Genomic DNA, 115,343 nt, shown 5'->3' with positions numbered 1-115,343 from the left:
CCGTGCAGCATCAAACCAATCCCGGCGGCGTTCGCCGGGTCCCCCAAGGCGTCCAGATTGCCGACCACACCCTGGGGGGTCCCCAGTCGGGCCGGCATCTGCAGAAAATCTTCGGCCAACTCGACGAAGCCCGGCATCTGTGCCGTGCCGCCGGTGAGCACCACGCCGGCGTTCACCAGGTTCTGGCAACCCGACTGGCGGATCTCCTCCTGCACGTAGGAAAGGAGCTCCTCCACCCGTGGGCGGACGATGCGCATCATCGTCTCCTGCGGAATGCGCCGCGGCGGGCGACCGGAAACCCCCGGCACCTCGATGGCACGTGAGGCTTCGCGCTCGTCCAGCGCACCGAGGTTGGCGTGGTTGATCTTGATCTTTTCGGCCTCGGCCGGCGGCGTGGTCAGGCCGTAGGAAAGGTCGTTGGTGATCTGCTCGCCGGCGATCGGCAGCACGGCGGCATAACGCAGTGCCCCGCCGGTATAGATCGCGATATCCGTGGTGCCACCGCCGATGTCGATCAGCACCACCCCGAGTTCGCGCTCGTCGTCGTTGAGCACGGCGCGGGCCGCGGCAATCGGCTCGAGGATGGTGCCCTCGACATGCACGTCACAACGCTCGACGCACTTGATCACGTTCTGCACGTTGTTCGCCGCCGAGGTGACGATGTGCACGTTCGCCTCCAGCCGATGGCCACTCATGCCTTGCGGTTTGCGGATACCGTCCTGCCCGTCGATGCGGAACTCCTGCGGCTCGCAATGCAGGATCTGCTGGCCATCGGGGATCTTCACCGCCCGGGCCGACTGGATCACCTGGCTGACATCGCCGTCGGTGATCTCGCGCCCCCCGGTGCCGGTCATCCCCTGCGAGTCCAGGCTGCGGACGTGATCGCCTGCGACCCCGACCCATGCCGACCCGATCTCGCAGTCCGACAGGGCACTCGCCCCGTCGATCGCGCGGCGAATCGCCATCGAGGTGGACTCGATATCGACCACCGAGCCACGCCGCAGCCCCTTGTTGGTCGGATGCGAGCCGTAGCCGATCAGGCTCAACCGCCCGTCGCCGTCGCATTCGCCAACGAGGGCCGCCACCTTGCTGGTGCCGATGTCGAGTCCGACAACGAACTCCCGCTCTCCTTTTCTCAACGCGCTCATGCTGTGTTTCTGCCCTTGATTGCCATGGTTTCGGTTCGTTCCTGGCTCCAAAACATCCTTGTCAGTCGTTTGTTGTCTTTTCGTTCGTTTCGCTGTCCGCCTCGCGCCAGGCCACGGCAAAGCCGTTGCTGTAGCGCAGGTCGATGCGCTCGACCCGGTCCATCTTCCCGGCCAGCGTGTCCGGGTAGACGTCCAGCAATCGCTGCAGTCGTGCCTCCAGCGATTCCTGCCCGGTGTGGATCACCGCCCCGGAGGCGAGCGCGAGACTCAGCGAGCCGCGCGGGCTCATCGTCACGCCCACGAGTTCCAATCCGACCGTGGCCAGCACCGGCTTGAGGCTGGTGTAGCGTTCCCAGACGGCCCACTGGCTTCCGGTCGGTCCGGCCAGCCGCGGCAGGCTCAGATCGACGGGTCGCCGCTGTGGGGCGAACACCGCGCCCGAAGCGCTCAGCAACCGGTCCCCGTTCCAGGCGGCGATCGGCTGATGGGTCTGCAGACTCACCAGCAGCCGATCCGGCCATTGCCGGGTAATACGCACCTCGGTAAGCCAGCCGTCCTCGAGCAATCGCTCGCGCAACGCCGCGATATCCACACTCCAGATCCCCTGTCCAAGCGCGGGCCACAGTTCCTGACGGGCCTGCTCCTGGGTGACGAAGCGATTGGCCCCGTCGATCTCCAGTGCCGCCACCGGCGACTGGAGCTTGAGCCAGACCCGCTGAGAGACCAGTGCCACCGCGGCGACAAAGGCCAGCCACAGTCCGATCCGCCAGGCCCAGCGCAACACCACCCGCAGGCCCGTAACGAACGCCGTCCAGCGCTCGCGCCAGCTCGGCCCGCGGGGCCGTACCCGGGAGGCACGTCGCGTTGTCATCAAACCGCTCCATCAGCCGACTCACCTCCCGTGGACACCCCGGCCGGGTGGGGCCGGCTGCCCAGGGTCTGCTCGAGAATGGCGACACACAGCCCCGGAAAGTCCATCCCGACCGCGTGCGCGGCCATGGGTACCAGCGAATGACTGGTCATCCCGGGGACTGTGTTTACCTCGATCAACCAGTGCCGCCCCTCGGCGTCGCGAATGAAATCAACGCGGCCCCAGCCTCGGGCACCGATCAGGCCGAATGCCGCCCGGGCCGCCTCGGCCAGCCGGGCCTCTTCCTCGGCCGAAAGGCCACAGGGAATCCGGTAGCCGGTGTCCTCGGCCTCGTACTTGGCCTGGTAGTCGTAAAAGGCATGCTCGGCGCTCGCCTCGATCCGGATCGCCGGCAGGCTCTGTTCGCCGAGGATCGCGACCGTGTACTCGCCACCGGCGATGAACTGCTCGACCATCACCTCGCCATGGGCGGCGGCCTCGCGGAACGCCGGTTCGACACCCGCCGGGTCATCGACCTTGCTCACGCCGACGCTGGAACCGTCCGCCGTCGGCTTGATAATTACCGGCCAACCCAGCGCCTCGGCGGCCTCGCGTGCCGCGGAGAGGCTGTCGACCATGGCAAAGGCGGGCGTGCCCAGTCCCGCGCCCTGCCAGATGCGCTTGCACATCACCTTGTCCATGCCAATGGCCGAGGCGGCCATGCCGCTGCCGGTGTAGGGCATCTCGGCCAGTTCCAGCAGTGCCTGAACCTGACCGTCCTCGCCGCCACGACCGTGCAAGGCGATAAAGACCCGATCGACCCGCTCGGCCAGCAGGCGATGGCCCAGTTCCTGGGCACCGGCGCGATCCAGATCGACGCCGATCGCATCCACGCCGCGGGAGATCAATGCCTCGTGGACGGCCCGACCGCTGGCGAGCGAGACCTCCCGCTCGGCCGACCAGCCGCCCATCAGCACCATCACGCGCCCCAGGGCTTGTGCTTGTGCCTGTTGTGCCTGCTCGTTCATGCCCGGTCCTCCCAGTGCTCGAGCAGCAACCCCGGCAGGCTGCCGACATTGCCGGCACCCAGCGTCAGGACAATGCCGTCTTCGCGGACCATGTCGTCGATCACCTCGACCACCTGGGCCGGCTCGGCGACAAAGACCGGGTCGACCTGGCCGCGGGCACGGATCGCCCGGGCCAAGCTGCGCCCGTCGGCACCGGCGATCGGCTGCTGCCCGGCGGCGTAGACCTCCATCAGGATCAGTTGGTCCACCTGCGAAAGCACCTCGACGAAGTCCTCGAACAGGTCGCGGGTGCGGGTATAGCGATGCGGCTGGAAGATCAGGAGCAGCGGCTCGTCCGGCCAGGCATCGCGCACCGCCGCCAGGGTGGCGGCAACCTCGCGCGGGTGGTGGCCGTAGTCGTCCAGCAGCATCCGCCTGCCATGGGTGAAGGCAAGCGAGCCGCGCCGCTCGAGGCGACGTCCGACGCCCTTGAAGCCGGCCAATGCCCGGACGATCGCCTCGCCCTCGACGCCCAGATCGTGGGCCACGGTAATCGCCGCCAGGGCATTCAGGATGTTGTGCCGTCCCGGCATCGCCAGGCGGCAATGCCACGACTCGCCGCCCGGCAGGCTGACCTCGAAGCTCGACTCGAAGCCGTCACTGTGGATGGCCGTGGCGCGCACGTCGGCCGGCGCGTCGATGCCATAGGTCAGCACCTGCCGACCCACCCGGTCGACGATGCTCATGGTGTGACTGTCATCGGCACACAGCACCGCCAACCCGTAGAACGGCAGGTTGTGCAGGAATTCGACGAAGTGATCGAGCAGGCGCGAGAAATCGTTGTCGTAGGTCTCGAGGTGATCGGCGTCGATATTGGTGACCACCGCGACGTGCGGCTGCAGGTGCAGGAAGGAGGCATCCGACTCGTCGGCCTCGGCGAGCAGGTATTCACCCCGGCCGAGGCGCGCGTTCGAGGCGCTGGATAGCAGCTTGCCGCCGATCACGTAGGTGGGATCGAGCCCCGCCTCGGCCATGATCGCGGCCAACAGCGAGGTGGTGGTGGTCTTGCCGTGGGTGCCGGCGACCGCCAACCCGATCCGAAACCGCATGATCTCGGCGAGCATCTCGGCACGACGCACCACCGGCATGCGCCGCTCGTGCGCCGCCAACAGCTCCGGGTTGTCCGCGGCGATCGCGGTCGAGACTACCAACACGTCGGCCCCGGCGAGATTCTCCGTGGCATGACCGATGAACACCTCGATGCCCAGCTCGCGCAGGTGCCGCACCGCCGGCGATTCGTTCATGTCCGAGCCGGACACCACGAAGCCCAGCGTGTGCAGCACCTCGGCGATACCGCTCATGCCCGCCCCGCCGATACCGACGAAGTGCAGGTGGCGCACCTTGCGCATGCGCACCTGGGCGACCGGGGCGAAATCGGCTGTCACTGCATCCATTACCGGCCCTCCCCGGATTGATTGTCTGGTTGGTTGTCTGGGGTTTTCCCGGCGATCACGTCCTCGCAGATCGCCGCGATCCGCGCGGTGCTGTCGGGCACGGCCGCCTCGCGGGCACGTGTCGCCATGTCGAGCAAGGCGGCCCGGTCGGCCAGCAGCGGCTCGAGCAGGCGTGCCAGGGTGTCGACGTCCGCCTCGCGCTGGTTCAAGAGCCGAGCGGCACCCTGATCAACCAGCCAGGCGGCATTGAATCGCTGGTGATCGTCGACGGCGTGTGGGAACGGCACGAACAGTGCGCCGATACCTGCAGCGGCGATCTCGGCAACGGTCATGGCGCCCGCCCGGGCGATGACGAAATCCGCCCAGCCGAAGGCCTCGGCCATGTCGTCGATGTAGCCCGATACCTCGTGACGACTGTCGGCACCCCAAGCGGCAGACTCGTAATGGGCGACTGCCTTCTCCAGGTGACGTGGCCCCGCCTGGTGACGCACGATGAGATCGGTTTCCTGGCTGATCCCCGCCAGGGCCTGAGGCACGGCCTCGTTGAGCGCCTGGGCGCCCAGGCTGCCGCCGAGGACCAGCACGCGCACCGGCCCACCACGACCCTCGAACCGGCTTGCCGGCTCCGGCAGGGCGGCGATTTCCGCACGCACGGGGTTGCCCACCACCTGGCTTGAGGCCAGCGCCTTCCCGAAGGCCTTCGGGTAGGCCGCCAGCGTCACGCGGGCCAAGCGGGAGAGCACCCGGTTGGTCAGCCCGGCAATGGCGTTCTGTTCGTGGATCACCAGCGGCCGGCGCAACAGCCAGGCCGCAAGTCCGCCCGGCCCGGCGGCAAAGCCGCCCATGCCGATCACCAAAGCGGGGCGGTGACGGCGCAACAGCCGGCCGGCCTGCCAGACGGCGTGCAGCAGCCGCAAGGGCGCTGCCAGCCGGGTGGCCAGCCCCTTGCCGCGCAGGCCGCCGATTGCGAGGTAGTCGATCGGGTAGCCGGCCTCTGGGACCAGGCGCGATTCGATGCCGCGCTCGGTGCCCATCCAGCGGATGGCGTAGCCGCGCTCGGCCAGTGCACCGGCCACCGCCAGTGCCGGCACCACGTGCCCGCCGGTACCGCCGGCCATGACGTAGATCACCGCGCGGCTCACCGGGTCACCTCCCGCACATCCTCGATACCGGCCTCGGCCATCGCCCGGCTGGCCTCGTGGTGTACGCGCAGGATCAGGCCCATGGCGAGCAGGGTCGCGACCATCGCCGAACCGCCGTAGCTGATCAGCGGCAGGGTCAGGCCCTTGGTGGGCAGCAGCCCCATGTTCACGCCCATGTTGATCAGCGTCTGCATGCCGATCCAGGTGCTGATGCCCCAGGCCAGCGCCGCGCCGGTGTAGTGCTTCACCGCCCAAGCCATGCGCGCGATCACGAAGCCACGCCAGACCAGCACCCCGTAGAGCCCCAGCAACGCGATGACGCCGAACAGGCCAAACTCCTCGGCGTAGACGGCGAAGATGAAATCGGTGTGCGCCTCCGGCAGATAGGCGAGCTTCTGCACGCCCTCGCCCAGACCGCGGCCGAACAGCCCGCCGGTACCGATGGCAATCAGGGCGTTGACCAGCTGATAACCGTCGCCGAACGGGTCGGCAAAGGGATTGGAGAATGACAGCAGACGATCGACCCGGTACTGGGCCGAGAACACGCCGACCACGGCCAATGCCCCGCCGGCGGCCATCAACATCAACATGGTTTGCAGCTGGGCGCGCATCAGCCAGGCCATGGCAAAGAGTGTCGCGCCGAGCACCAGGGTATTGCCGTAGTCCGGCTGCAGCAGCAGGAGCGTCGAGGCGAGCATGATCACGGCCACCGGGGCTGCCATGCCGCGGATACGCGTCTGTACCTTCTCCAGGTGCACACCGAGATAGGCAGCCATCCAGACGATCATGCCCAGGCGGGCAAACTCGCTCACCTGGACCCGCATGAAGCCCAGATCGATCCAGCGCGTCGCGCCGTTCACGGTGTGTGCCACCCCCGGGATGAACAACACGGCCAAGGACAGGATCGAGGCGATCAGGATCACATTGCGCAGGGCCACGAAGTGGCGCAACGGCACCATCAGCAGCACCGACAGCGCGATCAAGCCGACGACCACCGCGCCTGACTGACGAATCAGCAGACCCCGGCCGGCTGCCGCGGAATCGCCCATGCCGAGGGTGGCCGATGCGACCATCACCAGGCCGATCGACAACAGCGCCAGCAGCGCGATGAGGAGCGACCGATCCAGGGAAATGCCGCTGGTGGCATCTTTTGCTCCGTCGACCACATTGCGATCGGCGAGCCATTGCAGACCCTGGCTGCCCAGGCGTCCAAGCGATTGCCAACCGCGGGCGTTGAGTTGCCACAGGCTCATGAGGCCACCTCCACGGACACCTGCGCCGGTACATCACGCGGGTCGCAGATCGACTCGGCCGCCCGGGCAAAATGCTCGCCGCGATCGGCATAGCCGCGGAACTGGTCGAAGCTCGCACAGGCCGGGGACAGCAACACCACTACCTGCCGACCTGGCGATACCCGGGCAGAGGCCTGCTCGGCGGCCCAGGTCACGGCGGCCTCGAGCGACTCGCAACGTGCGATGGGCAACGTGCCCCCGGCGACCGGGACGAGCGCCGATTCGATCCGGTCGGCATCGACGCCGATCAGCGCCACGCCCAGGGCGTGGGTCTTGAGGGCCGTGGCCAGCTCGTCGAAGGACTGACCCTTGGCCTGCCCACCGACGATCACTACCTGGCCGGCCACGCCGCCCGCGGCCAACCCGTCGATGGCGGCCACGGCAGCACCGACATTGGTGGCCTTGGAGTCGTTGATGAAGCGCACCTCGCCGCCATTAACCGGCCAGCGGCAGACCACCTGCATGCGATGCGGCAGGCCGGTGAACGTGGCCAACGCGGCGCGCAGGGCCGCCCCGTCGAGCGCGGCTCGACCGGCTACGGCCTCGACCAGCGCCAGGGCAGCCAAGGCATTCATGCGGTTGTGAGCCCCCGGCAGGGAAAGATCCTCGCCGGCGAACAGCACCTGGTCGTCGCGGCAAAGGGATTCGCCATCGGCATCCAGGTAATAGCGATGCTCGGCGCCAAGCGAGTCGTCGCTCGCCCCGGCGGAAAAGGTCACGACCCGAGCGCCACTGTCGGCCGCCATCGACGCGACGCGCGCATCGTCAACATTGATCACGGCCGTCTCGGCATGGACGAGGATCTTTTGCTTGAGCGCCGCGTAGGCCTCGATCGAGCCGTGCCGGTCGAGGTGATCGGCACTGATATTTAATACGGTCGCGGCCCGTGCGCGGATGGCCTCGGGATCGCAGGCCTCCAACTGGAAGCTCGAGACCTCGAGCACCAGGATATCGCCCGATTCGGCCAGCAGGTCCAGGGCCGGGGTGCCGTAATTGCCACCGATGGCCACCCGGTAGCCCGCGGCGGTGAGCAATTCGGCGGTCAGTGCCGTGACCGTGCTCTTGCCGTTGGAACCGGTGATCAGGACATAGGGCACCGGGGCGTGGCGCAGGGCGACGGCAATGTCGCTCTCCACCGGGATGCCGCGACGGCGCGCCTCGTCCAGAAGCCCGGCCAGCGGTTCGGACGCGGGGTTCAAACCCGGGCTCAACACGATGCCGTCGAGTGCTTGGAGGTCGGCCGAGTCGAGCATGGCCGCGCCAATCTCCCCGTCGAAGACCGTGCCGACGCCGAATGCCTCGAGCCAGGCGGCGCGCGGGGCGCTCGCCCCGCGGGTGTCGGCGGCGACGAACGACTCGCCACGACGAGCGAAGAAGCGCCCCGCGGAAAATCCGGTCTGTCCCATGCCGACAATCAGCTTCATCAGCGCACCTTCATCGTTGCCAGGCCGACCAACACCAGAATCACGGTGATGATCCAGAAGCGCACGATGACCTTCGGCTCGGGCCAGCCCTTGAGCTCGAAGTGGTGATGGATCGGCGCCATGCGGAAGATGCGCTTGCCGGTCAGCTTGAACGAGGCGACCTGGAGCATCACCGAGACGGTCTCGAGCACGAAGATGCCGCCCATGATGAACAGCACGATTTCCTGGCGGACCATCACGGCGACGATGCCCAGGGCCGCACCCAGGGCCAGCGCACCCACGTCGCCCATGAACACCTGGGCGGGGTAGCTGTTGAACCAGAGAAAGCCGAGCCCCGCACCGACGATCGCGGCGCAGAAGACCACCAGTTCGCCCACCCCGGCGATGAATGGCAGGCCGAGGTAATTGGCGAACTCGTAGTGACCGGTGACGTAGGCAAACGCGCCCAATCCGCCGGCGACCAGGACGGTGGGCATGATCGCCAGCCCGTCGAGCCCGTCGGTGAGGTTGACGGCGTTCGAGCTGCCGACTACCACGAAATAGGTCAGGATCACGAAGCCGAAGCCCAACGGGATCAGGGCATCCTTGACCAGCGGGATCAGCAGACTGGTCTCGGCCGGCGTCTCGGCGATCGAGAACAGGAAGACGGCGGCGACCAGCGCGATGACCGACTGGCCCAGGTATTTCCAACGCGCGGCCAGTCCGTCGCTGTTGCGACGCGAGAGCTTGAGGTAGTCGTCCCAACCGCCGATCAGACCAAAGCCCATGGTGGTCAGCAGCGCGACCCATACATAGACATTGCCGAGGCTGCCCCAGAGCAGCATCGACACGGCAATCGAGATCAGGATCAGCGCCCCGCCCATGGTGGGCGTGCCTGCCTTGGCCAGATGGGTCTGCGGGCCCAGTTCGCGGATCGGCTGACCCGCCTTGACGCTTTGCAGCCAGCGGATAACGAACGGGCCAATCGCCAGCGAGATCAACAACGCCGTGGCCACGCCCAGCATCGCGCGGAACGTCAGGTATTCGAATACGCCAAAGAAGCTGGCGTACTGGGTCAGCCATTCAGTCAGCCAGAGCAGCATCTCGCCCTCTCCCTGTGGTTTTATTGCCGGTCCCCGGCGTGATGCCGATCTCCCGTTCGAAGGCCTCGCGGACCCGTTCGATGTGCATGAAGCGTGAGCCCTTGAGCAGCACGGTCACGGCCGTCCGGCCGCGGTCGGCCAGGCGCTGGCGCAATGCCTGGGTGGCCGCCTCGCTGTCCTCGACCACCTCGAGCGAGTCGGCCGGGCCACCGGCGGCCTCGAAACCGGCGGCGAGCGCCGCGGCCCCCGGACCGACCGCGATCACCCCCTGGAGTTCCTGGCCAGCGGCGAACTCGCCCAACTGGCGGTGCAGTAGCTCGTCCTCCGAACCCAGCTCGCCCATGCTGCCGAGCACGGCAAACCGTGCCCCGGGCTGGCCGGCCAGGTAACCGAGTGCGGCCCGCATGGACTCGGGGTTGGCGTTGTAGCTGTCATCGATCAATCGCCAGCCGTTGGCGAGCACCACAAGACCCATCCGACCGGCCGGCGGGTGGAAGGTGGACAGCCCGGTCGTGATCGCCTCGACGGGCGCACCCGCCAGGCGTGCCAGCCCGATCGCGGCGAGCAGATTGGCAGCGTTGTGCGCACCGGCCATGGGCACGGCAAGGCGATCGAACACCGGCTGACTGCGTTCGGTGACCGACAGCTCGTGGGCCGTCGCATCGTATTCGCCGAACCAGGTTGCCCATTCACGATGGCAGGGATCGAGCGTGAAGGTCTCGGCCTGCGGCGCGGCCTTCAGCCACTGGTCGGCGCCGTTGGAATCCAGGTTGATCAGCGCTCGGGCCGCGGCGGGGCAGTGGCGATAGATCTCGCCCTTGGCCTCGATGATGCGTTCGACCGAGCCGAACTCGCCTACGTGGGCACGACCGGCCATGGTGACCACGACGATGTCCGGGGCGACCAACTCGGTCAGCCGGGCGATCTCGCCAACGTGGTTGGCACCCATCTCGACTACCGCAAAACGCGTTTCGGGCGCCCAGTCGAGCAAGGTCAGTGGAACGCCGATGTCATTGTTGAGATTACCGCGGGTGGCCGCCGTGGCGCCGATCTGACCCAGCATGGCGGCTAGCAGTTCCTTGACGGTGGTCTTGCCGCTGCTGCCGGTGATCCCGATCACGGTCGGATCGACCGCCTCGCGCCAGCCCCGGGCCAACCGCCCCAGGGCGGCGAGCGTGTCGTCGACGATCACCTGTGGCAGGGCACAATCCGGTTGTTCGCGTTCGACCAGCGCGGCGACCGCCCCCTGTTGGGCCGCCTGGTCGATGAAGCCATGCGCATCGAAGTTCGGGCCCTTCAGGGCGACGAACAGTCGGCCACCCAGCTCGGCGCGGGTGTCGGTGCCGACGCCGGCTACCGGCACTCCACCGTCGGCGGTCGGGGCCAGGCGTCCCTCGGCCCAGCGGGCGATCTGGTCGAGCGTGGCCCGAATCATGGCGCCACCTCCCGTGCCTGTTCGCGAACCACCAGACGGTCATCGAACGGGCGTACCTGGTCGCCGACTTCCTGGCCGGTTTCATGGCCCTTGCCGGCAACCAGCAGGCAATCGCCCGGACGCCCGTCGGCGAGCCGGCGGATACCGTTGGCAATCGCCTCCTGCCGATCGACGAGGCGTTCGACCTCCGCGGGGTGCGTCATGCCGGTCAGGATCGCGTCGATGATCGCCTCGGGCGATTCACTGCGCGGGTTGTCACTGGTGACGATTACCCAGTCGGCCAGTCGTTCGGCCACGGCTCCCATCAGCGGGCGCTTGCCGGTGTCGCGGTCGCCGCCACAGCCGAAGATCACACCCAAGCGGGCGCCATGAGGCAGCCCTTCACGCAGGCTGGCAAGCACGTTCTCCAGGGCATCGGCGGTATGGGCGTAGTCGACCACGGCAGTCATGCCGCGACCGATCACAAAAGTTTCCATCCGGCCCGGCGGGGTCTTGAGCCGTCCCACATGGTGGGCAAGGGCATCGAGCGTCTCGCCCACTACCAAGCGCGCGGCCAGCGCGGCGAGCAGGTTCTCGGCATTGAAGCGACCGGCCAGCGCCGCCTCGAGCTCGGCCCGTTCGCCGAAGCCGCTGACTGCTAGTCGCATGCGGCCCGACTCCGGGGCCTCGAGCACGCCGGTCAGGCATGGGCGGCAGTCGGTCGAGCCGGCCGCCGGGGCCAGCGAGTAACACAGCTGGCGTGGCGCGTCATCTCGGGCGGCGAGTGTGTCGAGCATTCGCGCCGTCGCCGACTGGTCGGCATTGAGTACCGCCTGGCGCAGGCTCGGCAAGGCGAACAGGCGGGCCTTGGCCCCGAGGTAGGCCTCGACGTCGCCGTGATAGTCGAAGTGGTCCCGACCGAGGTTGGTGAACACCCCGGTGCGGATGGGCAGGCCGTCTACCCGGCCCTGGGTCAGGGCGTGGGAGGAGACTTCCATGACGATCTCGCGCGCGCCCTCACGGACCAGTTCACCGATCAGGCGCCAGTTTTCGATCAGTCCCGGCGTGGTGTTGGTCGTGGACTGGTACTCCGCTCGCGGCGACCACAGCCCCCAACCCAGCGTACCGATCACCCCGACGGGCTCGCCGTCGAAGCCGATCAACCCGGCGATCAGGTGGCAGACGGTGGTCTTGCCGTTGGTCCCGGTGACCGCGGTAATCGCAACCGCCTCGTGGTTCCAGCCATTGGCCTGCATGATCAGTTCGGCGATCGCCTCCTCCGGGCGGTCGACCAGCACCACGCCCTTGGCCGGCGTAAGCCCGGCACCAATGACTCCGGCCGCCCCGCGGGCCAATGCATCCGCGACGAACCGATCGGCATCGTGCGACTGGGTTTCGCGGGCATAGAAGAGCGTGCTGGCATCGAGATCGCGGCTATCGTCGCTGATCGCACGCACCCGACGATCTGGGGCGCCGGCATGACGCAGCCGGGCAATCTCTCGCAAACCGATTTCGGGGAATGCCACGCGCGCCATGTCAGCCAGCCTCCCGGGATCGATTGGAGTCGGCCACCACGGACGGCAGGTCCCCGGCAATCTGCCCGGCAGGCAGTTCCGGCAGGTTGTCCGGGCGGATATTGAGCATGCGCAGCGCACCGCTCATCACCCGCTGGAAGACGGGTGCGGCGACATCGCCGGCATAGACCTTGCCGGCATTGGGCCGATGCAGGACGACGACCAGGGCCAGCCGCGGATCGCTCGCCGGAGCCAGGCCGGCAAAGACAGTGTTGTAGTCGGTTCGGGAGTAGCCGCCCTCGCCCAGGCGTCGCACGGTGCCGGTCTTGCCGGCAACCTGGAAGCCGGTTACGGCAGCCTCGGGTGCGGTGCCGGTCGGCGAAACCACGGAACGCAACATGCCGACCACGCGGTCGGCTACTTCGGGCTCGAACACCGGCCGCGTTTCGGGTGGGTCGTCCAGGCGCAACAGGCTGGGTGCCACGAACTGACCGCCATTGCCTAGTGCGACATAGGCCGAGGCCAGTTGCAACGGCGTAACCGCCAGTCCATAGCCGTAGCTGTGTGCGGCCGTGTCGGCCACACGCCAGTCGCGCCACAGGCTGAGCGAGCCGGAGGCCTCGCCCGGGAAACCCACGCCGGTGACCTGCCCGAAGCCCAGCCCCCGGTAGGTGTTCCAGATGACCTGGGCCCCGAGGTCCTCGGCCAGCATGCTCGCACCGATGTTGCTCGATTTCTCCAGCAGGCCGGTCATGTCCAGCGTGCCGTAATTGCGGTGATCGTGGATGGTAAAGCCACCGACCCGACGATAGCCCGGGGCCGTGTCGACGGTATCGGACGGCTGCCATCGACCGCTGGCGAGCGCAGCGGCCACGGTAAAAGGCTTGACCGCCGAACCCGGCTCGAACTGATCGACTATCGAGTGGTGACGGGTAAGCGACGGGTCGATCGCGGCCCGATTGTTCGGGTTGAACGACGGCGCACTGGCCATGGCCAACACCTCGCCGGTGGCCACGTTCATCAGGGTGGCCGATCCACCCAGCGCATCATGCTCCTCGACTGCACGCGATAGTTCGCGATACGCAAGGTATTGCAACCGCCGATCGATGGAGAGGGCGAGATCCTGCCCCGGCCGCGCGGCCTGAACCACGCCCAGGTCGACAATCTCGCGACCATCACCGTCCTTGAGGATGCGTCGCTTGCCCGGGGTACCGGCTAGCAGCTCGTCGAAACTCAGCTCGATGCCGGCCAGCCCCTCGTCGTCGATATTGGCAAAGCCCAGCAGCGGCGCGGTGACGTCCGCGGTCGGATAGAAACGCTTGTATTCACGCTTGAGACCCACGCCCGGCAGCTTGGCCGCACGCACCGCCTCGGCGAGGCTCGGGCGCACCTGGCGGGCGACGTACAGGAACCGGCGCGAGCCGTATTCACGTACCCGCCGCTGCAACTCGGCGGCAGGCTGATCGAGGATTTTCGCCAGCCGGGTGACCGCCTCGGGGTGGGCGCCGATCACCTTGGGGTCGATCCAGATCGCGTGCATCGCGACGCTGATGGCCAACGGCTCGCCGTGGCGATCGGTGATCATGCCGCGATGGGCCGCAATGGTCTGTACGCGCTGTTGGCGATCACCGCCCTGCTCGGCATAGAAATCCCGTTCGGTGACCTGCAACTGCACCGCCCGACCGAGCAGCATGACTGCCGCGAACGCAAACACCATCAGCACGACACCCGCACGCCAGCGCACGCCCAGCCAGGTGGCCCAACGGGTAATAAATGCCCAGGCCGCCTTCATCGGAACACCACCGTGATCTGATCCTCGGCCGGCGGACGCATGCCGAGGTCTTCAGTCGCGATACGTTCGATCCGCCCCTGGGCGGTCAACGTGCCCTCTTCGAGCTGCAGCTCGGCATAGGTCCCTTCGAGACGTTCGATGCCGTCCCGCGCCACGGCGATCTGCTGGGTCAGTCGCCGATCCTCGGCCACCAGCACCACCACCGCGAGGGCGCTCGAGACAACCAGCACCAGCAAGAAGAGATTGACCGCCCTCATGACGTGCGCTCCGCGACCCGCATGATCGCGCTGCGTGCACGCGGGTTCTTGGCGGTTTCCTCGCGGCCGGCGCGAATGGCCTTGCCGACTTTCTTCAACGCCACCTCGCCGACCGGGTTGCCGAAGAAATCCTTGCCGGCCGTGCTGTGATCGCGGATGAAGCGTTTGACGATACGGTCCTCGAGCGAATGGAAGCTGATCACCACCAGCCGGCCACCCGGCGCGAGGTGCTCGAGCGCCTGCTCGAGGGCCCGGGTGATCTCGTCGAGTTCCTTGTTTATATAGAGCCGGATCGCCTGGAACGTGCGGGTGGCCGGATGCTTGTTTGGGTCGCGCCTCGGGATGGCCGCGACGACGCAATCCACGAGGTCAGTCGTGCGGGTCAGCGGGGCTTGCTCGCGACGGTCAACGATGCCGGCGGCGATCCGACGGGCGAAGCGTTCCTCGCCGAGCCGGAACAGCACGTCACGGATCTCCTCTTCCTCGGCGACCGCCAGCCAGTCGGCCGCCGACGGCCCGTGGCTTTGGTCCATCCGCATGTCCAGCGGACCGTCGAATCGGAACGAAAAACCGCGCTCGGCCTGATCGAGCTGCGGGGAGGACACGCCCAGATCGAACATCACGCCGTCCACCGGCTGGTCGATGCCGTGCTCGGCCAGGGCCTCGCCCCAGCCGGAAAAGGAGGCCTTGATAAAGGAGAAGCGAGAATCCTCGTCGGCGAGCCGGGCCGCACTGTCCGCGGCTTCGGCATCGCGATCGAAACCGACCAGTCGCCCCTTCGCGGATAGCTTCGCCAGAATGGCGCGGCTGTGGCCGCCACGACCGAAGGTGCCATCCACATAGATGCCAGCCGAGTCGGTGACCAGGTTATCAACCGCCTCGTCGCGCAGCACCGTGTCGTGGCTGGCATCGAAGGTCATAGCGACAGGGTCTCCAGGGCCGTGGGCAGTTGGTCGTCCTCGTCGGACTGGTCGAGGAACTCCTCGGTCATCTGGCTCCACAGTGGCTGCGACCAGAGCTCGAGCTTCTTGCCCTGCCCGACCAGCACGGCCGGTTTTTCCAGCTTCGCGTGGGCGCGCAGCGCGGGGGGAATGACAATACGGCCGGCCGAGTCGAATTCGACCTGGGTGGCGTGACCGATCAACATCCGCTTGATGCGGTTGGCGGTCTTGTTGAAGGACGGCAGGGCATCGATCTGTTTCTCGATTTCCAACCAGGTCGCCAGCGGGTAGATAAGGAGGCAGTGTTCCTGCGTGTCGATGGTGAGGATCAGTTGGTTCTCATCTTGGGCAAACGCCTCCCGATGACGCGTGGGCATGGCCAGGCGACCTTTGGCGTCGAGATTCAGGTTGGTGATGCCTCGGAACACTTTTTCCCACTTTTTCCCACTTTTCTACACCTGCGCGCACTATAGCCCCAGGCAACAGGGCTATCAAGCAAATGGCGGCATTTTTCTTTTGACCACAAGGAGTTAGCCAACAAAGGAAGGGAAATCGGGACGCTGTTTCCAGATAAAAACAGGGGGTTACCGCGCATAGATAACAAAGCGCACGAGGATGTGCGCAGCCGCATCCCGGCGCACCGAAGTGCCGGTGGGGGAAAGTGGGAGGAAATCGGGTACGGGTGCCGCGCGTGGAGTCGAGCGTGTCCGCCAAGTCGGCAGGGCTTCGATCAGCCGCGTTCGCCGGCGGAAACGGGACCGTTCCGCCGAAAACACAATAATGGGGTGGAGTCAGCCGGTAAGCCGGGTTCTGTCGTGGATTGCCATTCATCTGGGCGCGACGTCACCGTCGCGCTCGAGCAGCCTACCCGGGAACAGCGCGGGCCACGCCATTGTTCCCCTATTTGGCCTTGCTCCCGGTGGGGTTTACCGTGCCACGACGTGTTACCACGCGTGCGGTGCGCTCTTACCGCACCCTTTCACCCTTACCTGTGCCACCTTGCGGTGGCCATCGGCGGTCTACTCTCTGCTGCACTTTCCGTCGACTCGCGCCGCCCAGGCGTTACCTGGCACCGTGCCCTATGGAGCCCGGACTTTCCTCGACGTTCACGAGGAACGCCGCGACAATCTGGCCAACTCCGGCGGCGGAGTATAAAGAAACCGCAGGCGGTGTCGAGGCGAGCGTGATTCGAGCGCCGTCATCCAGGGGCGAGTCCGGTAGACTTCGAACACCGAAACCGTTCAGATCACACCCTTGCCTCGAGCCCAGCCATGCCCGAATCGCTCCCCGCCCCTCTCGACACCCTGTGCAGCCAAATGGCCGAACCAGCCACCAGTCGCGTGGACTGTGATCAGGCCGCAGACGTGATCGACTGGTACTACGAACAGGCTTGGCAGACCGATCGCATCGCTCGTGACGAACTGCCGTGGCTACTCGACTGGATGCGTCATTGCCACGACCCGCGCCGATTCGAGATCGGCGACGGTCTCGCCGTGACCCTTATCGGCGAGGGGCAATTGCAGGAAGCCAGCGACCTGGCCGAGGGCTTGCTGGGCGAGGCCTGGGACGCCGGATTGACGCACACCCTGGCCCTGGCCCTGGCCGCGCGGGGGAAGGTGGCAGAGGCAACCACCCGACTTCGCGATCTGGTCGCCCATCCGGAATTCGCGACCCTGCCGCCGGAAATCGCCACCCAGGTGCACCTAGACCTGGCCACCCTGCTCCGTCGTCAGGGGAGCCTGTTCAAGGCCATCCCGGTCCTGACACAAGCCGTGGAAACGGCCGCCCGCTGCGACGATCCGACGTGGTTGGAACACGCGGCCGACACCCTGATAGAGCAACTGGTCGAACAGGGCGGCGCCGAAGAGGCCGTGGAGATTCTCTCGCCCCATCTCGACGAGAAACGCCTGGGCCTGTGGCAACGGGTACTCGATCGACTCGGCGACCAGCTCGACCCGGACCTGCGCGACCGCGGCATCGCCCTGATGGTCCGCGCTGGCGACTACCGCACGGTACTCAACCGACTCGTCGACCAGGCCGGCAACGACCCACAACATCTGCTGCTGGCGTTCACGGCCGCCCTATCGCTGCGCGCCCCCGCCGAGGTCACCTGCCCACTGGCCGCCAGGCTGCTGGGAAGCGATTCAGCTCGCCGGGACGAGAGCGCGTCGTTAATTGCCGCCGCCTCGGTAGCCGTCGCCGAAAGCCAGCAGGAGAAAAGCCAGACCCAAGCGAAATGGCACCGTGACGGCGTGGTTCAGCTAATCAGCGTGGCGAAACACCACGGCATCCTCGAAGAGGAAGTGCGCGAATGGGCCGAGAAAGAAGGGCTTTATCACGAGCACGGCGTGATCGAACGCGCCGCGCGACATTGCCTGGATAAAATCGACAAACCACCGGAATGGCTCACCCAACGCATCAAGCAGCAAGGCTAATCGAATCGCATACAATCGGATCACATGCAAAAAGGCCCTGCCGTTTGGCAGGGCCTTTCTTTTCGACCGAATCGTCGAAACGATTCGCCGCACCCCGATCAAACACCGGGGCCAATGATTCAGATGCGGAAGTCCTCGAGCTTCTTGCCCTTGTTGAGCTCATCGACCAGCCAGTTGGGCCGCTTGCCACGCCCCGACCAGGTCTGCGACGGGTTGGCCGGGTTCATGTACTTGGCCGGCAACTTCTTGCCCGACTGCTTGCTGCCCTTCTCCAGACCAAAGATATCGGCCACGGTGGTGTTGAGCTCGCTGGCCAGCGCCTCGGCCTCGCGGCGCAACTCCATGACGCGCTGCTTGCTGCGCTCGCGCAGGGCCTGCTCGGCGTCATTGACCAGTTTCTTCAGTTCATCGGCGGAAAGGTTCTTTACGTCGAATTGACTCATCTGGATAGGTACCCCTGAAAAAAGTAATGACCGGAATGGGATTCACTCGAATCCACATTCGTTCCGGAGAAAGCCGCGCTTTCCATGGCCCGGCCTAATGCTTCGGGAATCTAGCCCATTAAATCAAACAGGTCAACGCCTGACGAGCCATAATCGCCGCCCTGTGAAAACCTCGCGATTACCTGAAAGGTTCCGGCGAAACCATCTCCTCATCGAAAACCGTGAAACGGCCTGCCACTTATTTTCGGTCGGAACGACGATTGTCACGACAAAATGCATTAAGTAGTCGGCCGGCAGATAGCCAAAAGGGCCGCAAGGCGACCCCTTAATAAAAGCACGGCTTGTCTTATCTCGGTGTCAGCCGGCGCGCAACGTCACATCCCGACGTCAGCCACTCTGAGGACGGCACGATCAGGCAAAGAGATCGAGGACCAGGCGCCCCTGGATCGATTCCTCATCCAAGTCATCCGTGCCGTCGGCGCTGGCCATGGCCGTCTGGCCACTCTGAGCGCCGTCATCGGACTCACCACCCGCGCCGCCCTGACCATCATCGTCGGCATCGGCCAGCTGTTGACCGAAATCGCTTTCCTGGCCGAGCCCAACCTCGACTTCGCTATTGGCCAGCCCCGCTTCCTGCAACCACTCTTTCAACCGCGGCAACTGCTGCTCGAGCAAGCCTTGGGCGGTGGCATTGGTTGCCGTCAGTGCGATACGGGTCTCATCGCCCTGGGTCTCGATGGCAATCTTCAGCGGACCCAGATCCGCGGGCCTCAACTCGATGCTGGCCTTGGAGACGCCCTTGCCGACCATCCACTGGATCTGCTGGCCCAGTTGGGCGGGCATCTGCGGATTGGGCGTACCGACTGCCGCCTGACCCGTGAATATGCCCCCCGCCGGGCTGCCGCCGGACGACATCGACGCCGGGCTGGCACCCAGGCCCGTCGACGCGGTTTGGGCGGCACCGGACGCGAGATCCGCCTCGGAACGCGCCTGGCGCCCCTCCAACCCGTTCAGCGACGACCAATGGGTCAGCGGTACCCGCTCACGCTCAGCCTGGGATGGCTCGCGCCCGGTCAGACCCAGGGCGGCACTCACCGGCCCACCGGTCCAATCGGCATCTCGCTTCACCTCACTTGCAGCACCACCGACCAACCGGGCCGACTCGTTCGGTCGGCGGCCATTCTCGGCAAAGCGCCAGAAACCCTCCCAGGATGACTGACCCTCGCCACGAGACGCCGCCAGACCCTGGGCGACTCGTGCCTCTCCGCTAGCGGCCGACTCGGCACGGCGCACGGCTTGCTCGAGTGCCTGCAACTGGCCGAGGAGACCCGGCGCCATGGCACCACCCTCGGACTGCGCATCGGCCAGACCGTCACGCAGCGCGGCCAGGCGGTCCGCCAGACCTTGCAATGCCTCCGGCGACGGTGACGCGGCATCACCGATCGATTGGCGCAAACGGCCAAGGGCATCGGTCAGCTCCTTCATCTGATCGCCCAGCCCGGCCATCAGGTCATCCGCCACCCCACCGGCAGGGTTAGACGAACCACCGGCCAAGCTAGCGACGGCCCCGTCACCACCACGCCAATCGGCGCCCGACGACCTGCCCAGACCATTGCCCGAAGCATCGGCGGAGCCATCCCAACGGCCCTGCGCACCGCCGTCTCCCGACGCGCCGTTCAGGCGGGCGCCACGACCGTCGAGCAGCCCGGCCAGTTCATCCAGTGCCGACTGAACCTCGCGACCGATCTCCGTGGTGGCCTTCTCACCCGACTGGGCCGCGCCCTGCGACCGGCCGGCAAGCGCCTCGCGCAACTGGGCCAGTTGATCGGCCAACCCCGCGAGCGCCTGCTCGAAGTCGCCCCCATCCCCGCCGACACCTTGCCCGGCCATCGCCAGACTCTCCGACGAGGCGGCCGCGCCGCGCGACAAACCGCCCTCACCGTCCGTCTTGAGACGCCCCTGCGCGGAGGCCATCAGGCGCGCGAACTCCTCGCGCCCACCGCCGCCAAGGCCTGCGGCCAGCCGCCCGGCCTTGCCGTCGGCACTGCCCAGCAGGCGACCTAGCGACTCGATCGTCGTCTTGCCTTCACCGATCTGACTCATTGCATTCCCCCTGTTCCGCCCCCGCGCGCGGCCTTGGCCGCGCCGTGCTGATCCATCACCTGTTGCTCGGCCCGATCGGCACGCCGCCGGATCGAGTCACGGTAGCGCTGACTCAGACGATCAACCGATTCATTGCGTGCATGCGCCTCACGCGAGTCGTTCGCCCGCTTGCTCAATTGTTCCTCGAGATCGCGGACCACCTTGCGCTGGTGCTCGATGGTCTCTTCGATCCGGGCCATGAACTGACGGTAGTTCTGCAGCGCAAAGGCCCGGTTGCGGCCCTCGGCCGCGAATCCCAGATTGTTGGTGTATTCGGTGAAATAGCCTTCGAGATCGGCAAGACGCTGGCGCTGCGCGTCCAGTTCACGCTGCGCCTCGCGACGGCGGCGGCTGGCCAGGTCGGCCTGATGCTCCATCACTCGGCCGGCGTTGCCCAGGGACTTGAGTCGTTGTGCGTCACTCATGCTCGGCTACCCCATCAATCGGAATGCAGCAGGTCGACCAGCGCATCGATGCTGGAAGCCATGTCCGCCGGCTCGTTCATGGGCTGCGACAGGAACGCCTCGAGGTCGGGCTGGATGTCGATCACCCGGTCCAGCCGCGCGTCCTGCCCACGGCGATAGGCGCCCACGGCAATCAGGTCGCGATTCTCGCGATAGGTAGCTGCCAACTCCTTGAATCGCCTCATCAAGGATAGATGATCGGGGTCGACCAGCTTGGGCATCAGCCGGGAGATCGAGGCCTCGACGTCGATCGCCGGGAACCGGCCGCGCTCGGCGATCTCGCGCGAGAGCACGATGTGCCCGTCGAGGATCGCCCGCGCGGCATCGGCCACCGGATCGGTGAGATCGTCCCCCTCGACCAGCACGGTGTAGAAGGCGGTCAGGCTACCCTGGCGGCTTTCGCTGTTACCGGCCCGCTCGACCAGCCTGGGCAGGTGCGCGAACACCGACGGCGGATAGCCCTTGGTCGCCGGCGGCTCGCCGATCGCCAGCCCGATCTCGCGCTGGGCCTGGGCGTAACGGGTCAGCGAATCCATCAGCAGCAGTACGTCGAAGCCCTGATCGCGAAAATGCTCGGCGATCGAGCTGGCCAGGTTCGCCCCGTGCAGGCGCATCAGCGCAGAGCTGTCGGCCGGCGCTGCCACCACGACCGCGCGCGCTCGCGCCTCGTCATCCAGGATCTCGCTGACGAATTCGGCCACCTCACGGCCCCGTTCGCCGACCAGCCCGACCACGATGATCTGCGCGCGGGTGTAGCGGGTCATCATCCCGAGCAGCACGCTCTTACCGACGCCCGAGCCGGCAAAGATGCCCATGCGCTGGCCCCGGCCAACGGTCATCAGGGCGTTGATCGCGCGTACGCCGACGTCCAGCGGTTCGGTTATCTCGCGACGCTTGAGGGGGTTGATCGGTCGACCGTGCAGATTGACCGAGGCATCGCCGGTCAGGCGCTCGCCATCATCGATCGGACGACCCCGGGCATCGAGCACCCGGCCGAGCAGTTGCTCGCCCATCGGCACGCGGCTGGCCGTACCAAGGTTTTTCACCCGGCAGCCCGGGCCCACACCCTGGGTGGTCTCCAGCGGCATCAGATAGGTCGCCTCCTCGGCAAACCCGACCACCTCTGCCTCGAAGGTCCGCCCTTGCGGGTCGGTCACCTCGCATTGATCGCCGATCAGCGCCGACAGCCCACGCGCTTCCAGCGCCAAGCCAACCACCCGCACGATGCGTCCCTCGGAGGCCGCCGCCGGGGCATCGACCCGTGCGGTCGTGCCCATCAGGCGCCGCGCCCAGTTCAGCGAGACATCGGCGCTGGGGTCACGCAATCCCGGATCAGTCATCGCGGCGCTCCTCCGACTGCGCATCATCGGCTTTGGACGCCGTCTCGGTGTCAGAAACCTGATCGGCTTCCGGGGCGGGACCCGTCCGGGCTGACTCCTCGGCTTCGATAGATTGCTCCGCCACCTCGGCGGGCTCGTCAGACTGACCTGTCCCCGACGGTGTCGCGTTGGTTTCGGGGACCGCCTGATCCGGGCCGGGGTAGACCCGGCCGATCATGTGATCGAGCGTGGCCGCCCAGCGATTGGCCAGACTGGCATCGACCCGGGCATCGCCCGATTCGACGATCACGCCACCAGCACTGACTGTCGGATCGGGCCGCAGGTCGAGCGTCTCGAAGCGCGGGTCCTCGATCAGCTCGCGCAGCGCCGCGTGGTCATCGGGCGCGCAACGCAGGGTCACCGCCCGCACGGATACCGGCAGGGCCGAGAGGGCCTCCCGGGCGATCGATGGCAATCCGCTATTGTCCGCCAACACCTCGCGGGCAACCATGACGCGCGCGATCTGGGTCGCCAGGGCCGTGAGCTGCTCGGTGACCTCGTCGTCGAGCAGGGCCAGCGGGCGTTCGAGATGCGACAGCCAGCCGCGCAGGCGATTCTCGACGCTATCGATCTCCTCGCGGGCCGCGGCCATGCCATCCTGATAACCGGCATCACGGCCCTTCTGCAGGCCCGCCTCGTAACCGCGCTTCTCCGCCTCGGCGCGCAACTCGGCAAGCTCCTCGGCCGTGGCCGGATCGAGTTCTTCAGGGGCCTCGTCGACCGGCGCGGCGCTGAAGTCCGGCAGTTCCCAGGCGCCCACGAGCTCCGACCAGTCAGAGCTATCCAGCGGGCGGGTGAGGGTCGGCGACTCGTCAGATGAACTCATCGCCACCACCACCGCCCAGCGCTATCTTGCCTTCCTCGGAGAGCTGACGTGCGACCTGCAGGACTTCCTTCTGCGCGGCCTCCACGTCGGCCAGGCGCGTCGGGCCGAGGGTTTCGAGGTCGTCGCGCATCATCTCGGCGGCACGACGCGACATGTTGCCGAAGATCTTTTCCTTGAGCTCGGAATCCGCGCCCTTCATCGCCAGCAGGAGCTTGTCGGCCGGCACCTCTCGCAGCAGCACCTGCAGACTGCGGTCCTCGACATCGACCAGGTTGGCGAAGACGAACATCAGGTCCTCGATCTGGGTACCCAGTTCCTCGTCGGTCTCCTTGACACGCCCCATCAGCTCCTCTTCCACGTTGGATTCGAGGAAGTTCATGATGCCGGCGGCGATCTTCACGCCGCCGACCTTGGAGGACTTGCCACCCTGGGTGCCGGATGCCTGACGCTCCATGATGTCGTCGAGCTCCTCGAGGGCCTGGGGGGATACCCCCTCGAGGTGCGCGATCCGCAGGACGATGTCGGTGCGGGTGTTCTCCGGCAGCATCTGCAGGATCTCCGCAGCCTGGTCGCTTTCCAGGTGCGAAAGCACGATCGCGATGATCTGCGGGTGCTCGTAGCGGATGATCTCGGCGATCGAACGCGCGTCCATCCACTTGAGAAACTCGAGGTTGCGGCGATTACCCTGCGACGAGATCCGCTCGAGCAGACCCGCGGCCTTGTCCTCGCCCAACGCGCGGTTCAGCACGTTGCGGATGTAGTCGTTCGAACCCAGGGCGAGGCCGGTCTGGTTTTCCAGGTCGTCGGAGAATTCGTCGAGCGCCGCCTGGATCTGCGGGCGGGTGACGTTCTTCAGGACCGCCATGGCCTGACCGATCTTCTGCACCTCGCGCGGGTCGAGTTGACCGAAGATGTGTGCCGCGGACTCCTCCCCCAGCGCCATCATCAGAATGGCCGCCTTCTCCGGCCCCTTGAGGCCGACGAGCGGGCTTTCCTGCGGGAAATTCGTGTCGGGTGACTGGGCCATGGGAAATCAGTTCTCCTCGTGGGTCCACTGCTTGATGACCGCAGCGACCGCCTTGGGATCGTGGTTGACGCTCTTGCGCAGCTGGCGCAGCTTGTCGGTATAGCTGGCATTGCCGATCAGCTCGGGCACGTTGGAGAGGTCATCCTCGTCGTATTCCTCTTCCTCGGCCCGCGCGCGGCGCTCGTCCGGGTATTGCGTCGGCATAGTGTACTGCGGCCCCTGCTGCCCCGACTGATCGCTGAGCTCGGTCGAGGTGGCCGCGCGCTCACGGCGACTCTCGGCGAGCATCTTCAGCAGCGGACGGGCAACCAGCAGGAACACCAGCAGCATCGCCAGGCCAATGCCGGCGTTCTTCAACGTGGCCCAGAACCAGCCCTGCTCCCAGACCGGCGTGGTCACCGGCTCGATGTCCTGGTCGACGAACGCGAAGGTGCTCAGGGTGACCTGATCGCCGCGAGCCTCGTCGATGCCGACGGACTGGGCCACCAATGCGCGCATCTGTTCCAGGCGTTCGGTGCGGGCCTGGGCGGCAGCCTCGGCGGCCGCCTCATCCTCGGCATCGGCCGCGGCACCGCCGCCGGTCGCGTTCTCGTCGAGCAGGACGGCGACGCTGAGTTTTTCGATCTGTCCGCTGGCGAACTGGGTGTGCTCGATATTGCGATCGACGTTGTAGTTGCGCGTCTCGTTGCGATCGCTGTCGATCGGGGTCTGGACCAGCGTCTGGAATTCCTCGACCGTCAGGTCCTGCGGCGGAGCCAGGCCACCCTCACCACCATCCGGGTTGACCTCGCCGCCGCCCGGCGGCTGATTAGCAATCGCGCCAGGCACCCCCACGACGCCCTCGCCGCCACCCAGCGAACGGATGGTCTCGTTGACCTGCTCGCTGAGCAGGATGCCCTCGCCGGGCCCATAGGTCTGGCTGGTGCCCTCGCGGCGGGAAAAGTCGATATCCGCCGACACCTGGGCGCGGACGCGATCCGAGCCGACGATTGGCGCGAGCAGCGACTCGATCCGCCGCGCGTAGGCCTGTTCAAGATTCTGACGGTACTGGAACTGGCGGCTGGTCAGCCCCATGCCCGCGGCATCGTCGCCCTGGTTGGTCAGCAGGTTGCCCCCCTGGTCGACCAAACTGACGTTCTCGGGGGACAGGTCGTTGATGCTGGAAGCAACCAGGTGGACGATGCCGTTGACCTGACCACGACCGAGGCTGCTGCCCCCCTTGATGTCGACCACGACCGAGGCGGTCGGCGTCTTGCGATCGCGCACGAACACCGATTTCTCGGGCTGGGCGATATGCACGCGGGCGGCACGGACGGCGCCGATCGTCTGGATCGACCGGGCCAGTTCGGTTTCGATTGCACGCCGGTAGCGCGCCTGTTCGATGAACTGGCTGGTACCCAGCGACTGGTCCTGGTTGAGCATCTCCAGCCCGGTACCATCACCACCCGGCAGGCCCTGCTGCGCCATCAGCATCCGAATCTCGGGCAGTCGGTCGGCACCCACCATCACCGTGCCGTCGTTGGCCAACTCGTAGGGCTCGCCCGCGGCCTTGAGTGCATCGACCACCTCGGCGGAAGACTGGGTATCCAGCGACTGATACAAAGGCACCATCGACTTGCCGCTGCCCCATAGAAAGAAGCCGACCATGAACGAGATCACCGCCGCCAGCGCGATCAGCAGCAACAGCTGACGGAAACTTGACGACTGCGTGAACGCATCCATCTGCCGGATCCAGCGCGGGCTTTCGCCGCTGCCGGTCGGGGTGGTGGTGATAGCAGAACCTTGGGCCATGACGTTTTGTCCGAATCAGGAAAATACGGGTGACGGGATAGAACGAGGCATTACAACGGCATGTTCATGACCTTCTCGTAGGCCTGAACCAGTCGATTGCGCACCTGCAGGGTCGCCTCGAAGGCCACGGAAGATCGTTGCGAGGCGAGCATGACCTCGGTGAGCGTCACCTGATCGTCACCCGCCTGCAGGCGGTTCTTGAGGTCACCGGTGGTCTGTTGTGCCTCGTTGACCTGCCCGACCGCCTGGGTCAGGGCATCGGCGAAGTTGGTGCGCTCGACTTCGTTGACGCCCTGCGCGGCCGGATTGATCGCCTCCGGGCCCGCCGGGCGCTGGGTGGCTGCGTTACGCAGCTGCTGCATCTGGGAAAGGATCTGATCGACTGACATGTCGTTGCCGCTCATGGACCCACCTCGTTGACTGTCGCGGATTGACTTGCGCAGTCACTTGCACGAGGTGTGCCAAAAGGGTGAAGGGATCGACCGGTCGCGGCTCAACCGATCTGGTACTTGCGCATCTTCTCGACGAGCGTGGTGCGACGGATCCCCAGCAGCCGGGCGGCACGCGCAACCACCGCGTCGGCCTGAGCGAGCGCCGCTCCAATCCAGGCACGCTCGATGGCTTCGAGTTGGCCCTTCAGGGAGATGCCGTCGTTCGGCAGCGTCAGGTCACAGTCTTCGACCTCCTCCTGAGTCAAGGGCAGCCGCGGACCGATGTTCTCGGTCAGCGACCAGATGCTGCGCGGGTCCGGGTCAAGTCGTTCGGCTGGCGCAGCCGCGCGAGCGGCGGTCGGTTCGCCCGAGGGGGCGTCGGGTACGGGCTCCGACGGAGCAAGGTGCTGCAGGTGCGGGGGGAGATCGGCGACCCGCGCCGGGCGGTCGGCCGCGAGGATGCCGATCCGTTCGAGCACGTTGGCCAGCTCGCGCACATTGCCGGGCCAGTCGTGCCCTTTGAGCACGGAGATCACGGCGTCGGTCAGCGTGGGGGCCGGGCGGCCATCGCGGTGCAACCGCTCGACCAGTGCCGAGGCGATCTCCGGCAGGTCGTCGCGCAGTGCGCGCAGCGGCTGCGTCTGGATGGGGAAGACATTGAGGCGGTAGTAGAGATCCTGGCGGAACTTTCCCTCGTCGACCATCGAGAGCAGATCGCGGTGAGTCGCGGCGACGATACGCACGTCGGCATCAAACGAGGCGCTGCCACCGACGCGCTCGAACTTGCGCTCCTGGAGCACACGCAGGATCTTGACCTGCATGGAGAACGGCATGTCGCCGATCTCGTCGAGAAAGATGGTGCCGCCCTGGGCCAGTTCGAAACGCCCCTTGCGCTGGCTGATCGCGCCGGTGAAGGCCCCCTTTTCGTGACCGAACAACTCCGATTCGAGCAACTCACCGGGGATGGCCCCGCAGTTGACCGGCACGAAGGGCTTGTCGGCGCGCTCGGAGAGCATGTGGATCATCCGGGCGACCACTTCCTTGCCCGTGCCGGTCTCGCCCAGGATCAGCACGGTGGCATCCGTCGGGGCCACCTGGGCCACCTCGCGGCGCACGCCCTCGAGTGCCGGGCTGCTGCCGATCAGGCCACGATTCTCATGACGCAGTCGCTCGCCGTGCCAACGGCTTTTCATCGGTGCGAGCACCGCCTGCAACGTGTCCAGCGACACCGGCCAGGGCAGTTGGGCCGCCGGCGGCACCGGTGGGACGCCGCCAAGCTCACCCATCACCACCCACGGGGGCTGGGTGATCGAATCGGTCGCCCCCACCGCACCATCGGCGGCGAACGTTACTCGGCACATCGGCTCATCGGGCCCGGACGGCTTGGGGCCGATGCGGGTGTCGAAACCGAGCAGCGTCAATTGCTCGTTCAGCAACGACGCCTCGGGCGCCTTGCTGTCAATCCAGCAAAGGGGTTGCGGCCGCGGCATGCTCTTCTCCTGGGTACTCGGCGGTCAATCGCCGCCGATTCTTGTTGTTTTTTGTTTGTTTTTCCGAGCAAACTGTCGCGCTCGTCCCATGCATGCCCCCTAGCGGAGCGGCCATGACAATCGACGAGCGAGAAAGTTCCCAAAAAAATTATCCTGCCCCCAGTGGCATGTCAAAACATTGTCACTCTCAAAGAAATTCCGTGAGCTCCCCCTGTAGCTTGTGAGCGACACCGGCTCGTCCTACCATCGACAGGAGCCTCGGCCCACCCAGCCGGCAACCGCCACCGACCGGAGCCTGCATGAAGATTCTCAAGGTCGAACAGCCCGGTCAGACGACCACCGCGGGGCCGGTCCTCCGCCTGGAGACGGGGCAACGCCTGGCGGCCATTTCGCTGTCGGATGCCCGCCCCGGAGAGCGCGCCATGCTGTCCGTGGCCGGCGGGCAGCTGCAGGTCACCACGCAACACCCGTTGAAGGCCGGTCAGGCGATCGACCTGGTGGTCACTCGACTCGGCGAACAGGTTCACCTGCGGCCGCTCGGACCTCCCCCTGACCCGCGCCAGCTCGATCAGGCGCAGCTGACCCGCAATCTGCTGCAGGCGCTCGCCCGCCTGCCAACCAGCGGCGCGGGCATCGCAACCACCCCAAACGTCAGCCCGAACTTGGGGATGTCACCGACCACTCCCGGCACAGGCACCGCACCAGCCACCCCTCCCGGCAGCCCGACCCAAGCGCCGAGCGGCTCGTCAACGGGGAATGCACCGAACACACTGCGACCAGGCACCCCGCCGAATCAGGCAATGCCCCGGCAGGCCAGCGGCGCCAGCGGGCCCACCGCCGCGTCGATCCCGGCGTCGGTCTTTCAGGCAACTCGATCGAGCATCGCGGCCGGGCCCACCGAATCGCTGATGCGCGCCGCACTCGCTCAGACGAGCACGACCGGGAGCCAGCCGACCACAGGGGCGAACGCCCCGCCCCCTGGGCAAGCCACGACAACGGCACCAGCGCAGACCATCCCGCCGGGGCTCAATGGGCTGCTGCCACTGCTCTCGGCGCTGCGCGAACCGCGGCTCATCCAGGGGCTGGTCTCCGGCTGGCTGGCCACGCCCACCAATCCCGCCAAACAACCCAACCCGCTGGCTGGGGTGGGCGGGCCGATGCCGGCACCCGCCGGTCAGGGTCAGGGATTCATGGAAACCCCGCTGGGCACCCTGCTCCAGCAAGCTGCCCGCAGCCTGCGCAGCCAACCGGATCTGGCACCGCGTGACCCCGCCGCCCGACAGGCCACTCTCGAATTCATGCAGCGGCTTGGCGAGCAGGTCGAGCGCAGCCAGCTGGCCACCGCCCTCTCCCAGGGCGCGGCCGGCGCGGCGGCCGGCACCCAGACCGGCCCCAACCAGCCCACCTGGTTGCTGGAGATCCCGCTGCAGCTCGCCAACGAGGCACACACGCTGCGGTTGTCGATTCGGGAAGAAGATCACTCGGGCGAGGCGCACATGGGCGGGGGACGCTGGCGCATCGACCTGGCGATGGAGTGGCCGCAACTCGGCCCCCTGCATGCCGCGGTGGTCATGCAGGGCGAGCAGATCGATGTCGACCTGTTTGCCGACCAACCGGAGACGGTACCCGTGCTGGAAACCACGCGCCCGACACTGGCCCGCGCGCTGGCCGACGCCGGCTTCACGCCCGGACGCCTGGGCGCATACCCCGGCCCGCCACCGGCCAGCGCGCAGGCCCGACTGGAGCCCGACACGGCGACGGCCGCCGGTGATTCCGCCCCGCGGGGCTTTCTGAGCGAGCAGGCATGAACGACCCGGACCAGGGCAATGCAGACAAGCACCATCGCCCGTCATCCGGCCCGCGGCGGGCGATTGCGCTGTCCTACGACGGCACCGACGTGCCGCAAGTGGTGGCGACCGGGCAGGACGAGCTGGCCCGACGCATCATCGAGGTGGCCCGGGAGTCCGGCGTGCCGGCCGTTGAAGACCCGATGCTCGCCCGTGCGCTGGCCGAGATCGATCTGGGCGAACACATCCCCGAGGCACTGTTCCGCGCCGTGGCCGAGGTGCTGAGCTATGCGCTCTACGTCAACGACCGCCACGAGGAGGTGCTGCGACGGGCCCGGGAACGGGGAGAGGAGAACGACGGTTGATCCTGATCCGGATCGCCGGGATCAAGGGGCGTCACCACCGGCGTTGAAAATCGGTTACGCACGAAAAAGCCCGCCATGCGAGGCGGGCTTTTTCAAGGCTATGGTGGGGTGACTGATGGGATTCGAACCCACGACCACCGGAATCACAATCCGGGGCTCTACCAACTGAGCTACAGTCACCATCGAAAGGCAGTTGCCGTTCGTGCAGGTGCGCTTATGGCGCGCCCGGCAGGACTCGAACCCGCAACCCTCGGCTTAGAAGGCCGATGCTCTATCCGGTTGAGCTACAGGCGCAAGTTTCGGCTAATTCACTGGTCGGAGTGGAGGGATTCGAACCCCCGACCACCTGGTCCCAAACCAGGTGCGCTACCAGACTGCGCTACACTCCGTTCGCCGTCATCGCGCAAACGCGCCTCGTCCGCCGGAGCGGTTCGACCCGTGCCGGTGACGAAGGTGCGCCATGATAGGCATCGACCGGGGCCAAGTCAATCGCCCCGGGCAGCCTCGGTCGACGGTCAATAGCGACCCGCGCGAATCAAGCCGCCCAGCCCACGATCGTCCAGCGCCTGGTTGAGCAGGGTACGGATCTCGGCCGGGCGTTCGCAACGCATGGCCTGCTCGAGCAGCGCCTGGGCGTCGGCGTGCGAGAAGCTTCGAATTACCCACTTGATGCGCGGCAGCGAGCCGGCACTCATCGACAGCGAGTGAATCCCCAGCCCCAGCAGCAGCACGGCACCGAGCGGATCACCGGATAGCTCGCCGCAGACGGCGACCTCGCACTTCTGTCGCGCACCCGCGGCACAGACATCGCGAATCGCGGCGAGCACCGCCGGGTGCAGGGCGTCGTAACGCGAGGCGACGCGCTCGTTGTTGCGGTCGATCGCCAGCAGGTACTGGGTCAGATCGTTGGTGCCGATGGAGAGAAAGTCGCAGCGACTGGCCAGCGCATCGGCCTGGTAGACCGCCGAAGGCACCTCGATCATCACGCCGATCTTTGGCCGCTGGATCTCGCCGATCTCCTCGGATACCTCATCGTATGCCTGCGCGATATAGGCCAGCGACTGGTCGAGCTCCTCGACCGCCGAGATCATCGGCAGGAGGATATGCAGGTTGTTGAGCCCCGCCGAGGCCTTGAGCATCGCTCGGATCTGGGTGAGGAAGATCTCCGGGTGGTCCAGCACCAGCCGGATGCCCCGCCAGCCGAGAAAGGGGTTGTCCTCGCGGATGGGGAAATACGACAGCGGCTTGTCGCCACCCACGTCGAGCGTACGCAACACCACCGGCTTGCCGGCAAACGTCTCGAGCGCCTCGCGGTAGATATGCGCCTGCTCTTCCTCGCCAGGGAACTGCTTGCGGATCTGGAACGGCACCTCGGTGCGGTACAGGCCAATGCCCTCGGCGCCGACGGTCAGCGAGGGCGCCATGTCCGAGAGCAGGCCGATATTGACGTGCATGGCCACGCGCACGCCATCACTGGTCAGCGCCGGCTCGTCGCGCAGGGCGGCGAGCTCTTCGGTCAGCTCGGCCTCCTCGCGGGCCAGCCGTCGCATTTCCTCGCGCAGCGAGCCACGTGGGCGCACGACAACCAGGCCGCGGTAACCGTCGACCACCACTTCCTTGTTGCGCAGACGCGAGATCGGCAGGTCGGAGACGCCCATCGCCGCGGGCACGCCCAGCGCACGCGCCAGAATCGCGAGGTGCGAGGAGCCCGAGCCGGTCGACGAGACGATGCCCACTAAGCGTTCGGTGGGCACCTCGGCCAGATGCGAGGCGGACAAGTCGTTGCCGACCAGCACGATCTGGTCGGGCCAGTCGGTCGGACCGGCACTCTCGGCATGCAGCTTCTGCAGCACCCGGTTGCCCAGATCGCGGATGTCCTGGGCACGCTCGCGCAGGTAGGCATCGCTCATCTGCTCGAACACCGCGGCGTGCTCGGCGATCGCATCGCGCAACGCCGCCCCCGCCCACTGCCCGGCGCGGATATGTTGCTCGATCGCCTCGACCAGCGAACCACCCGACAGCATGCGGATGTAGGCATCGAACAGCAGGTTCTCCTCCTCGCTGCCCGACGCCCGCGCAAAGTCGATCTTGAGCTGCTCGAATTCCTGGCGGACGGCCTCGATCGCGCTGTCGAGCACGCCCAGCTCGTGGTCGATGTCCTCGACATCGCGATCCTCGACCATCTCCAGCGACTGCCCATCGGCCACTACCACCGCGGTGCCGAACACCACGCCGGGCGATCCCGGCAACCCGCGCGCCGAGAAGGCCGAATCAAAGCCGCCCGGCTCGTTGCCGGTGCGCATCAGCTCACCGCTGGCCCGGGCGTGACGAATGGCAGAGGCCAGCTGGGTGGCCAGGGTGACGACGAAGGATTCCTGGTCATCGGAAAACCGGCGCCGCTCGCGGGCCTGCACGACCAGCACGCCCAGCACATCACCCCGGTGGATGATCGGCACCCCCAAGAACCCGTGATAGGGCTCCTCGCCGATATCGGTGACGAACTTGAAGGCCGGATGGAGCGAGGCATCCTCGAGGTTGATCACCTCGGCTCGGCGCGCGACCAGCCCGACCAGACCCTCGTCGAGGGCGAGCGAGACCTGCCCCACCATCGACTTGTTCAACCCTTCGGTGGCCTGCAACACGAGGCTGGGCTCGACTGCCTCGGCCTCGTCGCCACCCAGCACGTAGACCGAGCAGACCGAGACGTCGAGCGCCGACTGTACCCGACGGGCGATCAGGTCGAGCGCGGCCCGCAGGTCGGCGGACTTGGAAACCTCGGTAACGATCTGGCGCAGTTCATCGAGCATCGCGATTTCCCGCTGTGGCCAGATCGGCCGATGAGTCCGGTCCACCGCCGCGGCGCTCGAGTTGCTCGGGCAGGCAGTCGTCCGGGCATTCGGCGGGCACGCCCTGGATGAAGGGCGCGAACTGGTGCAGCGCCTGGAAATAGACGGTGCGCTTAAAGTAGATCACTTCAGGCAGGATCGACCAGAACGGGCGCCATTCCCAGCCGTCGAATTCCGGCTTGTGGGTGGCGTTGAGGTCGAAGGCGCTCTCGTCCGTGCGCAGGCGCAGGAGAAACCACTTCTGCTTCTGACCGATGCAGACGGGGTGGACGTGACGACGCACCATGTTGCGCGGCAGTCGGTAGCGCAACCAACCACGAGTCCAGGCCATGACCGAGACATGCTCGGGCAACAGACCGACCTCCTCGTGGAGCTCACGGTACATGGCCTCCAGGGGCCGCTCCTCGACATTGATGCCGCCCTGGGGAAACTGCCAGGAACGATGGCCGACCCGTTTGCCCCAGAAGACCTCGCCTCGCTGGTTGCACACGATGATGCCGACATTGGGTCGAAAGCCGCTACGGTCAATCACGATTCCACTCTTGCAAAAGTCAGTCGCCTGAAATGGCGGGACGTCGCGCCCCGCAGGGGTAAACCACCGTGTCGACAACAGGCCGTTGGTGATCACCCAAGTGGCATTGATTCTTTCACAAAACCCCGGGGCGATAAACCGACGCCGTCAGCCGGTCGGCTAACCTCGGCTGCAAGCCCCGCCCCTCCTCGATTTGCGGCCTCCTCGACCTTCGATGCGGCGGTTTGACGTCAGGCTGATTGCCGCTCGGCAAGCGGCACTCCGGCGGATCGGGAAATGCCGCAACGCCCGTTCCGGCGGGTCACCTCACACGGCAAACGACTCGCCAAGTCAGACACATATATCCCCGGGCCACGATCCGGTCATGTTGGGGTATCATGCGCGCCCGTCGACCCGGAACCCGCCGGGATCCAACGCGACCATGACGGCAGGCGCACCGCGCCCTGCCGCCAGGAGGCCTTTCGTGAAACTCGCCATCTTCGACCTCGACAACACCTTGCTCGCCGGTGACTCCGATCACGCCTGGGGCGCCTTCATGACCGAACACGGCATTGTCGACGCCGACGATTACGCCCGGCACAACGACGAGTTCCTGCGCCACTACCAGCAGGGCACGCTCGACATCGATGCCTACCTGCGCTTCGCGCTCGCCCCCCTGGCCGAGCACCCGGCCGAGGATCTGGAGGCCTGGCGGGCCGAGTTCATCGAGAGGGACATCCGGCCGCTGATCACCCCGGCCGCCCGCGAACTGGTCGAATCCCACCGGCGCCGCGGGCACACCCTGATGCTGATCACCGCAACGAACGCCTTCGTCACCGGTCCGATTGCCGAACTGCTGGAGATCCCGCACCTGCTGGCCACCGAGCCGGAACGCCGCAATGGCCGCTACACGGGCCGCTACACCGGCACGCCGACCTTCCAGCACGGCAAGATCCTGGCGTTGGAGGAATGGCTGGAGACCCAACAGGTGCGCCCGGAGGAGACCTGGTTCTACTCCGATTCGCGCAACGACTTGCCGCTGCTCGAGCAGGTCGACCACCCGGTGGCGGTCGACCCGGACCCGGTACTGCGCCGCGAGGCCGAGGCACGCGGCTGGCAGTTGCTGGCGCTCAACGTCGTCGAGGAAACGGCGGAATAGAACGAAAAACGCCCCCGGCATCGTACCGGGGGCGGAAGAGCCTGAGCGTTCGAGGCGATCAGGCCGTCGGCAGAGTGACGCCGCGCTGGCCCTGGTACTTGCCACCCCGGTCCTTGTAGGAAGTCTCACAGACCTCATCGGATTCCAGGAACAGCATCTGCGCCACGCCCTCGTTGGCATAGATCTTCGCCGGGATGGGCGTGGTGTTGGAGAACTCCAGCGTCACATGGCCCTCCCACTCGGGCTCGAGCGGGGTGACGTTGACGATAATGCCGCAACGGGCGTAGGTCGACTTGCCCAGGCAGATGGTCAGCACGTTGCGCGGGATGCGGAAATACTCGACCGTGTGCGCCAGGGCAAAGGAGTTTGGCGGGATGATGCAGACGTCGGAGTGCACGTCGACGAAGCTGCGCTCGTCGAAGGCCTTCGGGTCAACGATCGTGGTGTTGATGTTGGTGAACACCTTGAAATGGGTCGAACAACGCACGTCGTAGCCGTAGCTCGAGGTACCGTAGGACACCATGGGCACTTCGTTGCCCTCGCTGTCCCGGCTGCTGCGAACCTGTCCCGGCTCGAACGGCTCAATCATGCCGTGCTCCTCGGCCATTCGGCGGATCCAGCGATCGGACTTGATACTCATTCGGTCATCCCGTTGAAAAGGCGGTACCGTCGGGCTATCCCGCGGCAAAGCGCGTATGCTTGCGACAAAACAGCGGGTTGTCAACCGGGGCCGCCCAACCCGCCTGCCCCGTCCGGGCGCAACTTTTGCGGCTTGCGCCGGTCTGCTTGAAGGAACCTTTCGACATGCCGTTTCACTCTGAACAAGGGATTTTTCGAAACATGCAAGGCACTCTCCTCAACTTCCCACGTCTCTCCCCGTCGGCAATGAGCTCACGTATGGCGAGCCTGATCGCGGCGCTAGCCATGGCCCTGCTCCTGGGCGGCTGCGCGAGCGCGCCGGCGACCCAGAACGGCAACAACAGCGCGGGCGAAAGCAGCCAGTCGAGCGACCAGAACGAGAGCTACGACAAGTACGAGACGACCCAGCAAGCGGTGGACTTCCTGGGCGGATCGGCCGAAGGAATCGCCCGCATGATCGACCGCGCCTTCGCGGATTACGGTCGCCCCAACGCCATCATCAAGGGTGAGGAAGGCGGCGGTGCGTTCATCGTGGGCCTGCGCTACGGCATGGGCGAGTTTATGGCCAAGGCCGGCGAGAAACAGACCGTCTTCTGGCAAGGGCCATCGGTTGGCTGGGACTTCGGCGGTGATGCCGGCCGAGTGTTCATGCTGGTCTACAACCTGCCCAGCCCGGATTTGATCTTCCAGCGATTTGCAGGCGTTAATGGCTCGGCATTCGTCGTTGGGGGCGCGGGCATGCAGTACCTGCGCAGCCAATCGATCGTGGTCGCACCGATTCGCGTCGGTGTCGGTCTGCGGCTGGGTGCCGGCGTGGGTTACATGCAGTTCACGCAGGACAGGTCCTACAACCCGTTCTGACCCGCACCAGCGCACTTGCCTTAAAAACGCCGGCCCTTCCCCAGGAGGCCGGCGTTTTTCGTCCCGCGTAGCGCTCGGTCTTGCACCGCCCCCCGAATTTACCTATAAGCTATCTGTTTACCCCAATTGCCAATACTTATTCGTGAGCCAACACAAGGAGACGTCCATGACGAACGAAAGACGCATCTTCCCTTCACTGCTCGTCGCCACCGTGCTGGGCGTCGTGGCCATGCAGGCCCACGCCGACGCCTCGACCGACCAGGCCGTCCAGGCACAGCTGCAGGACTACAAGGCGACCATGCAGGCCTTCGGCAAGACCCTCAAGGGTGAGCTGCAGGCGGCCATGAAGGAAGGCGGCCCGATGGCTGCGGTCCAGGTATGCAACGAGCGCGCCCCGGAAATCGCCGCCGACATGAGCGCGGAAAGCGGCTACACCCTGCGCCGCACCAGCCTCAAGCCGCGCGCGACCGAGCCCACCGACTGGGAGCGCGTCGTTCTCGAAGACTTCGAGGCACGCAAGGCTGCTGGCGCCCCGGTCGGTGAAATTGCCTGGCACGAGGTCAAGGAAGTCGACGGGGAGAAGCAACTGCGCTTCATGAAGGCGATTGCCACCGAGGGCGTCTGCCTGACCTGCCACGGCCAGGATGTCGACCCGAAGCTCAAGGCCGAGATCGACCGCATCTATCCCGATGACCAGGCAACCGGGTTCGAGGAAGGCGACATCCGCGGTGCGTTCTCCGTCACCGCCGCGCTCGAGGATTGACTTCCCTTTCTTCGCGGACGATCAAAGACAAAGCCCCGACGTGGCAACCACGTCGGGGCTTTTTCATGCCCGCAACCGATGGCCACCGATGGGCCGGATCAGTCTTCGGGCAGGTCGACGTCGTCGCTGTCGGGCACCTTGCCACCCGGCCCATCGGGCTTCTGACCACGACGTGAGCGTTGGTCGGATTCCGTCTCGTACTCCTCTTCCACCGAGTCGTCCTTCAGCAGGTGCACGTTGGCCGGCGGGGCCGTGCCGTCCTTGTCCACCCCGAAGAACAGCGTGGTATGCGGGAACGGGATCTCGATGCCCGCCTTGTCGAAGTACATCTTCACCAGGCGGTTGTACGCCCGACCGACGGACCACTGGTCCCCCGGCGTGGTCTTGATCATCGTGCGGATATTGACCGAACTGTCGGCCAGCGCGACCACGCCCGGAATCTCGATCGGCTCGAGGATATGGGGCTTGAAGTCCGGATCGGCCGCCAGCTCGTCGAACGCCGCCTTGAGCTGGGCAATCGCATCGTCGATGTTCTCGCGGTAGGCGATGCCGTATTCGCCCTTGTGGTAGGCGTACTCGCGCATGTAGTTCGAGACGATATCCACCGACGAGAACGGGATGACGTGCACGGTGCCCGACAGGTCACGAATCGAGACCGACCGGATGGACAATCGCTCGGCGGTGCCAGTCACGCCGGCCACCGTGATCACGTCGCCGGTGTTGATGGCGTTCTCGATCTGGATGAACACACCGGTGATGACGTCCTGAACCATCTTCTGCGCACCGAAACCGATCGCCAGACCCAGCACGCCGGCACCGGCGAGCAGCGGCCCGATATTCACGCCCAGCTCCGAGAGGATGATCATCGCGGTGATGGTGACCAGGGCGATCGCGATGGCGTTGCGAAACAGGGACAGGAGCGTCTGCAGCCGCGCCGAGGGCATGCCCACATCACTGTTGAGCTTCGCCTCGATCAGGCCGGTGGCGACCAGCCAGACCAGCAAGGCGATGATCAGCACGATCGAGATGTCGGTCACCGCGGCAAGCAACCACCGGCCGTTGTCACTGGCAAGCCAGGCAAACATGTCGACCAGGTGCCAGACCGACAGCACACCGAACACCGCAACGACCCCAATGACGATGCGCACGATCCGCAGGATCAGCGGCACGTAGGTATTCAACCGCAACTGCAGGGTAGGCATGCGCAGGAGCAGGCCCTCGGGCACCGGCACGCCACGCCCGATCCACTGGGTCAACATCGCGGCGACGAAGATGGCCGCGCCGACGATAATGACAGTATTGAAGGTCGCCAGGGCGACGAACGGCAAGGCCTCGCCCGGCCGGGTGATGGCCACGAAGAACACGCCGGTCGCGTAGATCATGGCCAGCCAGTGCCAGCTGGCACCCAGCAGATGGAAGGCCCAGGAGGCGACCGGCTGGCGACTGCGCTCACCTCGCGCGACCAACGCGCCGCGCACCAAGCCTCGCGCCTTCCACAGCCGGCTCCAGGTATAGGCCAGTGCCACCAGTGCCACGCCCCAGCCGACGGCGTTGGCCAGGTCATTTCGATCGGCCAGCTCAATGGCCGGCACCAGCATGATTCCGGCGTAGCCGGTAAACCAGATCACACGCGAAAGCCAGCCGGACCAGAATCGCGAATCGTCCTTCGACAGCCGGAACAAGCGCAGTCCGGGTGACGCCGGTGCGAATGCCGTGCTCACCAGCAATCGGGCGACCTCGACCACGATAAAGGCCTGCAACGCCAAGCCGAGCACGCTACCGGTGGTTTCATCACCATCGGCCAGCCACCAGACGCTCGCCTGTGCCGCCACGTAGGCCACCGCCAGAAGCACCACCCCCAGCGCGAGGCTGGCGAGTACCGCCACCCCGGTGCGAAGGAGCCGATGGCGCGTACTCGCCGACTGCGCATAGGCATCCAGACGTCGCCAGATACCGCCGAGCAGCTGCCGGCCTATTGCCAGCACCAGGTAGGCGATAGCAAGCACCGCGACCGTCCGCCAGGCGATCTGCCCGACCGACACCCAGTCCACGTCCAGTCCGCCCTTAGCCAGGCGCGAGACCGAACCAGCCATGTCGGCCACGGTCCCCGAGACCACGTCCACGAGACCCGAGGCGATGCCGTCGGTGGCCCCCGAGGCATCGGTGGCCTGCTCGGACGAGTCGCTCGAGGACTCTCCCTCACCGGAAGACAGCCGCTCCAGCTCCGCGATCAGCTCGTCGCGCTTGGCCGGGTCCTTGAGCAATTCGACCAGACCCGCATAGCGGCCCTCACCACCGGCTTGCGAACCTGCCTCGGCGTCGGCCGGCTGCGCCGCCGACTCACCCTGGCCGCCCGCCTGCTGAGCGAGTGCCGGGCCGGCGGCCATCAACAGCAGCGACAGCAGAATTCCCGGCCACCAGCGCCAGCGATGCGACAACGAGGTGGACAGATCGGCAGGAACAGATGACATCAAGTGCTTCTCCGGCATGGGTCGGTAACGGCAGCAAGCCTAGCAAAGGAAAACGCGGACGAACGCGCGCGAGGGGAATCGACGCCGCCCGATCGGGGTCGGGGAAATCAGCTCGCCCCGCCCTCGTGGAACCACTCGTGGATACGGGTGGCAAGCGTTGGCGAGACGCCGGGCACCTTGGCCAGTTCGGCGACGCTCGCCCCCTTGAGCCCACGGATACCGCCGAAATGCTTCAGGAGCGCCTGGCGCCGCTTGCCACCGACACCGGGGATGCGCTCGAGATCCGACTGGGTACGCGCCTTCTGCCGCCGGGCGCGGTGGCCCGTGATCGCAAAGCGATGGGCCTCGTCGCGTACCTGCTGGATCAGGTGCAGGGCCGGGTCGTGCGGGCTCAGGTGGTCCTCAACGTACAGCCCCGGCGAGCCCGCCAGTGGCTGGATCAGGCTTTCCTCGCCGGGTCGCCGCTCCGGCCCCTTGGCGACGCCGATGACCCGGACACGGTTGGCGAGATCGCGCTCGGCGAGCACGTCGATGGCCTGGGCGAGTTGCCCCTTGCCGCCATCGATCAGCAGCACGTCCGGCAGCACGCCGGACTCACGCACTGCGCGATCGAAACGCCGCGTCAGGGCCTGATGCATGGCGGCGTAGTCATCCCCGGGCGCGACACCCTCGATGTGATAGCGGCGATACTGGTCCTTGCGCGGCCCCTCCGGACCGAACACCACGCAGGATGCCACCGTCAACTCGCCCTGGGTGTGGGAGATATCGAAGCACTCGATCCGCTCGATTTGCTCGATGGCGAGCCACTCGCCCAGCGCCTCGAAGCGGCGCGTCAGGCCGCGGCGACTGACCAGCCGCTCGGCCAGCGCGATGCGGGCGTTCTCGCGGGTGTCCTCCAGCCAGGCCTTCGCCTTGCCCCGTTGCGGCACCAGCAACTCGACGCGATGGCCGGCCTGCTCGGCAAACACCCCGGCCAGCCATTCGGCATCCTCCGGCAGGTGGTCGCAGAGGATGCGCCGTGGCAGGTCGCGGTCGCTGTAATAGAGCCCCAGAAAGCCGCTGATCACCTCGCCCGGATCGGCGTCGGCCGGCACGTCCGGGAAAAAATGACGGGTGCCCAGGTGCCGGCCATCGCGGATGGTGGCCACGCCCACGGCGGTGGCGCCCTGCTCGCTGATCTGCGCGATCACGTCCGCATCCCCTGACATGCCGGTGATGCCCTGTTGCTGGCTGACCGCGCGCAGCATGCCGATCTGGTCGCGCAGGGCGGCGGCAGCCTCGAAATCCAGCGCCTCGGCGGCACGCTCCATGCGGGCCACCAGGTCATCAGTCAGCTTCTGGCTGCGCCCTGACAGGAACGCCATGGTGTCCTCGACGTCCTGGCGGTATTCCGCCTCATCGACATAGTCCACGCAAGGCGCTTTGCAGCGCTCGATCTGGTACTGCAAGCAGGGGCGTGAACGATTCTTGAACACGCTGTCCTCGCACTGGCGGACCTTGAACACCTTCTCGAGCAGGTTGAGCGTCTCACGCACCGCCCCGGCCGAGGGATAGGGCCCGAAATAACGCCCCGGGCGCTTGCGCGAGCCGCGATGGTACGCCAGCCGCGGGAAGCGGTCGTTGGTGGAGACGTAGATCCAGGGGTAGCTCTTGTCGTCGCGTAGCAGGACGTTATAGCGCGGCCGATGGGCCTTGATCAGGTTGCTCTCCAGGAGCAGCGCCTCGGCCTCGGTCTGGGTGGTGGTGATTTCCACCTCGTGCACCTGCTCGACCAGTCGGCGGGTCTTGATCGCCGCCGGTGTGCCGCGGAAATAGCTGGAGAGGCGATTCTTGAGGTTGCGCGCCTTGCCGACGTAGAGGATGTCGCCGTCGGCATTGAGGAAACGGTAGACGCCGGGGCGCTCGGTTACTGAGGCCAGGAAGGCCTTGGCATCAAACCGGTCGGTCATGGGAGCGGGGAAAGATCAGGCCGAAAGGACGGTGCGGCCGGCCTTGACCGCCAGTCGCAGCAGGTCGATGTCGGTGCTGACCCCGAGCTTCTCGTGGATGCGGGCGCGGTAGGTACTGATCGTCTTGGGACTGACGCAGAGCGCCTCGGCGATCAGGGAGTTGTTCTTGCCATCGAGGATCATGCGCAGCACCTGTTGCTCGCGCCCGGACAGCACCTCGAAGGGGTCTTCCTCGGGGCGACCGTTCTGAAGGGCGATCTCCTGGGCGATGCGGCTGGAGACGTAACGTTTCCCCTCGGCGGCCTTGCGGATGGCGCTGATCAACTCGTCGGGATCGGCATCCTTGGTGACGTAGGCGTGCACGCCGCAGTCGAGCACCTGACGCGCCAGTGTGACGTCGGCCTCGGCGGTCAAGGCGACCAGACCGAGCCGCGGGTGGGCCTGGTGAGCACGCTTGAGGCACTCGTAGCCGCCCATCCCTGGCATGTGGATGTCGCAGAGAATCGCGTCGATCGCCTCCGAACGCAGCTTGTCCAGCGCGCGCTCGCCGCTGTCGGCCTCGGCAACCACCTCGATGTCACGCACCCCGCCGATCAGGTGACTGATCGCGGCGCGCACCATCGTGTGATCATCAACAATCATGACCCGAATCATCGGCAACCCTTCGTCTTGGTGCGGACACGCCCGTATCGATCCCTCACCGTGCGTCCTGTCCAGCCCGGCATCTTCCTCCGTCCGGACCGAGTGTCCCGTCACGCGCCACCCGGAAGTAGCATCGATCAGCCGGCAATTTACCACTGACTGTAGGGATTTTTAACCAGCGAGACGTTGTAGTACCTGGCGTCATGTGACACCTCTTCGCCCAGCCACGCTGGGTGAGGGGAGGGCTGATCGACGTGTTGAAGCTCCACCTCGGCGACGACCAGACCGTCGTTCTCGCCGTGGAACTCGTCGATTTCCCACAACAGATCGTCTCGCGGCACGAAATGCCGGGTCTTGTCGATCACGGGCCCCGTGGTTAGGTGATCGAGCATCCGTTCGGCATCCGCCAAGGGAATCTCGTACTCGAATTCGTCACGCGAAATCCCGAGGGTCCGGCTCTTGATGTTTAACCAGGCACGGCTGCCGGCGATGCGGGCACGTACCGACACCGGCCCTTGGTCGTTGAGATAGCCCTGCACCATGCGCTCGGAGCGCTCGATCTCGTTGCGCCAGGCCTCGCTGGCCAGCAGGAACTTGCGTTCGATTTCCTTGGCCATTCGCGTCTCCGGAAGGTCGAAAGCGGATCAGTAGCGCAGCAGCGCCGAGCCCCAGGTAAACCCGCCACCAAAGGCCTCGGTAAGGATGACATCGCCGCGCTTGATGCGCCCGTCGCGCACGGCCACATCCAGTGCCAACGGCACCGAGGCCGCCGAGGTGTTGCCGTGCCGATCGACGGTCACCACCACCCGGTCCATCGACATGCCCAACTTGCGCGCCGTGGCCTGGATGATACGAATGTTCGCCTGGTGCGGGACGAGCCAGTCGATCTCGTCCGGGCTCATGCCGGCGGCTTCCATGGTCTGGTCGACGATGCGCCCAAGGGTATTCACCGCCATGCGGAAGACCTCGTTGCCACGCATCTCGATGAAGGCGGTGCCGTCGGCGAGCCGCTCCGGGTCGGTGGTTTCGGGGTCTGGCTTGGTGGTGGTCAGCAGCGACTCGTAACTGCCATCGGCGTGGATATCGGTGCGGATGATGCCCGGCTCGTCCGAGGCCTCCAGCACCACCGCGCCGGCGCCGTCGGCGAACAGCACGCAGGTGTTGCGGTCCGACCAATTTACGATGCGCGAGAGCGTCTCTGCGCCGACAACCAGGGCGCAGCGGGCCGCACCGGTTTTGATGAACTTGTCGGCCACCGACAGCGCGTAGACGAAACCGGTGCAGACCGCCTGGACATCGAACGCCGGCGGGCCGTGGATGCCGAGCTTCTGCTGCAACAGGCAGGCGGTGGAGGGGAAGGTGCGATCGGGCGTGGTGGTCGCCACGATGATCAAGTCGACTTCCTCGGGCACGCGGCCGGCGGCCTCGAGTGCCCGTCGCGCCGCGGGCTCGGCCAGATCGGACGTCAGCTGGCCTTCGGCGGCGATGTGACGCTGCTCGATGCCGGTCCGTTCGCGAATCCAGGCATCGGAGGTATCGACGATCTGCTCGAGGTCATGATTGGTCATGACCCGCTCGGGGAGGTAGCTGCCGGTCCCGGTGATGCGCGAATGGATCATCCGTCAGAGCGCTCCTGAAGCAGTGTCTCCAGCCGCTGGTCGATACGGCGCGGCACGTCCTTCTCGATCTCGCGCAAGGCGACGTCGAGCGCGTTGCCGAAGGCCTCGACACTGGCACCGCCGTGACTCTTGATGACGATGCCTTGCAGGCCGAGCAGGCTGGCGCCGTTGTAGCGGCCGGGGTCGACGCGTTTTTTCAGGCGCGCAAGCACCGGCATCGCCATCAGGGCGGCCAGGCGAGAGAAGATACCGCGCTTGAACTCCTGGCGCAGGAAGTGGCTGATCATCTTGGCCACCCCCTCGCTGCTCTTGAGCGCGACGTTGCCGACAAAGCCGTCGCAGACCACCACGTCGACGCCACCCTTGTAGATGTCGTCGCCCTCGACGAAGCCGATGTAATTCACCGGTCCCGCCTGGAGCCGTTCGGCGGCGCTCTTGACGGTGTCGTTGCCCTTCATCGCCTCGGCACCGACATTAAGCAGGCCGACGCGCGGTGAGGGGTTGTCGTCGAAGGCCTCGACCAGCACAGAGCCCATGACCGCAAACTGGAACAGGTGCTCGGCGTCGCAATCGACGTTCGCCCCAAGGTCGAGCACATGGGTGTGCCCGGACTCGTTCGGCAGCGCGGTGCAGATGGCCGGCCGCTCGATACCCGGCAGGGTCTTGAGCACGAACTTGGCCGTGGCCATCAGCGCGCCGGTATTGCCCGCGCTGACCGCGGCCTGCGCTCGACCATCCTTGACCAGATCGATCGCCAGCCGCATCGACGATGACTTCTTGGTGCGCAGGGCGACCGCCGGCGACTCGTCCATCGCCACCACCTGGTCGGCGTGGACGATTTCGATCCGGTCGCGGTCGACACCGGCCTCCTCGGCCAGGTATCGCTCGATCGTGGCCTGGTCACCGACCAGCAACAGCCCGGCCGACGGGTGGCGCGACAGAAAACGGGCAGCGGCACGAACCGTGACCTCCGGTCCGTGATCGCCACCCATTACGTCAATTGCGATCTGGTTAGTCATCGATGCCCCTTACCCGCGGGAAGCCCGCGCGTGACGACGCTGCCCGAATCACCGACTAGGCGGCACGGACAGGCCGTGCCGCCCGACAAGCGGGCGGCACGCAGGCATTCGGCGAAGGAAATCAGGCGTTGTCGCCCGACTTGGTGACCACGCGACGACCACGGTAGAAACCGTCCGGAGTGACGTGGTGACGACGATGGGTCTCGCCGCTGGTCGGATCGATGGACAGCTGGGTGCTCTTCAGGCTGTCGTGGGCGCGGCGGGAGTCGCGCTTGGCGCGGCTGACCTTGTTCTGCTGTACGGCCATGGTTTTCTACCTCCAAAATGATCAAGACGCGCCGGGGCGCGCCTGCTAACTTTCACGTTTTCCCTTTCCGTCGCGGCGCTAACGCCACGACACGAATTTCGTTCGCCCCCGGGGAATCACTCTTTCCCCGGCCCCTTCTTCAACGCGGCCAGGGCCGCGAAGGGGTTGTCGTCGCCGTCCTCGTCGATCGGCTCGGCCAGCTGGCCCGACTCGTAAGGCCGATCGGGCGGGATCGGCCCACAGGGCGTTTCATGCACCGGCATCAGGGGCACGGCCATCAGCAACTCGTCCTCGATCAGGTCGAGCAGCTTGACCCGCCCCTCGCGCCCGAGGATGACCGGCTCGGCCGCGGCATCCACGTGTTCGGCCTGCTCCTCGCTGAACACGAAGCTCAACCGGGAGGACGATGCGACCGGCTGCACCACCGTCTCGCGGCAGCGGGCGCACTCCAGCGCCAACGACGCCGAGATGGCTATCTCGGCGGCCAGCGGGTGCACCCCCTGCCCCTCGAAGAAACGTATCCGATAGGATAGCCGACCGTCCTCGGGGGCCATGTCACGGCATCGAGTCAATGCCGTGAGCGGCAATTCGCCGGCCCTCTCCTCGCCCGCCCGGCACGCGGCGCGCACGTCAAGCGGCACGCTCAACTGCTTGGCATCGGTCTGGCTGTCGTCAGTCGACATCGGCTACGTCCTGCGCCAGTGGACCGGAACGCCCTACGGCGCCAACGGCCTTGCAAGCGGGAATCTTAATCCGCTAAGTTTACCGGCTTCTCACACTTTCGCCAAACACAATGCCGCTCCCCAAACCAGACCTGATTCTCGCCTCCGGCTCGGCAACCCGCCGCCAGTTGCTCGACCGACTGCAGATCCCCTACACCGTCGACCCCGCCGACATCGACGAAACGCTGGCCGCCAACGAACCCGCCAAGGAGGCTTGCCAACGACTGGCGCGGGCAAAGGCCGATCGGGTAGCCGATCGCCACCCCGGTACCGTGGTACTGGGCTCCGACCAGATGTTGTCTTGGCGTGGCGGTCTGCTGGGCAAGCCCGGCGATGCCGAGACCGCCTGCCGCCAGCTCACCCAGATCAGCGGCGAAGCCATCACCTTCCACGTGGCGATCAGCGTTGCCTGCCCGGACGGGCGGCGGCTCGACTGGCACGAAACCGTCGAGGCCCGCATGCGGAAACTGACGAACGAGGAGATTGCCCGCTACGTCGAGATCGAGAAGCCCTTCGACTGCGCCGGCAGCATGCGCTCGGAAGGTCTCGGCGCCTGCCTGGTCGAGCACATGGACAGCCGCGACCCCAGCGCGATCCTTGGCATGCCGCTGATCGCCACCGCCCGCCTGCTACGCGCCGCGGGCATCGACCCCTTGCGCAATGGCTGAAGATCGCCGCACTTAACGTTTCCCAGAACATCGCGCCATCGGCAGCCGCTCAATCCGACACGAGCCCCGGCCGACAACGTCACGGGAACCTTGCGCGCTTGTTATCACCGGAATGCGGGTCCGCTCGCACTCCGAATGCCCAATGCACAGCCGGCATTTGACGCCCCCCAGCCCCGTGCAGTAAAAACACCGCTTTCCCAACATCAGGATAGCCACGTGACACTGCTCATCGCCGCCCTGCTCGGCGTCATTCAGGGCATCTTCATGTTCCTGCCCGTCAGTTCGACAGCCCACCTGGTGCTGACCCAGCACTGGCTGATCGAAAAAGGCCATGACCTGCCGTCGCCGGACAGCCCCGAGATGATCCTGTTCGACCTGGTGGTGCATGTCGGCACGCTGGTCTCGATCGTGGTGGTGTTCTGGCCCAGCCTGTGGCGCTTTTCGCACAACGCGGCGACCGGCGCCCTTCACTGGGCCTCGGCCGAGGGTCGGCACGAAGGCATGCCCCTCTACGTGCGCTTGTTCCTGCTGGGGATGCTGTCGGTGCTGGCCACCGCGGTGATCGGTTTCGGGCTCAAGACCACCTTCGAGCAGGTGTTCGCCACGCCGGTGATGATCGCCTTCACGCTGACCTTGACCGGCATCCTGCTGTGGTGGACCGACAAGCTCAAGCCGCGACGGCGCGGCCTCAAGGGCATTAATGCCAAGGTGGCGACCGTCATCGGCGTGGCCCAGGGCTTTGCGCTGGTCCCGGGACTGTCGCGCAGCGCCATGACCATCGTGTTCTCGCTGTTCACTGGCCTCAAGCGCCGCTGGGCCGCCGAATACAGCTTCTTCCTGGCCATTCCGACCATCCTGGCCGCCACCCTGGTACAGAGCCTGGAGGTGTGGGGCAACCTTGGCCTCAATGGCATCAGCCTGATGGCCATGACGGTCGGCTTCGTGGTCTCGGCGCTGGTCGGCATCGTCTCCCTGAAGCTGGTGGTCTACTTCCTGTACCGCGCCCAGCTGAAGATCTTTTCGTTCTATGTCTGGCTACTGGCAGCGGCCGTCCTGCTCGGCTGGATCGATCTGCCTACCTGACGCCAGCGCTCGACGGCCGATTGCCACCGCCCTGCCGAGCAGGTTTCAGCTCGACGAATCATCCAACGGGCAACACCTCGTCGTCGGCCATCCGGCCGACGTTGGACTGAAGTTCACCCTACAGACCCCCGGCAGGAAACCCGTTCTCAGTACCCCAGCCGCTTGCGCGCGACCTGGTGCAGTGCCGGCGTGGCCGCGGCACACACGGTCGTGGTGTCCAGCCCAACGCCCTTGCCCTCCAGGTCGGTGAACACGCCACCGGCCTCCTGGACGATCACCGACAGCGCAGCGATGTCGAGCACGTTGACGTCCGACTCGACGATCAGGTCGATCGCGCCGCGCGCCAGCAGGTGATAGTGGTAGAAATCGCCGTAGCCTCGGGTGCGGTTCACCTCCGCGACCAGCGTCGCCAGGCCCGCCCAGCCGACCGGCTGCTTGGCCAGTGTCGCGAGATTGCCCACCGAAAGCGTCGCCTCGGACAGGGTGTCGATCTGGCTGACGCGCGCGGCGCGGTCCATGAAGAACGCCCCACCACCCTTCTCGGCGTAGGCGTACTCGCCGAACACCGGTGCGCTGGACACGCCCAGGATGATCTCGTCGCCCTGCATCAGCGCAATCTGCGTGGAAAAGAACGGGTACTCGCGCACGAAGCTCTTGGTGCCGTCGATGGGATCGACCAGCCAGGTGAACTCGGCCTCGGGACGCGTCTTGCCGGTCTCCTCGCCGTAGAAACCATGATCCGGAAAGGCATCCAGGATCACCGCCTTGATCGCCTTCTCGGTTTCCACGTCGGCGACCGTGACCGGCGTGGCGTCTTCCTTGATCTCGATCTCGACGTTCTGCTGCCAGTAGCGACGGACGACGGTTTCGGCGGCGCGGGCGGCGGCCAGCGCGGTTTCGAGGTATTGGCTCTGCATGACGCGTTTCCTGGTTTTATTCTGGATTTCGTGCCGGATACCGGCGTGATGGCGGGCATTGTATACGAGACACGCCTGCGTTCGGACGCAAAGCAGGCCGGGTGTCAACGACGCATGCCGCGCAACCACTTCACAAAAAGGTTTCTGACCCCTTTGCCGATTGAATCGAGAGTTTTTCTTCGAAGTCCAGAATCAGATCCTGGACTTTGGACTTTATTTTCTTCCAGCGTGGAAGCAGCTCGAGCGGATAGGTTACTGCGACCGAAGCACCCCATTCGGACAGACGGAGGCGATGGCGACATACCGGACGGCTCTCCGGATTCGGCATCCGGCCGTTGTAGCACTCGATCATGTCGATCACTTGGCCATCCAGGCTGCCCTGCCAATGAAGCGTTTGATTCCAGGCGTGAAAGCGTTCGGTACCAGGCCCAACCGGCTCGGCCCATTTCAGGCCTGTCTCCGGATCAGTGCCGCGCATTTCGTAGTGGATTCGTACTTTTTCAGCCCCTCCCCACATCTCGGTAGAGTTCCGAGGAGGAAGTTTTCTCGTATGCAGTCGCCCCTCAATCATCTTGATCCTGCCGCGCAGCACCCGCGTCAAGCCAAGATGACGATCGATTGCCTCTGGATTGCTATCGGCCACGAGGCCGATCAGCAGCCAGACATCCCCGTCTGGATCGTCTTTGCTCCAGTAACTCTTCTCCGTTTCCCGGCTGCGGGGCTGAAGGTCCGGCCACCGAACGGAGAGCGTGAATGCATCGGCAGCATGTTCAAATGTCCGCTCGTCCGGCATCGGCGTGTCCGGCTTGCGCGGAGCCCAGATACTCTGATCCTTGTACTCGACACCGGCCAGCGCCAAGTAGTTGGATGGAATCGCGATCGGTACGCCGTTGATATTGGCCTTGCGAATCGTCACCCGGCGCTCTGCCAGCAACGGCGGCACCTCGCCATGTAGCTGGGGCCACGCTTCCGGCGTCGCGTGCTTGACCAGCAGCGGCCTCGCCACGTCTGACCAAAGCACCGACGCGCCAACCCAGAGCAACACGAGAACGGCAATCAGCAAGGACAGCCGCGCCCAGCGATCAAAAAGGTCTCTGACCCCTTTTCCCATCAGTCACTTTCCTTGTGGGTTAATCAGTGCGATTCCTTCATTGAATCGGAAGGGCCTGCCTTAAAGCCCAGAATCAGATCGCGCACCTTGGACTTGACCGCCTGCCACTGGGGAAGCAACTCAAGGGGATAGGTTACGTCGATCGTTGCGCTCCATTCAGCCAAATAGAAGCGGTGGCGACATACCGGACGAATGTCCGGATTCGGTATCCGGCCGTTGTAGCAGGCGATTAGGTCGCTCACGTGACCATCCAGTTCACCCCGCCAGTGAAGCGTTTGATTCCAGGGGTGAAACCGATCGTCTCCGGGCCCGACTGGCTCGGCCCATCTCAAGCCTGTCTCTGGATCGGTACCGCGCATTTCGTAGTGAATTCGCACTTTTTCCGTCCCTCCCGATATCTCCGTGGAGTTTCGGGGAGGAAGAAATCTGGTGTTAAGCCGCCCCTCGATCATCTTGATCCTGCCGCGCAGCACCGGCCCCCAGCCCCGCTCGATTGCCTCCGGGGTGCTATGGGCCCTAAGGCCAATCAACAGCCATGCATCGCCCTCTGGGTCGTCCTTGTTCCAATAACTCTTCTCCGTTTCCCGGCCGCGGGGCTGAAGGCCCGGCCACCGAACGGAGAGCGTGAAGGCATTGGCCGGATCCTCGGACGTCCGCTCATCCGGCCTCGGAGTTTCGGGCTTGCGCGGCGCCCAGATGCTCTGATCCTTGTACTCGATCCCCACCAGCGCGAGATAGTTGGAGGGAATCGCAATCGGCACGCCGTTGATATTGGCCTTGCGAAGACGAACCTCCCGCTCCGCTATCAACGGCGGAACCTCGCCGTGCAACTGGCGCCACGCTTCCGGCATCGTGTGCTTGATCAGCAGTGGCCTCGCCACGTCGGACCACAGCGACGACGCGCCGACCCAGAGCAACACGAGAACGGCAATCAGCAAGGCCAGCCGCCCCCAGAAAGTGCTTATCCAAGCTGAGCGCCATTTCATCCTCATGGCTGACCACCATGAACAGAACCCGGCACTATCGACACGAGACAACGAAAAGTCAGCATCGATGCCCGCCGAGGAGTCTGGGGTAGGACAAGAACATGCACGCTCCCCAGCCAGTCGATAGCCAATTGCTTCACCCGCATGCCGGGCTCCAAAACGGAGCCGAAAACACCCCGGAAACAAATCGCGAGCGCACGGAGTGACGTGACCGCAAGCATGGAGCGCGGTCCGTTATGGTTCGGTCGAACGCGGGCACGGGGAGTCCGTGACCCACGGGCAGTGGGAGTCTTGAGCACGAGAGCGCTCGGGGGAAGGGCGTTGTCCATCCGTGACAACCTCGCAACCTAGTCCATTAGTTTTTCAGCGCATTACCATATGCGCATATGGAGCGAGATAAGATCATAGACTTGCAGGCTAGGTCAAGAACCAGCGCGGCGCACTCCCCGACCAGAATCTCGGTTTAACGTACGGACAAACCTTGAGCGTCACCGCTTGGGAACGGTCTATGTTATTGCCCTGCACTCCGCCGGGCTGGCCGGCCATGAGAGGAGCCTCAGCGCCGCATGCCGCGCAGCCACTTGAAGACGTTGATCAGGGACGACAGCGCCTGGGCGACGTAGGTGAAGGCGGCCGCGCGCAGGATGCGGCGCGCCGGTCGGCGGTCAGCACGCTTCAGCAACCCGGCTTCCTTGAGCATCGGCAGGGCGCGATTGAAGCTCGCATCCAGCTCGGTCGGCAACGTAGCGAGGTGGGCGAACACCGGCACCGCCATGGTCATCACGCCGGCGGCGAACATGATCAGGCCGGCGAGTGGCCCCTTCTGGATCACCGAGACCACGGGGATGGCGACCAGAATCCAGCCGGCGATGCGCTGTGCCCACTGGGTGCGCTCGACCACCTCCTGGCGACGCAGGAACGGCGGGTACTTCTCGGCATCCTGCAGGGCATGGCCCACCTCGTGGGCGGCCACGGTGATCGCCGTGAGCGACCGCCCCGAGAAGTGGGCCGGCGACAGGCGCACGGCCCGGTCAGCGGGGTCGTAGTGATCCCCCGATTTCGTCTGCTCGACCTTGACGTACTCGAGGTGGTGCCGGTCGAGCAGATAACGGGCCAGATCGGCACCGCTGAAATCGAATCGATCGGCCGGCTCGCTATGACGGCGCATCACCTGCCCCACCCACCAGCCGGGCAGGTAGGACAGCGCGGCCATCAGGCCCAGGCCGATCAGAAGACCGATACCCATCAATGCACCTCGAAATTCCGTCGTGAGCCGCGCAGCGAACGACGAGACATACCAGTTGGATAGGCGAGGAGCGAGTAAGCACGCGACGCAGCAATCGGGCGGCGCAACAGGTTTTTCGAGGCGCCCATCAGTCCTCCGGCCGACCGCGGTCAATCTGATAGATCAAGTCGCCCGACTGCGCCTCGGCACCACTGGACAATTCCAGGTGCAGGAACTTGTTGATGCGATAACGCGTGATCACCTCACCGACTCCATCGAAAACACCCACGGCATAGCGGACCAGCAGATTCTCCCCGATGCGCTTGCCCACGCTCAACTGCGTACCGCCCACCCCGTCATCGGAGGTCAGGCCGATCTCATCGAAACCGAACACGCTGTTGACCTGCTGGGCGAGGTCATCGCCCTGGCGAATACCCAACCCCGCGATGGCGTTAAGCAGCAGGGAGGCATCGGCGTCACTGCCGGCCGACAGCCGCCGCCCGGTGAGCAACAGCGACAGGGCATCGCTGGGCGATGTCGGCGGCCGCGAGAACACCTCGGTCTCGGGCGATTCCAGCTCGCCGGCAATCGACAGGCCCACCACCGTACCGGCATCGTCGTTGATCTCCCGGGTGGCGACCACGTCCAGACCTGGCGCGGTGAGTGGCCCGGTGAAGATCAGCCGGCCACGTTCCACCGCCAACGTCTGGCCGTAGGTCTCGTAACGCCCGTCTTTCAAGCGAATCTCGCCGAACGCACCGGGTGTTTCACCCGGGCGCACCCGCATCTCCAGCCCGCCCGTCAGGCGCGTGGCGAAGCCCTCACCACGCAGACTGACCTCGTCACCGAGAATCACCTCGATGTCACCGGTCAATGGGTAGGCCGCTCCCTGCTCCTCGGCCTCCTCGCCGACAATCACCAGGTCCTCAGAGTTGCCACGGGCATTCTCGGGCAACTCGCCGAGGTTGGCGATCGCCAGGGGCACGTGAATCGCCCCGCCCAGCTGTCCGCCATCCGGCGCCAGATCGATCGAGATCGCCGGGCGTGCATCCACCGCCAGCGTCGGCAGGCGCAGTATCGGCAAGGCCTCGCCGCCCAGTTCGGCCTCCAGTCGCCAGTCGTTGAAGGCCGTGAGATGGCCATCGCCCTCCAACCGGATTCGCCCCCGGCTGGGCGGCGATTCAACCTCGTCGACACGGCGTGCCGAGAACACCGGCCGCGGCGGGGTCTCGGCCTCGCCCAGCAAATCGCCCGTCAGGCGCAGCGCCCCGTCGGGCTCGACCGATAGCTCCAAACTCCCGTCACGGTAATCCGTGCCGGTGGGCAGCGAGGCGAACGCCAGATCCTCGCCCAGCAGTTGCCCCGACAGCCGGGGGGCGTCTAGCCGCCCCGAGACCGCCAGCCGACCACTCAGTGCCCCGGCAAGATCGCTGATCGGCATATCCAGCGGACCGAACAAGCGATCGACCAGATCGAACAAGCGGGCCAGATCGGCCTCCTCGAGCGAGAGCGCCCCATCGAGCGCCCCATCCCCCAGGCTGGTCTCGCCCTGCCCGTCGAACACCAGCCAATCCTCGAGCCCACCCTGCAAGGATGCCTCAATTCGTTCGTCAGCCAGGGTGGCCATCAGGCGGGTCTCGGGATAGGCAATCACTTCGCGATCCGCGTCGGTCTCGAGGTCGTCACGGCCGGTAAACCGGATCTCGCTGGGCGGCAGGCGCAGGTCCACACTCGCCGACCGTCCCTCGCCCTCGACACGTGCCTCGGCATCGACCGACAGCCGCCCCGGCCACTGGACCGCAGCCCCCTCGTGCGCGGGCCACTGCTGCCACAATGCCTCCAGCGCCAGATCCCCAGCCAATTGCGCCGAGAGCACCTCCCCGGCACGCTCGCCAGACAGGCACAGCGCACCGGTACCCTCGGTGGCAAGGCCCGGGACGGCAGGCTGCAGGCACAACGACCCGAGTCGCTGCGATTCAGGCCCGAACCACAGATCGGCCGGCGCACGCAGCCGCCAGGGGTGCCCAGCGGGCAGCCCCAGATCCAGCCGGGTCAACTGCCCCTGCCACCCCATGTCTTGTGCCGCCTCTTGTTCTGCGGCTTGCTGCCAACCACCCCGCGCGCCCAGACGCAACTCGACCGGACCGTCGACCTCCAGCGTGGCGCGATGCGCTGACGGACTCCCCTCCGCCGCGAATGCCAATCGATCGAACAGCGCCGCGCCCGTGTCCGGTGCAAGCACACCGGCATCCAGCGATATCTGCATGCGCCGCTCTGCCAACGGCGTCTGCCCGTCGACCGGGTCGATCACCGCCGTCGTTCGCGCCCGGTCGAGGGAATAGCCCGCCAGTCGCAATCGATCGATACGCGCGTCGAGCTGTCCTTCCGGAGCGAGGATCGGCCCCGAGGCAGCAACCTCGACATGTATGGCGCCGCGGGCCATTCCGGGCTGCAGGGACGCCAGATCCACGCCAGGAAGCCGCTCGACAAGATCCCAGGGCAATGCCGCCAGATCCGGGACCGCGAGCTTGCCCTGCATGCCATCGAGTTGCCATTGCGCCCAGTCGGGAGCGAGATCCACTGCCCCGGAGGCATCCAGCACGGCGCCCGGCGCGGCGAGGTTCAACCGCTCGATCGCAAGCCGTCCTTCTTCCAGCGCGGCGCCAATCTCCAAGGTCACTGCCCGGCGCTGGTCGTCATCACGACGTTCGACCAGTTCCAGCCGGCCGTCCTCGAGACGTGCCCGAACGGCCGACAACCAGTCGGCGCCGGTCAGGGGCCGATTCCAATCCGGCAACTCGGCATCGAGTCGACCGCGACTGGCCAGGTGCACCGGATACGCTCCCTCCGTCCCGCCTGCGAGCGGCAGCGCGTCGATCTGCCAGTCGGCGCGCAGGTGACGTTGGGCATCGAGCCGACCATCCGCGCGCAGCTCGCCTCCCCCTGCCCGGCCCGACACCCGTGCCTCGGCCTGAGTGTCGTCGAGAAGCAGGTGGACATCCACGGCCTCGATCGACTCGCCAGCCAGGTCGCCCGACAAGCCGGCTACCGATAGCGATCCCTCGACCGGCAGCCAGCCGTCAGCCGCGGCGAGTTGGGTGTTGAAATCGAACGAGAGCGACCCCGGGCTCCCCGGCGATGCCCAGGCCGGATTCAGCGACTCGCCCCGGCCGGTCAACTCGATCCGCCCGGTCGGCGACCACCCCGCCGTGCCGGAGAATTCCATTCGACCACCCAGCACGTCCGCAACCACCTGGTCGATCGTCAGCATTTCCTGATCAAGACGCAGTCGACCACAGAACGCAGCCGGCAGGCCGTCCGCCCCCATCCAAGCCAACCGAGGGTGCAATCCCATCTCTCCCAGGACATCGCCATCGAACTCGACCTGGCCGGACAACCAGCCCTGCGGATGATCGAGCAGCAAGTCGGCGTGCCCGATCAAGGGCATGTCCCCGGCCGGCTCCAGCGCCACGGCCGCGCGGCCATCCAGCCGAACGCCGTCGGGCAGGCGCAGGTCCAGTTCGTCGAGATCCACTTCCAGTCGCGGGCGCTCGACGCGGGCGTCCAGCAAGGCCGCCAGCCGTCCGCGTGGGACCTCGTAGCGCTGATCGCCCTGCAGGACCACCAGCCGATCGACGACCAGCCGCTCGACCGCAAGCGATATCGGTGGCAGGGAAAGATCAGTCGGATCGAATGGCTCTCCCGCTGGGGCCGATGGATCGGCCGGCGGCAGGTCGATGCGGACGTCGCGCACGGCAAGCTCCGGAATACGCAGCCCCCTGCGCCACAAGACCGCCGGATCGATCTGCAAACGGGCCTCACCGATGGTGGCGCTCGCCCCCTGCTCCGGTGCCCACTCGACTTGCTCGAGCACCAGCCCGCGCCAGACGGTGCCTCGGGACTCGCCAACCGATAGCGCCGGCAACTGCCGCTCGGCCTGGGCCAGGGCCCACTGCACCCCGCCGGGGGTGGCGGTAAGCCACCAGCTGGCCACGGCCGCCAGGATTACCAACAGCACGGCCGACCAGCCGGCGATCAGCACCAGTCGTCGCACCCAGACCAGCGATGTCAGGAAGGCAGAAACCGTGCTCAAAACGCCGCCCCCAAACCGAGATGCAGCATCGGCAGGCCATCGCTGCCATCCAGAGGCTGGGCAATATCGACGCGCACGATGCCCACCGGCGAGCGCCAACGCACACCCACCCCGGCACCGGTCTTGAGCTCGGCCTCGGGATCGGTGTAGGCATTGCCGCTATCGACAAAGGCGGCCAAATACCAGTCATCCCCGACCACCGGGAACATGGCCTCGAGACTGCCGGCGAGCAGGTACTTGCCGCCGATCAGCGTGCCGTCCTCGTCGCGGGGTGAAAGCGACTCGTACTCGTAACCACGCACGGAACGGTCCCCACCGGTGAAAAAGCGCAGCGAGCGCGGCATCTTGTCGAACTGGTCGGTCACGATCACGCCTGCCTCGGCACGCCCGGCAAAGATCCACTTGCCCACCGGCAGGTAGCCACCGGCGAAGGCCCGGCCACGGACGAAGCTGGCTGCCGAGGCGATCGGCTCGGCGGCACCCTGCAACGACACGTCGAACAGGACGCCCTCGGTGGGGAACAGGGGATCATCGAGCCCCTGGTACCCCAACCGGCCACCGACGATGGCAAAGCCGTTGGACTCGGGTGGATCGTCACCGTAGCGGGTCCGATCGAGCAGATACTCGGTAAACAGCGATCGCGTCCACCGGTCCGTCTCGCGGACCCACTGCACGCCGCTGGCCGCTGCGGTGGTCACGATGTCGTTGTTGTCCTCGCGGGTGACCCGGGCGTAGATGTCATAACGTTCGCGCAGCGGATCGGCCGCCCGCGGAATGGTGTAACTGGTCTCCAGGCGCTGCTCGATTGCCGAGAGCTGGGTGCGGGCCGACCACTGGTGCCCCCGTTTGTTGACGTAGCGCCGCTTGACGCCGGCGCCCACGCGCGGCCCGACATCGGTGGCATAGCCGGCGCGCAGTTCGTAGGAGGTGCGCGGGTTGCGGTAGGTGGTGATCTCGACCGGCACCTCGAGGTTCTCGCGCTGATCGAGCCTCGGGCGCACCGATACCGACTCGAAGTACTCCGTGCCGGTCAGGTTGCGGTTCATCGCCAACAGATCGCGGCTGGTGTAGGCCGCGCCGGGCGGGACGCCCGTCAGACGGCGGGCGAGTTCGGGCTCGAGAATGGACTGCTCGATCACCACCTCACCGAAGCGATAGCGCGACCCCGCCTCGAGCGCCAGGGCGATGCGCGCCGACTGCGTGGCCGGATCGACCACGAGCTCCCGCCGAGTAAAACGCGCATCGAGGTAGCCCAGTTTCTGCACGCGAGAGAGGACTCCATCGCGAAGGGAGTCATAAGCGGCCTGGTCGAGGGGCGATCCCTCCTGCGGACGTCGTTCGCTCACGAACTTGCGCACCGATTCGATTTCGCGGATCGATTCGGGCAGATCGATGCTCACCGACTCGATCGTGGTGACCGGGCCGGCATCGATATCGAGCGCCGGATCACGGCATTCGGCTCGCCGCTGGATGGACGGACGAATGCGGGCGTTGAAGTACCCGTAGGCCTGTAACGCCTCTTCGGCCGCCTCGCTTGCCGCATCCAGGTAACGGCGGATATGGGCGGTGCTGGCCTCGCAGGAGAAGCCGATTCGAGGGACGGACAGGCCGACGTTGGTGATCAGGCGGCTATCGGACAGACCGGTCAGCTGAAACTGCGGGCTCGGGGCGGCCATCGCCGCCCTCGCCCCAAACAGCAACGACATGGCAAGCATCGCCAGGGCGAGCCGGGCCGCGCCTGGACGCGGCATGACCAACTACACCACCTCGGCGAGATCGCCATTCCGTTCCAGCCACGCGCGGCGGTCGGCGGCGCGCTTCTTGGCGAGCAGCATGTCGAACACCTCGATGGTGTCGTCACCCTCCACCTTCAGCTGGACCAGGCGGCGAGTGGCCGGGGCGAGCGTCGATTCGCGCAGCTGGATCGGGTTCATCTCGCCAAGGCCCTTGAAGCGGGTGACCTGGATCTTGCCGCGGCGCTTTTCCGCCTCGATGCGATCGATGATGCCGTCACGCTCGTGCTCGTCGAGCGCGTAGAAGGTCTCCTTGCCGATATCGACGCGATACAGCGGCGGCATGGCGACGAAGACGTGTCCGGCATCCACCAGCGCGGGGAAATGCCTGAGGAACAGCGCCGAAAGCAGGGTCGCGATGTGCAGGCCGTCGGAATCGGCATCGGCGAGGATGCAGACCTTGCCGTAGCGCAGCTTGGACAGATCGTTCGAACCGGGCTCGAGCCCCAGGGCCACGGCGATGTCGTGCACTTCCTGGCTGGCGAGCACCTGGGCCGGATCGGTCTCCCAAGTGTTCAGGATCTTGCCACGCAACGGCATGATCGCCTGGAAGTCGCGCTCGCGGGCCTGCTTGGCCGAGCCGCCGGCCGAATCGCCCTCCACCAGGAACAGCTCGGTGCGCGAGAGATCGGTCGAGGAGCAGTCGGCCAGCTTGCCCGGCAGTGCCGGACCGCTGGTCACGCGCTTACGGGCGACCTTCTTCTCGCTCTTGATGCGATTCTGCGCCGATTCGATCGCGATCTGCGCGATCTTCTCGCCCATGTCCGCGTGCTGGTTGAGGTAGAGCGAGAGCGCATCCTTGACCACGCCGCTGATGAACGTGGCCGACTCGCGCGAGGACAGACGCTCCTTGGTCTGGCCGGCGAACTGCGGGTCGTGCAGCTTGGCCGAGAGCACGAAGCGCACCCGGTCGAAGACGTCCTCGGGCGACAGGCGCACACCGCGAGGCAGCAGGTTGCGGAACTCGCAGAATTCGCGGATCGCCTCGGTCAGCCCCTGGCGCAACCCATTGACGTGCGTGCCGCCCTGCAGGGTCGGGATCAGGTTGACGTAACTCTCGGTCAGGCCCTCGCCCGGCTCGGTGGCCCAGACCAGCGCCCAGGCGACCTCCTGGGCCCGCCCGCCGTCCGGGGCCTTCATGTGACCGACAAAGGCCTCCGGCGGCAGCACCTCCTGGTCACGGACGCTCTCGAGCAGGTAGTCGCGCAGGCCGTCGGCGTAGCACCAGTCCTCGCGCTCGCCGCTGGCCGCGTCGGTCAGGCTGACCTTGAGCCCCGGGCAGAGCACGGCCTTGGCGCGCAGCACATGGCGCAGCCGGGCCATGTTCATCCGCGGCTGGTCGAAGTAACTGGTGTCCGGCCAGAAGGTGAGTGTCGTGCCAGTGTTGCGCTTGCCGACGGTGTCGATCACCTCCAGCGGGCGGGTCAGCTCGCCATGGGCGAACTCGATCCGGTGTAGCTTGCCATCGCGCTTGATGTCGACCACCAGCCGGTTCGACAGGGCATTGACCACCGACACGCCCACCCCGTGCAGGCCGCCGGAGAACTGGTAGGACTTGTCGGAGAACTTGCCGCCGGCGTGCAGCCGCGTGAGGATCAGCTCCACGCCGGAGATACCGTGCTCGGGGTGCACGTCCACGGGCATGCCGCGGCCGTCGTCGGAAACGGACAGCGCGCCATCTTCGTGCACCATCACGTCGATCGAGCTGGCGTAGCCACTGATCGCCTCGTCGACGCTGTTGTCGATCACCTCCTGGGCGAGGTGATTCGGCCGTGTGGTGTCGGTGTACATGCCCGGGCGTTTTCTCACCGGGTCGAGACCGGTGAGCACCTCGATCGAGCCGGCGTTGTATTCGGATCGTTCAGCCATAATCAACCGTGCATTCCCTGGGTGGTCGACGCCATGGCGGCCTGGGTGGCCGCCGACGTGCTGCCACGGACCGCCCATCGCGGCCCGCGGCATGAGGGTTCAAAGTGTACACGCCCGCCCGGGACCTGACACCGCCGCCGTGGCCGATCCCGGCCCCCAAAAGGCGCTCGTCCGCTGTGGAACGGTGATTCCCTTTACCAAGGACGAAACCGAATCGGCAGGATGCCGGCCCGAAGGGCGAGGTCCAGGGACGGACCTCGCGACGCAGCAGATGCCCGGCTCAAGGCTCGCAGAGCGGTATGGCATTCGTGCAGACCTTCCCTTGAAAACCCGCCCGGCCATCACCATGTCAGGGCGCAGTCGAACCAACACCCACGAGGATCACCCGACCATGAGCGAAAGCGCGCACGTCTTTTCCGTCACGGCCCAGACATTCCACGAGCAGGTGGTGGAAGCGTCCCGGGAAACCCCCGTGCTGGTGGACTTCTGGGCGGAATGGTGCGGCCCCTGTCGTCAGCTGATGCCACTGCTTTCGCAGATCGTCGAGGACATGGACGGCCAGGTGAAACTGGCCAAGGTCGACACCGAGGCCGAACAGGAGCTTGCCCAGCAGTTCGGCGTGCGCAGCCTGCCGACCGTGATGCTGTTCGTCGGCGGTCGGCCGGTCGACCAGTTCCAGGGCGCGCTGCCCGAGGGACAGATTCGCGAGTTCATCGGTCGGCACGTGCTCTCGGAGATCGACAAGCTGCGCCGGGAGGCCCAGCAGGTGCGTGCCGCCGGCGCCACCGAACAGGCCATGGACCTGCTCAGGCAGGCCAACCAGCAGGAACCGGGGAACGTCGAGGTGCTGCTGGACATCGCCGACCTGATCGCCGAGCAGGGTGACCTCGACCAGGCCTGGCAGATCCTCGAGTCCCTGCCCGCGGACACGGCGATGCGCGACGACGTGAAGGAATTCAAGGCCCGCATCGGCATGGCGCGCGCCGCCCAGTCCGGTCCGCCCGAGGACGAATTGCGCGCTCGCATCGAGAGTGACCCGACGGACTGCGAGGCGCGTGAGGCGCTCGCCGCCAAGCTCGCCATCCGCAACGACATCGAGGGAGCCCTGGAGCAGAACTACCAGATCATGCTGCGCGATCGGTCGTACAACGAGGACGCCGGTCGACGCGGGTTGATCGACCTGTTCGAGATGCTCGGCGACAGCCACCCGCTCACCCGCCAGTACCGCCGCAAGATGTTCGGGCTGCTGCACTAAAAGTAGTGGAAGCCAGGCCGACCGATGGTAACCGATGGCCACGGGGGCCGCGCCTGACGGCGAGCTTGCCCAGCACCTAGATGTAGGAGCGGCTTCAGCCGCGATGCGCAATGGTGCCCGCGTGTGGCATCGCGGCTGAAGCCGCTCCTACGGGATACGCGGCGCGCAAGGTGGCCGGCGGATTTCCACGATCCCCGCCGTCCGTTTTCTTCCAGCTTTGGGCTGTCGTCTCCAAGCTCCGGCCGACAGGCCGTGCCCCTGCTAAGGTCCGTCCATGCGCGCCCATCACCACCATGACGTCAGCGCTGCCGCAGGAAGGGCCCTGGGGATCGGCATCGTCCTCAACCTCGGCTTCGTCGTCATCGAAGCGATCGCCGGCGTCCTGGGGCAATCCATGGCCCTGCTGGCCGACGCGGCCCACAACCTCGGCGACGTGCTGGGGCTCTTGCTTGCCTGGGGCGCCAATCGCCTGGGTCGGCGGATCGCCTCCCGCCAGTTCAGTTACGGGCTGGGCAGCAGCACGTTGCTCGCCGCGCTGATCAACGGGGTGACACTGGCGCTGGTCTCGCTGTGGATCCTATGGGAGGCAGGCATGCGGCTGGTGGATCCACCCGCCGTGCACGGGCTGCTCGTCATCGGGGTGGCGCTCGCCGGCGTCGTGGTCAACACCGCGACCGCCTGGCTGCTCCTTTCGGGCCAGAAACACGACCTCAACCTGCGCGGCGCCTTCCTGCACATGGCCGCCGACGCGGCCGTGTCAGTGGCCGTCGCGATCTCCGGCCTGATCGTGCTGCTCACCGGGTTTGCACTGATCGACCCGCTGCTAAGCATCCTCGTCAGCCTGGTCATCCTGGTCCCGGCGGTCGGCCTGATCCGCCGTTCACTGCAATTGGTGCTGCATGGCGTGCCCGAGGAAGTCGACCTCGCCGAGGTCGAGCGACACCTCGCCACCCTGCCCGGCGTGACCGATCACCACCATTTGCACGTCTGGGCGCTGTCCACCCGCGAGACCGCGTTGAGTGTTCACCTGGTCATGCCCGAACCGCCCGACGACAGCGATGCGTTCCTGCACAAACTTCAGTTAGACCTGCGACAACGCTTCGGCATCCAGCACGCCACGGTGCAGATCGAGCGGGGCAGTTGCCCCTGTCCGATCGACGCCTAGGGAAACTCTGCACGATTCGATGGCATCTCTGGCTCGCGGGTTTGTTCGCAATCGAGGCGCCGGACCGAAGGCGGGCTCATTGCCCGTCGAGGGACGGCAACGACGAGTGCGGGCAAACCCGCAAGCCCCGTCCGGGCGGGCCTCCAAGGGCCCATCTGCGGCGTTGCAGCCCTTGTAAAGGGGATGGCCCTTCACGGCGGACTGCGCCTTGCAACTGGACCCTTGGAGGTCCCGCAGAGACGTCATCGAATCGTGCAGAGTTTCCCTAGCGCAGCTGAAGGCGGTCGAAGAAGGCCTCCAGCGCCTCGCGCGCGCACTCGGCATCCTTGTCGCCGCCTGGCGCGCCACTGATGCCCAGCGCGCCGATGGTCGAGCCGGCCGACTCGATCGCCACCGCCCCGTCGAGCACGAGAATGCCGTCGACGTGGTTCATCTCCATGCGGATGTCTTCGCGGTTGGCGCGAAAGGCCCCCGAATCGATCCCGGCCAGGATCACCGCACGTGCCTTGTCGGTGGCGATCTGGCGGGTAAAGCGCGGCGCATGGGTCGCGCGCATCATCACCTGCGGGTCGCCGGACGGATCGACCACCACCGCGGTGACCGCGTAGCCCCGTCGGGTGCAGGCGGCGACCGCCTCCTCCGCGATATCCGCCGCCAGCCCCATGCCGATCCGGTCGCTCGTGACCACGTCCCCCGCGCCATCCGCATGCTCCTGGGCCTGCACACAGGCCGCAGCCAGCATGAGAACCGGCATCAACGCTCGACCAATGGACACTCCCCTCATGGCAAAACCTCCGCTATGGTTGGGAATAACACATGGATTTCAGCATAGCCGTCCGGCGCAAACTCGGAGTGACCATGGACGATCCCGATCCGACCGACCTCTCAGAAGACGCCCGCGAGGCCCTGCTCGCGCTGCGCGAGATCGCGCCATTCGACCGCATCGACCCCGGCATCCTGGCCCGCTCGATGCGCGAGGGGCGCATTCGTCGACTTGAGCATGGCGAGGTATTGCTGGAGCCCCGCATGGGGCCACCCGAGACATTCTTCGTGCTGCTTTCCGGGCGCGTGGACGGTCTGGTCGAGGGCTCCGACGGGCAGCCGGTCTGGTCGCTGAGCCGGGGCGACAGCTTTCCGCTGGGCGCGCTGATGGAGGGCCGTCCGGTCAGCACCCGCCAGCAGGTCGCCGAACCGGGCAAGGCGGTCACGCTGCCGATCAATGCCTTCGAGCAGCTCCGGCGCGAAAGCGAGGCCTTTGACGACTTCTGCACCCGGCGCATCGGGCACCTGCTCACCCGCGGCCCGGTGGCCGAGGAAATCGACGACGGGGCCGGCCCTTCCGGCGCGCTGCTCGATCCGGCCACGCCGATCCGCGCCCGGATGGAGTCACGCACGCTGAAACTCGACGGCGACACCACGCTCGCCCGTGCGGCCCGCGCGCTGGAAGCCCACGGCGGCGAGGCGATCCTGGTCAATCTCGCCGACGGCTTTGGCATCGCCACGCTTCGGGACCTCGCCTTCCGCGGGTTGACCCGCCCGGCCGACACCACGCTCGCCGAGATCGCCACACGCGACCCGGTCGGCATCGATGCCGATACCTCGCTGCTCGAGGCGGCCGTCACGCTGGCTGAACACGGCTTTCATCACCTGCTGGTCACCGAGCGGGGCCGCGATGAACCGCTAGGCGTGCTCGACGAGGGCGCGCTCTATCGCGTCAATGCAATGACGCCGGGCCTGCTGCATCAGCGCATCGGCCGTGCACGTGACATCGAGGCGCTGGCCGGCATTCGCCACGAGGTGCCCGGCATCGTCGGCGCGCTGCTCGAATCCGGCTCGGGGTTCGCCCCAATTAGCCGGATCGTGTCCGGCATCAACGATGCGATCACCCGACGCGTGATCGGGCTGACGTTCGAGGATGCCCCCCTGCCCGCGGAGCTGGAATGGTGCTGGCTCACCTTCGGCAGCGAGGCGCGCTCGGAGCAGACCCTGGCCACCGACCAGGACAACGGTCTGGTCTTCGGCGGATCAATCGATCCCCACGCGGCTCGCGATCACCTGTTGCCGTTGGCCCGCCGGGTCAACGAGGCCCTCGACCAGCTGGGCTACCCGCTGTGTCCGGGCAACATCATGGCCGGCAATCCGGACCTGTGTCTGTCAGTCGATGAGTGGGACAAACGCTTTCGCGACTGGATCGACCAAGGCACGCCCGAGCACCTGCTTAAGGCCAGCATCTTCTTCGACGCGCGCGGACTGGCCGGTAGCGAATCGTTGTTCGAGCAATGGGCGAACGCCTGGCGCGAGCCGGCCAAGAAGAATAGCCGCTTCCGGCGACAACTTGCCGCCAACGCCCTGCGCAATCAGCCGCCACTGACCCTGTTCGGCGGCTTTCGCACCCGTTCTCGTGGCGGTCAGCGCGGCATCGACATCAAGCTCGACGGCGCCACGCCGTTCGTCGACGCCGCTCGTATCGAGGCGCTGGCCCAGGGCTCGGCGGCCACGCGCACCGACCAGCGACTGGCGCTGGTTCCCGAACGAGCCCTGCCGGCCGAGGATCTGACCGCGGCCTACGACTTCATCCAGCGACTGCGAATGCGCCACCAATACGCACAGATCCAGCGTGGCGAGTCGCCGGACAATCTGATCGATCCGGACCGGCTCGACGGGCTCACTCAGCGATTGCTCAAGGAGTCCTTTCGCATCGCCCGCAAGCTCCAGCAGCATCTGGCCATCGCCTATCAACTCTGATGATGGGCGCTCAGTAAACGAAGGTTCCCTTTCCCCCCACGGTTCCAGTAGGCTTACCGTGCTCCGGGGTCCGGGCGTGGTGGGTGCGTGATACCCGCCAGGCCCCGACCTCGGCGGGCGGGGAACCTCTGCACGAATGCCATGCCGCTCTGGCTTGGCGAATCGTGCGTGATCAAGGCGCGATGTCGCCGGCGTGCCGGCGGCCTCGACAAGGCATCGCAACGCGGAGCACGGGCGACTCGCCAAGCCCCGCAGGGCGCGTCTTGAGCCGAGCACCTGCCGCGTTGCCGTCCTTGACAAGGGGACATCCTTGCGCGGCGGACGGTCGCCTTGCATCTGCCCGGCTCAAGGCGCGCAGAGCGGTATGGCATTCGTGCAGAGGTTCCCAGGGAAGACATAAAACGTTCGGACTCAACCGAAACTCGAGGAGCCACTTATGGAGCAACGTTCCAACCGCGCCGATTACTGGCGCGCCAACCTGAAGGTACTTTTCGGCTGTCTGGTCGTCTGGTTCCTGGTGTCCTACGTATTCGGCATTCTGCTGGTCGATACGCTCAACCAGATCTCGCTGGGCGGCTACCCGCTGGGCTTCTGGTTCGCGCAGCAAGGCTCGATCTTCACCTTCGTGGTGCTGATCTTCTTCTACGCCTGGCGCATGAACGCCATCGACAAGAAATTCGGCGTCGCCGAAGACTGATAACGCAGGAGCCCAAGACACATGGAACTTCAGACCCTGATCTACCTGGTGGTTGGCGCCACCTTCTTGCTTTACTTCGTCCTCGCGATCGTCGCCCGAGCGGGCACCACCAGCGAGTTCTACGTAGCAGGCAAGGGAATCAACCCCGTCCTCAACGGCATGGCAACCGCCGCCGACTGGATGTCCGCCGCCTCGTTCATCTCGATGGCCGGCCTGATCGCCTTCAACGGCTACTCGGCCTCCGCCTACCTGATGGGCTGGACCGGCGGCTACGTGCTGCTGGCGATGCTGCTCGCGCCGTACCTGCGCAAGTTCGGCAAGTTCACGGTGCCAGAATTCATCGGTGACCGCTTCTACTCGAACACCGCACGCGTCATCGCCGTCATCGCCCTGCTGGTCATCTCGCTGACCTACGTCATCGGCCAGATGAAGGGTGTCGGCGTGGCCTTCTCGCGCTTTCTCGAGACGTCGGTCGAAGTCGGCCTGTTCGCTGGCATGGGCATCGTGTTCGTCTACGCGGTACTTGGCGGCATGAAGGGGATCACCTACACGCAAATCGCGCAGTACGTGATCATGATTTTCGCCTACACCGTTCCGGCGATCTTCATCTCCCTGCAGCTGACTGGCCACTTCCTGCCGCAGACCGGCACTGGTGCCATGCTGACCGACGGCTCGAACCAGTACCTGCTGCAGAAGCTGGACCTGGTCCTGGTCGACCTTGGCTTTGCCGAGTACACCGGTACGCCGGACCTGATGAATACCTTCCTGCTCACGTTGGCACTGATGATCGGTACCGCCGGTCTGCCGCACGTGCTGGTGCGATTCTTCACCGTACCGCGTGTCCGTGACGCCCGGAAGTCGGCTGGCTGGACCCTGCTGTTCATCGCCATCCTGTACACCACCGCCCCGGCCGTCGGCGCCATGGCGATGTGGAACACCCTCAAGACCGTGCAGGACACCGACCAGATTGGCGCACCGGAGGGCAACCTGCTCTACGCCGAGCGTCCGGAGTGGATGAAGAGCTGGGAAACCACCGGCCTGCTGTCCTGGGAAGACAAGAACGGCGATGGCCGCATCCAGTACTACAACGACAACAACGAAGACTTCGCGGCCATGGCCGAGGAAGAGTACGGCTGGGAAGGCAGCGAGCTGACCGTCGACCGCGACATCATGGTGCTGGCCAACCCGGAAATCGCCAATCTGCCCAACTGGGTCATCGCGCTGATCGCCGCCGGTGGTATCGCCGCCGCACTGTCGACCGCCGCGGGCCTGCTGCTGGCAATCTCCTCGGCGATCTCGCACGATCTTCTCAAGGGCGTGTTCATGCCGAACATCTCCGAGAAGAACGAGCTGATGGCCGGTCGGATCTCGATGACCGTCGCGATCATCATCGCCGGCTACCTGGGCCTCAACCCGCCGGGCTTCGCCGCCCAGGTGGTGGCACTGGCCTTCGGTCTGGCCGCAAGCTCCCTGTTCCCGGCGCTGATGATGGGGATCTTCTCCAAGCGCATGAACAAGCAGGGCGCGATCGCGGGCATGCTGGCCGGTCTGTCCATCACCCTGCTGTACATCTTCTGGTACAAGGGCTGGTTCTTCATCCCGGACACCAACATGCTGCCGGATAACGCAGACAACTGGCTGTTCGGCATCAACCCGACCTCGTTCGGTGCCATCGGCGCGGCGATCAACTTCATCGTGGCGATCCTCGTCGCGAAGATGACGACCCCGCCGCCGCATGAGATCCAGGAACTGGTCGAGGACGTTCGCGTCCCGCGCGCTTCCTGATCCAAGAGCCTGCCGACCGGCCCAGCCGGTCGGCCCCAAACGACAAAACCCCGGGCGAGGCCCGGGGTTTTTTTGTGTCTGCCCGCTTCGTGAAGTGAGCGAGGAAGGTCAGCGCCCGCCGGCAATCACCCAGCCGGTAATCCCGGCGAACATCAGTATCACGCCTGCCGGGGCGAGCATCAGCAGATTCATGAACTGAAGCTTGTCCTCCTCACTGGTGAACACGATCGGCCCGAGCCCGCCGACCACGCCCACCGTCGAGAGGATGGCGCCGATCACCAACATGGCCTTAGACACCCGGGCGAAGCCGGGCTGACGCGAGGGCGCCTCGAAACGGTAGGGATCACCAATGCCCGGCTCGAACTCGTCGTCCGGGTGGTCGGTTGGTTTCTTCTCGGAAGGATCGGTCATCGTGGCACCCTGGTGCAGCGTTATGGAATTTCCACGCTGAGACATTGGCGATTCGCGCAGAGCCTCATCTGGAGAGGGAAATCCTAGCAGGGGCGGACCAATGCACCGAACCCCGGCGGGCCACCACGGCCTTTTTGCTAGACTCACCCATCATATTGCCCCGGCCGGACCGACGGAAAGAATATCGACCCGGTCGTGGACGCGAATCTCTCGTTAACCGCCCATCAGACACGAGGAAGAACACCGTGCTCGAATTCTCCGTAAAGAGTGGCGCCCCGGAAAAGCAACGTACCGCCTGCCTGATTGTCGGTGTCTTCGAATCCCGTCGGCTGACGGCAGCGGCGGAGACCATCGATCAGGTCAGTGACGGCTTTATCACCGCGATCACCCGACGTGGTGACATGGACGGGGAACTGGGTGACACCTTGCTGCTCCACGGCGTGCCCAATGTACAGGCCGACCGCGTCATGCTGGTCGGTCTGGGCAAGGAGCGCGAGCTAGACACCCGCGGGCTGGTCAAGGCGACCCGCGCCGCTGTCGAGGCATTGCATCACCGTGGCACGGCCGAATGCGTCAGCCACCTCTCCGAGATCGACGTGCGTGGCAGCAGCATGGACCAGGTACTGCGCCAGAGCATCGTTGCCATCGACGATGTCCTGTATCGCTTCGACGATCTCAAGACCGACCGGGATCTGGGCCCTCGCCGCCCGCTGCGCAAGGTGACCTTCATCCTGCCGACCCGCCGGGAGCTGATGGAGGCCGAGCGCTACGTGCGCGAAGCCACCGCCATCAGCAACGGCATGCGCATGGCCAAGAACCTCGCGAACATGCCGGGCAACCTGCTCACCCCCACTACGATGGCCGAGCACGCGCGCAAGATGACGGAGACTCATCTGCACCTGTCGGTCGAGGTGCTCGACGCCTCGCGCATGGAGTCCCTGGGGATGAACGCGCTGCTGGCGGTAGCCAAGGGGAGCAGCGAGCCGCCCAAGATGATCGTCATGGAACACATGGGGGCGGATGCCGACACCCCACCGATCGTGCTGGTCGGCAAGGGCGTCACCTTCGACACCGGCGGCATTTCGCTCAAGCCCGGCCCGGATATGGACCAGATGAAGTTCGACATGGGCGGTGCGGCGGCCACCATTGGCGTGATGTCCGCCGTGGCCGAGATGCAGCTGCCGATCAACGTGGTCGGCCTGGTTCCCACGGTGGAGAACATGCCCGGCAGCGCGGCCCTCAAGCCCGGTGATGTGATCCGCAGCATGTCCGGCCAGACCATCGAGGTACTCAACACCGACGCCGAGGGCCGGCTGATCCTCTGTGATGCCCTGACCTATGCCTCACGCTACAAACCGGCGGCCATCGTCGATATCGCCACCCTGACCGGGGCGTGCATCATCGCCCTCGGCCGCCATCCGAGCGGGCTGTTGTCCAACCACGACCCCTTGGCCAAGGAACTGCTCCGGGCCGGTGAGGCGGCCAACGACCGCGCCTGGCAATTGCCGCTGTGGGACGAGTACCAGGACCAACTCAAGAGCAATTTCGCCGACATGGCCAACATCGGCGGGCGCGAAGGCGGCAGCATCACGGCCGCAGCCTTCCTCTCACGCTTCGTCAAGGAACATCACTGGGCCCACCTCGACATCGCGGGCACGGCGTGGAAGGTCGGCGATGCCAAGGGTGCGACGGGTCGACCGGTCCCACTGTTGGCGGAATTCCTGATGCAGCGGGCCAGCCAGCAGCAGGAAGGAAACGGCGGCGGGGCCGCCTAACCCCGGGACCGCCCACCAGACGCAGAACGCCCCCGGCATGGACCAACCCATGACCGGGGGCGTTTCGTTTCCGCCCGACAAATCCCTGCTTCCGAGTCGACTCAGCCCTCGGCCGCGGCCCGGGCGAGATTGCGTCGGCGCTGCTGGCGCTTCTTTTCCGGCAGGTTGTCGAACAGGCGATCACGCAGGGCGATAAAGAATCGCTCCACGTCCGGGATGCTCACGCCCGGCACATCGATCTCGGCAAAGGTGCGCGCATAGAGCTTCTCGGCGCTGGTGCGAATCTCGTCGATCAACGGCAACGCACGCTCGGTCAGGCGGATAATCTTGCAGCGACGGTCCGTGCCGCACTGGACACGCTCGACCCACTCGTCACGTGACAACCGGTCGATCATCGCGACCAACGACGGCCCCTCGATACCCAGTTCTTCCGCCAGCTCCGACTGGATCAACCCCTCCGGGTACAGCGAGAGGATGGCCATGGTGCGCCACTTGGCCTGGCTCAGACCGTGATGGGCAAGCTCGTGATCAAGCAACTGGCGCCAGAGCTGATCGACACGGTGCAACAGCACCGGCACGCGATCCTCGGCACAGATGTCGAATTCCGTTTTCGTATCGGTCATGCGAAGCCCCTTGGTTACCTCGCCGATCTCGTTCAACCGGCAGCACCCCATATCTTGCCAGCCCCGCCGACTACCTCCAACTATTAGCCAGTTAACACATTGCCCCATACAGATACAAAAAGACCACCCGCTGCCAGATGGCAGGGGCGGCCAGAATGATCAGAATTTCACTGGATCAGGCGCGAGGCGTTGTCACTCGCCGAAAATCACGTCCGACGTCACCCCTTCGTTGGCGGCAAACTGCTTGAGCCGGCGCACTGCCTCGAGCTGAATCTGGCGCACGCGCTCACGGGTGCAACCCAGCAGGCTACCCACCTGCTCGAGGGTCGCCGGCTCGTGGCCGCGCAGGCCGTAGCGGCGCATCAGCACCTCGCGCTGCTTGCCCTCAAGCTTGTCGATCAAGCGATCGAGCAGTTGCATGACGCCGTCGTCCTGCAGCTCGTCTTCGGGCAGTTGGCTATTCTCGTCGGGCACCATGTCGAGCAGGGAAAACTCGCCATCACCCTTGAGGGGACTGTCGAACGAGGATTCCCGCTCGTTGTAGGACATCACCTTGAGGACGTCCTTGACCGGCTTGTCCAGATGTTCGGCGATCTGTTCGGGACGAACATCGCCGTTCTGGCTCTGTGAAATCTTGCGTGCGGCCCGGTTATAGGAATGCACTTCCTTGACCACGTGCACCGGCAGACGAACGGTGCGGGCCTGGTTCATCAGTGCCCGCTCGATCGTCTGGCGAATCCACCAGGTGGCATAGGTCGAAAAGCGGAAACCACGTTCGGGATCGAACTTCTCCACGGCTCGCATCAAACCGAGATTGCCTTCTTCGATCAGGTCGAGCAGGTCGAGGCCCCGATTGATATAGCGGCGAGCCAGTTTGATCACCAGCCGCAGGTTGCAGACGATCATCTTCTGACGGGCCCATTCCTCGCCGGCCTGGGCTCGGCGGGAAAAGTCGATTTCCTCGGCGGGGGTCAGCAGGCGCTCGGTTTCGACATCCTTGAGGTACAGGCGAACCGGATCCGGGGCCTCGGAGTCGGCCACGTTGAAATTGCGTGCGAACTCCGACGACCCAGCGGCACCGGCTTTGCGGGCCACACCAGGCGCGACCTCGGTTTCGGCCGGATTGGCGGCCAGCTCGTCCACCTTGGCGGGTTCGACCTGGGTAATGCTGTCGTGAACGATTGCCTGTGCCATGTCGTATCCCTCGCTTGATTGCGATTGTCGTTGAGTCAATCTGTGTACAACCTTTGCACAATCAATTGGAGCGATCAATCCCTAAGGAATCGAATAAAACAACATTTCAGTTTCGATATATTGAAACTTAAACCGAGGAAGCACCTTGCCCGGTCGTGCGCAAGCGCGCTTTGCACTGACGAATCAGCGCATATGTGTACAAGACGTGTACACCCCTCCCTCGATGATCAATCGCCGTCCCTGATGATTGCGACATGGGAATCGACAGGAAGTTTTCAAGCGCATGGGCCTTACCCACCGCGAATCCATAAAATCGACGAGCGGAAAGACAAAAAGACAAAAACGAGCGGGGAAGGCGAACGAGGGATGACCGCCTCGTATCGTGTGCTCCGGGCTTGAAGCGCCGATCGCGCGAGCACGTCGAGCGCAGTACGGCTCCTGAACGAGCCGTTATGGCAGGTAGCGCTCGGGATCGACCGGCTTGCCCTGGCGCCGAATCTGGAACAAGAGATGACCGCCCTGGTCCGGCTTGCGGTGATCGCGGGGCCCGACGCGGGCGATGGTCTGCCCACGGCGAACCTGCTGCCCTTCCGAGACGGCGAGGCTCTTGTTGTAGGCATAGGCCGAAAGCCATTCGGCGTTGTGCTTGACGATGACGAGGTTGCCGTAGCCCGGCAGACCATCGCCGGAATAGACCACCTTGCCGCCAGCGGCCGCCCGCACCGGGGTGTCGATGGAAGCAGCGAGGATCACGCCTTTCTGGGAGGCCGAGCCCTCGGGGAAACGGTGCAGCACTCGCCCCTCCAATGGCCACTTCCATTCCACTGGCGAGGCAGCCGGAGTAGCGCGACGCGACCGGGAGTCGGTGGAAGCGGTTTTCACCGGCGCACTGGTGGTTGGGGCCTTGCTTGCCCGCCCAGCGCTCGCCCCACCGCCCGGCGGGTTGAGCCGCAGACGCTGACCAATCTTCAGGTGACGCGGGTTGGAAATACCGTTCCAGCGAGCCAGCCGCTGCCAGTCCACGTCGTTGGCCACGGCGATCGAATAGAGGGTGTCTCCGCCCTTGACGTAATACACGGGCTGGCCACCCTCCCAGCTGCGGTAATCGGTGGGGGTGGCGCAGCCACTCAACCCAAACAGCCCGGACAGCAAGCAGACCACCAGCAGCCGGCGCGCGCGAGACGAGAGGAGAAGGGGCAGCGGGGTACGCATGGGCTACATCAGCTGCCAGACACCGATGGCAATCAGCAGCAGCGCGACGAACAGCCACCCCAGCCATTCGATATAACGGCGCAACGTCGGGGCAATGCGAGGCCCCGCCCAGGCCACCAGACCCGACACGAGAAAGAAGCGCGCACCGCGTCCAACGAACGAGGCGACCACGAAACCGAGCGGATTCATCGTCAACGCTCCGGCGGCAATGGTGAACACCTTGTAAGGAATCGGCGAAAAGCCGGCGACCAGCACCGCCCAGAAACCCCAGTCGGCGAACCAGTCGCGCGCCCGATCGAACCCCTCGGCGTAATGCGACTCAGTCAGCCACGGCTCGATCGCCTCGATCGCCCAGAACCCGATCAGGTAGCCCAGCACACCACCAAGCACGCTCCCCAATGTCGCGATCAACGCAAAGCCCCACCAGCAGCGCGGCCGAGCAAGCGCCATGGGCATGAGCATGACGTCAGGAGGAATCGGGAAAAATGAGGACTCGGCGAAGCTCAGTGCCCCGAGCAAGGCTGGCCCCCGGCGATGGGCCGACCAAGCCAGGACACGGTCATACAGCGGGCCGAACAGCCTCATGGGCACCTCATGCCGACAGGTTCACGCCGGGGGTCGTCACGCAAGGGACCCCGGCAAAAGTGGAACGAACGAGACCAGATCGTACCAGCGCGTCTGGTACTCGTTATCGGCCAATCGCGTAATCACCGTCAGCTTCTGTCCGCCACCCTGGGCCCCGACCGGGATCACCAGACGCCCGCCGACGGCGAGCTGCTCCTTGAGCTCCGGAGGCACGGCATCCGGGGCCGCCGTCACCACGATGGCCTCGAACGGCGCCTGCGACGGCCACCCCTTGAAACCATCGCGATGCATGTAGCGGATATTGAGCAACCCCAGCGCACGATGTCGGGCCTTGGCCTGGTCGAGGAACGCGCCGATGCGCTCGACGGTAAACACCGACTGGCACAACTGGCCCAGCACCGCCGCCTGGTAACCCGAACCGGTGCCGACCTCGAGCACGCGCGTCAGCCGGGACTCGCCGGCCATGACCAGCTCGGTCATGCGCGCGACGATGTAGGGCTGCGACAGCGTCTGACCCTGCCCGATTGGCAGCGAACAGTCCTCGTAGGAGCGTACGCTCTGCACCTCGTCGACAAAGGCCTCGCGCGGGACGGCAGCCATCGCATCGAGTACCGGCTGCGCACGAATCCCCTGCGACACCAACCGCTCGAGCATGGTCTGGAGCGCCCATTGGTAGTTCCTTCGGATCACAAACCGGCCCTCAGCTCAGCCATTGCTCGAGCGACGGCATCGCCTCGTGACGGGTCATGTCGAAGTGGATCGGCGTGACCGATACCCAACCGTCCGACAGGGCATGAAAGTCCGTGCCCTCGCCGGCATCCTCGGCCTCTCCGGCCGCGCCGATCCAGACGATCTCGCGCCCCCGCGGATCGGTATCCCTGACCAGCTGGCCGGAGGGGTGCCGGCGACCCAGACGCGTGGCGCGCACCCCGCCGATCTGATCGAGCGGCGCGTCCGGTACGTTGACGTTGAGCAGGGTGTACGCCGGCAGCGGGTGATTGCCAAGCCGACGAATCAGCCACTCGACCCAGTGCGCGGCCGAATCCAGATACTCCGGGGCGAACGACTGGCAGGAGGCCGCGATGGCGGGCAGACCCAGCGCCCGTCCTTCGCTGGCCGCGGCGACCGTGCCGGAATAGAGCACATCGTCACCCAGGTTGGCACCGTGATTGATGCCCGAGACCACCAGGTCGGGCATTTCGGGCAGCAACCCCTTGATGCCGAGGTGCACGCAGTCCGAGGGCGTGCCATCAATGACCCAAAGTCGCTCTTCGAGCTGGCGCGGACGCAGGGGGCGGGAGAGCGTCAAACTGTTCGACGCCCCGCTGCGATCGCGGTCCGGAGCGACGATCGTCACGGTGGCAAATCGGGCTAGGCGCTCGGCGAGTATGTTCAGCCCCGGGGAGAGATAACCGTCGTCGTTGCTCAGAAGAATATGCATGGATTGCTCGTTTCCGTTTCGTAAGCCACGCCCGAAAAGGGCGCGGCAGGTATGCCCGCAAGGATACCGTCTGCCGGTCGGCAATTCAGCCCGTCAGGGACGCCCTGTACGAATCGGCAATGGCACCGACCCTGAACGGAGCGCTATCATGCGCCCATGAATGACGAGTCACGCATCGACCCCGAGGATCGCGCGCTGTTTCTCGATGCCATCGGCCCGGTGGAGCCGGTCGAGGACGAGCGCGTCGAGCCCGAACGCCCGCGCGTCAGCGCCCGCCCCCGGCGGGACCCGGGTTTCGACGAAATGGTCGACGCGTTTGCCGTCAGCGATCTCGCGGACACCCCCGAGCAAGGCGAACAGGTGCAGTACGTCCGCCCCGGGGTGCAGAAAACCATCCTGCGCAAGCTCAAGCGCGGTGGTTACAGCGTTTCGGCGTCACTCGACCTGCACGGCCTGACCGTCGACCATGCCCGTAACGAGGTGGCCGCCTTCCTCCGCAGCGAGCGTGGCGAGATGCGCCGTTGCGTGCGCATCGTCCACGGCAAAGGCTATCGGTCCGCGGACGGCCAGCCGGTACTCAAGACCCTGCTCAATCGCTGGCTGCCCCAGCGCGATGACGTGGTCGCCTTCTGCTCGGCCCCACCGCACGACGGCGGCACCGGCGCGCTCTATGTGCTGCTGCGACGCCTTAGCCCGGGCGACTGAGACTCCCTAGCGCGATCGATCGACGCTGAACGGCAGCCGCACCAGGTACGCGCCCGCCGTGCTGTGGATGCTCAGATTGGCGCGCCAATCGCTGCGATCGGTGGTGCAGACCGGCAGGATGATCTCCTCGCGGTAGGTGCCGTCGGCCAATCGATCCAACCGGTAAGCGTTGATGCCCATATCCATGCCGATCATCTCGAAGTCCACCCGGATCTCGCCGACGGCTTTTGCCGCCTCGCCCTGCGGCATGACCCGGAAAACCGCCTTCTCCAGCGGCACCACGGTCTCGGGCATGCGAACGAGAAACGAACCCAGTCCGTCGATCTCGATTTCGCAGCCCTCGCCCTTGAGCTGACAGCCGATCGGTGCCGGCACCTCGGTCAGCGGACCGCTCACCGGTGTGTCGGTAGTTAGCTTGTCCGGCGCCCGCCCCCACAGATAGGTCAACACGCCCAGGATCAGGAGCGTGGCCACCATCCATTTTGCCTGTTTCATGCTCATGCGCGTCTCCATCGGGCGCTCAAAAGATCACTCACGCCCCGACTCGTTATCGCTGACGACTCGATTGCCGGATCGCCAGCCGCCCCTGGGTCAAATCAAATCAACCTGGGTCAACGTGACTCAACACAGCTCGGCCCTCACCAGAAGGCCGAGATCGACGCAACCCCGAAACCGCCTCGCCGCCAGATCCGCGGGAGGTCATGCGGCCCCACCCCGCCGAGGGCGTAGACCGGCATGGGCGCCAGGGCCGCCAGATCACCAAAGCGTTGCCAGCCGATGCCTTTCGCCTGGGGATGCGTGGCAGTGGCCCGGACCGGCGAGACGGTCACCAGGTCCACCGCCAGCTCGCCCGCCCGCGCCATGGTGACCGGGTCATGAACCGCGGCCGTCACCAGACGCCCACGCGCCTGCCAGTCCGCCACCGTTTCCCGCGCGGTCGACAGCAGCCGGCGATGATTCAGATGAACGCCCACGCGCGCATCGAGTCCATCGAGACAGGCGTCGTCGCCCGACGGGTTGACCACCGGCCAGTGACCGGCGGCCAGGGCCGCCTCGGCAAGCGACGTCCAGGGCACGGCCTCCCCGTCCATCTCGGGGCCGGGGCGCAGGTTGACCAGCATCGGGGCGGTGAACGACGACAGGCCCGACTCGACCCGCGCCAACCAGGCCGCCATGCCCTCGCGACCGAGCGACGGGGTAATTGCCAGGCAACGCGGCAAAACCAGCGCGTTGACCAACCCGCGGTTGGCGGTCGGCATGGCGGCCAGCCAGTCACCCCGAGTGTCCCGATCAAGCGGTTCGGCGAGCAGGGCCTGCCCCTCGACCGAGCGGGGGCGCCCCGTCCAGGCGGTGACCTCGAAGCCGATTAGTCGCAGACGGCGATCGGGATAATCCCAGTTGAGCGTGATCACCCGTCGGGCGCGCCGTACCCGGATGCCGATTTCCTCGTCGAGCTCGCGCACGAGCGCGGCTCGCGGCGTTTCGCCATTGAGACGCTTGCCGCCGGGGAAGGCGCGCAACCCTGCCAGGTGCTTGTCGCCGGGGCGAACCTCCGCCCAGACGCGACCGTCCGGCTCGCGCAGGAGCCCCAGGACAATATCGGTCCGCGGCCGGTCCACCACGATCAGGAGCGGTACTCGGCGTTGATCTTGACGTAGTCGTAGGAGAAGTCGCAGGTCCAGACCTGATCGACGGCCGTGCCACGACCGAGATCGATATGCATGGTGATCTCGGGCTCGGCCATTACCGCGGCCGCCTCCGCCTCGACGTAATCCGGGTCGCGCCCGCCATCGACCACCACGCGCACGTCGCCCAGCCACAGGCTGACGTGGTCGACGTCGAGGTCGTGGATACCGGCATTGCCCACGGCGGCGAGAATCCGCCCGAGATTGGGGTCGGAGGCAAACAGCGCGGTCTTGACCAGCGGGCTGTGCGCAATGGCCTTGCCCACCAGCCGACACTCGGCCCGGTCGCGCCCACCCCTGACCTCGATGGTGACGAATTTGGTCGCCCCCTCGCCGTCGCGCGCCAGCGCCTGGGCGAGAAAGACCGCCACCTCCGCGACCGCGTCACGCAGCGCCGCGTAGTTCGGATCGTCGATGCTCGAGACCTCGAGGCTGCCCTCCCGTCCATTGGCAATCAGCATGAAGGCATCGTTGGTCGAGGTGTCGCCGTCGACGGTTACCCGGTTGAAGCTCTCCTCAGTGATCTGGAGGAGCATGGCCTGCAGGACCGGCTTGGGCACCCGAGCGTCGATCCCCATGTAGCCGAGCATGGTCGCCATGTTGGGATGGATCATCCCGGAGCCCTTGGCGATGCCGGTGATGGTCACCGAGGCCCCGCCGATCACGCGGGTCAGCGACCGCCCTTTCGGGATGGTGTCGGTGGTCATGATCGCCGACGCGGCGCGCAGCCAGTTGTCCTCGACCGCCTCGGCCACCGCCGCCGGCAGGGCGGCAATGATCTTCTCCGACGGCAGGGTCTCCATGATCACGCCGGTGGAGAACGGCCAGACGGCTAGATCGTCACATCCCAGCCGGTGGGCGAGCGTGTGACAGACGGCCTCGGCGCGCGCCATGCCGTCGCGGCCGGTGCCGGCATTGGCATTTCCGGTGTTGATCACCAGCGCGCGCGGAGCGACATCGCTGAAGCGACGCTCCCGGCACATGATCACCGGGGCCGCACAGTAGCGGTTCTGCGTGAACACGCCGGCCATGGTCGCCCCCTCGGGCAACAGCATCACGGCCAGGTCATCCCGATTGGCCTTGCGCACGCCGGCCTGGGTGATCCCGATGCGAATGCCGGGAATGGGCTGCAATTCCCCGGCTGCCGGGGCGGTCAAACCAACACTCATGCCGTATTCTCCTGAATCGCTGCGCCGCTCAACTACCAAAGGCCATGTTCAGCAGCTGGTTGGCCGAGGTACCGTTGAGCTGGAGATTCCCCTGTCGAAAGTCGACGGTGGTCGTGACCACGCCATCCTCGACATTGACCCAGCCCTGGGCGACCAACGGGGCAAGTTGCTCTTCGACGATGCCGACCTGCTGCCCCCGCGCCGCCGCGGACTTCTCCAGCAGGGCGATTGGCATCTCGAGGCTCCCCTCGATCACCAGCGCACTGAGCATCGCCATCCACATCATCGGGTTGGGCTCGCCCTTGCTCACGCCGGCCGGCAGTTCGGCGGCAAACGTGATCTCGGTGTCACCCTCGGCGGTGGTGGCGCGCAACGGCTCGATGGCAATGCGCGGCCCGTGGCTCATCAGGGCAGGCAGTTCGGCGACCACCGCATCGCTGAGGGCCTTTTCGATCGACGCCCCGCGCGACGCGAGCTCCTGCAAGGTCTCCATGCGCTCGACCAGCGCGCGCACCGCAGCGGCATCCAGTCGATCGACGGCGAGCCGCATCTCGGCATCACGGAACATTTCGTCTTCGATAACGGCCTCACCCACCTCGTAGGCAACAGCAAAGCCCCACTGATCCTCGTCTCGAGCCGAATCGAACCGCAGGATGAAATCCTCGACCTGGCCCTGCCCGTTCGCCTCGACAATCTCGAGGCGATCGATCTCGAACCGGCCTTCACTGTCCCAGACGAAACCATCCTCGGCGACCTGTCCGGACGCAATCAGGCGAAGCCCTTCGGTGACCGCAGCCGAGCCGGTCTCGACGCCCCCGGCCTCGTCGTCGACCGCCAGCCGTTCGCCCTCGAAGCGATAATCGAAGCGACCAGCGGCCGTCGTGTCGAGTTCGATGTCCGCCCCAGAAAAGTCGACACCGTCACGCTCCACTGACGGGATGCGACCGGTCGAATGACTGGAGCCGGTCGGGTAGAGGGCGGTGGCGAGGGTGAATTCGGCATCGTCACCGAACACCTCGGCCAGTTCATCGCGCAACTCGGAGTCGGTCGGTTCCCAGGTGGTATGAACGGTGGCGTACCGACCGTCGATGCCAGGCATCTGGTCGATGCGATGCGTGAGCGTCACGCGCACCGGTTCCTGTTCGGGCAGGCGCAGCAGCAACTCGGACTCGGCACGAGACTCGAGATAACCGCGCTGGTACTCGGTCACCTCCAGTTCCAGCGCGTCACGCGTTCCCGGGAAGCCCTCGACCTCGGCCAGTGTGCGTTCCATCACATGCCCGGTGACGAACGGGGCGGCAGCCAGGATGGCCACCGCCACGACCACCGCGGTAATAATCAGTCGTTTCATTCCCTGTCTCTTTTACGGTTGTTGTCTCTTGAGCACCAAGGCGGTATCAGACCACCGCCCTTGTCGAATCAGTTGGATACAAGCTTGCCCCATGGAGCTAGATACGGTTATCCAGCAGAAACCTCTCGAAAGATAGGTTGTCACTCACAAACCGCGACAATCGCTCGAACACCGCCTGGTTCTCGACCTTGCCATAGCCATCGATCGGCACGTAATGTTTCCCGGCCACAAAGGGCTCACCAAGTGGTTCGGAAACCAGCGGTTTGCCGCAGTAAAGGCTCGTCAGGAGCCGAGGCGCTTCGGTGTACACCCCCTCCTCGAAGTGCACGTTGAGAACGGCTGAGCACGACTCCACCTGCCGGTAGAGATCATCGAAGAACGTACCAGACTCCAGCATGCGTACCGGAAATCCGTCTATGCCATCAATCACACTCGCCCGGCGGCCGTTCCCAAGTGAACCGAAGAACGCCACACTCTCTTCGCCACCCGGATTGAACGGCAACGGCCGGCTGGGGAATATCCAGGGGCCAAAGCGTATCTTCCCCTGGGCTAGCGCCCCCGGGCAGTGCTCCTCGTAGAACCGGTGGTTTGCCGCCGACAAGTCGAGCACGAGATCGGCCGCTCGAGCAGCGAATGCCAAACGTCGTGCACGTTTTGTCGTCTGCCCCCAAAGCGGCTTACCGGTCTCGTCGTACATCTGCTCGGTCTGCAGAGCGATCTTGTATCCCCTACGCAGCCAGCGGAGACCGAACCCCTTGTGGATGCCGCAGAAGATCACCACCCGCTCATGCCGGGTGGCGAAGTGCTCGGGCAACCCGCGCATGATTTCCCAGGCCAGGTGATCGAGCATCACGTGCCGCGAGAGGAACGTGACCGGGCCGGCCTGTCTTTTAAACACACGAGGCAAAGGCGATCCCAGTCAGTCAGGTTGCCCGCACCCAAGAGCGGACCATCGTGCCCCCCGGGTCACGACAAACGGCCGCAGCAGTGCTTGTACTTCTTGCCCGAACCGCAATGGCACGGATCGTTGCGACCGATCTTGGGGTTATCGCGACGCACCGGGCGGGTGGGTGCCTCACCATCGGCATCGGCCTGCCCCGACGGGCGAGCGGGAGCGACCGGTTCCTCGGGCTCGGCGAACGTCGAGACCGACTCATGGCGGGTGCGCAACTGGCTGGGATCGACGCGGGGATTGTCGACCAGCTCGTCGAGCATGGAGGTGATGTCGTCCTGCTCCATGCCCTCGGGGGCAGCGATCTGCAGGCGGGTCAGCGTGCGGACGATCTCGTAGTTCATGTCGTCGAGCATCTTGCCGAACATCTCGAAGGCTTCGCGCTTGTACTCCTGCGTCGGGTTCTTCTGCGCGTAGCCACGCAGGCCGATGCTCTGGCGCAGGTAGTCCATCGCCGCCAGGTGATCCTTCCATTGCGCGTCGAGCACCTGCAGCAGCACGCCCTTCTCGAACTGGCGCAGGTTGTCCTCACCCACCAGCTTTTCCTTGGCCGCGTAATGGCGCTGGGCGGTATCGATGATCTTCTCCAGCAGCGTCTCGTCGTGGAGGTCGTCGTCCTCGTCGAGCCATTTCTGGATCGGCAGGTCGAGGCCGAAGTCCTCCTTCAGGTGGGCGGCCAGGCCCTCGACATCCCACATCTCCTCGAGCGCACCGAAGGGCACGTAACGGCGGAACCGGTCGGCCAGCACCTCGCGGCGCATCGACTCGATGATCGGGCTGGTGTCGGTGGTCGCCATGACGGCACGGCGCTGCTCGTAGATGACCTTGCGCTGCTCGTTGGCGACATTGTCGTAGTCAAGCAAGTGCTTGCGCATGTCGAAGTTGTGGCCCTCGACCTTGCGCTGGGCGTTCTCGATGGCGCGCGACACCCAGGGGTGCTCGATCGCCTCGCCCGGCTTCATGCCGAGCTTCTTCATCAGCCCGGAGACGCGGTCGGAGGCAAACACCCGCATCAGGCTGTCTTCCAGCGAGAGGAAGAACCGCGTCGAGCCCGGGTCACCCTGACGGCCGGCGCGGCCGCGCAGCTGGTTGTCGACCCGCCGGGATTCGTGACGCTCGGTGCCAACCACGTGCAGACCGCCGGATTCGAGCACCGCCTCGTGGCGTTGCTTCCACGAGGCCTCGACCTCGGCCCGCTCTTCCTCGCTGGCATCCGAACCGAGCTCCTGGAGCTCCTGTTCAAGATTGCCGCCCAGCACGATGTCGGTACCGCGGCCGGCCATGTTCGTGGCGATGGTCACCGCACCGGGACGCCCGGCCTCGGCAATGATCTCCGCCTCGCTGAGGTGATTCTTGGCATTGAGGACGTTGTGCGGGATACCGGCCTTCTGCAGCGCCTCGGAAACGATCTCGGAGGCGTCGATGGAGGCCGTACCCACCAGGGTGGGCTGACCGCGGTCACGGGCCGCCTGCACGTCCTTGGTGATTGCGCCGTATTTTTCCTCGGCGGTCAGGAAGACCAGGTCACCGTGGTCGATCCGCTGGATCGGACGGTTGGTCGGGATCTGGATCACGTCCAGCCCGTAAATCTCGCCCAGCTCGCGCGCCTCGGTGATCGCCGTGCCGGTCATGCCGGCAAGCTTGGGGTAGAGACGGAAGTAGTTCTGGAAGGTGATCGAGGCGAGCGTCTGGTTCTCGGGCTTGATCGTCACCCCTTCCTTCGCCTCGACGGCCTGGTGGAGGCCCTCGGACCAGCGCCGGCCGGCGAGCGTGCGGCCGGTGAACTCGTCGACGATGATCACGTCGTCGCCCTTGACGATGTAGTCGACGTTGCGCTTGTAGATCGCGTGCGCCCGCAGAGCCGAGGTCAGGTGCGAGAGCAGCATGATGTTGTGCGAGTCGTACAGCGACTCGCCTTCCTCGAGCAGACCGGCCTGGATCAGCAGTTCCTCGGCCTTGTCGAAGCCCTGCTCGGTGAGAAAGGCCTGTTTGTTTTTCTCGTCGACGGTGAAGTCGCCACGCTCCTCGTCGGTCAGCGGCGGCTCGTCGTCCTTGGGCTCCTCGCGCGCCTGGCGCTTGAGCTCGGGGATCAGGCCGTTGATGGTGTGGTAGGTCTCGGAGGAGTCCGCGGCCGGGCCGGAAATGATCAGCGGCGTGCGCGCCTCGTCGATCAGGATCGAGTCGACCTCGTCGACGATCGCGAAGATCGGCTCGCGCTGCATGATCTGCTCGGCGGAGAACGCCATGTTGTCGCGCAGGTAGTCGAAGCCGAGCTCGTTGTTGGTTGCGTAGGTGACGTCGCAGTAATAGGCATCGCGCTTGGCGCGTGCGTCCATCCCCGGCACCACCGTGCCCACGGTCAGGCCGAGTGCGGTATAGACGCGTCCCATCCATTCGGCGTCTCGCTTGGCGAGGTAGTCGTTGACCGTCACCACGTGCACGCCCTCTTTCGTGATGGCGTTGAGGTAGACGGCCAGAGTGGCAACAAGGGTCTTGCCCTCGCCGGTCTTCATCTCGGCGACCTTGCCCTCGTGGAGCACCATGCCGCCGATCAGCTGCACGTCGAAGTGGCGCATGCCCATCACGCGCCGACTCATCTCGCGGCAGACGGCAAAGGCCTCGGGCAGAAGGGAATCGAGGCTCTCGCCATCGGCCCAGCGCTGGTGGAACTCCTCGGTGCGTCCTTTCAGCTCGTCGTCGGACAGCGCCTGGGTCGCCTCCTCGAGGGCATTGATCTCCGTGACGCGTTTCCTGAGCTTCTTGACCTGACGGTCATTGCGCGTACCGAAAACCTTTGCTGCAAGCGATCCAATCATGTCCTATCCCGTGTTCCGACAAACCACGCCAATGCGGCGCGCGAAAAGTGAGGAACCACCGTGGTCGCCGAGCGCCCCGGCGGCCGCGCGAAACGCGACCAGTCAGAGGGCTCGCCGGGCCGAAAAAGTGGCGGCCCGACTCCGCGGGCAGTTCCTTGGTAAATGCGCTGAATCTTACGGCAGATGCGTGGATAATGATAGGCGGCGGGCCGTGCCTCGCGCCCGTCACAACCCCGTCACGAAAGGCCGCGCGATGAATCTCGAACGCTACCGCCTGAACAACCCCACGCTGGCCGGCATTCTCGACCGGGTGGCCCTGATTCGGGGCTACCAGGCCATCGTCGACGGCCTGGTGCCCGGCCGCTCGGGAATGAGCGTGCAGGTGCTCAATGTCAACGAACAGACGCTGACCATCGGCGTTCCCAGTGCGGCGGGCGCCAGCCGATTGCGTTTCGAGGCCCCCGACCTGCTTGCCCGGTTGCACAAGGCGCTCGAGGCACACCCCGGCGCGCCGCGACCGGCGGGCATTCGAGTGCGAATCACTTCGGGCCGCCCCCCGGCGAGACCGAAGCCTCGTGACCATGATCGGCCGGCCTCGCAGGCGGGCAGTCAGGCACTGCACTACCTGGCCGAGGCAGAGCCGGGGAGCGACCTCTCGCGGGCACTGGAGCGGCTTTCTCGGGCGATCAAGCCGCCGCAGGACTGATCCACCATGGCAACGGGCGCGGCTACCCTGCTCCACGGAGCAATGGTCAGAGCATCTGGGGCAAGAACTGCTCACTGCGGTCGATGGTCTGACCGGAGACCATGAACACGCCATCACCGGTGTAGTGAAGGGTCTCGGGATAGACCGGCTCGGGGGCAACGCGAGCGTAGACGACCTCGAAGACAAAGAAGTTGTAGTCTTCGACTAGACGATCATCGACCAGCCGGCATTCGAAATTGGCGTGGCATTCGGCCAGACAGGGCGCGGACACCACCTGCCCCGGTTCGGCGGTCAGCTTGAAACGCTCGAACTTGTCGATCGCCTCACCGCTGGTGTTACCGATGCCGATGACCTCGTCGATCAGATCCGTCGTCGGCAGGTTGATCACGCACTCACCCGAGCGACGGACTAGATCGAAACTGTGGTTGCCCGCGGCAATGACGCAGCCGACCAGCGACGGCGAGAACGCCATCACCGTATGCCAACCCATGGTCATGATGTCGCGCTCGCCATCACAGGCCGAGGAGACCAGAACCACCGGGCCGGGCTCGAGGTGGCGGCGAACCTTCTCCACCGGGAAATCGACTTTCTGCTGCCTGCTCATGCCCGGACCTTAGATCAGGCCCAAGGCACATGCACCGCGACCGGCCGGCCTCTTCAGAGGGCGTTCCAGTCGAAGGCGGAGGGCTGGGAGCGGGCCGGCAGCCGCCCGTTGCGCACCAAACCCTCGATCCGAGTGAAGACGTCGGCGCGACCGAAGGGCTTTTTCATGAAATCGTCCGAGCCGAGCCGGTCGAGCACCATGCGGGCCATCGACTGCTCGTCGCCGCTGATCATGATGACGGGCACCTCGGCGGTCGCCGGGTCCTGGCGCAGCCGGCGCAGGGCGGCAAAGCCGTTCATGCCGGGAAGAAGGATATCGAGGAAGATCAGATCCGGCGGGTACTGGCGCGCCAGTTGCAAACCGGATTCGGCATCGCCGGCGGCAATCGGCTCATACTCGTTCTGACTGAGCATCCGGCTCAGGATCTTGACCACGGTCTTGGAATCATCGATCACCAGGATGCGGCATCCTCGCGGCGCCTCGTAACGGCGCCCGCGACGACGATCCCCAGACTTGCCCAGCCCCAGCAGGCCGCTCATGCGACGCATGTAGCCCATGACACATCTCCTTGTGGTTGGTTGGCCGCACCGGCCTTCCAAGCCGGTGCACGTTCGACGATCCTGTCGAAACAAATCGCGACGTAGTGTTACCCAAGCCGCTCACGCTGTCCACTCGGCGGTTGCCTAAATGGACACCAAAAAGACCCGGCTCACGGCCGGGCCTTCTCGTTTACTTAGACCGATTTCCGATGCGTTTACTCGGCGATCTGCGCCGCCGGGCGGGAGAACGAGACCGGGGGCGGCTCCTCGTTCTCGAAGGTCACCACCTCGTAGGCCGACTCCTGGGCCAGCAGCGCGCGCAGCAGCTGGTTGTTCAGGGCATGCCCCGATTTGTGACCGGTGAAGCTGCCGATCACGCTGCAGCCGAGCAGGTAAAGATCGCCGATGGCATCGAGGATCTTGTGCTTGACGAACTCGTCGCCGTAACGCAGGCCGTCCTCGTTAAGGATGTTTTCCTCGCCAACCACGATGGCGTTGTCCACCGAGCCGCCCAGCGCCAGGTTGCGCGAGCGCATCATCTCGAGATCGCTCATGAAACCGAACGTCCGGGCGCGCGCGACTTCCTTGACGAAGCTGGTCGAGGAGAAATCGATCTCCGCCAGGCGCGCCAACTTGTCGAGCACCGGGTGGTTGAAGTCGATCGACATCGCGACGCGAAAGCCTTCATGCGGGTCGAAGCGCACCCAGCGATCGCCGTCGACCACTTCGACCGGCTCGAGAATGCGGATGAAACGCTTGTGAGCGTCCTGCTCCTCGATGCCCGCCGACTGGATCAGGAAGACGAACGGGCTGGCACTGCCATCCATGATCGGCATTTCCGGGCCGTCGATCTCGACCACGCAGTTGTCGATACCCAGACCGGCAAGCGCCGACATCAGGTGCTCGACCGTGGAGATTTTCACCCCGTCCTGAACCAGCGTGGTGGACAGCTGGGTTTCGCCGACATTGAAGGCGTGACCCGGGATCGTCGCATCATTGCCGAGGTCGACCCGGTGAAAAACGATGCCGCTGCCAACGGGCGCCGGACGCAGGGTCAAACGGACCTGCTCGCCGGTGTGCAGACCGATCCCCGTGGCGCGGATGGTGTTTCGGAGTGTGCGTTGCTGAACCAAGATCGAAGAACCCAAGCCGGTAAATCGGGGAATTATCGCATGCTAATGGACGCAGAAAAACCGAACATTGCTGGGGGATTACCCGGCATCAGCCAGGCGTGCCCCCGAGATTTGCCGGAAATGCTCAAGGCGGTTGCGTCCGCATCGCGCCCCGTCACCCAAAAAGACAGACCCCCGGGGGTTGCCGGGGGTCTGTCACGGGGCAGTGACGAATTTTTGACCGTCAGGCGAGCAGACGGTTCAACCGGCTGACGAAGTCGGCCGAATCGGCCAACTTGCCGCCCTCGGCGAGCATCGCCTGCCCAAAAAGGACATGCGCGATGTCGGCAAAGCGCGACTCGTCGGACTCGCCCTCGGCCTGCTGGAGCAGACGGTGATCGGGGTTGATCTCGAGGATCGGCTTGCTCTCGGGCATCGCCTGCCCGGCCTGTTCGAGGATGCGCTGCAGGTGGAGGCTGACGTCGCCTTCGTCGGTCACCAGACACGCCGGGGACTCGACCAGACGGCGCGAACGGCGCACGTCCTTCACCTCCTCGCCCAGGGTCTCCTTGAGTCGCTTGATCAGCGCTTCGTGTTCGGCCTTTTCCTCCTCGGACTCGTCTTGGTCTTCCTCGTCGACGTCGATCTTCGCCTTGGTGACCGACTTCAGGGTCTTGCCGTCGAACTCGGTCAGGTGCGCCATGACCCACTCGTCGACCCGATCGGAGAGCAGCAGCACCTCGATTCCCTTCTTGCGGAAGATCTCCAGGTGGGGCGAGGTAATCGCCGCCTGGTAGGTGTCGGCGATGATGTAGTAGATCTCGTCCTGGTCCTCGGGCATCCGCTCGATGTAGTCGGCGAGCGAAACGGTCTCCTCGCTACTCGCACCGTCATCCTGGCCTTTCGTGGAGGCAAAGCGCAGCAGGCCGGCGATCTTCTCCTTATTGGCGAAATCCTCGCCGATGCCCTCTTTCAGCACACGACCGAAGGTCTGCCAGAACTCGGCGAACTTCTCCGACTCGTTCTTGGCCATCTGCTCGAGCATCGTGAGCACGCGCTTGACCGAACCGGCGCGGATGGTGTCGAGCACGCGGTTGGACTGCAGGATCTCGCGCGAGACGTTCAACGGCAGGTCGGCCGAATCGATCACGCCACGCACGAAACGCAGGTAGCGCGGCATCAACTTGTCGGCGTCGTCCATGATGAACACGCGCTTGACGTACAGCTTGACGCCATGGCTCTGCTCCGGTTCGAACAGGTCGAACGGCGCGCGCTTGGGGATGTAGAGCAGCGAGGTGTACTCGACCTTGCCCTCAACCTGGTTGTGCGCCCAAGCCAGCGGCGGCTCCCAGTCGTGCGAGACGTGCTTGTAGAACTCGGTGTATTCCTCGTCGGAGATATCGCTCTTCGACCGGGTCCACAGCGCATTGGCATCGTTGACGGTCTCCCAGCGCCCCGGGGTCTCGGCCTCGTTGCCCTCCTCGTCTTTGTCAATCTTGGGTGGCACCCACATCTGGACCGGGAAGTTGATGTGGTCGGAGTACTTGCGGATGACCGAGCGCAGGCGGAAGTCGTCGGCGAACTCCTGCTGATCCTCACGCAGGTGCAGGACGATACGGGTGCCTCGCTCGGGCTTCTCGACCGTCTCGATGGTGTACTCGCCTTCGCCGTTGGAGGTCCAGCGCACACCGTGTTCGGCGCCGACGCCGGCGCGACGGGTGATCAACTCGACGTGGTCGGCAACGATGAAGGCCGAGTAGAAACCCACGCCGAACTGGCCGATCTGGTTGGCATCCTTCTGCTTGTCGGCCTCGAGCTGCTCGAGGAAGGCCTTGGTGCCCGAGTGGGCGATGGTACCGATGTGCTCGACCACCTCCTCGTGGTTCATGCCAATACCGTTGTCGTCGATGGTGACCGTCTTGTTGTCGGCATCGAAGGACACCCGCACGCGCAGGTCCTTGTCGTTCTCGTAGAGGCCGTCGTCGGCCAGCGCCTCGAAACGCAGCTTGTCGCAGGCATCCGAGGCATTCGAGATCAGTTCGCGGAGGAAGACCTCCGGGTTGGAGTACAGCGAATGGATCATCAGGCGAAGCAGCTGCTTCACCTCGGTCTGGAAGGCATGCGTCTGGGCTTGACTCATGAAAGCGGGTCTCCGTCTTGTCTCTCGGGTTTCGAATTCGCTTGGGCGGCACCGACCGCCCTGGACGCCGACGAGATAGGGGCATACCCGGGGATTTCAAGTCGACGCGGTTCAGCCGGCGGACTCGGGGGCGACCGCCGGTTTCCGAAAGCGTCCCGCATCGGCAGACCGCAGCCGTAGCAGGCCCTCGAACTCCCGGACCTTGGGGACGAGGTTCCAGGCATGGACCAAGACGCCCCGCCGGCCTTCCAGTCGCGACAGGGCGGAGGCCTCGGACATGGGGGTCACGAGCAACGGGTCAGCGAGCCTGGAAAAGCCCGCCTCCAGAAAAAGCGAAACCCCCGTCACCAGTGGTGCGGGGGTTCGTTTCATCGACCGGGCTCGAATCAGCCCAGACGCTCGCGGATACGAGCGGCCTTGCCGGTACGACCACGCAGGTAGTACAGCTTGGCGCGACGGACGTCACCGCGACGCTTGACGTTGATCGCGGCGATCTGCGGGCTGTAGGTCTGGAAGACGCGCTCCAGGCCCTCGCCGTAGGAGATCTTGCGCAGGGTGAACGAGGAGTTCAGGCCGCGGTTGCGCTTGGCAATCACGACACCTTCGAACGCCTGCAGACGCTCGCGGTCACCTTCCTTTACCCGTACGTCGACGGAAACCGTGTCGCCGGGGCCGAATTCCGGCACCTCGCGGGTCATTTGCTCGGCTTCGATTTTCTGGATGATCTCACTCATTTTCCGCCACCTGTTATCAATCGCGTGTCTGTTGGCTACCCGGGTTGTCATCGCTACCCGCGAGCCAGTGTCTTTCCAGTGCCGCCCGCTCGTTGTCGGTCGGCCCGTGTTGCAAAAATAGGTCCGGTCGTCGCCGGGCCGTGGTCATCAGCGCCTGCTCCGATCGCCACTCGGCGATTCGCCGATGGTCGCCGCTGGAGAGCACCGCGGGCACCCCGCGACCTTCCCACTCCGGCGGCCGCGTGTAGTGCGGGTGGTCCAACCGGTCGGCCTCGAAGGAGTCTTCGACCACCGACTGGGCATCCCCGACCACGTCGGGCAAGCGCCTGGCGATCGCATCGACGACCACCATCGCCGCCAACTCGCCCCCGGATAGCACCAGGTCGCCGAGGGAATACTCGACGTCCACCCGGGAGTCGAGCAGGCGCTGATCGAAGCCCTCGTACCGGCCGCAGACCAGCACCAGCGGCTGTTCTCGCTCGGCCCAGTCGGCGATCACGTGCCGGTCGAGCCTTTGGCCCTGGGGCGAGAGGGCCACGACCAGCGGGCGCTTCGCGCCAGCCTCGTCGACGGCCGCATCGATCGCGCCGCTGATCGGCCCGGGCTGCAAAAGCATCCCCGGCCCACCCCCGAAGGGACGATCGTCGACCCGACGATTGCGATCGGCCGACCAGTCGCGCGGGTTGTAGCCCGCCACGGTCAGGCGTTCTTTCTCGATCGCGGCGCGGACCATGCCGCAGCGGTTCCCCGCGTCCACCAGTTCGGGGAACAGGGTCACCACCGAAATCCGCATCAAAAATCGGGGTCCCAGTCGACCTCGATTCGGCGGGCGTCGATATCGACTGCCCGGATAACCTCGTCAGGGAGGAAGGGAATCAGGCGTTCCCGATCTCCCTGCACGACCAGCACGTCATTCGCGCCGGTCTCCATGATGTCTCGCACCTCGCCCAGCACCTGGCCGGAGAGATGTACCACCTCGCAACCCATAAGGTCACGCCAGTAGTATTCGTTCGGGCCGGCCGGCGGCAGCGCATCGCGCCCCACCAGCACCTCGGCCCGCGCCAACGATTCGATTCCCGTCCGGTCATCGACCCCGGCCAGCTTGACGGTCACCCCCTTGGGATGGACCGTCAGCTTTTCGATCTGCACCGGGCGCGTTTCGCCGCGCTCGGTGCGCAGGTAGACGTCGCGGTAACGCTTGATATTCTCGATCGGTCGAGTGAATACCTGCAGCCATACCCAGCCCTTGATCCCGTAGGGACGGCCCAGCTGGGCAATGACGACCGGATCGACCGGTCCCGTCGACGCCGTCACCGCTTACTCGGCGGCTGCCGTCGCCTGCTTCTTGCTCTGGCGGACCAGGGAAGCGACGCGCTCGCTGGTCTGAGCACCGCGCTCCTGCCAGAAGGCCAGGCGATCGAGGTCCAGGCGCAGACGCTCTTCCTGACCACGGGCTACCGGGTTGAAGAACCCGAGACGCTCGACATACGAGCCGCTGTCACGTGCGTTGCGCTTGTCGGTGACGACGACGTGGTAGAAGGGCTTCTTTTTGGCACCAGTACGAGCCAGACGAATCTTGACCATAACGCTTAACGATTCCTGTTGGAGTAGTGACTGCCAGACTGCGTCGACAACGACGCCGACCATGCACTCGGCCGATCTCGCAGCCTCGGCAATTCACCGAGGGAAATTCAAGTGGCGCGATTTTACGGATTTTTGCGCAGAAATAAAGACCTGCGACCCACCGATTTTTCAGCGGGCAGTTCGCATGCGCGTCGTGATTGACGCTCAGGCGTCGTAGGGATCACGCAGAACGATGGTTTCCTCGCGATCCGGGCCGGTCGAAATCAGGTCGACCGGCGTGCCGGTCAACTCCTCGATACGCCGAATATACGCACGCGCTTCTTCCGGCAGACCATCGATATCCTTCACGCCGACGGTGGTTTCCTGCCAGCCGGGCATCGACTCGTAGATGGGGACGCAGCGCGAATAGGTATCGGCGGAGAACGGTGCGCTCTCGATCCGCTGGCCGTCTATCTCGTAACCGATGCAGATGCGCACCTCTTCCATGCCGTCGAGCACGTCCAGTTTGGTCAGACACAGGCCCGACAGGCTGTTGATCTGCACGGCACGACGCAGGGCGACCGCGTCGAACCACCCGCAACGGCGCGCCCGACCGGTGGTCGAACCGAACTCGTGACCACGCTTGGCCAGCCGCTCGCCGATCGCGTCCTCGAGTTCGGTCGGGAACGGCCCGCCACCCACGCGCGTAGTGTAGGCCTTGGTGATACCGAGCACGTAGTCGAGTTCCAGCGGCCCCACACCGCTACCGGTCGAGGCCCCGCCAGCGGTGGTATTCGACGACGTCACGTACGGGTAGGTCCCGTGATCGATGTCCAACAGCGTGCCCTGGGCACCCTCGAACATCAGGTTACGCCCTTCGGCGCGCATCTTCGCCAGCGTACCCGGCACATCACCGACCATCGGCGCGAGGATTTCGGCCTGGGCGATCAGCCGATCGAGCGTCTGCTGGAAGTCGATCGGCTCGGCACCGAAGTAGTGGCGCAGCACGAAGTTGTGATAGTCGAGCACCTCACCAAGCTTCGCAGCCAGCCGCTCACGGTGGAAGATATCCTCCAGCCGGATGCCGCGGCGGGCGACCTTGTCCTCGTAAGCAGGACCAATGCCCCGGCCGGTGGTGCCGATCTTCTGCTCACCACGGGCATGCTCGCGCGCGGCGTCGAGGGCGACGTGATGCGGCAGGATCAGCGGGCAGGCCTCGGAGAGCATCAAGCGATCGGAGGCGGGCACGCCGCGCGATTCCAGTTGCTCGATTTCCTCGATCAAGGCATCCGGCGCCAGCACCACGCCGTTGCCGATCAAGCACTTGACACCTTCGCGCAGGATGCCCGAGGGAATCAGGTGCAGAACGGTCTTCTCGCCGTCGATCACCAGCGTGTGGCCGGCGTTGTGCCCACCCTGGAAGCGCACGACGGCGCCCACGTTTTCCGTCAGCAGGTCAACGACCTTGCCCTTACCCTCGTCGCCCCACTGGGACCCGAGGACGACCACACTCTTACCCATGGTCCAATTCACCCGTTAGCTGCCAAGTTTGTGTCTGTCCGTCACCGACGGCCGCCAGTCGTGGCGCGCCCTCGGGAATCGATTTCGTCGTGATCACGCGATAGCCCTGCTCGCGCAGTTCGTCCACCGCCCGATCGAGGGCCGGATCATTGAGCCGCGCTGGCGCGTAGACCGTCTGCCGGACGGGCGTCTCGTCATCACTCTGACCCAGCAGGTCACGCAGATCGAGAGAGAAACCCAGTGCCGGACGCGATCGCCCGAACACCCGCCCGATGTCGTCGTAGCGACCGCCGCGGGCAATCTCCCGCCCCATGCGCGGCGAGTAGGCCGCGTAGACCAGCCCGGTCTGATAGTGATAGCCGTGCAGCTCGGAGAGATCGACCAGCACCTCGCCGGTGACACGGGTCTCAATCGCCTCGGCTACCGTCGCCAGCCGCTCGAGCGCCGCCTGCCCCTCGGCATCCAGCAAGCCCTTCAGGCGCTGCTTGGCCTCGTCGATCGTGGCCTGCCAGGGACCGTGCAGATCACACAGCGACTCGATCGCCTCGGCCAACGGCGCATCAAGCGACCAGTCGACAAGCGTCTGGCGAATCTCGGGAACCGCCTTGCGGGTCAACGAGTCACGCAGCTGATCCTCACGACTCCCGTCGAGTCCGGCGGCGCGCACCAGCGCACGAAAGACCCCGACGTGGCCGAGGTCGAGCGTCATCGCCTGGCAACCACCCACTGCCAGCGCCTCGGTCATCAGCGAGATGACCTCGACGTCGGCCTCCGGGCCGTCGCTGCCGAACAGCTCGGCCCCTACCTGCATCGGCGCGCGCGAACCACCCAGCCCGTCGGTCTTGGCGCGGATCACGGTGCCGATGTAACAAAGGCGACGTTCGTCGACCGGCGGCAGGCTGTGGGCATCCATGCGCGCGACCTGCGGCGTCATGTCGGCCCGCACGCCCAACTGGCGACCGGAGAGGCCATCGGTGACCTTGAGGGTCTCGAGATCGAGATCCTCGCCGGTGCCCACCAGCAGGGTATCGATGAATTCAACCATCGGCGGCACCACCAGCTCGTACCCCCAACGATCGAAGGTTTCGAGCATCCGGGTGCGGACGCGCTCAATGCGGCGTGCCTGCAGCGGCAGGACCTCGTCGATGCCGGCCGGCAGAATCCAGGGGGACTGATTACTCATGTTGTTGCAGGTATACGCGTGTGTCGTGAACGGAAGGCCGAGGCGGGCACGGCACGGGGCAAAACACGCGTATTGTAAACGCGGCACACAAAAAACCCCAGCCCGGGCTGGGGTTTCCTCAAGATCGGGCCGAGGGCGACGCTAGCCCCAGACCCAGAGCGCCAGGCCGATCAGCAGCATGACCAGCGCGATGCCCCGCATGCGCGAGTCGGGCGTCAGGGCGATCTGCGCGACCGCCTGCCGATAGGTCCGCGGGCTAATGAACGGCAGCAACGCCTCGATGATCAGCACCAGGCCGAGCACCCGCAGCAGGTCGTCCATCATGCCGAACCGCCCCTATCGCGCCGGCAGCGCGCCACCATCTGCCGAGGCGTCCGACGACTCATCCTTGCCATCCGACAACTGGCCATCCGACGACTGGAAGTAGCGGAAGAACGGGCTGTCCGGGCTGAGCACGAAGGTGTCGCTGCCGTTGGCGAAGGCCTTCTCGTAGGCCTGGATGCTGCGATAGAAGGCAAAGAATTCCTCGTCCTGGCCAAAGGACTCGGCGTAGATCTTCGCCGCCTCGGCATCACCCTCACCGCGAATCTCGTCGGCCTCACGCTCGGCCTCGGAGACGATCACGACACGCTGACGGTCGGCATCGGAGGAGATGCGCTTGGCCTGCTCCTCACCACGCGAGCGGATCGCCTTGGCCACGGTCGAACGCTCCTTCTCCATCCGCGAGTAGACCGACTCGCGCACTTCCTCCGGCAACTCGATGCGCATGATACGCACGTCGACGATCTCCAGCCCCAGACCCGAGATGTCCTCGTTGGTGGTCTCGATGACGTTGCGCATGAACAGGTCACGATCCCCGGAGACCACCTCGGCGATGGTCCGGCTGGAGATCTGGCTCTTCATGCTGTCCTTGACGATCTGGTTCAGGCGGCTCTCGGCCACGGATTCCTGACCACGGGTCGCCCGGTAGAAATCGGCCGGATCGGTGATGCGCCACTTGATGTAGTAGTCGACGATCAGGTTTTTCTTCTCGCTCGTCAGGAAGCGCTCCGGTGGAGTGGACAGCGAGAGGATCCGGGTGTCGAACAGGCGCACGGAGTTGACGAACGGCAGCTTGAAGTGCAAACCGGGCTCGAAGTCGGTCTCGACGATCTCACCCAGGCGGAACTTCACGCCCTCCTGGTATTCGGCCACCTGGAAGGTCGCGGTCGCGTAGAGGAACACGATCACGACGATGATCGGCAGCAGCAGGCGCGTCACCCAGTTCATTCGGACCCCCTGGTACGCAGACCGGAACGGTTGTTGTTGGAGCCGCCCGAATTACCTTCGAACGACGTGCCCGTCGAAAGCGACGGCACCGCCAGCGGCGCGCCACTGCGCAGATCATCCTGCATGACGCTCCCATTGGCGCCCGACGGCAGGTTCAGGATGTTGCTGGCATTGTCCGGGTCGACCAGGATCTTGTTGCCCTTGGCGTAGATCTCGCCGAGCGTGTCGATGTACATCCGCTCGCGGATGATCGACGGGGCAATCTGGTAAGACGCCAGCAATGCATTGAAGCGCGCAGCCTCACCTTCGGCCTGGTTGATCACGCGGGACTGGTAACCCTTGGCCTGCTCGAGGATCTGCGCAGCGTCACCACGGGCTCGCGGCACGACCTGGTTGGCGTAGGCCAACGCCTCGTTGATGTAGCGCTGCTCATCCTCACGTGCCCGGATGGCGTCCTCGAAGGCCGGTTGTACCGGCTCCGGCGGCTGCACATCCTGCAGGTTGACCGAACGGACGTTCAGGCCCGTCTTGTAGGACTCGAGCAACTCCTGCATCCGGGTGCGCACCGCATCGACAATCTCGACCCGACCGTCGGTCAGGACGTAGTCCATGCGGCTCGAACCGATGACCTCGCGAATCGCGCTCTGCATGACGTCCTGCAACGTGGCGTTGGGATCACGAACGTTGAACAGGAACTCGACCGGATCGCGAACGGTGAACTGGCTGGAGAGATCGACGTCGACGATATTTTCGTCGTTGGTCAGCACGGTCATGCTGAGCTCGCGGTCACGGTACTCATCGACGTTGACCGTGATCACGTCCGAAATCGGATACGGCGGGTGCCAGTGCGGACCGGGACCAGCGGTACTGGTGTACTTGCCGAAGGTCAGCACAACGCCGCGCTGGCCTTCGTCGACGATGTAGATACCGGAAATCAGCCAACCGATCAGCACGACGCCGATGATCGCCAGGATCCCCTTCGACCCGCCGGCGTTACCCATGCCGCCACCACCGCCGAAGCGGTCCTTCAGGCGTCCAAGGGCATCGTCGATGTTGGGCGGCTTTCCGCCCCGGCCGCGCGGATTCGACCAGGGATCTTTACCGCCACCCGGCTCGTTCCAGGCCATGGGCTTCTCCAGTGATTGCCGCCGGAGAACCCGGCGGACATGGGTATTCGTTTCGTTCAGGACGTCCTTTCCGCCCGACGGGCAGAAAGCAGCGCCAAAGTGTAGTGGCCGGGGACGGGCGTGGCAACCGCCGCCGCGCCTGCAGTCAGTGACGAGGCTCGCGCGCGGCGAGGATCTCTTCGAAGGGCTCGGGCGGGGCCGGCTCGGGGCCATCGACCACCATGTCGGCCAGTGCCGGCTCCTTTTTAAGCAACTGCCCCCAGCGAGCCACCGGCAGGTTGATCTCCAGGTGCCAGCCGCTTTCATCGACCTCTTCCTCCAGCACGGCGCCCTCACCCTGCAACTGGGCGTAAAGCCGGCCGTCGGCCATGGGAATGAACAGGCGACGCGTCACGCTACTGGGCTCGAGCCGCTCGGCGAGCGCCTCGAGCAGCTCGTCCATGCCACGACCATCCTTAGCCGAAACCCACACCCGGGTAGGCAACTGGCTGGCATCGCGGTCAACGCGTACTGCCCCGTCCTCGAGCTGGTCGATCTTGTTCATGACGGTCAGGCGCGGCATCTTCCCCGCGCCGATCTCCTCGAGCACCACCTCGACATCCTCGATCTGCCGGTCCCGTTCCGGCGAGGCGGCGTCCACCACGTGCAGCAACAGGTCGGCTTCGAGGGTCTCCTCCAGCGTGGAGCGAAACGCCGACACCAGTTCGTGCGGCAGGTGACGGATGAAGCCGACCGTGTCGGCAAAGACCACGGTCAGCTGCGGCGTCATCTCGACGCGCCGCAGCGTGGTATCCAGCGTGGCGAACAGCTGGTCCGCGGCGAAGGACTCGGCCACGGTCATGGCGTTGAACAGGGTCGACTTGCCGGCGTTGGTGTAGCCGACCAGGGCCACGGTAGGCACGTCGGACTGCTGGCGCCCCTTGCGACCCTCGGCCCGCTGACGGCGCACCCGCGCAATCCGTTCCTTGAGCTGCTTGATGCGACCGCCCAACAGGCGACGGTCCATCTCGAGCTGGGTCTCACCCGGGCCACGCAAGCCGATCGAACCGCCGCGCTGGCGCTCGAGGTGAGTCCAGCCGCGCACGAGCCGGGTCGCCAGATGGTTCAACTGGGCCAGCTCGACCTGCAACTTGCCCTCGTGCGAGCGGGCGCGCTGGGCAAAGATATCGAGGATCAGCCCGGTGCGATCCAGCACGCGGCACTTGACCAGCCTCTCGAGGTTGCGCTCCTGGGAGGGCGAGAGCTGGGCGTTGACGATCACCAGCTCGGCCTCGTGCGCGGCCACCAGCTCGGCGAGCTCCTCGGCCTTGCCCTTGCCGATGAACAGGCGTGGGTCCGGCGTCTGGCGCTTGACCTCGCTCTCGACGAGGATCTCCGCGCCGGCCGATCGGGCCAGCTCGCGGAACTCGGCGAGGTCCTCGTTGGAATCCACCGCCCGCTGCTCGACATGCAGCAGCACGGCCCGTTCCCCGCCTTGATGGCGCTCGAAAAACTCCATCGGGGTTATTCGTCGCCCCCGCCGTCGCGGCCCTCACCCTTGGGCTCGGACTCGATATTTACCGGGCGGGTCGGCACGATCGTGCTGATCGCGTGCTTGTAGACCAGCTGGCTGACGTTGTTCTTGAGCAGGACGACGAAGTTGTCGAACGAGTCGATCTGACCCTGCAGCTTGATGCCATTGCGCAGGTAGATGGAGACCGGGATGTGCTCGCGACGCAGGGTGTTGAGAAACGGTTCTTGCAGTGACTGGCTTTTGGCCATGGTGATTCCTCTTGTTGGTTGTCCGACCTCTCGGGCCGGTCGGCCGTTCTCGGCGGCCTGTGCCCCAGTGCTACGGCTGCCGCGACGAGCAGGCAATGGCCGAAACAATGGGGATGCCTGTCGGCAATTCAATCAGTGGGAAGTGTAGGGGAATTCCCCGCCGGCGGCAGACCGGCTCACAGACCCGATCGACGCCTTGGCTCCACGCCCCGGATGCGCGACTCGTTCAAGATACCGAGACGTCGATAAAGTTCATTATGCGCGATTCGATTCGATCGGCCGCCAGGGCATCCATCGCCTCCCAGTTCGAGGCCGAACGCAACCAGGTGCGCTGGCGCTTGGCGAGCTGGCGGGTGGCCGTGATCGCCCGCTCGCGCATCTGATCGAAATCCCATTCGCCGGCCAGGTGCGCCCAAGCCTGCCGATAGCCGACCGCACGCATCGACGGCAACCCCGGGTGCAGGTCGCCCCTCGCAAAGAGCGCCTCGACCTCGGCAAGAAACCCCGCTTCCAGCATCGCATCGAACCGTTCGGCCACCGCCCGGCGGGTATGGGCCGTGCTCGGCGGCCAGAGCGCCACCGCCAGCAATCGCTCGTCGGCCAAGGGGGAGACCGGGGGGTGCTCTTTCTGCCAATCGCTCAGGCCCTTGCCGGTGGCACGAAACACTTCCAGTGCCCGGCCGATGCGCTGAGGGTCGGTGGCGTGGATGCGGGCGGCCGCCACCGGGTCGACCTCGGCCAGTTGTTGGTGCATCGTCGGCCAGCCAACCTCGCCCGCCTCGACCTGGACTGCCTCGCGGATGGCCACATCGGTCGCCGGCAGGTGGGAAATCCCCTGCAGCAGCGCCTGGAAATACATCATCGTCCCGCCGACTAGCAGGGGCACTCGCCCGGCCTCCCGGGCCATGGCAATCGCGGCCACGGTATCGCGACAGAACTGCTCGACGCTGTAGGTCTCGGCCGGGTCGCGGATATCGACCAGGGCATGCGGATAGCGCACCAGCAGGTCGGCAGGCGGCTTGGCAGTGCCGATATCCATGCCGCGATAGATCATCACCGAGTCGACCGAAATGATGGACACCGGCAGCCGGTCAGCAAGCCGCATGGCAAGGGCCGTCTTGCCCGAGGCGGTCGGCCCGGCAATGGCCACGATCGGCAGGGCGTTCGAGGCCACCGTCACTGACCCCGCATGAACCAGCGATCGAGCTCATCGATCGTCAGTCGACGCCAGGTCGGACGTCCATGGTTGCACTGGTCACTGCGCTCGGTGTGCTCCATGTCGCGCAGCAGGGCGTTCATCTCGGCCACCGTCAGGCGACGATTCGCCCGCACCGATCCGTGACAGGCCATGGTGGAAAGGATCTCGTCGATGCGATCATCCACCACCGCGCGGGGCACGTCGTCGCCGGCCAGCGGCACGCGCCGCATCTCGGCCAGCATCTCGCGCACCAGCGTCTCGATATCCGCCTCGCGCAGCATCACCGGCACCTCGCGCACCCGCACCCGTTCGGGCCCGACCCGGTCCAGCACCACCCCGGCCGCGGCGAAGGCCTCCTGCCAGGTCTCGAAGGCCTCCGCCTCGACGGGCGATACCCCGAGGTCCACCGGCAACAGCAGTGGCGCGGCCGAGAGCGCCTGCTGGCGATAGCTTTGCTTGAGACGCTCGTAGGTGACCCGCTCGGCCGCGGCATGGGCATCCACGATCACCAGCCCGTCGCGATTGCGCGCCAGAATGTAGATCTCGCCCAGGTGGGCGACGGCATACCCCAACGGGGGAATTTCGGCATCCTCGGGCAGTGGCTCGGCGACTCGGCTGCCCTCGCCCTCCCCGGTCCGACCCTGTTCGAGCAGGGAGAAGTAGCCCTGCGCCGAGCGCCCACCCCCCGTCGTCGGCACACCGATCGCGGGACGGGCCGCCTCGCCGCCAAATGGCATACCGGCTGCCGCCAACCCGCTCTGATCGGGGTCGGCAATGCCTGAAGAGGCAGCACCACCCGGCGCCGCCAGGGCCCGATGCACCGACTGGAACAGGAAATCGTGCACCCCGCGGGCATCGCGAAAGCGCACCTCGGCCTTGGTGGGATGGACATTGACGTCGACCGTCGCCGGGTCAAGGCGCAGGGAGAGCACGTAAGCCGGGTGCCGGGCGTGATGCAGCACGTCACTGTAGGCGCGGCGAATCGCATGCGCAATCAGCCGATCACGCACCACCCGGCCGTTGACGAAGAATAGCTGCTGGTCGGTGGAGGCGCGAGCATACTGCGGGCTGGCCACCAGCCCCTGCAGCGAAAAACCGGAGGCCGACGCGTCGATCTCGCGCACCTGCTCGAGAAAGCCCTGACCGAGCACGGCGGCGATGCGCTGGTCGATCGTCTCGAGAGTCACCGCCGGCAGGTCGAGCACCGGCCGGTCGTTGTGGATCAGACGGAAAGCCACGTCCGGGTTGGCCAGCGCCAGCTTGCGCATGAGCTGATCGACATGGCCAAACTCGGTGCGTTCGGTGCGCAGGAACTTGCGTCGCGCGGGCACGTTGAAGAAGAGATCCCGCACGTCGACCAGGGTGCCGGCCTTCGCCGGCGTGGGTCGCGGCTCGTCGAAGACGCCGGGGGAAAGCTCCCAGCCGTGATCGGTGTCGGCGGTCCGGGAGACCAGTCGCAGGCGGGAGATTGACTGGATGCTGGCCAGCGCCTCGCCTCGAAAGCCGAAGCTGGCCACCGCCTCGAGGTCATCCAGGTCGCGGATCTTGCTGGTCGCGTGCGGCGCGATTGCCAGGGGGAGCTGCTCGGGCGGCATGCCGTGGCCGTTGTCACACACGGACAACTGCTTGACCCCGCCGGCAACCACCTGCACTTCGATCCGGTCGGCTCCGGCATCGAGGGCATTTTCCACCAGCTCCTTGATCACGCTGGCCGGGCGTTCGACCACCTCGCCGGCGGCGATCTGGTTGACGAGGGATTGCGGGAGGGCACGGATTTCGGCCATGAGGTCTCTGCGGCGAAAAACGGGCATTGTCGCCCGCGCCGTCGCGCCGAGACAAGCGCCCCGAACCGGGGCGGCCGATCAAAGCATCGCGTAGCGGGTGCCCTGCGGGGCGTGCGCCGTGTAGTAGTTGTTCACGCCCTCGAGGATCGACTGGGCGATCTGACGCTGATAGCTCGAGGAGCGCAGGCGTTCCTCTTCTTGCGGATTGCTGATGAAGGCGCTCTCCACCAGGATCGAAGGGATATCGGGCGACTTGAGCACGGCGAAACCCGCCTGCTGTACATCGTGCTTGTGCAACTTGGCGATGCCGCCGATGCGCTGAAGCACACGGTCGGCGAAGTCGAGACTCGATTCCAGCGTCTTGGTCTGGGCAAGGTCGAGCAGCACGGAGGCGACATCCTCGTCGTGACCGGAAAGCGACGCGCCACCGACGAAATCCGCACTGTTCTCCTTGGCCGCCAGCCAACGGGCGGCCTCGGAACTGGCGCCGTTCTGGCTCAGGCAGTAGACCGATGCGCCCTTCGCCGAGGCAAGCCGGAAGGCATCGGCGTGCACCGAGATGAACAGATCCGCCTCGTGCCGACGCGCGATCTCGGTGCGCTGTCGCAACGGGATGAAGCGATCGTCCTCGCGGGTCATGACGGGGCGCAGCCCGGGAGTGGCGGCAATCAGGTCGCGCAACTGCAGGCCGATATTGAGCACGATGTCCTTCTCGCGGGTACCTCGACGGCCGATGGCACCGGGGTCCTTGCCACCGTGACCGGGATCGATCGCCACCACGAGGTCACGGAACGCGCCGGAACCGGATTGCACCGCCGATTCCTGTTGCGGCACGTCAGGGCGTTCGGCAATCACGGTGTCCGCGCCACCACCGTGGGGCAAATCAATGACCAGACGATGGGATCCACCGTCGGTGGGGGGCAGGATAATAATTTGCGGGCGCGCCCGCTTCTTGAGGTCGAACACCAGGCGCAGGTCATTACCGTTGCGCACCCCGACGCGTAGACCCTTGACTACTGGTGAGTCCGGGGTCGACGGCATGGAAACGTCTTTCAGATGGGTCGAACGCACGTCGATGACCGCCCGTGCCGGGTTGTCCAGCAACAGCGTGTCGAAGTCGACCGGTTCGGAAATGGCAAAGACGTAGCGGGTAAACCCTTCGTGGCGCCACGCCTGCACGCGGGAAACGTTGACGGCCCGACCGGCCAGCGCCGGCCCGGCAAGGGGAAGACCGAAGGCCGCCACCCCGGTACCGACTGCCGTGCGCAAAAAGCGGCGGCGCTCGGCATTCAGCAAGGCAAGCGCGTCACGGGCAGATTGGGATGAATTGTTCATGCTCCACCTCTGGCAACACAGCCCCAAGAACGTGTCATTGCGACACTTGCCTACAGTGTGCGCCAAAAAGGGATTTTTTCAACAATTGCAAGAAGATAGCGCTGACTTCTTAACCCGAACCGAGAAGATCGATCACCAAATGTGGCGGCGTCTATCACTACAAAGCACAAGATGATGTGGTTTGGGTCAACGTTGGAAAAACACCACACCCGGTCGGGCAAGGTGCTCAAGTGGCGGCAAGACGCGCCAACCACGCCTCGCCGAATGGGCTTGACGCCCGACAGACGAGGTCGCGGTGTTCCGGCCGATCGGCGCATCCCGAAAGCGAGATTTCGAGATCGGCGACCAACTCGCCATGGGCCTGGCTCAACCATTCCACCAGGAACAGGGCATGATCCGCCTCGTCGCGCACGCCGAGGTAGTCGAGCTCCTCGGGATCGGCCAGTCGATAGAGATCGAGGTGCAGGACGCGACTCGGACCGCCCGGCGGGGGCGTCACGTCGTAGGGCTCGACCAGCGTGTAGGTCGGGCTGCGAATGGTGCCGGTCACCCCCAGGGATCGCAGGAACGCCCGGGCAAACGTGGACTTGCCCGCCCCCAGCTCGCCGCGCAGCGACAGTAGACCGGCCGCTGGCGCCACGGCGGCCAAGGCAGCGGCCTGTGACTCGACCGCCGCCTGATCGAGCTCGCGATAGCGGCGTTCGGTCTCAGCGCCCGTCATGGCCCTGCCCCCGCGAGGAATCATCGCTGGATGCACAAGACCGCCGCCAGCCCGTGCCGACCGGCTCGACCTGGCCGTTGAGCCGGGCGCGGATCACCCCGAACAGGTCGCTGGCTGCCATGCCCCAATCGCCGCGAGCCTCGGCCTCGAGCTCGCCCGCCTCGGCGTGCAGGCAGACACCGAGCTCCATCGCGGCGAACCGCGGCAGCCCCATGCCAATCAGGGCACCGAGCAGGCCGGCCAGCACATCACCCGTGCCGGCCGTCGCCAGCGCGGCGCTGCCTCGCTGGCATACCGCGACGCGGTCACCATCGGCCAGCACGCTGCCGGCGCCCTTGAGCACCACGCCACATCCGAGCCGCCCGGCGATCGAGCGGGCCGCCCCGAGACGGTCGGCGTTAATGATGGCGGTATCGCATTCGAGCAACATGGCCGCCTCGCCCGGGTGCGGCGTGACGACCGCATCGCGCTCGCGCAACGAGTTGGGGCCGAGCAGGCGCAGGGCATCGGCATCCACCACCAGCGGCAACGGGCAGTCGCGCAGCGCGCGCCAGACTGTCACCGCCCAGGCGTCCCGCCCCAGCCCCGGCCCGACCACCACGCTGGTCGCCAGGGAGGCCAGACGCAGCACGTCATGGGCCGTCTCGACACCGTGCACGATCAACTCGGGCCGACCGATATTGAGCGTAGCGGCATGATCGGGATGGGTGGCGACGATCACCTTGCCCGCCCCGGCACGCAAGGCCGCCTCGGCCGCCAGTCGCGCCGCACCCGGCATGCCACGATTGCCGGCGGCGACCAGCACCGTGCCGAATCGCCCCTTGTGCCCATCACGAGCACGCGGCGCGAACCGCAGCCCACCGTGCAGCAGTTCGATGGACGCCTCGTCCGCAGCCGGCGGATAACCGAGATCGGCCAGCACCCGCTCACCACAGGCGGCCACGGCGGGGCCGGTCGTCAAACCCCGCTTGATGCCGAGAAAGGTCACCGTGCAGTCGGCTCTCAGCGTGAGCGGATCGACTGCACCGGTATTCGCGTCGACGCCGGACGGCAGGTCCACCGCGATCACCCCGGGCCGCTCGGCACGCGAGGAGAGCACGGCATCCGCGCGACGCAGAAAGTCCGCCGCTTCGCCTTCGATCGCCCGAGACAGGCCGATACCGAACAGGGCATCGACCACCACGTCGGCTGCTTGTAGCGCCTGGTCGATGGCTGCCGGCTCGGTCTGCACCTCGATTGATGGCACGGCCGTCGACAGTGCCGCCCAGGCATGCGCGGCACTGTCGCGGAATGTCGGCCGCGCCCAGCCGAGCAGATCGACCGCCAGACCGGCCCGCTGCGCCAGCCGGGCGATCACCAGCCCGTCACCACCGTTCTGGCCCGGCCCGACCAACACGGCCACGCGCCGGGCGCCCGACCAGCGATCACGCAGCTCGGCGAACGCCGCCCCGCCGGCACGCTCCATCAGCCCATAGGCATCCACCCCACCGGCGAACAACGCCTGCTCGTGGGCCTGAATGCTCTCCACCGACCAGGCCCGGGCGAGGGCCGGATCGACGACGGGGCGAATGAGCTGCGGGGCGGCGGTCGACATGGTTCAGTCCGGGGTGATCAGCCGAGGATGTCCGGGCGCGGCAGAAAGCCGAGTGCGTCGAAGGCGCGCTGGAGCGTCGGCCGGGCCCGCTCGGCCGCGCGCTCGGCGCCCTTGGCGAGGATGGCATCCAGCCCCGCCTCGTCGGCACGGATCTCGCGATAGCGGGCCGTGATCGGCTCGAGGTGGGCGATGACCGCCTCGCCGGTCTCGACCTTGAGCTTGCCGTAACCCTCGCCGGCCAGCCGGCCCTCGATCGACTCGATCGACTCGTCACCGAAGATCGACAGCAGCGTCAACAGGTTGGACACGCCCGGCTTGTTCTCGGGGTCAAAGCGGATATCCATGTCCGAGTCGGTGACCGCCTTCTTGAACTTCTTGAGGATCTTCTTCGGCTCGTCGAGCAGCGCGACGTAGCTGGCCTCGCTGGGATCGGATTTCGACATCTTCGCGGTCGGATCCTGCAGCGACATCACGCGCGCCCCGGCCTTGGGAATGAACGGCTCGGGCACGGTGAAGATGTCGCCGTAGAGCTTGTTGAAGCGCATCGCCAGATCGCGGGTGAGCTCCAAGTGCTGCTTCTGGTCGGCGCCGACCGGCACGTGGGTGGCCTGGTAGAGCAGGATGTCGGCGGCCATCAGCACGGGATAGTCGAACAGCCCGGCGTTGATGTTGGCCTGGTGGCGCTGCGACTTGTCCTTGAACTGGGTCATGCGCTCGAGCTCGCCCATGTAGGTGTAGCAGTTGAGCACCCAGCCCAGCTCGGCGTGCGCTGGGACGTGCGACTGGACGAACAGCGTGCTCTTGTCCGGGTCGAGCCCGCAAGCAAGATACAGGGCGAGGAAGTCGTAGCAGCGCGAGCGGAACTCGGCCGGGTCCTGGCGCACGGTGATCGCGTGCAGGTCGACCAGCATGAACAGCGCATCGTGCGTGTCCTGCATGGCCACCCAGTTGCGGATCGCGCCGACGTAGTGACTGATGAGCAACTGGCCGGAGGGCTGGATGCCGGAGAGCACCACCGGCGGCAAGGCGTTCTTGGACATAAATGTGACTTCTTGAATCGGGTGAATACGGCATTTCCGGACCGGGCGGGAGAATCCTTCCGCCCGGCCGGGCAAAGGCGGATCATCATAGCAAAGGCCCGACACGGGTCGTCAGGGCTGCTTGCTGCTATAGAGTGAGGGCAAGCCCGCTGCCAGACGACCGAGAGAAGCCCATGACGCCAACCGGAAAGCCGCTCCTTTCGACTCGCACATGAATGCCGTACTTCGCCACAACCATCAAGCGATGGGACGCCACCGCAGAGGCCATGCATGACCGGTGATCAGGCGCTGTTGTTCGCGATCCTCGGCCTGACGCTGGCCGGATTCGCGTGGGGGCGACTGCGTTACGACGTGGTCGCCCTGCTTGCGCTGCTGGCGACCGGGCTGACCGGGCTCGTCCCGCCCGGGGCGATGTTCAGCGGGCTCTCCCACCCGGCGGTCATCACCGTGGCGGCGGTGCTCATCCTGAGCCGGGCATTGCTGAATGCGGGCGTCATCGACGTGCTGGCGCGGAGACTGACCCGGGTCGGCGACCGCCCGGTGGTCCAGGTGATCACACTGACCAGCGTGGTCGCCCTGAGCTCGGGGTTCATCAACAACGTCGGTGCGCTGGCGTTGTTCATGCCGGTAGCCGTGTGGATGGCGCGACATGCTGGGCGCTCGCCGTCGTTCCTGCTGATGCCGCTGGCCTTCGGCTCGTTGCTCGGCGGCACCCTGACCCTGATCGGCACCCCGCCCAACATCATCATCGCCGCCTACCGGACCGATACCGGCGCACCAGCCTTCGGCATGTTCGACTTCCTGCCGGTCGGGCTGGCCATCACCCTCGTCGGGGTCGCCTTCATCGCGTTGATCGGCTGGCGTCTGACACCACAGCGCGACCAGCCGACCGATGGCGGCGAACTGTTCGAGATCGAGAACTACCTCACCGAATTGCGCGTCCCCGAATCGAGCGCCTACGCCGGGCGAAGCGTGCACGAACTGATCGATTCGGTCGCCGACGAGACCGACGTGATGGTCACCGCCCTGCTGCGCGATGACGAACGCCGACGCCTGCCATCGACCTACGAGGTACTCAAGCCCGGCGATATCCTGCTGATCGAGGCCGATTCCGACGGGCTCGAGGCCCTGATCGAGGTCACCGGCCTGGAACTGGCGGCCGGCGAATCGAGCGAATCATCGGAGGAAACAGACAAAACAGCCGGCGAACTGACCCTGACGGAGGCGATCGTCGCCCCGAATTCAAGACTGGTGGGAAGTTCGGCCGGCGCGCTGGATCTGCGCGAGCGCTACGGGGTGAACGTGCTGGCCGTCGCCCGGCAGGGCAAGCGACTGAAACAGCGCATCAACCAGATCCGCTTTGTCCCCGGCGACATTCTGCTGCTGCAGGGACGCGAGGAAAGCCTGCCCGGCGCGATGAACCGACTCGGCTGTCTGCCACTGGCCTCGCGCGGGCTGAACATTGCCCGCCCGCGTCGCGTCGCACTGGGCGCCGGCATCTTCGCTGCCGGCCTGGCGCTGGTCGCCTTCGATCTGCTGCCGGTCGCCACTGCGCTCGTCGGGGCCGCCGTGGCGATGGTGATCGCCGGGCTGCTGCCCTCCGACGATGCCTACCGGGCAATCGACATGCCGGTGATCGTGCTGCTCGCCGCAATGCTGCCGGTCGGCCAGGCACTGGAAACCACCGGTGGCTCGGCCATGATTGCCGAGGGCCTGCTCGGCATGGCCGACCACCTGCCGGCCTTCCTGATGCTCGCACTGCTGATGGTGGCGGTCATGCTGCTCTCGAACATCATCAACAACGCCGCCGCCGCGGTCCTTGCCGCCCCGATTGCCATTCAACTCGCGCAAGGCATGAACGCCTCGGCCGACCCGTTCCTGATGGCGGTGGCCATCGGTGCCTCCTGCGCGTTCCTCACGCCAATCGGCCATCAATCCAACACCCTGGTCATGGCGCCGGGCGGCTACCAGTTCGGTGATTATTGGCGCATGGGATTGCCGCTGTCCTTGCTGGTGGTGATCGTTGCCGTCCCCATGATCCTGTGGGTGTGGCCACTGGTCGGCTGAGATGGTCGACGCGGCGAACGGCCGCCCTGCCGCGACCCGTCCCACGGCGCGCAGAGCGGTATTGCATTCGCGCAGACCTTCACTTATCCTACGCGGCCTTTGAATTGACCCGCCCGCGTGCCGGCCGCCGGAATGGCTCCGATCCCTCGGTACGCGCGCAATCAGACGAGTCGCTCAGGAGACAATCATGGCCCGAGTTTGCCAAGTAACCGGGAAGCGCCCGGCGGTCGGTAACAACGTATCGCACGCGAACAACAAGACCCGGCGTCGCTTCCTGCCCAACCTGCACAAGAAGCGGTTCTGGGTAGAGAGCGAGCAGCGCTTTGTCAGCCTGCGTGTTTCCAGCCACGGCCTGCGCACGATCGACAAGGTCGGCATCGAGACGGTCATCGCCGAGATGCGTGCACGCGGCGAGAAGGTCTGAAACACCGCTCACCACCATATTTCGACAGGTAATACGACATGCGCGACAAGATCCGACTGGTATCCAGTGCCGGCACCGGCCACTTCTATACCACCGACAAGAACAAGCGGAACATGCCGGAGAAGATGCAGATCAAGAAGTACGATCCGGTAGTACGCAAGCACGTCATCTACAAGGAAGCCAAGATCAAGTAAGGCGCCTGGTCGTCGCCAGGCGGCCAGCCCTCTCTTGACCGGCCCTTGATGGACCCCGCGAGGACGCCTCGCGGGGTTTCTTCGTGTCATGCCCGAACTACCGGAAGTCGAGACCACCCGCCGCGGCATCGAGCCGTTTGTCGTCGGTCAGCGCATCGACGGCGTCACCGTGCGTGACGCCCGCCTGCGCTGGCCGGTGCGCGAGGACCTGGCCGCATTCCTCGCAGGTCGCCCGGTCCAGGCGGTCGAGCGGCGCGCGAAATACCTGCTGCTGTGCCTCGATGACGACGACCGGGTACTGATCCATCTGGGCATGTCGGGCAGCCTGCGACTGGATGATCCGAGCAACCCGCCGCGCAAGCACGATCACGTCGAATGGCGTCTCGAAAACGGCAGGGCCTTGCGCCTGCATGATCCGAGACGGTTCGGCGCGGTGCTGACCGACCGGGTGGATGCGCCGCACGAGCGCCTGGAAAAGCTCGGCCCCGAGCCGCTTGGCCCGACCTTCGATGGCGCCTACCTCGCCACCCGGTTCGCCGGCCGGCGCGTGGTCGTCAAGCAGGCAATCATGAACGCCGCCATCGTGGTGGGCGTGGGCAACATCTACGCCTCCGAGGCGCTGTTTCTCGCCGGCATTCATCCCATGACCCCGGCAGGCCGGCTCGACCGCGACGAGTGTCACACTCTTGCCACCGCAATCCGGCAAGTGCTCGCCGCGGCCATCGAACAGGGCGGCACGACGCTGCGCGACTTCCTCGCCCCCTCGGGCAACCCCGGCTACTTCCGCCAGACTCTAAACGTCTACGAGCGCACGGACGAGCCCTGCCGACGCTGTGGCACCGCGGTCGAGCGCACCGTCCTCGGTCAGCGTTCGACCTGGTTCTGTCCGGCGTGTCAGCCAGAAGACAGTTAGCGGCAAGGTGTAAGCGGCGTTCGCCGAGACATCGGCGACCGCCAATCCCAGCCCCAAGCCCCCTCCTCTCGAGCCATCGCGGCTAAAGCCGCTCCTACGCACCGTTTCCCGGCTTCAAGCTGTCCGCTTTCAGCTCACTCCGGCTCGATCTCGAGCACTTCGCGCACGATCGCATCGACCTCCTCGGTATCCCAGATAATGCCGGCGTTCACCGAATAGTGAATGCGGCCGTCGGCGGCTACCAGGAACGAGGACGGGAAGGCGAAGGCATCGTACTTCGCAGCCACCTTGCCGTCCGGGTCGACCGGCACCGGGAAGGAGACATCGAAGTCCTGCATGAACTCGCGCAGGTGCTCGGGCGACTGCTTGAACGCGATCGCGTAGATCTTCAATTGATCGGGATATCGACTGGCCAGCCGCTCCATCGACGGGATCTCCTCGACACAGGCCGGACACCAGGTCGCCCAGAAGTTGACGATCTGCACGCCGTCGAAGTCCGGATCGAGGCTCTGGGGGTTGCCTTCGAGATCGATCAGCTCGAAATCCGGTGCCTCCTGCGGCTCGACCGGCTGCAATCCGGTCTGACGATCCACGGGGGTGGTCCGCTCCGGGTCGATCGGGCGCACCTTGCTCGGGTGATCGGCGGCCGCCAGCAGGGGTATCGACCGCAGGATGTCACCGGGCAGCGCCTGAACGGCACGGGCCTCGGCCGGGTCGTCCATGACCCTCTCGAGTTGATCGAATGAGTCGAGCTGCGGCTCGTCGAGGTGCATGTGGTAGTAGTCCCGCACCCCGGGGATCACCTGGACGAACAGGTCGCTACCCGCCTGGAGGAAGCGTTCACGCAGGTCGAGCAGGCGGTGTCGATACACGCCACGCTCCGGCTGGAACAGCATCACCGGCAGGTTGGTGGCATCGATGATCGAGAACAGCTCCGGCTCTTCGCCCGCCACCGGCGCGCCTCGATACAGACTGGGGAAGATCAGCACGGCACCAGCCAGCGCATCGGGGTCGTTCGTGCGCTCCTGCCACCAGCGCATCCCGCGCAGGGTCGGCACGGCCATCCGGTCGGCCGCCACCACCACGGTGGGCCGGTCTTCCTCGACGGCCCGTTGGATCAGCGAGCCGACCGCTTGCCCGTCGACGTTGCGAACGTTGACGTCCGACCGCGGCAGGAACAACGAATCCATCACGTCGACCATCCAGACCGTCGCCCCGTGCCGCGCCAGCGCATGGGCAACGCTCTCGGGCCCGGCCATGTCGCCGTACTGGTTGACGACCCAGAGCACCAGCGGGCTATCGGCGGACGGCCCCTCCGGCGGCTCGATCACCCGCACCTCAAGCTGCTCGCCGCTCTCGCCCAGGGGAATCGTCAGCTCCGCCTGGGCCCCGCCGGCCACCGCCAACAACAGGCCAGCCACGAGCCCCCCTTGCCACCACATGCGAACTCCCCACGTCATACTCGTACTCCGGGTCATTGCGCATCGCATCGCGCGGCGCGCTCTCGTACAATAGCCAACTGCCCGAAAACCCACGGGCGGAAAATCCTTAGCATGCTAGCAGTTGAACGCCCATGACACACTCGGCCCCCGCCGTTTTCGACACGCAAATCGACGCCCTGGAACTGATCCATCGGGGCAAGGTGCGCGACCTCTACCGCATCGACGACGAGCGGATGCTGATCGTCACCACCGACCGGGTCTCGGCCTTCGACGTGATCCTGCCCACGCCGATTCCCGACAAGGGCCGGGTGCTCACCGAGATCTCGCGCTTCTGGTTCGAGAAAAGCCAGGACCTGGTGCCCAACCACCTCTGCGAGGCACAGGACCTCGCCGCCATCGTGCCGGACGAGGCGCAACGCGCCCAGCTCGAGGGCCGCAGCGTGATCGTGCGCAATCTCAAGGCCCTGCCGATCGAGGCGGTGGTGCGCGGCTACCTGATCGGCTCGGGCTACAAGGACTACCAGGCCACCGGGGCGGTCTGCGGCATCAAGCTGCCCGAGGGGCTGCAACTGGCCGACAAACTGCCGGAAGCAATCTATACCCCGGCGACGAAGGCCGACGTGGGCGACCACGACGAGAATATCGATTTCGCCGAGACCGAGCGCCTGATCGGCCCTGAGATGGCCGCCCAGGTGCGCGACACCGCCATGCGACTGTACCGACTGGCGGCCGACTACGCCGCCAAGCGCGGCATCATCATCGCCGACACCAAGTTCGAATTTGGCCTCGACGAATACGGCACGCTGCACCTGATCGACGAGGCGCTGACACCGGACTCCTCGCGTTTCTGGCCGGCGGACGAATACCGCCCGGGCATCAGCCCGCCGTCGTACGACAAGCAGTTCATCCGCGACTGGCTGGAGACCCTCGATTGGGACAAGACCGCCCCCGGGCCGGCCATCCCCGACGAGATCATTGCCCAGACGCGCGAACGCTACCTGACCGCCTACCGCCGCCTGACCGGCGAGGACCTGCCGGGCATCGCATGAACACGCGCGACCAGGAACCACGCGGCTGGGTGGTTTTGGCCACCGACACCGGTGTCGGCAAGACCGTGGTGTCTTGCGCGCTCGCCCGCCTGCTGATCGACCGCGGCCTGCTGCCGCGTGTGCGAAAGCCGGTGGAAACCGGCTGCGAGGTCCACGACGGGGAACGGCAGCCGGCCGACGGCATCGCCCTGCGCAAGGCTGCCGGCGGACGCGAATCACTCGAGACCGTCTGCCCGATCCGCTACCTCACACCCGTTGCCGCGCCGGAGGCCGCCCGGCGCGAACGCGAGACCCTGCAGTTCAAGCGCGACCTGGCCCCGATCCTCGATCAGGCCCTGGCCGACCTGAGCACCGAGGAACGCGTAATCATCGAGAGCGCCGGCGGCCTGCTCTCGCCGCTGGCCGACGACGCGCTGAACGTGCGTTTGGCCGAATACACGCACCTACCGGCGATCCTGGTCACCCCCGACCGGCTCGGCACCCTGTCGAGCACGCTGGCAGCCGCCGAATCCCTCGAACGTCGCGGCATCCCGCTGGCAGCCGTCATCCTCAATCGCCGACCACAAGACCCCAGCGACGACGACGCGCCAGACAACCACGCCTCGCTTGTCGAATGGCTACCCCGGCTGGTGGCACACCCGCCCCCGGTGCTGCGCTTTGACCATGATCATCAGTGCCTCGCCCCGCTGCTCCGCGGAGACACGTAAACACGCCAAAGCCGCCTAAACACGAAAGGCCGCGCCCAACGTAGGCACGGCCTTTCTTTCATGCAACGCCAAAGCGGGCGTGTCACGCCATTCAGCGCACCACCAGCAGCGGTACGTTGGCCTTCATGATCATCTTGGTGGTGGTGCTGCCCAGCACGAGGTAGCGGATCGGGCTGTGGCCGTAGGCGCCCATGGCCAGCAGATCGATGTTCTTTTCCTCGATGTACATCGACACCGCCTCGTCGACCTTGCCCTGGCGGATGGCGACCTGCGTATCGAAGCCAGCCTTCTGCAGCTTGGTATTGGCCGCCTGGATCTTGTCCCAGTTGCCCTGCTTCTCCTCGCCCACCATCAGGATGTGCACCGGCAGACCCTGCAGCAGCGGCGTGTTCGCCGCCATCTCGACGAGCTTGTAGGCCGTCGGGCTGCCGTCGTAGGCGATCAGGAAACTCTCGGGACGCTTGAACTCGAGCGGCGTGACCAGCGTGGGCTTGTGGATCATCGACAGGATGCCGGCGAGATGGCTGCCGACGTGCATGGCGACCGCGTCGCCATCCTTGCCCTGCTTGCCCTGCTTGCCCAGCACCAGCATCTGCATCGCATCCTGAAGCTCGAGGATCACCTCGGTGATGTCACCGTTGCGCAGCAGTTCGGCCGGCTCGTCGAAGCCACGATCACGCGCCCGGGAGAGCACGTCGGCCAGCAACGCGCGGCCCCGCTCGCGTTCGAGCTTGCCCCGCTTTTCCTCCAGCTCGACCATCTCCTCGAGCAACTTCTCGCGCCCGCCGAGGGTCATGTTGCCGGACAGATCGGTCTTCGCCGGGGCATGCGGGTTGCTGATCGCGTGCAGGAAGGTCAGCGGCGCGGCCAGTGCCTGAGCGGCCCAGACGGCATAGTCGGTGACGGCCTCGGTGGAGCGCGAGCCGTCGATGCAGGCGAGTACTTGGTCCTTGTTGTCGGTCATGTTCTCGGTTCCCATGTCAGTGCCCCATCAGCTTCTCGGCGGCATCCGGATCGTTGTGCACGCCATGCTTGTCGACGATCGTGGCGGTGGCCTGGTTCATGCCGATGACCTCCACCTCGATACCTTCCCGGCGGAAGTCGACCACCACCTTGTCGAGCGCATGCACGGCGGTGATATCCCAGAAGTGCGCCTTCGACAGGTCGATCGACACCTTATCCACGTCGTCCTTGAAATCAAACGACTCGAGGAATTTCTCGGTCGAGGCGAAGAACACCTGGCCTGCCACCTCATAGGTGCGATGACGCGGGTCGTTCTCGTCCTCGGACAGGCGCGATGACACGTGCATGAACTGCCCGACCTTGTTGGCGAAGAACATCGCCGCCAGCAGCACGCCGGTGAGCACGCCGTAGGCGAGGTTGTGGGTTGCCACGGTGACGATGACAGTCATCAGCATCACCACGTTGGTGCTCATCGGGTGCTTCTTGAGATCCCGGATCGAGCCCCAGCTGAACGTGCCGATCGAGACCATGATCATCACCGCAACCAGCGCGGCCATCGGGATCAGGGTGAGCACCGGCGCCAAGAAGACCACCAGGATCAACAGGTAGATCCCGGCGAGGAAGGTCGACAGGCGTCCGCGCCCGCCGGACTTGATGTTGATCACCGACTGGCCAACCATCGCGCAGCCGGCCATCCCGCCCATCGAACCGGAGACGATGTTGGCGATGCCCTGCCCCTTGCACTCACGCGCCTTGCTGGTCTTGGTATCGGTCAGCGTATCGAGCAGGTTCTGCGTCATCAGGGATTCGAGCAGGCCGACCACCGCGATCGCCGCCGAGTACGGCAGGATGATCATCAGGGTCTCGAGATTCAGGGGGATGTCCGGGAACAGGAACACCGGCAGGGTGTCGGGCATCTCGCCCATGTCACCCACCGTACGCACGTCGATGTTCATCAACCAGGCGATCAGGGTCAGCACCACGATGGTGACCAAGGGCGAGGGGATCACGTTGGTGATCTTGGGCAGGCCATAGATGATCGCGAGCCCCGCTGCCGTCATGGCGTAGACGTGCCAGGTGACGTTGGTCAGCTCGGGCAACTGCGCCATGAAGATCAGGATGGCCAGCGCGTTGACGAAGCCGGTCATCACCGAGTTGGAGATAAACCGCATCAGCCGGTCCAGGCGGATGTAGCCTGCCGCGATCTGCAGCACCCCGGCGAGTATCGAGGCGGCCAGCAGGTACTCCAGCCCGTGATCCTTGACCAGGGTGATCATCAACAGCGCCGTGGCCGCCGTGGCCGCCGAGATCATCCCCGGCCGACCGCCGGTGAAGGCAATTACCACGGCGATGGCGAACGATGCGTACAGGCCCACCTTGGGATCGACGCCGACGATGATCGAAAAGGCGATCGCCTCCGGGATCAGCGCCAGGGCGACGACCAACCCGGAAAGGGCATCGCCGCGCATGTTGGAAAACCATTCCTGCTTGATGCGGTACCAGTTCATCGTGACTCTCTGTCCAGCGGATTTGGTTACGACAGGATCGCCACTCGGTAGTGTCCAGTCAAGTGGTGTAAAAGCGAGATAGCCACCAAAGCCCTCGTCGCTGTTTACGCCGCGTTCTCGAAAGTCAGTTTGTCTGCCTCGTCGCTGCCATCCGATTGGAGCACGGGCGCCAGGCTCTCGAGGCTCATGTACCGGCGGCTCACCTGCCATTCGTCGCTCTGCTCGAGCAGCACGGCACCGACCAGGCGGATCACCGACGGGTTGTTCGGAAAGATGCCGACGACGTTGCTGCGCCGCTTGATCTCCTTGTTCAGCCGCTCGAGGCCATTAGTCGAGGAAAGCTTGGGCCAGTGCGCCTTGGGGAAGGCCATGTACGCCAGCACGTCCTCCTCGGCATTGTCGAGGCAAGCCGCCGCCTTGGGAAAGCGCCCCCGGAGCCCGTCGGCCACCTCTCGCCACTGGCGGGACGCTTCCCGCTGATCGGGCTGGTTCAATGCCGTGCGCACGGCGGCGATCACGGCCGGCTGGTGTTTTTTGGGCACCGCCGATGCCACGTTGCGCATGAAATGCACCCGGCAACGTTGCCAGCCGGCACCGGTCAGGACGGTGGCAATGGCCTTCTTGAGGCCTTCGTGGGCATCGGAGACGACGAGGCGCGTGCCGGCCAAGCCCCGGGCCACCAGCGACCGCAGAAAGTCGGTCCAGAAGGCCTCGGTTTCCGCCGGCCCGACCGACAACCCCAGAACCTCCCGGTAGCCGTCTTGGTTGACCGCCGTGGCCACCACGACCGCCTGGCTGGTCACCGTGCCGTGCTCCCGGCTCTTGATGTAGGTCGCATCCAGCCAGAGGTACGGCCAGCGTCCCTCCAGCGGTCGATTCAGGAACGCGTCGACCCGCTCGTCAATCTCCGCACACAGACGAGAGACCTGCGATTTCGAGATCCCGCTCATGCCCATCGACTGCACCAGATCGTCGACCTTGCGGGTGGAGATGCCCTTGACGTACGCCTCTTGCACCACGGCCGTCAGCGCTTTCTCGCTCATGCGGCGGGGCTCGAGAAAGCCGGGGAAATAGCTGCCCTCACGAAGCTTGGGCACCTTCAGGTCGACCCGGCCCAGACGGGTCTCGAGTGGGCGATCCCGGTACCCGTTGCGATGGGTGATGCGCTCGTCTGTACGGGCATGCCGTTCGGCCCCGCAGCGCCCGTTAACCTCCTGCTCCATCAACTCCTGGAGCAGAAACGTCAACGTGTCCCGGAGGAAGTCCGAAGAGGCCTCCCGCTTCTCAAGCAGCTCGTTCAATGCCATGCTCATGTCGGTCATCGTGGTTTCTCCTTCGTCGTTGCCGGTTGTTGCGACTGCAACTTTAACGAAGGGCCACGGTGGCCTCCTCACCCCGCCAGATTTACACCACTTCCCGGGACGCTACC

103 protein-coding genes, 3 tRNA genes and 1 other RNA gene (1 of these 107 running past the window's edge) are annotated in these 115,343 nt (G+C 65.7%); 22 read left to right on the top strand and 85 right to left on the bottom strand.

Annotated elements, in window-relative coordinates; all coding sequences use genetic code 11:
• From ftsA to rnpB, 15 genes are all read right to left on the bottom strand, one after another.
• Positions 1–1,148, bottom strand: partial view of a cell division protein FtsA gene (gene ftsA / locus D5687_RS00535; RefSeq protein WP_125197801.1) — the 5' portion only. Its footprint begins 97 nt before the window's first position; only the first 1,148 of its 1,245 coding nucleotides appear in the window; its start codon is at positions 1,146–1,148; its stop codon lies beyond the left edge, outside the window.
• 61 nt (positions 1,149–1,209) lie between these two features.
• Positions 1,210–2,019: a cell division protein FtsQ/DivIB gene (locus D5687_RS00530; RefSeq protein WP_125197800.1), complete on the bottom strand. Its 810-nt coding sequence runs from the start codon at positions 2,017–2,019 to the stop codon at positions 1,210–1,212.
• Positions 2,019–3,026 (bottom strand): D-alanine--D-alanine ligase, encoded by a 1,008-nt coding sequence (locus D5687_RS00525; protein WP_125197799.1) that lies wholly within the window; start codon positions 3,024–3,026, stop codon positions 2,019–2,021. Before D5687_RS00525 ends, D5687_RS00530 begins: the two co-directional genes overlap by 1 nt.
• Positions 3,023–4,459, bottom strand: coding sequence for a UDP-N-acetylmuramate--L-alanine ligase (murC, locus tag D5687_RS00520; protein WP_240031372.1), 1,437 nt, complete (start codon positions 4,457–4,459; stop codon positions 3,023–3,025). The genes D5687_RS00525 and murC overlap by 4 nt, the downstream gene beginning before the upstream one ends.
• On the bottom strand, positions 4,459–5,577 hold the full coding sequence (gene murG, locus D5687_RS00515; RefSeq protein WP_125197967.1) for an undecaprenyldiphospho-muramoylpentapeptide beta-N-acetylglucosaminyltransferase: 1,119 nt from the start codon (positions 5,575–5,577) through the stop codon (positions 4,459–4,461). The genes murC and murG overlap by 1 nt, the downstream gene beginning before the upstream one ends.
• A gap of 20 nt (positions 5,578–5,597) precedes the next feature.
• Positions 5,598–6,854, bottom strand: a complete 1,257-nt coding sequence (gene ftsW, locus D5687_RS00510) for a putative lipid II flippase FtsW (protein ID WP_125197798.1) — start codon at positions 6,852–6,854, stop codon at positions 5,598–5,600.
• Positions 6,851–8,317, bottom strand: coding sequence for a UDP-N-acetylmuramoyl-L-alanine--D-glutamate ligase (murD, locus tag D5687_RS00505; protein WP_125197797.1), 1,467 nt, complete (start codon positions 8,315–8,317; stop codon positions 6,851–6,853). The genes ftsW and murD overlap by 4 nt, the downstream gene beginning before the upstream one ends.
• Positions 8,317–9,399: a phospho-N-acetylmuramoyl-pentapeptide-transferase gene (gene mraY / locus D5687_RS00500; protein ID WP_125197796.1), complete on the bottom strand. Its 1,083-nt coding sequence runs from the start codon at positions 9,397–9,399 to the stop codon at positions 8,317–8,319. The genes murD and mraY overlap by 1 nt, the downstream gene beginning before the upstream one ends.
• Complete coding sequence (gene murF, locus D5687_RS00495; protein ID WP_125197795.1) at positions 9,380–10,834, bottom strand: UDP-N-acetylmuramoyl-tripeptide--D-alanyl-D-alanine ligase; 1,455 nt, start codon at positions 10,832–10,834, stop codon at positions 9,380–9,382. The genes mraY and murF overlap by 20 nt, the downstream gene beginning before the upstream one ends.
• Positions 10,831–12,348 (bottom strand): UDP-N-acetylmuramoyl-L-alanyl-D-glutamate--2,6-diaminopimelate ligase, encoded by a 1,518-nt coding sequence (locus tag D5687_RS00490; RefSeq protein ID WP_125197794.1) that lies wholly within the window; start codon positions 12,346–12,348, stop codon positions 10,831–10,833. Before D5687_RS00490 ends, murF begins: the two co-directional genes overlap by 4 nt.
• Before the next feature lies 1 nt (position 12,349).
• The gene (locus D5687_RS00485) at positions 12,350–14,119 is read right to left on the bottom strand and encodes a penicillin-binding protein 2 (RefSeq protein WP_125197793.1); all 1,770 of its coding nucleotides are present in this window, start codon (positions 14,117–14,119) and stop codon (positions 12,350–12,352) included.
• The gene (gene ftsL / locus D5687_RS00480; protein ID WP_125197792.1) at positions 14,116–14,376 is read right to left on the bottom strand and encodes a cell division protein FtsL; all 261 of its coding nucleotides are present in this window, start codon (positions 14,374–14,376) and stop codon (positions 14,116–14,118) included. Before ftsL ends, D5687_RS00485 begins: the two co-directional genes overlap by 4 nt.
• A complete protein-coding gene (gene rsmH / locus D5687_RS00475; RefSeq protein ID WP_125197791.1) occupies positions 14,373–15,296 on the bottom strand; it encodes a 16S rRNA (cytosine(1402)-N(4))-methyltransferase RsmH in 924 nt (307 codons plus the stop codon). The genes ftsL and rsmH overlap by 4 nt, the downstream gene beginning before the upstream one ends.
• Positions 15,293–15,745, bottom strand: coding sequence for a division/cell wall cluster transcriptional repressor MraZ (gene mraZ, locus D5687_RS00470; protein ID WP_125197790.1), 453 nt, complete (start codon positions 15,743–15,745; stop codon positions 15,293–15,295). The genes rsmH and mraZ overlap by 4 nt, the downstream gene beginning before the upstream one ends.
• A gap of 355 nt (positions 15,746–16,100) precedes the next feature.
• Positions 16,101–16,457, bottom strand: an RNA gene (rnpB, locus tag D5687_RS00465) — RNase P RNA component class A.
• Positions 16,458–16,588: 131 nt separating this feature from the next.
• On the opposite strand from rnpB, the gene D5687_RS00460 reads away from it, so the two are divergent.
• The gene (locus tag D5687_RS00460) at positions 16,589–17,752 is read left to right on the top strand and encodes a hypothetical protein (protein WP_125197789.1); all 1,164 of its coding nucleotides are present in this window, start codon (positions 16,589–16,591) and stop codon (positions 17,750–17,752) included.
• A gap of 119 nt (positions 17,753–17,871) precedes the next feature.
• On the opposite strand, the gene D5687_RS00455 is transcribed toward D5687_RS00460, so the two are convergent.
• The 9 genes from D5687_RS00455 to D5687_RS00415 form a co-directional block, all read right to left on the bottom strand.
• The gene (locus D5687_RS00455) at positions 17,872–18,195 is read right to left on the bottom strand and encodes an H-NS family nucleoid-associated regulatory protein (protein ID WP_125197788.1); all 324 of its coding nucleotides are present in this window, start codon (positions 18,193–18,195) and stop codon (positions 17,872–17,874) included.
• Between the two features lie 411 nt (positions 18,196–18,606).
• Positions 18,607–20,298 carry a flagellar hook-length control protein FliK gene (locus D5687_RS00450; protein ID WP_125197787.1) on the bottom strand — a complete coding sequence of 564 codons (1,692 nt, stop codon included), beginning with the start codon at positions 20,296–20,298 and terminating at the stop codon, positions 18,607–18,609.
• Complete coding sequence (locus tag D5687_RS00445) at positions 20,295–20,762, bottom strand: flagellar export protein FliJ (protein WP_125197786.1); 468 nt, start codon at positions 20,760–20,762, stop codon at positions 20,295–20,297. Before D5687_RS00445 ends, D5687_RS00450 begins: the two co-directional genes overlap by 4 nt.
• Positions 20,763–20,776: 14 nt before the next feature.
• Complete coding sequence (gene fliI / locus D5687_RS00440; protein WP_192894136.1) at positions 20,777–22,141, bottom strand: flagellar protein export ATPase FliI; 1,365 nt, start codon at positions 22,139–22,141, stop codon at positions 20,777–20,779.
• Entirely contained in the window at positions 22,134–23,006 is an 873-nt protein-coding gene (locus D5687_RS00435; RefSeq protein ID WP_125197785.1) for a FliH/SctL family protein, read from the bottom strand. Before D5687_RS00435 ends, fliI begins: the two co-directional genes overlap by 8 nt.
• The gene (fliG, locus tag D5687_RS00430) at positions 22,993–24,033 is read right to left on the bottom strand and encodes a flagellar motor switch protein FliG (RefSeq protein WP_125197784.1); all 1,041 of its coding nucleotides are present in this window, start codon (positions 24,031–24,033) and stop codon (positions 22,993–22,995) included. The genes D5687_RS00435 and fliG overlap by 14 nt, the downstream gene beginning before the upstream one ends.
• Positions 24,034–24,039: 6 nt before the next feature.
• Positions 24,040–25,824, bottom strand: coding sequence for a flagellar basal-body MS-ring/collar protein FliF (gene fliF, locus D5687_RS00425; RefSeq protein ID WP_125197783.1), 1,785 nt, complete (start codon positions 25,822–25,824; stop codon positions 24,040–24,042).
• 50 nt (positions 25,825–25,874) lie between these two features.
• Entirely contained in the window at positions 25,875–26,228 is a 354-nt protein-coding gene (fliE, locus tag D5687_RS00420) for a flagellar hook-basal body complex protein FliE (protein ID WP_125197782.1), read from the bottom strand.
• 89 nt (positions 26,229–26,317) lie between these two features.
• On the bottom strand, positions 26,318–27,745 hold the full coding sequence (locus D5687_RS00415; protein ID WP_192894135.1) for a sigma-54-dependent Fis family transcriptional regulator: 1,428 nt from the start codon (positions 27,743–27,745) through the stop codon (positions 26,318–26,320).
• A 299-nt stretch (positions 27,746–28,044) separates the two neighbouring features.
• Between D5687_RS00415 and D5687_RS00410 the strand changes: the two genes are divergently transcribed.
• On the top strand, positions 28,045–29,553 hold the full coding sequence (locus tag D5687_RS00410; protein WP_125197781.1) for a flagellar hook-length control protein FliK: 1,509 nt from the start codon (positions 28,045–28,047) through the stop codon (positions 29,551–29,553).
• Entirely contained in the window at positions 29,550–29,897 is a 348-nt protein-coding gene (locus tag D5687_RS00405; protein WP_125197780.1) for an EscU/YscU/HrcU family type III secretion system export apparatus switch protein, read from the top strand. The genes D5687_RS00410 and D5687_RS00405 overlap by 4 nt, the downstream gene beginning before the upstream one ends.
• A gap of 104 nt (positions 29,898–30,001) precedes the next feature.
• On the opposite strand, the gene D5687_RS00400 is transcribed toward D5687_RS00405, so the two are convergent.
• The 5 genes from D5687_RS00400 to D5687_RS00380 form a co-directional block, all read right to left on the bottom strand.
• Positions 30,002–30,077: transfer RNA gene (locus D5687_RS00400), tRNA-His, on the bottom strand.
• A 37-nt stretch (positions 30,078–30,114) separates the two neighbouring features.
• Positions 30,115–30,191, bottom strand: a tRNA-Arg gene (locus D5687_RS00395).
• An 18-nt stretch (positions 30,192–30,209) separates the two neighbouring features.
• A tRNA-Pro gene (locus D5687_RS00390) sits at positions 30,210–30,286 on the bottom strand.
• A gap of 126 nt (positions 30,287–30,412) precedes the next feature.
• The gene (gene ptsP, locus D5687_RS00385; protein ID WP_125197779.1) at positions 30,413–32,704 is read right to left on the bottom strand and encodes a phosphoenolpyruvate--protein phosphotransferase; all 2,292 of its coding nucleotides are present in this window, start codon (positions 32,702–32,704) and stop codon (positions 30,413–30,415) included.
• Positions 32,694–33,275: an RNA pyrophosphohydrolase gene (locus tag D5687_RS00380; protein WP_125197778.1), complete on the bottom strand. Its 582-nt coding sequence runs from the start codon at positions 33,273–33,275 to the stop codon at positions 32,694–32,696. Before D5687_RS00380 ends, ptsP begins: the two co-directional genes overlap by 11 nt.
• Positions 33,276–33,738: 463 nt before the next feature.
• Between D5687_RS00380 and D5687_RS00375 the strand changes: the two genes are divergently transcribed.
• Complete coding sequence (locus D5687_RS00375) at positions 33,739–34,413, top strand: HAD family phosphatase (protein ID WP_125197777.1); 675 nt, start codon at positions 33,739–33,741, stop codon at positions 34,411–34,413.
• 58 nt (positions 34,414–34,471) lie between these two features.
• Here the strand turns inward: D5687_RS00375 and dcd are convergent, their stop codons facing one another.
• Positions 34,472–35,053, bottom strand: coding sequence for a dCTP deaminase (gene dcd / locus D5687_RS00370; RefSeq protein WP_125197776.1), 582 nt, complete (start codon positions 35,051–35,053; stop codon positions 34,472–34,474).
• Between the two features lie 257 nt (positions 35,054–35,310).
• On the opposite strand from dcd, the gene D5687_RS00365 reads away from it, so the two are divergent.
• Both D5687_RS00365 and D5687_RS00360 read left to right on the top strand, forming a co-directional pair.
• On the top strand, positions 35,311–35,913 hold the full coding sequence (locus D5687_RS00365) for a DUF1134 domain-containing protein (RefSeq protein WP_240031371.1): 603 nt from the start codon (positions 35,311–35,313) through the stop codon (positions 35,911–35,913).
• Between the two features lie 166 nt (positions 35,914–36,079).
• Positions 36,080–36,676, top strand: coding sequence for a DUF3365 domain-containing protein (locus D5687_RS00360; protein ID WP_125197775.1), 597 nt, complete (start codon positions 36,080–36,082; stop codon positions 36,674–36,676).
• 98 nt (positions 36,677–36,774) lie between these two features.
• Here the strand turns inward: D5687_RS00360 and D5687_RS00355 are convergent, their stop codons facing one another.
• The 8 genes from D5687_RS00355 to D5687_RS00320 form a co-directional block, all read right to left on the bottom strand.
• Complete coding sequence (locus D5687_RS00355) at positions 36,775–39,147, bottom strand: mechanosensitive ion channel domain-containing protein (protein WP_158611696.1); 2,373 nt, start codon at positions 39,145–39,147, stop codon at positions 36,775–36,777.
• Positions 39,148–39,254: 107 nt separating this feature from the next.
• Positions 39,255–41,096 (bottom strand): excinuclease ABC subunit UvrC, encoded by a 1,842-nt coding sequence (gene uvrC / locus D5687_RS00350; RefSeq protein WP_125197773.1) that lies wholly within the window; start codon positions 41,094–41,096, stop codon positions 39,255–39,257.
• 15 nt (positions 41,097–41,111) lie between these two features.
• Positions 41,112–41,738 carry a response regulator transcription factor gene (locus tag D5687_RS00345; protein WP_158611695.1) on the bottom strand — a complete coding sequence of 209 codons (627 nt, stop codon included), beginning with the start codon at positions 41,736–41,738 and terminating at the stop codon, positions 41,112–41,114.
• 149 nt (positions 41,739–41,887) lie between these two features.
• Complete coding sequence (locus tag D5687_RS00340; protein WP_125197771.1) at positions 41,888–42,355, bottom strand: CYTH domain-containing protein; 468 nt, start codon at positions 42,353–42,355, stop codon at positions 41,888–41,890.
• A 27-nt stretch (positions 42,356–42,382) separates the two neighbouring features.
• Positions 42,383–43,357 carry a beta-ketoacyl-ACP synthase III gene (locus D5687_RS00335; RefSeq protein ID WP_125197770.1) on the bottom strand — a complete coding sequence of 325 codons (975 nt, stop codon included), beginning with the start codon at positions 43,355–43,357 and terminating at the stop codon, positions 42,383–42,385.
• Positions 43,354–44,376 (bottom strand): phosphate acyltransferase PlsX, encoded by a 1,023-nt coding sequence (gene plsX, locus D5687_RS00330; RefSeq protein WP_125197769.1) that lies wholly within the window; start codon positions 44,374–44,376, stop codon positions 43,354–43,356. The genes D5687_RS00335 and plsX overlap by 4 nt, the downstream gene beginning before the upstream one ends.
• Before the next feature lie 121 nt (positions 44,377–44,497).
• The gene (gene rpmF / locus D5687_RS00325; protein WP_125197768.1) at positions 44,498–44,683 is read right to left on the bottom strand and encodes a 50S ribosomal protein L32; all 186 of its coding nucleotides are present in this window, start codon (positions 44,681–44,683) and stop codon (positions 44,498–44,500) included.
• Positions 44,684–44,799: 116 nt separating this feature from the next.
• A complete protein-coding gene (locus D5687_RS00320; RefSeq protein WP_125197767.1) occupies positions 44,800–45,366 on the bottom strand; it encodes a DUF177 domain-containing protein in 567 nt (188 codons plus the stop codon).
• Positions 45,367–45,476: 110 nt separating this feature from the next.
• Here D5687_RS00320 and D5687_RS00315 point away from each other — a divergent pair, with 110 nt between their 5' ends.
• Positions 45,477–46,073 carry a nucleoside triphosphate pyrophosphatase gene (locus tag D5687_RS00315; RefSeq protein WP_125197766.1) on the top strand — a complete coding sequence of 199 codons (597 nt, stop codon included), beginning with the start codon at positions 45,477–45,479 and terminating at the stop codon, positions 46,071–46,073.
• Positions 46,074–46,289: 216 nt separating this feature from the next.
• Positions 46,290–47,156 carry an undecaprenyl-diphosphate phosphatase gene (locus D5687_RS00310; protein WP_125197765.1) on the top strand — a complete coding sequence of 289 codons (867 nt, stop codon included), beginning with the start codon at positions 46,290–46,292 and terminating at the stop codon, positions 47,154–47,156.
• 146 nt (positions 47,157–47,302) lie between these two features.
• Here the strand turns inward: D5687_RS00310 and D5687_RS00305 are convergent, their stop codons facing one another.
• The 7 genes from D5687_RS00305 to parE all read right to left on the bottom strand — a co-directional run bounded on the left by D5687_RS00305 (position 47,303) and on the right by parE (position 59,150).
• The gene (locus tag D5687_RS00305; RefSeq protein ID WP_125197764.1) at positions 47,303–48,073 is read right to left on the bottom strand and encodes an inositol monophosphatase family protein; all 771 of its coding nucleotides are present in this window, start codon (positions 48,071–48,073) and stop codon (positions 47,303–47,305) included.
• A 130-nt stretch (positions 48,074–48,203) separates the two neighbouring features.
• Positions 48,204–49,184: a hypothetical protein gene (locus D5687_RS00300; RefSeq protein WP_125197763.1), complete on the bottom strand. Its 981-nt coding sequence runs from the start codon at positions 49,182–49,184 to the stop codon at positions 48,204–48,206.
• Positions 49,185–49,207: 23 nt separating this feature from the next.
• Positions 49,208–50,176, bottom strand: coding sequence for a hypothetical protein (locus D5687_RS00295; protein ID WP_240031370.1), 969 nt, complete (start codon positions 50,174–50,176; stop codon positions 49,208–49,210).
• Positions 50,177–50,726: 550 nt separating this feature from the next.
• Positions 50,727–51,416, bottom strand: a complete 690-nt coding sequence (locus D5687_RS00290; RefSeq protein WP_192894134.1) for a zinc metallopeptidase — start codon at positions 51,414–51,416, stop codon at positions 50,727–50,729.
• Between the two features lie 127 nt (positions 51,417–51,543).
• Positions 51,544–55,488, bottom strand: a complete 3,945-nt coding sequence (locus D5687_RS00285) for a translocation/assembly module TamB domain-containing protein (protein ID WP_125197762.1) — start codon at positions 55,486–55,488, stop codon at positions 51,544–51,546.
• Positions 55,485–57,239, bottom strand: coding sequence for an autotransporter assembly complex family protein (locus D5687_RS00280; RefSeq protein WP_125197761.1), 1,755 nt, complete (start codon positions 57,237–57,239; stop codon positions 55,485–55,487). The genes D5687_RS00285 and D5687_RS00280 overlap by 4 nt, the downstream gene beginning before the upstream one ends.
• 6 nt (positions 57,240–57,245) lie before the next feature.
• Entirely contained in the window at positions 57,246–59,150 is a 1,905-nt protein-coding gene (gene parE / locus D5687_RS00275) for a DNA topoisomerase IV subunit B (protein ID WP_125197760.1), read from the bottom strand.
• On the opposite strand from parE, the gene trxA reads away from it, so the two are divergent.
• Both trxA and D5687_RS00265 read left to right on the top strand, forming a co-directional pair.
• Entirely contained in the window at positions 59,071–60,405 is a 1,335-nt protein-coding gene (gene trxA, locus D5687_RS11225) for a thioredoxin (RefSeq protein ID WP_125197759.1), read from the top strand. The genes parE and trxA overlap by 80 nt on opposite strands.
• A gap of 274 nt (positions 60,406–60,679) precedes the next feature.
• Positions 60,680–61,570, top strand: a complete 891-nt coding sequence (locus D5687_RS00265) for a cation diffusion facilitator family transporter (protein ID WP_125197758.1) — start codon at positions 60,680–60,682, stop codon at positions 61,568–61,570.
• Positions 61,571–61,835: 265 nt separating this feature from the next.
• Here D5687_RS00265 and D5687_RS00260 read toward each other — a convergent pair whose 3' ends face one another.
• Positions 61,836–62,312: a heme-binding protein gene (locus D5687_RS00260; RefSeq protein WP_370271286.1), complete on the bottom strand. Its 477-nt coding sequence runs from the start codon at positions 62,310–62,312 to the stop codon at positions 61,836–61,838.
• Positions 62,313–62,428: 116 nt separating this feature from the next.
• On the opposite strand from D5687_RS00260, the gene D5687_RS00255 reads away from it, so the two are divergent.
• The 3 genes from D5687_RS00255 to D5687_RS00245 all read left to right on the top strand — a co-directional run bounded on the left by D5687_RS00255 (position 62,429) and on the right by D5687_RS00245 (position 66,797).
• The gene (locus tag D5687_RS00255) at positions 62,429–64,315 is read left to right on the top strand and encodes a DUF294 nucleotidyltransferase-like domain-containing protein (protein ID WP_158611693.1); all 1,887 of its coding nucleotides are present in this window, start codon (positions 62,429–62,431) and stop codon (positions 64,313–64,315) included.
• Positions 64,316–64,751: 436 nt separating this feature from the next.
• Entirely contained in the window at positions 64,752–65,012 is a 261-nt protein-coding gene (locus tag D5687_RS00250) for a DUF4212 domain-containing protein (protein WP_125197755.1), read from the top strand.
• Positions 65,013–65,033: 21 nt separating this feature from the next.
• Complete coding sequence (locus tag D5687_RS00245) at positions 65,034–66,797, top strand: sodium:solute symporter family protein (protein WP_125197754.1); 1,764 nt, start codon at positions 65,034–65,036, stop codon at positions 66,795–66,797.
• 108 nt (positions 66,798–66,905) lie between these two features.
• Here D5687_RS00245 and D5687_RS00240 read toward each other — a convergent pair whose 3' ends face one another.
• Positions 66,906–67,208 (bottom strand): hypothetical protein, encoded by a 303-nt coding sequence (locus D5687_RS00240; RefSeq protein WP_125197753.1) that lies wholly within the window; start codon positions 67,206–67,208, stop codon positions 66,906–66,908.
• Between the two features lie 245 nt (positions 67,209–67,453).
• Here D5687_RS00240 and D5687_RS00235 point away from each other — a divergent pair, with 245 nt between their 5' ends.
• Entirely contained in the window at positions 67,454–68,983 is a 1,530-nt protein-coding gene (locus tag D5687_RS00235) for a leucyl aminopeptidase (protein WP_125197752.1), read from the top strand.
• A gap of 101 nt (positions 68,984–69,084) precedes the next feature.
• Here the strand turns inward: D5687_RS00235 and D5687_RS00230 are convergent, their stop codons facing one another.
• The 6 genes from D5687_RS00230 to surE all read right to left on the bottom strand — a co-directional run bounded on the left by D5687_RS00230 (position 69,085) and on the right by surE (position 74,038).
• On the bottom strand, positions 69,085–69,606 hold the full coding sequence (locus D5687_RS00230) for a MarR family winged helix-turn-helix transcriptional regulator (RefSeq protein ID WP_158611692.1): 522 nt from the start codon (positions 69,604–69,606) through the stop codon (positions 69,085–69,087).
• A 192-nt stretch (positions 69,607–69,798) separates the two neighbouring features.
• Positions 69,799–70,800: an RNA polymerase sigma factor RpoS gene (rpoS, locus tag D5687_RS00225; protein WP_125197750.1), complete on the bottom strand. Its 1,002-nt coding sequence runs from the start codon at positions 70,798–70,800 to the stop codon at positions 69,799–69,801.
• A gap of 450 nt (positions 70,801–71,250) precedes the next feature.
• On the bottom strand, positions 71,251–72,012 hold the full coding sequence (locus D5687_RS00220; RefSeq protein ID WP_125197749.1) for a peptidoglycan DD-metalloendopeptidase family protein: 762 nt from the start codon (positions 72,010–72,012) through the stop codon (positions 71,251–71,253).
• A gap of 3 nt (positions 72,013–72,015) precedes the next feature.
• Positions 72,016–72,597, bottom strand: coding sequence for a YqaA family protein (locus D5687_RS00215; RefSeq protein WP_125197748.1), 582 nt, complete (start codon positions 72,595–72,597; stop codon positions 72,016–72,018).
• Between the two features lie 36 nt (positions 72,598–72,633).
• Positions 72,634–73,287 (bottom strand): protein-L-isoaspartate(D-aspartate) O-methyltransferase, encoded by a 654-nt coding sequence (locus D5687_RS00210; RefSeq protein ID WP_370271282.1) that lies wholly within the window; start codon positions 73,285–73,287, stop codon positions 72,634–72,636.
• Between the two features lie 10 nt (positions 73,288–73,297).
• On the bottom strand, positions 73,298–74,038 hold the full coding sequence (gene surE, locus D5687_RS00205) for a 5'/3'-nucleotidase SurE (RefSeq protein WP_125197747.1): 741 nt from the start codon (positions 74,036–74,038) through the stop codon (positions 73,298–73,300).
• Between the two features lie 156 nt (positions 74,039–74,194).
• On the opposite strand from surE, the gene D5687_RS00200 reads away from it, so the two are divergent.
• The gene (locus tag D5687_RS00200) at positions 74,195–74,743 is read left to right on the top strand and encodes a Smr/MutS family protein (RefSeq protein ID WP_125197746.1); all 549 of its coding nucleotides are present in this window, start codon (positions 74,195–74,197) and stop codon (positions 74,741–74,743) included.
• Positions 74,744–74,749: 6 nt separating this feature from the next.
• Here the strand turns inward: D5687_RS00200 and D5687_RS00195 are convergent, their stop codons facing one another.
• The 6 genes from D5687_RS00195 to secA form a co-directional block, all read right to left on the bottom strand.
• Positions 74,750–75,238: a hypothetical protein gene (locus D5687_RS00195; RefSeq protein ID WP_125197745.1), complete on the bottom strand. Its 489-nt coding sequence runs from the start codon at positions 75,236–75,238 to the stop codon at positions 74,750–74,752.
• A gap of 143 nt (positions 75,239–75,381) precedes the next feature.
• A complete protein-coding gene (locus D5687_RS11505; RefSeq protein ID WP_158611691.1) occupies positions 75,382–76,365 on the bottom strand; it encodes a thiamine phosphate synthase in 984 nt (327 codons plus the stop codon).
• Positions 76,366–76,367: 2 nt separating this feature from the next.
• The gene (gene argJ, locus D5687_RS00185) at positions 76,368–77,597 is read right to left on the bottom strand and encodes a bifunctional glutamate N-acetyltransferase/amino-acid acetyltransferase ArgJ (protein WP_125197743.1); all 1,230 of its coding nucleotides are present in this window, start codon (positions 77,595–77,597) and stop codon (positions 76,368–76,370) included.
• A gap of 28 nt (positions 77,598–77,625) precedes the next feature.
• Positions 77,626–78,948: a DUF945 family protein gene (locus tag D5687_RS00180; RefSeq protein WP_125197742.1), complete on the bottom strand. Its 1,323-nt coding sequence runs from the start codon at positions 78,946–78,948 to the stop codon at positions 77,626–77,628.
• A 97-nt stretch (positions 78,949–79,045) separates the two neighbouring features.
• Positions 79,046–79,798: a hypothetical protein gene (locus D5687_RS00175; protein WP_125197741.1), complete on the bottom strand. Its 753-nt coding sequence runs from the start codon at positions 79,796–79,798 to the stop codon at positions 79,046–79,048.
• 116 nt (positions 79,799–79,914) lie between these two features.
• A complete protein-coding gene (secA, locus tag D5687_RS00170) occupies positions 79,915–82,716 on the bottom strand; it encodes a preprotein translocase subunit SecA (protein ID WP_125197740.1) in 2,802 nt (933 codons plus the stop codon).
• Between the two features lie 253 nt (positions 82,717–82,969).
• On the opposite strand from secA, the gene D5687_RS11220 reads away from it, so the two are divergent.
• Positions 82,970–83,422 carry a DciA family protein gene (locus tag D5687_RS11220; protein ID WP_158611690.1) on the top strand — a complete coding sequence of 151 codons (453 nt, stop codon included), beginning with the start codon at positions 82,970–82,972 and terminating at the stop codon, positions 83,420–83,422.
• 46 nt (positions 83,423–83,468) lie between these two features.
• On the opposite strand, the gene D5687_RS00160 is transcribed toward D5687_RS11220, so the two are convergent.
• From D5687_RS00160 to trpS, 22 genes are all read right to left on the bottom strand, one after another.
• Positions 83,469–84,026: a flavin reductase family protein gene (locus D5687_RS00160; RefSeq protein ID WP_125197738.1), complete on the bottom strand. Its 558-nt coding sequence runs from the start codon at positions 84,024–84,026 to the stop codon at positions 83,469–83,471.
• A 53-nt stretch (positions 84,027–84,079) separates the two neighbouring features.
• The gene (locus D5687_RS00155) at positions 84,080–84,583 is read right to left on the bottom strand and encodes a PleD family two-component system response regulator (protein ID WP_125197737.1); all 504 of its coding nucleotides are present in this window, start codon (positions 84,581–84,583) and stop codon (positions 84,080–84,082) included.
• A gap of 197 nt (positions 84,584–84,780) precedes the next feature.
• Positions 84,781–85,698, bottom strand: a complete 918-nt coding sequence (gene lpxC, locus D5687_RS00150; RefSeq protein WP_125197960.1) for a UDP-3-O-acyl-N-acetylglucosamine deacetylase — start codon at positions 85,696–85,698, stop codon at positions 84,781–84,783.
• 223 nt (positions 85,699–85,921) lie between these two features.
• Positions 85,922–87,817, bottom strand: a complete 1,896-nt coding sequence (gene htpG, locus D5687_RS00145) for a molecular chaperone HtpG (RefSeq protein WP_125197736.1) — start codon at positions 87,815–87,817, stop codon at positions 85,922–85,924.
• A 111-nt stretch (positions 87,818–87,928) separates the two neighbouring features.
• Entirely contained in the window at positions 87,929–88,189 is a 261-nt protein-coding gene (locus tag D5687_RS00140; protein ID WP_125197735.1) for a hypothetical protein, read from the bottom strand.
• Between the two features lie 14 nt (positions 88,190–88,203).
• Complete coding sequence (gene rplS, locus D5687_RS00135) at positions 88,204–88,551, bottom strand: 50S ribosomal protein L19 (protein ID WP_125197734.1); 348 nt, start codon at positions 88,549–88,551, stop codon at positions 88,204–88,206.
• Positions 88,552–88,567: 16 nt separating this feature from the next.
• Positions 88,568–89,344, bottom strand: a complete 777-nt coding sequence (trmD, locus tag D5687_RS00130) for a tRNA (guanosine(37)-N1)-methyltransferase TrmD (RefSeq protein WP_204742094.1) — start codon at positions 89,342–89,344, stop codon at positions 88,568–88,570.
• Positions 89,344–89,865 carry a ribosome maturation factor RimM gene (gene rimM / locus D5687_RS00125; RefSeq protein ID WP_125197732.1) on the bottom strand — a complete coding sequence of 174 codons (522 nt, stop codon included), beginning with the start codon at positions 89,863–89,865 and terminating at the stop codon, positions 89,344–89,346. The genes trmD and rimM overlap by 1 nt, the downstream gene beginning before the upstream one ends.
• Before the next feature lie 3 nt (positions 89,866–89,868).
• Positions 89,869–90,135 carry a 30S ribosomal protein S16 gene (rpsP, locus tag D5687_RS00120; RefSeq protein WP_125197731.1) on the bottom strand — a complete coding sequence of 89 codons (267 nt, stop codon included), beginning with the start codon at positions 90,133–90,135 and terminating at the stop codon, positions 89,869–89,871.
• A gap of 204 nt (positions 90,136–90,339) precedes the next feature.
• Positions 90,340–91,635, bottom strand: a complete 1,296-nt coding sequence (locus tag D5687_RS00115; protein WP_125197730.1) for an adenylosuccinate synthase — start codon at positions 91,633–91,635, stop codon at positions 90,340–90,342.
• Positions 91,628–92,818 carry an ATP phosphoribosyltransferase regulatory subunit gene (locus D5687_RS00110; protein WP_125197729.1) on the bottom strand — a complete coding sequence of 397 codons (1,191 nt, stop codon included), beginning with the start codon at positions 92,816–92,818 and terminating at the stop codon, positions 91,628–91,630. The genes D5687_RS00115 and D5687_RS00110 overlap by 8 nt, the downstream gene beginning before the upstream one ends.
• A gap of 141 nt (positions 92,819–92,959) precedes the next feature.
• Positions 92,960–93,142, bottom strand: coding sequence for a DUF2065 domain-containing protein (locus D5687_RS00105; RefSeq protein WP_125197728.1), 183 nt, complete (start codon positions 93,140–93,142; stop codon positions 92,960–92,962).
• Between the two features lie 12 nt (positions 93,143–93,154).
• A complete protein-coding gene (gene hflC, locus D5687_RS00100; protein WP_125197727.1) occupies positions 93,155–94,087 on the bottom strand; it encodes a protease modulator HflC in 933 nt (310 codons plus the stop codon).
• Positions 94,084–95,214 carry an FtsH protease activity modulator HflK gene (gene hflK, locus D5687_RS00095; RefSeq protein ID WP_125197726.1) on the bottom strand — a complete coding sequence of 377 codons (1,131 nt, stop codon included), beginning with the start codon at positions 95,212–95,214 and terminating at the stop codon, positions 94,084–94,086. The genes hflC and hflK overlap by 4 nt, the downstream gene beginning before the upstream one ends.
• A gap of 145 nt (positions 95,215–95,359) precedes the next feature.
• Positions 95,360–96,712, bottom strand: a complete 1,353-nt coding sequence (hflX, locus tag D5687_RS00090) for a ribosome rescue GTPase HflX (protein WP_125197725.1) — start codon at positions 96,710–96,712, stop codon at positions 95,360–95,362.
• Between the two features lie 5 nt (positions 96,713–96,717).
• Positions 96,718–96,975 carry an RNA chaperone Hfq gene (hfq, locus tag D5687_RS00085; RefSeq protein ID WP_125197724.1) on the bottom strand — a complete coding sequence of 86 codons (258 nt, stop codon included), beginning with the start codon at positions 96,973–96,975 and terminating at the stop codon, positions 96,718–96,720.
• Between the two features lie 226 nt (positions 96,976–97,201).
• Positions 97,202–98,149 (bottom strand): tRNA (adenosine(37)-N6)-dimethylallyltransferase MiaA, encoded by a 948-nt coding sequence (gene miaA / locus D5687_RS00080; protein ID WP_125197723.1) that lies wholly within the window; start codon positions 98,147–98,149, stop codon positions 97,202–97,204.
• Between the two features lie 2 nt (positions 98,150–98,151).
• On the bottom strand, positions 98,152–99,957 hold the full coding sequence (gene mutL, locus D5687_RS00075) for a DNA mismatch repair endonuclease MutL (RefSeq protein WP_125197722.1): 1,806 nt from the start codon (positions 99,955–99,957) through the stop codon (positions 98,152–98,154).
• A 78-nt stretch (positions 99,958–100,035) separates the two neighbouring features.
• On the bottom strand, positions 100,036–101,292 hold the full coding sequence (locus D5687_RS00070) for an N-acetylmuramoyl-L-alanine amidase (protein WP_125197721.1): 1,257 nt from the start codon (positions 101,290–101,292) through the stop codon (positions 100,036–100,038).
• Between the two features lie 226 nt (positions 101,293–101,518).
• Positions 101,519–102,013 carry a tRNA (adenosine(37)-N6)-threonylcarbamoyltransferase complex ATPase subunit type 1 TsaE gene (gene tsaE / locus D5687_RS00065; RefSeq protein WP_125197720.1) on the bottom strand — a complete coding sequence of 165 codons (495 nt, stop codon included), beginning with the start codon at positions 102,011–102,013 and terminating at the stop codon, positions 101,519–101,521.
• On the bottom strand, positions 102,000–103,607 hold the full coding sequence (locus tag D5687_RS00060) for an NAD(P)H-hydrate dehydratase (protein ID WP_125197719.1): 1,608 nt from the start codon (positions 103,605–103,607) through the stop codon (positions 102,000–102,002). The genes tsaE and D5687_RS00060 overlap by 14 nt, the downstream gene beginning before the upstream one ends.
• Positions 103,608–103,624: 17 nt before the next feature.
• A complete protein-coding gene (trpS, locus tag D5687_RS00055) occupies positions 103,625–104,647 on the bottom strand; it encodes a tryptophan--tRNA ligase (RefSeq protein ID WP_125197718.1) in 1,023 nt (340 codons plus the stop codon).
• 270 nt (positions 104,648–104,917) lie between these two features.
• Between trpS and D5687_RS00050 the strand changes: the two genes are divergently transcribed.
• The 4 genes from D5687_RS00050 to mutM all read left to right on the top strand — a co-directional run bounded on the left by D5687_RS00050 (position 104,918) and on the right by mutM (position 108,245).
• Entirely contained in the window at positions 104,918–106,714 is a 1,797-nt protein-coding gene (locus tag D5687_RS00050) for an SLC13 family permease (RefSeq protein WP_125197717.1), read from the top strand.
• A gap of 187 nt (positions 106,715–106,901) precedes the next feature.
• A complete protein-coding gene (gene rpmB, locus D5687_RS00045; RefSeq protein ID WP_125197716.1) occupies positions 106,902–107,138 on the top strand; it encodes a 50S ribosomal protein L28 in 237 nt (78 codons plus the stop codon).
• Positions 107,139–107,176: 38 nt separating this feature from the next.
• Positions 107,177–107,332 (top strand): 50S ribosomal protein L33, encoded by a 156-nt coding sequence (rpmG, locus tag D5687_RS00040; RefSeq protein ID WP_058574604.1) that lies wholly within the window; start codon positions 107,177–107,179, stop codon positions 107,330–107,332.
• Positions 107,333–107,420: 88 nt separating this feature from the next.
• A complete protein-coding gene (gene mutM / locus D5687_RS00035; protein ID WP_125197715.1) occupies positions 107,421–108,245 on the top strand; it encodes a bifunctional DNA-formamidopyrimidine glycosylase/DNA-(apurinic or apyrimidinic site) lyase in 825 nt (274 codons plus the stop codon).
• Between the two features lie 134 nt (positions 108,246–108,379).
• Here the strand turns inward: mutM and D5687_RS00030 are convergent, their stop codons facing one another.
• The gene (locus D5687_RS00030) at positions 108,380–109,705 is read right to left on the bottom strand and encodes a TlpA disulfide reductase family protein (RefSeq protein WP_125197714.1); all 1,326 of its coding nucleotides are present in this window, start codon (positions 109,703–109,705) and stop codon (positions 108,380–108,382) included.
• Between the two features lie 113 nt (positions 109,706–109,818).
• Between D5687_RS00030 and D5687_RS00025 the strand changes: the two genes are divergently transcribed.
• Together D5687_RS00025 and bioD are read left to right on the top strand one after the other, a co-directional pair.
• Positions 109,819–110,736: a phosphoribosylaminoimidazolesuccinocarboxamide synthase gene (locus tag D5687_RS00025; RefSeq protein ID WP_125197713.1), complete on the top strand. Its 918-nt coding sequence runs from the start codon at positions 109,819–109,821 to the stop codon at positions 110,734–110,736.
• Complete coding sequence (bioD, locus tag D5687_RS00020) at positions 110,733–111,443, top strand: dethiobiotin synthase (RefSeq protein WP_125197712.1); 711 nt, start codon at positions 110,733–110,735, stop codon at positions 111,441–111,443. Before D5687_RS00025 ends, bioD begins: the two co-directional genes overlap by 4 nt.
• A 91-nt stretch (positions 111,444–111,534) precedes the next feature.
• Here bioD and D5687_RS00015 read toward each other — a convergent pair whose 3' ends face one another.
• From D5687_RS00015 to D5687_RS00005, 3 genes are all read right to left on the bottom strand, one after another.
• Positions 111,535–112,407 (bottom strand): universal stress protein, encoded by an 873-nt coding sequence (locus D5687_RS00015; RefSeq protein WP_125197711.1) that lies wholly within the window; start codon positions 112,405–112,407, stop codon positions 111,535–111,537.
• Between the two features lie 16 nt (positions 112,408–112,423).
• Entirely contained in the window at positions 112,424–113,914 is a 1,491-nt protein-coding gene (locus tag D5687_RS00010; RefSeq protein ID WP_125197710.1) for a SulP family inorganic anion transporter, read from the bottom strand.
• 104 nt (positions 113,915–114,018) lie between these two features.
• Positions 114,019–115,236 (bottom strand): IS256 family transposase, encoded by a 1,218-nt coding sequence (locus D5687_RS00005; RefSeq protein WP_125197709.1) that lies wholly within the window; start codon positions 115,234–115,236, stop codon positions 114,019–114,021.
• Positions 115,237–115,343: the final 107 nt, after the last annotated feature.

The sequence above is a fragment of the Guyparkeria sp. SCN-R1 genome, from assembly GCF_003932495.1.
GTDB lineage: Bacteria > Pseudomonadota > Gammaproteobacteria > Halothiobacillales > Halothiobacillaceae > Guyparkeria.
Note: the sequence above shows the minus strand (reverse complement) of the source record. Positions and strands in the feature narration are given on the sequence as shown.

Bases quoted from the DNA above. Each gene is read 5' to 3' on its own strand.
- D5687_RS00530 (WP_125197800.1), bottom strand. From the start codon at position 2,019: ATGACAACGCGACGTGCCTCCCGGGTACGGCCCCGCGGGCCGAGCTGG.
- D5687_RS00525 (WP_125197799.1), bottom strand. From the start codon at position 3,026: ATGAACGAGCAGGCACAACAGGCACAAGCACAAGCCCTGGGGCGCGTG.
- murC (WP_240031372.1), bottom strand. From the start codon at position 4,459: ATGGATGCAGTGACAGCCGATTTCGCCCCGGTCGCCCAGGTGCGCATG.
- murG (WP_125197967.1), bottom strand. From the start codon at position 5,577: ATGGCCGGCGGTACCGGCGGGCACGTGGTGCCGGCACTGGCGGTGGCC.
- ftsW (WP_125197798.1), bottom strand. From the start codon at position 6,854: ATGAGCCTGTGGCAACTCAACGCCCGCGGTTGGCAATCGCTTGGACGC.
- murD (WP_125197797.1), bottom strand. From the start codon at position 8,317: ATGAAGCTGATTGTCGGCATGGGACAGACCGGATTTTCCGCGGGGCGC.
- mraY (WP_125197796.1), bottom strand. From the start codon at position 9,399: ATGCTGCTCTGGCTGACTGAATGGCTGACCCAGTACGCCAGCTTCTTT.
- murF (WP_125197795.1), bottom strand. From the start codon at position 10,834: ATGATTCGGGCCACGCTCGACCAGATCGCCCGCTGGGCCGAGGGACGC.
- D5687_RS00490 (WP_125197794.1), bottom strand. From the start codon at position 12,348: ATGGCGCGCGTGGCATTCCCCGAAATCGGTTTGCGAGAGATTGCCCGG.
- D5687_RS00485 (WP_125197793.1), bottom strand. From the start codon at position 14,119: ATGAAGGCGGCCTGGGCATTTATTACCCGTTGGGCCACCTGGCTGGGC.
- ftsL (WP_125197792.1), bottom strand. From the start codon at position 14,376: ATGAGGGCGGTCAATCTCTTCTTGCTGGTGCTGGTTGTCTCGAGCGCC.
- rsmH (WP_125197791.1), bottom strand. From the start codon at position 15,296: ATGACCTTCGATGCCAGCCACGACACGGTGCTGCGCGACGAGGCGGTT.
- D5687_RS00460 (WP_125197789.1), top strand. From the start codon at position 16,589: ATGCCCGAATCGCTCCCCGCCCCTCTCGACACCCTGTGCAGCCAAATG.
- D5687_RS00455 (WP_125197788.1), bottom strand. From the start codon at position 18,195: ATGAGTCAATTCGACGTAAAGAACCTTTCCGCCGATGAACTGAAGAAA.
- D5687_RS00450 (WP_125197787.1), bottom strand. From the start codon at position 20,298: ATGAGTCAGATCGGTGAAGGCAAGACGACGATCGAGTCGCTAGGTCGC.
- D5687_RS00445 (WP_125197786.1), bottom strand. From the start codon at position 20,762: ATGAGTGACGCACAACGACTCAAGTCCCTGGGCAACGCCGGCCGAGTG.
- fliI (WP_192894136.1), bottom strand. From the start codon at position 22,141: ATGACTGATCCGGGATTGCGTGACCCCAGCGCCGATGTCTCGCTGAAC.
- D5687_RS00435 (WP_125197785.1), bottom strand. From the start codon at position 23,006: ATGAGTTCATCTGACGAGTCGCCGACCCTCACCCGCCCGCTGGATAGC.
- fliG (WP_125197784.1), bottom strand. From the start codon at position 24,033: ATGGCCCAGTCACCCGACACGAATTTCCCGCAGGAAAGCCCGCTCGTC.
- fliF (WP_125197783.1), bottom strand. From the start codon at position 25,824: ATGGCCCAAGGTTCTGCTATCACCACCACCCCGACCGGCAGCGGCGAA.
- fliE (WP_125197782.1), bottom strand. From the start codon at position 26,228: ATGAGCGGCAACGACATGTCAGTCGATCAGATCCTTTCCCAGATGCAG.
- D5687_RS00415 (WP_192894135.1), bottom strand. From the start codon at position 27,745: ATGCCGCGGCCGCAACCCCTTTGCTGGATTGACAGCAAGGCGCCCGAG.
- D5687_RS00410 (WP_125197781.1), top strand. From the start codon at position 28,045: ATGAAGATTCTCAAGGTCGAACAGCCCGGTCAGACGACCACCGCGGGG.
- D5687_RS00405 (WP_125197780.1), top strand. From the start codon at position 29,550: ATGAACGACCCGGACCAGGGCAATGCAGACAAGCACCATCGCCCGTCA.
- ptsP (WP_125197779.1), bottom strand. From the start codon at position 32,704: ATGCTCGATGAACTGCGCCAGATCGTTACCGAGGTTTCCAAGTCCGCC.
- dcd (WP_125197776.1), bottom strand. From the start codon at position 35,053: ATGAGTATCAAGTCCGATCGCTGGATCCGCCGAATGGCCGAGGAGCAC.
- D5687_RS00365 (WP_240031371.1), top strand. From the start codon at position 35,311: ATGGCGAGCCTGATCGCGGCGCTAGCCATGGCCCTGCTCCTGGGCGGC.
- D5687_RS00360 (WP_125197775.1), top strand. From the start codon at position 36,080: ATGACGAACGAAAGACGCATCTTCCCTTCACTGCTCGTCGCCACCGTG.
- D5687_RS00355 (WP_158611696.1), bottom strand. From the start codon at position 39,147: ATGTCATCTGTTCCTGCCGATCTGTCCACCTCGTTGTCGCATCGCTGG.
- uvrC (WP_125197773.1), bottom strand. From the start codon at position 41,096: ATGACCGACCGGTTTGATGCCAAGGCCTTCCTGGCCTCAGTAACCGAG.
- D5687_RS00345 (WP_158611695.1), bottom strand. From the start codon at position 41,738: ATGATTGTTGATGATCACACGATGGTGCGCGCCGCGATCAGTCACCTG.
- D5687_RS00340 (WP_125197771.1), bottom strand. From the start codon at position 42,355: ATGGCCAAGGAAATCGAACGCAAGTTCCTGCTGGCCAGCGAGGCCTGG.
- D5687_RS00335 (WP_125197770.1), bottom strand. From the start codon at position 43,357: ATGATCCATTCGCGCATCACCGGGACCGGCAGCTACCTCCCCGAGCGG.
- plsX (WP_125197769.1), bottom strand. From the start codon at position 44,376: ATGACTAACCAGATCGCAATTGACGTAATGGGTGGCGATCACGGACCG.
- rpmF (WP_125197768.1), bottom strand. From the start codon at position 44,683: ATGGCCGTACAGCAGAACAAGGTCAGCCGCGCCAAGCGCGACTCCCGC.
- D5687_RS00320 (WP_125197767.1), bottom strand. From the start codon at position 45,366: ATGTCGACTGACGACAGCCAGACCGATGCCAAGCAGTTGAGCGTGCCG.
- D5687_RS00315 (WP_125197766.1), top strand. From the start codon at position 45,477: ATGCCGCTCCCCAAACCAGACCTGATTCTCGCCTCCGGCTCGGCAACC.
- D5687_RS00305 (WP_125197764.1), bottom strand. From the start codon at position 48,073: ATGCAGAGCCAATACCTCGAAACCGCGCTGGCCGCCGCCCGCGCCGCC.
- D5687_RS00300 (WP_125197763.1), bottom strand. From the start codon at position 49,184: ATGGGAAAAGGGGTCAGAGACCTTTTTGATCGCTGGGCGCGGCTGTCC.
- D5687_RS00295 (WP_240031370.1), bottom strand. From the start codon at position 50,176: ATGAGGATGAAATGGCGCTCAGCTTGGATAAGCACTTTCTGGGGGCGG.
- D5687_RS00290 (WP_192894134.1), bottom strand. From the start codon at position 51,416: ATGGGTATCGGTCTTCTGATCGGCCTGGGCCTGATGGCCGCGCTGTCC.
- D5687_RS00280 (WP_125197761.1), bottom strand. From the start codon at position 57,239: ATGCCGCGTCCAGGCGCGGCCCGGCTCGCCCTGGCGATGCTTGCCATG.
- trxA (WP_125197759.1), top strand. From the start codon at position 59,071: ATGCCCGGGCGTTTTCTCACCGGGTCGAGACCGGTGAGCACCTCGATC.
- parE (WP_125197760.1), bottom strand. From the start codon at position 59,150: ATGGCTGAACGATCCGAATACAACGCCGGCTCGATCGAGGTGCTCACC.
- D5687_RS00265 (WP_125197758.1), top strand. From the start codon at position 60,680: ATGCGCGCCCATCACCACCATGACGTCAGCGCTGCCGCAGGAAGGGCC.
- D5687_RS00260 (WP_370271286.1), bottom strand. From the start codon at position 62,312: ATGCTGGCTGCGGCCTGTGTGCAGGCCCAGGAGCATGCGGATGGCGCG.
- D5687_RS00255 (WP_158611693.1), top strand. From the start codon at position 62,429: ATGGACGATCCCGATCCGACCGACCTCTCAGAAGACGCCCGCGAGGCC.
- D5687_RS00250 (WP_125197755.1), top strand. From the start codon at position 64,752: ATGGAGCAACGTTCCAACCGCGCCGATTACTGGCGCGCCAACCTGAAG.
- D5687_RS00245 (WP_125197754.1), top strand. From the start codon at position 65,034: ATGGAACTTCAGACCCTGATCTACCTGGTGGTTGGCGCCACCTTCTTG.
- D5687_RS00240 (WP_125197753.1), bottom strand. From the start codon at position 67,208: ATGACCGATCCTTCCGAGAAGAAACCAACCGACCACCCGGACGACGAG.
- D5687_RS00230 (WP_158611692.1), bottom strand. From the start codon at position 69,606: ATGACCGATACGAAAACGGAATTCGACATCTGTGCCGAGGATCGCGTG.
- rpoS (WP_125197750.1), bottom strand. From the start codon at position 70,800: ATGGCACAGGCAATCGTTCACGACAGCATTACCCAGGTCGAACCCGCC.
- D5687_RS00220 (WP_125197749.1), bottom strand. From the start codon at position 72,012: ATGCGTACCCCGCTGCCCCTTCTCCTCTCGTCTCGCGCGCGCCGGCTG.
- D5687_RS00215 (WP_125197748.1), bottom strand. From the start codon at position 72,597: ATGAGGCTGTTCGGCCCGCTGTATGACCGTGTCCTGGCTTGGTCGGCC.
- surE (WP_125197747.1), bottom strand. From the start codon at position 74,038: ATGCATATTCTTCTGAGCAACGACGACGGTTATCTCTCCCCGGGGCTG.
- D5687_RS00200 (WP_125197746.1), top strand. From the start codon at position 74,195: ATGAATGACGAGTCACGCATCGACCCCGAGGATCGCGCGCTGTTTCTC.
- D5687_RS00195 (WP_125197745.1), bottom strand. From the start codon at position 75,238: ATGAAACAGGCAAAATGGATGGTGGCCACGCTCCTGATCCTGGGCGTG.
- argJ (WP_125197743.1), bottom strand. From the start codon at position 77,597: ATGAGTGTTGGTTTGACCGCCCCGGCAGCCGGGGAATTGCAGCCCATT.
- D5687_RS00180 (WP_125197742.1), bottom strand. From the start codon at position 78,948: ATGAAACGACTGATTATTACCGCGGTGGTCGTGGCGGTGGCCATCCTG.
- D5687_RS00175 (WP_125197741.1), bottom strand. From the start codon at position 79,798: ATGCTCGATCACCTGGCCTGGGAAATCATGCGCGGGTTGCCCGAGCAC.
- secA (WP_125197740.1), bottom strand. From the start codon at position 82,716: ATGATTGGATCGCTTGCAGCAAAGGTTTTCGGTACGCGCAATGACCGT.
- D5687_RS11220 (WP_158611690.1), top strand. From the start codon at position 82,970: ATGAATCTCGAACGCTACCGCCTGAACAACCCCACGCTGGCCGGCATT.
- D5687_RS00160 (WP_125197738.1), bottom strand. From the start codon at position 84,026: ATGAGCAGGCAGCAGAAAGTCGATTTCCCGGTGGAGAAGGTTCGCCGC.
- D5687_RS00155 (WP_125197737.1), bottom strand. From the start codon at position 84,583: ATGGGCTACATGCGTCGCATGAGCGGCCTGCTGGGGCTGGGCAAGTCT.
- htpG (WP_125197736.1), bottom strand. From the start codon at position 87,817: ATGAGTCAAGCCCAGACGCATGCCTTCCAGACCGAGGTGAAGCAGCTG.
- D5687_RS00140 (WP_125197735.1), bottom strand. From the start codon at position 88,189: ATGAAACGAACCCCCGCACCACTGGTGACGGGGGTTTCGCTTTTTCTG.
- rplS (WP_125197734.1), bottom strand. From the start codon at position 88,551: ATGAGTGAGATCATCCAGAAAATCGAAGCCGAGCAAATGACCCGCGAG.
- trmD (WP_204742094.1), bottom strand. From the start codon at position 89,344: ATGCGGATTTCGGTGGTGACCCTGTTCCCCGAACTGGTGGACGCGGGG.
- rpsP (WP_125197731.1), bottom strand. From the start codon at position 90,135: ATGGTCAAGATTCGTCTGGCTCGTACTGGTGCCAAAAAGAAGCCCTTC.
- D5687_RS00115 (WP_125197730.1), bottom strand. From the start codon at position 91,635: ATGGGTAAGAGTGTGGTCGTCCTCGGGTCCCAGTGGGGCGACGAGGGT.
- D5687_RS00110 (WP_125197729.1), bottom strand. From the start codon at position 92,818: ATGAGTAATCAGTCCCCCTGGATTCTGCCGGCCGGCATCGACGAGGTC.
- D5687_RS00105 (WP_125197728.1), bottom strand. From the start codon at position 93,142: ATGATGGACGACCTGCTGCGGGTGCTCGGCCTGGTGCTGATCATCGAG.
- hflC (WP_125197727.1), bottom strand. From the start codon at position 94,087: ATGAACTGGGTGACGCGCCTGCTGCTGCCGATCATCGTCGTGATCGTG.
- hflK (WP_125197726.1), bottom strand. From the start codon at position 95,214: ATGGCCTGGAACGAGCCGGGTGGCGGTAAAGATCCCTGGTCGAATCCG.
- hflX (WP_125197725.1), bottom strand. From the start codon at position 96,712: ATGGAGTTTTTCGAGCGCCATCAAGGCGGGGAACGGGCCGTGCTGCTG.
- hfq (WP_125197724.1), bottom strand. From the start codon at position 96,975: ATGGCCAAAAGCCAGTCACTGCAAGAACCGTTTCTCAACACCCTGCGT.
- mutL (WP_125197722.1), bottom strand. From the start codon at position 99,957: ATGGCCGAAATCCGTGCCCTCCCGCAATCCCTCGTCAACCAGATCGCC.
- D5687_RS00070 (WP_125197721.1), bottom strand. From the start codon at position 101,292: ATGAACAATTCATCCCAATCTGCCCGTGACGCGCTTGCCTTGCTGAAT.
- tsaE (WP_125197720.1), bottom strand. From the start codon at position 102,013: ATGACGGGCGCTGAGACCGAACGCCGCTATCGCGAGCTCGATCAGGCG.
- D5687_RS00060 (WP_125197719.1), bottom strand. From the start codon at position 103,607: ATGTCGACCGCCGCCCCGCAGCTCATTCGCCCCGTCGTCGATCCGGCC.
- trpS (WP_125197718.1), bottom strand. From the start codon at position 104,647: ATGTCCAAGAACGCCTTGCCGCCGGTGGTGCTCTCCGGCATCCAGCCC.
- D5687_RS00050 (WP_125197717.1), top strand. From the start codon at position 104,918: ATGACCGGTGATCAGGCGCTGTTGTTCGCGATCCTCGGCCTGACGCTG.
- rpmB (WP_125197716.1), top strand. From the start codon at position 106,902: ATGGCCCGAGTTTGCCAAGTAACCGGGAAGCGCCCGGCGGTCGGTAAC.
- rpmG (WP_058574604.1), top strand. From the start codon at position 107,177: ATGCGCGACAAGATCCGACTGGTATCCAGTGCCGGCACCGGCCACTTC.
- mutM (WP_125197715.1), top strand. From the start codon at position 107,421: ATGCCCGAACTACCGGAAGTCGAGACCACCCGCCGCGGCATCGAGCCG.
- D5687_RS00030 (WP_125197714.1), bottom strand. From the start codon at position 109,705: ATGACGTGGGGAGTTCGCATGTGGTGGCAAGGGGGGCTCGTGGCTGGC.
- D5687_RS00025 (WP_125197713.1), top strand. From the start codon at position 109,819: ATGACACACTCGGCCCCCGCCGTTTTCGACACGCAAATCGACGCCCTG.
- bioD (WP_125197712.1), top strand. From the start codon at position 110,733: ATGAACACGCGCGACCAGGAACCACGCGGCTGGGTGGTTTTGGCCACC.
- D5687_RS00015 (WP_125197711.1), bottom strand. From the start codon at position 112,407: ATGACCGACAACAAGGACCAAGTACTCGCCTGCATCGACGGCTCGCGC.
- D5687_RS00010 (WP_125197710.1), bottom strand. From the start codon at position 113,914: ATGAACTGGTACCGCATCAAGCAGGAATGGTTTTCCAACATGCGCGGC.
- D5687_RS00005 (WP_125197709.1), bottom strand. From the start codon at position 115,236: ATGACCGACATGAGCATGGCATTGAACGAGCTGCTTGAGAAGCGGGAG.